This window comes from Bradyrhizobium sp. 23AC, from assembly GCF_054863025.1.
The window spans coordinates 455116-566263 of record NZ_JAVAYN010000003.1 but is presented as its reverse complement, the minus strand read 5'-3'; the positions used below and the strand labels follow the sequence as shown (position 1 = coordinate 566263).

Sequence of the window (111148 nt, the reverse complement as noted above, 5' to 3'; positions counted from 1 at the left end):
TCTCGGGCTTTGGTCAGAGCTTTCCACGCATGCTGTCCGGCGGCATGCGCCAGCGCGTCGCCTTGATGCGCACGCTGATCCTGGAGCCTGAGATCCTGCTGATGGACGAACCGTTCGGCGCGCTCGACACCCACACCAAGCTGGAGATGCACAAGACGCTGCTGGAGATCTGGGAGCGCGAGCGGCAGACCGTGCTGTTCGTGACGCACGATCTCGGCGAGGCACTGACGCTGGCGAGCCGCATCATCCTGCTCTCGGCGCGGCCCGGGCGTCTCAAGGAAGACTTCGACGTCGCCATCCCGCGGCCGCGCGACCCCGTGGCCGTGCGCGAGAGCGCCGAATTCGGCCGCCTCTATTCTCACATCTGGCACTCCCTCGGCGAAGAATTCCGCCGCACCCGGGCCGATTGACCATGTCCAACAACCGCGCCGTGATCTTATTCTGGCAATTGGCCATTCTCGCAGCCGTGCTCGTCATCTGGCAGTGGGGCTTTGAATGGAGCAAGGCGTTGCTGCCGAGGGCTTACGTGCCCAAAATCCTCGATCCCTATTTTGTCGCGAAGCCGTCGCTGATCTGGCAGAGCTTTCTACGGCTCGGCTGCTTCGCTGACGCTGGCGGCTTTGCCGCCTGCATCAGGGGCAACGACAACAATCTTTGGCTCGCCACGCTCGTCACGCTGAAGAATACCTGGTGGGGCTTTCTGTTCGGCTCTGCGAGCGGCATCGCGGCTGGCCTGGTCCTCGGCCGTTCGGATTTCCTTGCCCGCGTGTTCGGACCCTACATCGTGGCGCTCAACTCGATACCGCGCATTGCGCTGGTGCCGCTGGTCATCCTGATCTTCGGCCTCGGCGATCTCTCCAAGATCGCGACCGCATGGCTCGTCGTGTTCTTCGTGGTGTTCTTCAACACGTTCGAGGGAACGCGGGCGGTCGACCGCGACCAGATCGCTGCCGCCCGTCTGCTCGGCGCCAGCGAGTTCACCGTGCTGCGTACCGTCGTGATCCCGTCCGCGCTCGCCTGGGTGTTCGCTTCGCTTTTGCCGGCGGTGTCCTTCGCGCTGATTGGTGTCATCGTCGGCGAGTTCATCGGCGCCGAGCGCGGCCTCGGCAAGCTCATCATCGAGGCGGAGGCGCGGGCCAATGCCAGCGAGATGATGGTGGCCATCTTCGTCATGATGTTCGTCGGCATCCTGCTGGCGATCGCGGTGCGCTCGCTGCAGTCCTATTTGTTGCGATGGCAGCCGCAATTCGAGCCGTCAGCATAGCGGCCCGACCTCAACGGCTGAACCGCGCCACCAACTCCACGTGCGGCGTGTGCCGGAACTGATCGACCGGCACTACGGCGTCGATCTTGTAGCCGCCGTCGATCAGCAGCCGCGCGTCGCGGGCAAAGGTCGCGACGTTGCAGGACACCGCGACCACGACCGGCACCTTGCTCGCGGCGAGCTTGAGCGCTTGCGCCTGCGCACCCTGGCGCGGCGGGTCGAACACCACGGCATCGAAATCGCGCAACTCCGGCGGCACCAGGGGACGGCGGAACAGATCGCGCGGCTCGGCCTTGATCGGCTTCAGGCCCGGCGTGCGCGCGGCTTTTGCCAGCGCTGCGACAGCGCCGGCGTCGTTGTCATAGGCGGTGACGCGCGCTTTTTCGGCGAGCCGCAAGGCGAACGGCCCGACGCCGCAGAAGAGGTCGAGAACCTCCTTGGCCTTGCCGATGCGTTCCGCGACCAGCGCTGCCAGCGTCTCTTCGCCCGCGACGGTCGCCTGCAGGAACGAGCCCGGCGGCAGCGTCACCTCTGCGCGGCCCATCTTTATTGTCGGCGCCAGGCGTTGCAGCACCAATTCGCCATGCCGCGTCAACCGCGCCAGGCGGTGCTGCTCGGCGACGCGCGAGAGCGCGGTGACGAGCGCCGTCGGCAGCGGGCCGGAGCCGCGCACGTCGACATCGAGGCCGTTGGCGGTGGCGGTGACCTGGATGTCCAGCGGCTTGGTCACCGGCATTCTGGACGTCAAAGGCTCGGCGAGCGCCCAGGCGGCATCGAGCGCGCCATGGAGCGCGGGATCGAGGATCGGGCAGCGGTGGATCGGGATGACGTCATGAGAGCTCGTCGCGGAGAAACCGACCTTGAGGATATCATGCGTGCCGAAGCGGCCGTGCAGCGTGACACGCCGGCGGCCGGCGCCATGGGCGTCGACCAGCGGCGCCACTTCGCAATCGATGCCGGCCTGCGCCAGCGTCTCCACCACGATGCCGCGCTTCCAGGCGTGATATGGCTCGGCCGCCCAATGCTGGATGGCGCAGCCGCCACAGACGCCGAAATGCGGACAGAACGGCTCGATGCGCTCTAGGCTTGCGACATCGACCGCGAGCAGCTTGCGCCGGTCGGGATGGTTGCCCACGACGTGATCGACCTCGACGGTCTCGCTGCCAAGCGTGTAGGGCACGTAGATCGCTTCGCCGGCGTCGAGGCAGACGCCGTCGCCGCGATGGCCGACATGATCGATCCTGATGCGCTCAACCACGACGCGCGCCCAGGAAGAATTCGATATTGCCGTCGCCGCCCGTGATCGGCGAGGGGAATATCTCGATGTCGGTGCAGCCGAGCGAAGCGGCAAAGGCGGCGATGTCGTCGCAGATATCCTGGTGCACGGCGGCGTCGCGGACGATGCCCTTCTTGTTGTGCTTCCTGTCGGCCTCGAATTGCGGCTTGATCAGCGCCAGCAGGCTCATCGGCGCTGCCGCCAGCGACAGCGCCACCGGCAGCACGGTCTTCAGCGAGATGAAGCTGACGTCGATGACGACGACATCGGGCCGTGCCGGCAGCCGTTTGCCGTCATAGCTGCGGATGTCGGTCTCTTCCATCGACACGATCTTGGGATGGTCGCGCAGCGAAGGATGCAGCTGGCTGGTGCCGACATCGATTGCGAACACGAGGCTCGCGCCGTTCGCCAGCAGCACCTCGGTGAAGCCGCCGGTGGAGGCGCCGACGTCGAGGCAGACATGGTCCTCGATCTCGATGGAATACCGCTCCAGAGCGCCGGCGAGCTTGACGCCGCCGCGGGAGACGTAGGGGTGCGCGGGCTCGGCCTGGATCACGGCGTCCTCGGCAATCGTCTCCGACGGTTTGGCGACCGGCTTGTCGTCGGCGGTGACGAGGCCCGCCTCGATCGCCGCGCGCGCCCGCGCCCGGCTCTCGAACAGGCCGCGCTCGACCAGCAATACATCTGCGCGCTTGCGGGCAGGGGACATCACGCTCTCTTGGGACTCTTCTTGGAACGATTGATCTGCTTATGTAGCGATCAATCGCGCGGCCGCCATCCGGACGCAAGTCTCGAACGCGGCCAGATCGTGCCAGACGTCGATCGGCATCGCGGCCGGCGTCACCAGCGGGCAGCCGTGCAGCTCCAGGGCATGGATCATCATGAGATTGTCGACGAGGCCGAAATCCTCGACCGTCAGCCCCTGCGCATCGACCAGCCGCCCGTCCTCGGAGGTGACCTCCATGAAGCGGCCGACACGGTCGGCATAGGCGGCGCCGTCGTTGGAATAGGCCAGACAGAATTTGCGGCGACCGGCCATGTAGCCGAGCTCGTAGACGGTGCCGGGATCGGCGCCGGCGCCACGGAATGGGGTGAGGTTGGCAATGATGGCGTCGGCCGCGTCCATCATCGCCTCGTTGCCGCAAAAGATCTGCCGCGCGGTATCGGGCGCGGTGAGGTCGATGGCGTTGTCGAGCGGATAGAGGCCGGTGAGCCCGTAGCGATCGCAGATCGCGACCTTCTGCCGGCCGATCTCGATTGCATCCGGCAGGAACACGTCGGGGCCTGCCAGATAGATTTTCATGGAGTCACAGCCGGACAAAGATTGGCTCGAGGTGCGAACCGCAGCGCGTGCTCTACTCCCTCTCCCGCTTGCGGGGGAGGGTTGGGGTGGGGGTGTCTCCGCGAGCGAGAACCCCCAAGAGGAGAGAACCCTCACCCAGATCGCTTGCGCGATCCGACCTCTCCCGCAAGCGAGAGAGGTAAGGGGCAGCGTCCGTTTGGCAATCAGGCCAGCTTGACCGTCTCGGCCTTCACGTCCTTGCCGAGCGCCTCGAACACCTTGGCGACAATGCCCTTGGCGTCGAGACCGGCGCGGCCGTACATCGCGGCCGGCGTGTCGTGGTCCTGGAACACGTCGGGCAGCACCATCGAGCGGAACTTGACCATTCCGGTGTCGAGCACACCCTGATCGGTCAGGTACTGCGCGACATGCGAGCCGAAGCCGCCGACCGAGCCTTCCTCGATCGTGATCAGGATCTCGTGGTCGCGCGCGAGCTTGAGCACCAGCTCGGTGTCCAGCGGCTTCATGAAGCGCGCGTCCGCGATCGTGGTCGACAGGCCGTGGGCTGCGAGCTCATCGGCCGCCTTCTCGCATTCGGCGAGGCGCGTGCCGAAGGAAAGCAGGGCGATCTTGCTGCCCTGGCGAATCACGCGGCCCTTGCCGACCTCGAGCGGAATGCCGACCTCGGGCATCTCGATGCCGCGGCCTTCGCCGCGCGGATAGCGCAGCGAGCTCGGACGGTCGTCGATCGCGACCTGGGTCGCCACCATGTGCACGAGCTCGGCTTCGTCCGCCGCCGCCATGATCACCATGTTCGGCAGGCAGCCGAGATAGGCGTTGTCGAACGAGCCGGCATGCGTCGCGCCGTCGGCGCCGACGAGGCCGGCGCGGTCGATGGCGAAGCGGACCGGCAGGTTCTGGATCGCGACGTCATGCACGATCTGGTCGTAGCCGCGCTGCAGGAAGGTCGAGTAGATCGCGCAGAACGGCTTGTAGCCTTCGCTGGCGAGACCGGCGGCGAAGGTCACCGCGTGCTGCTCGGCGATGCCGACGTCGAAGGTGCGGTCGGGGAAGGCCTTGTTGAAGATGTCGACACCGGTGCCCGACGGCATCGCCGCGGTGATGGCGACGATCTTGTCGTCCTTCTGCGCTTCCTTGACGAGGCTCTGGCCGAACACGTTCTGGTAGGCCGGCGCATTCGGCTTGGCCTTGGCCTGGGTGCCGGTCGCGACGTCGAACTTGACGACGGCGTGGTACTTGTCGGCGGACGCTTCCGCCGGGCCGTAGCCCTTGCCCTTCTGCGTCACGACGTGGACCAGGATCGGGCCGGTCTCCATGTCGCGCACGTTCTTCAGGACGGGCAGCAGATGGTCGAGATTGTGGCCGTCGATCGGGCCGACATAGTAGAAGCCGAGCTCCTCGAACAGCGTGCCGCCGTCCATCATGAAGCCGCGGGAATATTCCTCGACGCGGTTGGCGCGGTTGGCAATGATCTTGGGCAGGCGCTTGTTGATCTGCTTGGCCGCATCGCGCAGCGTGCGATAGGTCTTGCCGGAGTAGAGCCGCGACAGATAGGCGCTCATGGCACCGACCGGCGGCGCGATCGACATGTCGTTGTCGTTGAGGATGACGATCAGGCGCGAGTTCATCGCACCCGCATTGTTCATGGCCTCATAGGCCATGCCGGCCGACATCGCGCCGTCACCGATCACGGCGATAACGTTGTTCTTGCCGCCGGAGAGGTCGCGCGCCACCGCCATGCCGAGGCCGGCGGAGATTGAAGTCGAGGAATGCGCCGCGCCGAACGGATCGTAATCGCTCTCGCTGCGCTTGGTGAAGCCGGACAGGCCGCCGCCGGTGCGCAGCGTGCGGATGCGGTCGCGCCGGCCGGTGAGGATCTTGTGCGGATAGGCCTGATGGCCGACGTCCCAGATCAGCCGGTCGCGCGGCGTGTCGAAGACGTAATGAATCGCGGTGGTGAGCTCGACCACGCCGAGGCCCGCGCCGAAGTGACCGCCGGTCACCGAGACGGCATCGATGGTCTCCTGCCGCAGCTCGTCGGCGACTTGGCGAACCTGCTCGATCTTGAGCTTGCGCAGGTCGTCCGGCGTCCGGATGGTGTCGAGAAGCGGCGTTTTACTGTATGCGTTCACGGCGATTTCCAATTTGTCAGCGCCGGAAGGTCATTCCGGTGCGCGATGGGTTTGCACAATATCGGCGCAGCGCGAGTCCTCAAACCGTCGGAGCCACCTGCATGGGGCAAGGCCCCGTCTTCAAGCTTAGGTAAGCTTAAGTGCGCTCCGGTTCAGTCTCTGTGATCCCTGTCACTTAGATCGGCTTCGTCCGTCCCAGCCAATTTCATTAGCAGTTTGAAGCGCTTGTCGTCGGAATTCTCTGCCCACGCAAGGCTTGCAAAAAGCCACACTCCGCGCAGCTTTACACCAAAGCTTGGGCCAAAGCCAACCCGCAGGACCGATTAGGGGTATGCAGATGCAACCGGCGGGCCAGAGTGGTTAACCGTGGCCCGGGACAATGGGTTCCAGCCTTGCCGGGTCGCTGGCAGGCTTTTTCGCCTGAATGAGATCTTTTTTTGGTCCCGAGGGACGGATTTCCGGAAAGGGGCGGCATCGATCCGCTTGCACGGAACCGCGCTGCTTGGCGGGATAGCGCCGTGCGATCGTGAAATCGATGCGGGCGGCCACGCTCCCGTGATGACGTTTCGGGGCCTGCCCTCGGAAGACTGAGCGGGAACTCTCGGCTTTCCTACTGCACGTCCAGCGGCGCTGTGCCGGTGGCCTGGCCGCTGGCATCGGTGGTGATCTTGTCGACGCGCGCCTCGGCCTGGCGCAGCAATTCCTCGCAGCGGCGCTTCAGCGCCTCGCCGCGCTCGTAGATCGTCACGGATTCCTCGAGCGGCACCTTGCCGTCCTCGAGCCGCTTCACGATCGTTTCGAGTTCCTCGATCGCGCGCTCGAAGGTAAGCCTGGAGACGTCGACTTGGGTATTTTCGGCCATATCCGTTTCCGATTGCCCTTCGCTTTCCTTGCAGTGAAGGCGGGTTTTGCGGGCTTAATGTGGCGGGCGTCGTCAGGCGCCCATCAGGGCGCCGACATGCGCCGTAACAGATTCTTTCAGTCCTTGCAGGTCATAGCCGCCCTCGAGCACCGAAACAACGCGCCCCCCCGCGGACTTGTCGGCGAGATCCATCAGCTTGCGCGTCACCCAGGCATAATCCTCCGCGCGCAAATTCAGCGAAGCCAGCGGATCGCGATAATGCGCATCGAAGCCGGCGGAGATGATGAGCAGCTCGGGGCTGAATTTTTCGAGCTGCGGCAGGATCAAATTCTCGAACGCGGAGCGGAATTCCGGCCCGCCGTCCTCGGAGGCGAGCGGTGCGTTGACGATGGTGTCGTGGTCGCCGCGCTCGCCCGTGGCGCCGGTGCCCGGAAACAGCGGCATCTGGTGCGTCGAGCAGTACATCACGGTCGGGTCCGACCAGAAGATGTCCTGCGTGCCGTTGCCGTGATGCACGTCGAAATCGACGATGGCCGCGCGCTTGATGCCGTATTTGCGCTGGGCGTGGCGCGCGGCGATGGCGACATTGTCGAAGAAGCAGAAGCCCATCGGCTTGCCGATCTCGGCGTGATGGCCGGGCGGGCGCACCGCGACGAAGGCGTTGCGATGCTCGCCCGCCATCACCGCTTCGGTCGCCGCCACCGCGCCGCCGACGCCGCGCATCACCGCTTCCCACGTGCCCGGCGACATCGAGGTGTCGCCGTCGATATAGACCTGCCCGCTGCTCGGTGCGATGTGGCGCAGCTCGGTGACGTAGTGCTCGTTGTGGCAGAGCGTGACGAGATCGAGATCGCCCTCCGGCGCCTGGTCGCGCACCAGGAACTGGAAGCGCTCATGCGACAGCGCTTCCTCCACCGCACGCAGGCGATCCGGCCTTTCAGGGTGTCCTGGCGGCGTGACATGGTCGAGGCAGGCCTTGTGGGAAAGGAGAAGCGTGCTCATCAGGTCGGCCTCATGGATCCGGGCTTTCGACGTCGCTTGGCGCATCCGGCGCCAAAACGCAATGCAAATCCCAATCTATGCGTTTGAACGGGAATGGCAAAGGGTCGTCCGGTTCTGGCCCGTTTGATCCGGATCAATTCACGCGCAGGATGCGGCTCAGCGGCAGCGGGCCGATCGGGCCGTGTGCCCGGAAGAACGCGAACAGCGCGTCCGCGTCGTAGCCGCCATATTGCGGCGCCGTGCCTTGTTTTGCGACGGTAAAACCATCGCCGCCGACGGCGAGGTAATCGTTGAGGGTGACGCGGTAGCCGCTGGCCTGCTCGATCGGCCTGCCGTTGAGCATCATCTTGTCGGCGATCACGCGCTCGCCGAATGACTTCGACGCATCCCAGGCATAGCTGAACCCGTTCGACACCTGGAGAATCCGCGGCCGCTTCGGGTCCAGCCATTGCTGCTCGAGCACGTCCTTGAGCTGGTTGCCCGTCAGCGTCATCGTCACGAGGCGGTTGCGGAATGGCTGGCTGGCGAAAACATCGCCGAAGGAGATCGCGCCGTTCTCCTTCGGGACGATGTCGGTCCGGATGCCGCCCGGATTGGTGAGCGCGATGACAGCGCTGCCATCCTTGGCGTCCCTGGTCGCAGCAAGCTGCGCGTCCGCGATGATGTCGCCGAGCGCGCTTTCGCCGGCCTCGTTCGGCACGCGCGATAGCGTCTGCGTCACCGATCCGGCCGGCCGGTTGGCGATCGGCGCCGAGAGCCTGTCATAGGCCTCGATCAGCGCGGTCTGCTCTGCGTCCTTCGCCAGCGAGGCATTGGCGACGATGACGTTCTCGGCTTTGGCGCTGACGATGTCGCGGGTTACAGGATCGAGCTTGAGATCGATCGCGGTGACCAGCGTGCCGTATTTGTCGCCGCTGGTGACGAGCCGCCCGTCGATGTCGCAGACATAGGCGCGGTGGGTATGGCCGCTGACGACGACGTCGACGGCGCGGTCGAATTTCTTGACGATGTCGACGATCGGCCCGGTAATGGCGGGGCATTCATTGTAGTCGCCGGCGGGCTCGCCGCCCTGGTGGATCAGCACCACGATCGCCTCGACGCCGCGCGCCTTCAACTGCGGCACCAGCGCGTTCACCGTCGCGGCTTCGTCGCGGAATTCGAGCCCGGCGATGCCCGACGGTGAGACGATGCCCGCGGTCTCCTTCAGGGTCAGCCCGATGAAGGCGATCGGAATGCCGTCGAATTCCCGGATATCGTAGGGCGGCAGCACACTGTTGCCCGTCGCGGTCTCGATGGTGGACGCGGCGAGATAGCGGAATTTGGCGCCCGTGAACGGATGCGGCCCCTGGCAGCCGTCGACCGGATGGCAGCCGCCATTCTGCATCCTGAGCAGCTCGGTCTTGCCCTCGTCGAACTCGTGATTGCCGACCGAGCTGATCGCAAGACCCATCAGCGAAAGCGCCTCGACCGAAGGCTCGTCGTGGAACATCGCCGACAGGAACGGGCTCGCACCGATCAGGTCGCCGGCGGCGACGAAGATCGTGTTCTTGTGCCCCTCGCGCAGCTGCTTCACCAGCGTCGCCATGTATTCGGCGCCGCCGGCCGCAACCATCACCTTCCTGGCTCCGTCCTCGGGATCGGCGATGCGGATGCCGCCCGGCGGCGGCCGCAGATTGCCGTGAAAATCGTTGATAGCGAGCACGCGCAGCTCGACCGGCGCGGCGGTTTGGGCCGAGGCGGGGAGGGCGGTGATGAGGGCGAGGGCGGCAAGGATGGATCGGTTTCGCATGGAACAAGATTAGTCGGTCCGCGCGAAGATTTCACGAAGCATTGTCGTAACCGTGCGGGATGAGAGGGTCTGTCCCCGACTACGGCCTCGTAGGGTGGGCGAAGCGAAGCGTGCACGTATTAAGGCGTGGGCACGGCGCAAGTGCGCCTTTGCCCACCCTACGATACCGGGCTCGCGGAGAGAGAGCCCGCTACTTCTTCTTCCGGTTCGCAAACGCGTTGAACGCCGCCACCGCTTCCTCCGACTTGAGTCGCTCGCCGAACAGATGGCCTTCCTGGTCGATGCGGCGGGTGAGCTCTTCGGCCGGTGCGCGCAGCAATTTGCGGGAGGTTGCGACCGCCTCGGCCGGCAGCCGGCAGATGTCGCGCGCCACCTTGCGCGCCTCGACCTCGGTATGTCCCGGCGACACCACGGTGTTGACGAAGCCTGCCGCATGCGCCTCCGCGGCGGAGAAAGTTCGCCCCATCACCAGCATCGCGAAGGCGCGCTGATATCCCATCGTGTTCGGCATCAAGAGGCTCGCGGCACCGACCGGCACCAGCCCGAGATGGATGTAGGGCGCGGAGAAGGTCGCAGCGTTCGAGGCCAGCACGTAGTCGCAGTGAAACAGCATCACGGTGCCCATGCCGATCGAGGCGCCGTCGACGGCGGCGATGATCGGCTTGACGTTGAGGGCGAGCGAATAGAGAAACTTGGCGCCTTCCGACAGCGTCTCGGGGCGCGCGGTGTCGGCGTGCATGAAATCGTCGATATCATCGCCTGCGGTGAACACGCCGGAGCCGCCGGTGATGATCATGCAGCGGATATCGGGGTTGTTCTGCGCGGTGTCGATCGCGCGGCTCATCTCCCGATACATGTCCTGGGTGATGGCGTTCTTCTTGCCCGGGCGGCGCAGGGTGATGACACGCGTTCCGCGCTCTTCGGTGACGACGATATTGCCATTCGGCATGAGAGCCCCCTGCGCTCGCCGCGATGCTCGCCGCTTCGCGAGTCTCGCCGAGCATCAGCCTACATGATCCCGCAGGCGTGCCAATGCGCTGAGTCAACCTTTTCGGCGCCAACGCGCCGCAACAATTGGCTACAATGTTTCATTTGAAAAACCGGTGGTTGTGGTGCACGATCCCGCGCGGTTCCATGTGACCCGATTGCCCGATTGATGATTGCCGCAACCCGCGTCGACGAATCCTCGCTGCACTACCGCGGCTGGCGCGTCGTGCTGGCCTGCTTCCTGATGGCCTTTTTCATGTTCGGCTTTGGCCTGTATGGGCAGGGCGTCTATCTCGCCGAGCTGCAGCGCGCCCATGGCTGGCCGGGCACGCTGGTCTCCGCGGCCAGCACGTTCTCGTTTCTCCTGACCTCCGTCCTCGTCATCTTCACCGACGATCTGCTCGCGCGCATCGGCTTGCGGTCGCTGATCCTGTGCGGCCTGGCGGCGCTCGGCGCCTCGACGGTGCTGCTGGCGCTGATGCAGACGCCCTGGCAGCTCTATCTCGCCTATGCGCTGATGTCGGTCGGCTGGACCGGCATGGGCACCGTGGTGATCGCGACCGTGCTGAACTCCTGGTTCGAGCGCCGGCGCGGGCTCGCGCTCAGCCTCGCGTTCAACGGCGCGACCTGCGGCGGCATCATCCTCGTTCCACTGCTGCTGTCGTTGACCGGCAGCATCGGATTTCGCTCCGCCATGCTGGCGGCCACCCTCGCGATGATGGTGCTGGTGCTGCCGGTGGTCGTGATCTTCATGGGCTGGCCCGCCGGGATGTCGCTGGCATCGGACGGGCGCTCCTCCGGCGGCAGCGCGGCCGCACCAAGCCAATCCCGCAAGGCGCTGCTCGCCAACGCGGCGTTCTGGACCATGGTGCTGCCGATCGCGATCGCGCTGCTGGCGCAGATGGGATTCATCATCCACCAGGTGACGTTTCTCGAGCCGCTGATCGGTCGTTCCGCGGCGGGGCTCGCGGTGACCATCATGGCGGCGATGGCGCTGGTCGGCCGCCTGTCGCTCGGCCTGTTCGTCGACCGGCTCGATCCGAGGCTCGCCTGTGCGGCGTCGATGACGAGCCAGGCGGCGGCGCTGTTCGTTCTCGTGCAGAGCACGAGCCCGACCGTGCTGCTGGTGTGCTGCGCCGTCTACGGCTTCTCGATCGGCAACATGATCACGTTTCCGCCCCTGATCATCCAGCGTGAGATCGGCGCCGCCGCCTTCGCCGCCGCAATGGGATTGGGCACCTCGATCAGCGGCGTCGTCAGCGCCTTCGGTCCCGGCATCGTCGGCCTCGTGCGGAGTTTGACGGGCAACTACACGATGGCGTTTGCGATGTGCGTCGTGCTGGATCTCGTGGCGGCGGGCATCGTGTTGTGGCGGCCGGGGAGAAGCACGAAGGCCGTGGCCTCGTAGCCCGGATGGAGGGCAGCGTAATCCGCGATTCGTGCCACGAGCGACGTCGGCCCCGGATTGCGCTGCGCTCCACCCGGGCTACAAGGCCTCCTTACCCCAGCAACACCGCATCCGCCGCCGCGACGGACTCCGCGCTCTCGGTCACGGTGCGCTCGAGCGCGCCGGCCTGCACACTGATGTTCTCGGCGAAGAAGCGTGCGAGCGAGACGTAGCGTGCGGCGTCCGTGTTGCCCTCGGCCTTGGCGGCAAGCGCCTCGGAGGCGAGCAGGCAGCCGCCGAGCGTTGAGCCGAACTGCTGCAGATACGGTGTCGCGCCGGCAAGCGCCTCGTTCGGCGCGGACGTCACGCGCTCCAGCAACCACTTGCTGGTGCGCGTCAAGGCCTCCAGCGCTTCACGCAGCTTGACACCCGTGGTGCCAAAAGCCGGATCGTTCGACGCTTCGACTTTCTTGACCGTCGCTGCGAGCTCGTCGAGCAGCGCCCAGACGGCAGCGCCGCCATTGGCCGCGAGCTTGCGCGTGACGAGGTCGATCGCCTGGATGCCGTTGGTGCCTTCGTAGATCGCGGTGATGCGGGCATCGCGATAATGCTGGGCCGCACCGGTCTCCTCGATGAAGCCCATGCCGCCATGCACCTGCACGCCGAGATAGGCGACCTCATTGCCGATGTCGGTGGAATAGCCCTTGGCCATTGGCGTCAGCAGCGCCGCGCGCGCGGCGGCATCCGCACGCACCTTGGGATCCCTGGCGCGCGTCGAGACGTCGATCGCGACCGCGGTCGCATAGCAGATGGTGCGCGCGGCGGCGGTCTGCGCCCGCATCCGCATCAGCATGCGCTTGACGTCGGGATGCACGAAGATCGCGTCCGAGCCGTCGCTCTTGCTGCCGACGGCGCGGCCCTGCTTGCGCTCCTGCGCATACGACAAAGCCTGCTGATAGGCGCGATCGGCGACGCCGACGCCCTCCAGGCCGACGCCGAGGCGGGCCTGGTTCATCATCGTGAACATGCAGCGCATGCCCTGGTTCTCTTCGCCGATCAGGAAGCCGATGGCGCCGCCATGATCGCCCATCGTCATGGTGCAGGTGGGGGAGGCATGCATGCCGAGCTTGTGCTCGACGCCGCTCGCATAGATGTCGTTGCGCTGCCCCAGCGAGCCGTCTGCATTGACCATGAACTTGGGCACGAGGAACAGCGAGATGCCCTTGGTGCCGGCGGGCGCATCGGGCAGACGCGCCAGCACGAAATGCACGATGTTGTCGGTCATGTCGTGCTCGCCATAGGTGATGAAGATCTTCGTCCCCTTGATGCGATAGGTGCCGTCGGCCTGCTTTTCGGCGCGGGTGCGCAGCGCGCCGACGTCGGAGCCGGCCTGCGGCTCGGTGAGCTGCATCGTGCCGGTCCATTCGCCGGAGACGAGCTTCTCGAGATAGATCTTCTTCAGCTCACTGCTGCCATGCGCGTCCAGCGCCTCCATCGCCGACGCCGTCAGCAGCGGGCAGAGGCCGAAGGCGAGGTTCGAGGCGCTCCAGATCTCGGTGCAGGCCGCATTGATCGCGATCGGCAGGCCCTGGCCGCCGAAATCTTCGGGGCCGGACACCGCGTTCCAGCCGCCCTCGGTCCAGCGCTTGTAGGCGTCCGGCCAGCCCGGCGCGGTCGTCACCTTGCCGTCGCTGAGCTTGATGCCGTGCTCGTCGCCAACCTTGTTGAGCGGGGCCAGGACGTCGGTTGCGAACTTGCCGGCTTCCTCCAGCACGGCCGCGGCGATGTCGGCGTCGAAATCGCCGTAATGACCGGCCTCCACGGCAGCCTTGAGGCCGGCACCGTGATTGAGCGACAGCAGCATGTCAGAAATCGGCGCGCGGTAGGTCATGGCTCACTCCCGTGGACAGGTCTTGGCGCCCTATTCCCATGAAATGGGGGAGGTCTCAATGGGGCGGGAGGGGCCGGACGGTGGCGGTCAGAACGGGGCCGTCGCGGGCCCATAAAGAGAGTGTAGCGGGGCCGATCCCGGGGCTGTGGTATTTTGCCCCTCCAGGCGGTTGAAATGCTGCGCCGCTCCCTATAGACCGGCTGCGACCAAGGGAATCTGCGGTAGCCAGTTCTTCCGCCGGCCCCAGGTCGCCTGTTGGGGCGTAGCCAAGCGGTAAGGCAGCGGATTTTGATTCCGCCATTCGGAGGTTCGATCCCTCCCGCCCCAGCCAGATAGCCTGCCCCGCCTGAAATCACTCACAAAACCGGCCTGGCTGGGGAGCTGCTGCACAGCTCTGCGACACACTGCTGCTGCACAGGGTGGTGTTCGCGATGGCTGTCCACATCTTTCGCCGGAGCGCCGTGTATTACTGGCGGCGCCGACCGCCGCGTGTGCTTGCCAATTTCCTGGATCGCCCGCACCTTTTTCTGAGCCTCCGAACGACCAGCCACGTGGTGGCACGTCGGCTGGCTGTTCAGCTTGACCTGATCCTGGAAGATGCTGCGATGTTGGCCGATACCGAAGACCTGCACTTGAGACAATGCTCCGTGGCGTCGTCGACAAGCATCTGACGAAGCTCGAGCGCGTCGCGCATGCCGCCAAGACTTCGCCCGGGTTTGATTTCGAGCAGGCACGGTTGGGCGATAAGCGCGCCTTTTGGGCCTATGCCTTACTGGATGCACAGGGCTTTACTGCCGTCGTGCGAGCGGAGGATCGTATTCGGATGAGCGCCGACGGGCTCTCGGACGCAGATATCGACGCCGTGCAAAATCATCTCGCTATGCTCCGGATCAACGATATGGTCCCGACGAATGGGCACGTCCTCCGGCGAATGGTCGATGCGGTAGGCGCGACCCCGACGGCCATGAACATCAATGTCGCGCAGGGAACGTACTTCCGGGGAATGACGCTCGCGCTGGCTGAGATCGACCGACGCTACGGCGGCAGCCGTGTCGAGGACGAGGGCTTCGTGGATCGCATGCTCCTTCCGAAGAGCGATCCACCGCAGCAGGTCTTGGCGTCCGAGCCCGGCAGCCAAGCCCGCCACAGCGATCCACCGAAGGCTGACAGCCGTCCCGCCGCGCAGTCCGTCGCGATGGCGGCTTTCTCGAAGTTCGCGGACGATGTCATCCTGCATAACGCCCGAGACGGTCATTGGGACGACAAGACCCAGCGGCAGGCGAGAAGCATTTCGAACCTGTTCATCAAGTTCATGCTGCAGGACCAACACGTTCAGGGCTTAGACGCCCTGCGCCAACAGCATGTCGGCAAGTTCGTCGATTTTCTTCGGTCGGGTATCTACAAGAATTACGGAAAGTCCGCCAAGGATGAAGGCCGGAGCATCGCCGAGCTGCGCGCTGTTGCTATGGCACATCATTCAAGCGAGCGCGGGATCGCCGGCGATACGCTCAATCGTCATCTTACGTTCCTTGCTCAAATCTTCCGGCACGCAGTTGCGCGCGGGGTTTGCACCCTCGCAGAGATCGACCTCGTGGCACTTCGCTCGAAGGGCAAGAAGAAGCGCGCGCGGGACGAGAGGGCCAAGTTGCCCTTCGAGCGGGCTGCTGCCATTTTTCGGACGCCTCCGTTCAACAATTTGTGCAGCTTGGGATCGGTCGGACGAACCGGGACCGGATAGCCTTAACCAGATCTTTCATGGCGCTCTCTATTTCGTGCCGATCCTCATCTACTACACCGGCTGCCGTCGGGAGGAATTGTGCGGGCTGATGGTGGACGACGTCGTCCTCGACAATGGCAATATTCCCTATCTCCATATTGCCAAGAACCAACGGAGGCGGATCAAGAACCCTCAGTCGCAGCGGAACAATTACATATGCACTAACTTGATGTGTGGCCGCCGCCTTTCTGGACCTTCCATCCATCGTCAAATAACCTCGCACGAAAATGGCGGCGCGCGGGGAGCGCGGACCGGTCTCCGAAACCAGCGTCGCTGGCAACGTATGGATCGACGGGGAACGCAATGCTTGGGCAAGAGAAACTTACGCCAGAACATCTTTTCAGCGTGTGCGCGTCCGATGGTGAGTTCCGATTAGCCGCGCGTCATTGGACGGGCGGCTTGCGCCTTGAGGGCTCCAGTGGAGTGATGGGGCTCGTGCTTGTCGCGGGTGCGTTGCGCTCCGGCACGCCGGAGGCCAGTGCGCCCGGCGTCATCACCCTTGAAGCGCCAGACGACGTCTGGGCCGAGCTGCTCGCGGCGCAACCGAAGCGGTTCTACAATGACATCGCCCCGCTGATCGGGATGGGCCTTATCATCCGCCACGGCGATCCGGTGAGCTTTGCCCAGTACTATCCCGCGGTGATGCGTGCCATCGAGCTCTTGCGCCCGCAGCCGCTCGACGGTGTCGCCCGTGAGCCCAGGCGCAAGGCGGGGCAATTTGGTGCTCCGGTGGGGCGCTACGTTCATCTCGATCTGCTAGGCCAGGACTACCGCATTTACTTCGAGGAGGCGGGGACGGGGATTCCACTGCTGTTGCAGCACACGGCCGGGTGCCATGGCTCGCAATGGCGCCACCTCTTCGAACGTCGGGAGATCACCGATCATTTTCGGTTGATCGCCTACGATCTTCCGTTCCATGGCAAGTCGCTGCCCCCTGTGGGCCCCAAGTGGTGGTCGGAGGAGTATCTTCTGACCAAGGAGTTCCTGCGGGCTTTGCCAGTGAGCCTAGTCAAGGCACTCGATTGCGAGCGTCCGGTCTTCATGGGCTGCTCTGTGGGCGGACTGCTTGCGCTTGATCTCGCCCGCCATCATTCCGATGTCTTCGCGGCGGTGATCTCGCTCGAAGGCGGGCTGAAGATCGATACACCATGGAGCGAGCTCGAAGAGCTTTGGCATCCCCAGGTGAGCAACGAGTACAAGGCGCGGCTGATGAACGGGCTGATGAGCCCTACATCGCCCGAGGCGTTCCGGAAGGAGACAAGCGCGGTCTATGCCTCTGGATGGCCGCCAAGCTTTCGCGGCGACCTCTACTATTACGTCGTCGACTATGACCTCCGCGAGGAGGCTCACAAAATCGATACCGGCTGCACGCCCGTGCACATTCTTACTGGCGAATACGATTGCAGCGCCACCCTGGAGCACGGTGAGGCGGCACATCGTGCGATACCGGGCTCCACCTGGAGCGCCATGCCGGGCATCGGTCACTTTCCGATGTCGGAGAATCCGGACGTATTCCTGGAATACCTGCTACCTGTGCTCGATTCCGTGCGCGCCGCTTGGAGCGCCAATCGACCTCGGTCGTTCGAGCGCAAATGACTCGTAAGCCGCAGCAATCTCATATGTAATAAAGGCGCTTCGCCGGCGAGAACTCATTGTCGCTTTCTCGATTTCGTCGCACGTTACTGCAGGATTGCGGCTCGGCGCATTGCAGTCCTGTCGTTCTCTCGATGACCGGCCAATCGAGCTGAACGCTTAGCGGGTGCGCCCGCGCGGCGCACAAAGTACCGGAGGAGCGCGACGAGTTGGCAAACGAAGATCGATCCTATTTCACCCAAGAGCGACTGATGATGCAGGAGCTGGCGCGCACCTTCGCGCGTGAGGAGGTGACCCCGCTCGCGAACAAGCTCGACCCGGAGAAGGGCGACATTCCACGCGAGCTGATCGATAAGATGGGGGATCTCGGCTTCTTCGGGATATTGATCCCGGAAGAGTATGGCGGGTTGGGACTTGGCGCCTTCGAATACTGCATGGTCGCCGAAGAATTGGCGCGGGGCTGGATGAGCGTCGCTAGCATCATCGCGCGCGGCAACGGCTTCTATCGCACGATCGGGGGAGACAGCGAGGCGCGCCGCAGGAAGATCGAAGCCATGGCGCGCGGGCACTATTTGGGTGCCGCGGCGCTTTCGGAGCCCCAGACAGGGTCGGATTTGTCGAATGTGGCGTGCCTCGCGCGCCGCGACGGAGATGAATGGGTGATCACTGGGAACAAGTATTGGTGCACCTTCGCTGACGGAGCCGACTTCATCAGCGTGCTGTGCCGTATCCACAATCCATCGTCGACGGAGTCCCGTTCGGGCACAGTGTCGGTCGTCGTTGAAAAGCCGCGCGGTGAGCTGCCGAAAGGAGTGACGGGATCTCCCATCCCCAAAATCGGCTACTTCGGCTGGAAGACGTGGGAGCTGCATTTCGACGAGGTTCGTGCGCCTGCCCAGCCGACGGAAGCCGCAGATGCCGGCCGCGCCTTCCAGGCCGCAGCTCACGGCCTCGAACTCGCCCGAGCGCACACGGCAGCGCGATCGATCGGGCTGGCGCAAGCGGCGCTCGATCATGCGATAGGGTATGCCAAGGAGCGCGAGCAGTTCGGCCGGCCAATTTCCGACTTCCAGGCGATCCGCTTCAAGCTCGCGACCATGGCGACGGAAATCGAGGCCGCCCGACAGCTCATGTACTTCACCTGCACCGAGATCGACGCCGGCCGTCCCGCGCGAAAGGAAACTTCGATGGTGAAGTACTTCGCCGCGGAGATGGCGGAGCGGGTCACCAGCGAAGCGCTCCAAGTCCTCGGAGGAGCCGGCTACACCACTCTTCACCCCGTTGAGCGTTACTGGCGCGACGCCCGACTGACGAAAATCTTCGAAGGAACGTCTGAGATCCAGCAGCGGATCATCTCCGACGTGATGCTGGGCAAACCGACGCGTCCTTAAGCAGCCGACGCGCCCGAGCCGACACGCGCAGTCGTGTCAGGCACGGGCGCTCGGCTCTCGACGCGGGGCAACGTGGGTGCCGTACGTCTCATGATGAAGGATTGGCAAAATGCCTCCGACTGACCGACGCTCGAGTGCAGAACCAAATGCGGATTCAGCGCCGATGCCTCGCTATCAAGTCGTCGCAACTCAACGCGACAGCCATATGGTAGTGGACTTCGCCACGCCCGATCCTGACTATGGAGTGTGCGGTGGTCACCGACTGGTCTGCGAGACACGCATTCAAGTGCTGGCCGAGAACATCGCCGCAGCCGCGAACAGTATTGCCGTCGATCAGGTCGGATCGAAACTGCTCTTTGTAGATTAGCTCGGCCTGCGAGGCGAGGTTCTTACATGGAAAAACTATCGAGCCATTGAAGAGCCCCTGACGGCAGACGTTGAGGGCGGTGCGCCACCCTCAGAACATGTGCTCGCCGCCATTCAAATGGATGGCTTGACCATTCACGAAGCTGCCTGTGGTGCACAGATAGAGACAGGCATAGGCGAGGTCGTCGACATGTCCCCAGCGGCGGACTGGGATCGCCTTTGCGACGTCCTCATAGGTCGCCTTCGGGTACTGGCTCCAGTCGCGCTCCGTGTCGATGGCGCCCGGCACCACTGTATTGGCGGTAATGCCGAAAGGCCCAAGCTCGCGAGCCAGGGCTTTGGAAAAGCCGTGCATCCCGGCTTTGGCGGCGATGTTATAGGCGCGATTCACCAAGTGTCCGGTGAAGCCGTCGTACCGGGAGACGTGGATCACCCGGCCCCAGCCGCGCGCTCTCATCGATGGCACCACTTCGTGGGCGAGGTAAAAGCACGATGACAGGTTAGTGCGGATCGCCCAGTCCCAATCTTCAACCGTGATGGTTTCGAAGGGCTTGTGCAATCGCCGGCCGACGTTCGAGATTGCGATATCCACCGGTCCAAGCGTGGCCGCTGCCTCCCCGATGAGACGCGCGACCTCCTTCGGATCCGAAACATCCGCCATGATCCCAATCGCGGTTCCCCCAGCATCTCGAATTTCGGCGACCGTGCGGTCGACGTTCTCCTTGGAGCTGTGGCCGTTCACCACCACTGCTGCACCTGCCTCGGCCAGGCGCCGCGCGATCGCGGCGCCGATATTTTGCCCGGATCCGGTGACGACGGCGACCCGACCTTTGAGGCTTATCTCATGAATGCTTGGCATCGGCGTTCCTGCTTTCCTCGATTTGACCGCATCTGAAAAGGGGCACGGGGAGAGGCGACTATATACAGGTATTCGTCATCGGCATCGGCGAGCGAGCAATCATTCCGTCTGTAATATCGATCGTGTTGGCACGACACGCGATTGCCTTCTGCCCTGCCGCTCTGGCTTCCTGTCGCCTTGTTTTCGAAAGGGGACCGCCAATGGATAACACCCGACCTCGGCGCAGCGCGCTCTACATGCCGGCGAGCAACAGCCGAGCCATAGAGAAGGCGAGGAGTCTCTCCTGTGATGTGGTGATCCTCGACCTCGAGGACGCGGTAGCCCCGGACATGAAGGTCGCCGCGCGCGACCAAGCTGTCGCCGCGGTGAAGGCGGGCGGCTTTGGTCGCCGCGAACTGGTCGTGCGGATCAACGGCCTCGACACGCCATGGGGTCGCGACGATCTGGCCGCCGTCGCTGCCATTGGCGCAGACGCGGTGCTGGCGCCCAAAGTGTCGGCAGCCGGCGATGTCATCGCGTACGACGGACCGTTGTCCGGCAGAACGCGGCTGTGGATCATGGTCGAGACGTGTCAGGCGCTATTCCACCTGGGAGAGATTGCCGAGACAGCGGCTCGGACGCGTCTGGCAGCCTTCGTGTCGGGTACCAATGATCTCGCCAAAGAGATGCGCTGCCGCCCTGACGTAGTGCGCCTGCCACTGCTCGCACCCCTCAGTCTCACCGTGGCAGCGGCCCGCGCCCACGGTCTTGCTGTTCTTGACGGGGTTTTCAACGCGATCGAGGACGAGGCGGGCTGCCGTAGCCAGTGCAGGCAAGCAGTTGAGCTCGGCTTCGACGGCAAGACCCTGATTCACCCATCGCAGGTGGCGATCGCGAACTCCGTCTTCGCGCCCAGCAAAGAGGAGGTGGCTTGGGCCCACATTGTCGTCGCCGCCTTCGCCGCTCCCGATGCGGGGGAGAAAGGTGTGTTGCGTGTGGACGGACGGATGGTCGAGCGCCTGCACCTGGACCAGGCACGACAAGTCATCGCGGTCGCTGATGCGATAGCCGAGGCCGGGGCAGGCGCTGCGTAGACAGTCATTCCGTATGTAATGCTTTGCGCCCAAAGCCTGTCTCGAGATTGCCGGCGCATCCCCGAAGGCGCAGAAGAAAGCATCTGGGAAGTTTGGCCGAGAGGAGAGTTCGATGGCAAATGATCCGAGAGAGCGCGCCGTGCTCTGGCCAAAGGGAAGACTTTTCGAAGATTTCTACGTCGGGCAGAGCTTCGATCATCACTGGGGACGCACAATCTTCGAGGCGGATACCGTGTTGTTCTCGACTCTGACTCTCTCCTTCAATCCACTCTACTTCAACCGCGCCTACGCCAAGGCACACGGGCATCCCGACATCGTTGTGAACCCACAGCTGGTGTTTAACGTGGTGCTCGGTCTTAGCGTCGAAGACTGTAGCGAGATCGGCGGGCCATTCCTCGGCGTTTTCGATCTGAGCTACGACCGCCCCGTCTATCCCGGGACCACGATCATCGCCCGCAGCGCGACCACGGAAACCCGCCGCTCAGAGAGCAATCCCGCCAACGGAATCGTGACATGGCGCACCGAAGGCTTCGATGAAGACGGCAATCGGGTCGTCGGGTTTCGACGATCCAATCTCGTGCGCCTGCGCAATCCGAAAGTGGAGGCCGCCTAATGGGTGAACTCGCCAAATTGACTGGCAGCAAGAACTACTTCGAGGATTTCGAGGTGGGGGCGGTGATCCGGCACGCCCGCGGCAAGACCATCACGCCGCTCGAGAACGTGCTGATCACTAATCTGGTGATGAACACCGCCGCCGGGCACTTCAATCAGCACCTGATGGAGGGTACACCATTCGGCGGTGTGATCTCTTACGGCGGCGTGAACTTCTCTCTGGTGTTGGGTTTGGCGTCCCAAGACTGCTGCGAGAATGCTCTCGCCGAGATTGGACTCGACAATATTCGCCTGTCCAAGACAGTCACGCACGGCGACACCCTGTACGCCTACAGCGAGGTTCTCGATACGAAGGAGTCCGAGCGGGCAGATGCGGGCATCGTCGTCTTCCGTCACTACGGCTACAATCAGCGCGACGAGCAAGTCGTTCAAGTCGATCGGAAAGTCCTTCTCAAGCGCAAGAGCCACTGGGGGGAACGGTGAGCGAGATGGACACCTTCGGAGCGCTCTCGGATCTTCGGATCATCGATCTGACGCAGATGCTGGCAGGCCCTTTCGGTTCCATGCTCCTGGCGGATCATGGTGCGGAGGTCATCAAGATCGAGCCGCTCGAAGGGGACATGACCCGTCGCGGCGGATCGTTCCGCTCCGACGACCATCAGCGATTGCTCAACGGATACTTTCAGAGCGTCAATCGCAACAAGCAAAGCGTCTGCCTCGACCTGAAGAGCACTGAAGGAAAGGCTGCGTTCCTGGCACTGGTCCGCAGTGCGGATGCAGTGGTGGAAAACTTCCGTGCCGGCGTCATGGAGCGGCTCGGGCTCGGCTATGAGGTACTGAAGCGGGAGAATCCGCGCCTCGTCTACGGCGCGCTACGTGGCTTCGGTGACGAGAGGACTGGCGCCTCTCCCTATCTGACCTGGCCTGCCTTCGACGTTGTCGCCCAGGCAATGGGCGGCATCATGGCGATCACCGGCCCCGATGCAAAAACCCCAACCAAAGTGGGACCTGGCGTCGGTGACATCGTGCCCGGCATCATGCTCGCGTTCGGCGTTTTGGCCGCTGTACACAATGCGCGCCGCACGGGCGTAGGCCAGTTCGTCGATGTATCGATGGTGGATGCCGTGTTGTCGGTGTGCGAGCGGCCGGTTTGGCAGCACTCTGTCGATGGTTCGATCCCGGGGCCCGAGGGCAACCACCATCCATTTATTTCTCCGTTCGGCATGTTCCCGGCAGCTGACGGCTTCGTCACCATTGCGGCACACCAGCAGCAGTTCTTCACAGTACTATGCGGAGCGATCGGGGCCGAAGCCTTGCTGCAGGACCCGCGTTTCTGCGACGACCAGGCCCGCGGCGCCAATCGCAACGACCTCAATCGTGAACTCGGCGAATTCACGCAGCGCTTCACCAAGGCCGAACTGGTGGCTCGCCTTGGCGGCCGGATTCCCTTCGGGCCCGTCATGAACATCGCAGAGATCGACGCCGATCCGCATTTCGCGAAGCGGGAGATGATCGTTGAAGTCGAACAGCCTGGCTCCGGCTCCATTCGAATCGCCGGCGTGCCCATCAAGATGACGGAGACGCCAGGTGCCGTTCGTCGCCGTGCACCGTTTCTCGGCGAACAAACCCGCACCCAGCTGGGTCGAGCCGGCCTGTCCGAGGATGCCGTTCAGGCCCTCATCACCGCGCGCACGGCCGTTGCTCACAAGTCCTGAAGAGGTCCCCCAATGTCGAACCGTCCACGCCGTGCCCGCCGCTCGCAATTGTCCGTACCGGGCAGCAGCGAAAAAATGCTCCAAAAAGCGACCCAGTCCGCCGCCGATCATGTCTTTTGCGACCTGGAAGACGCCGTCGCACCCAGCGCAAAGGTCGAAGCTCGCCAGAAGATTGCTTGGGCGCTCAACAATGTCGACTGGGGTCGCAAGGTTCGCTGCGTCCGTATCAACGACGTCACGACCGAGTGGTGCCATGACGATATCATCACGATCGTCGAGCAGGCGGGCGCCAATCTCGACACGATCATGCTGACAAAGCCCTACACGGCCGCGGACGTGCTGTTCCTAGATCGCATGCTGAGCCAACTCGAGAAGAAGCTGAAGCTCGAGCGCCGGATCGGCATCGAGGTACTCATCGAGGAAGTCCAGGCGCTGCAGAACGTCGAAGAGATCGCGCGGTGCACGGACCGAATGGAGTGTCTCATCTTCGGAATGGGAGATTATTCTGCCTCGCAGGGCATCGATACCCGCGACATCGGCGGCACGGGAGGCACCTATCCCGGCGACATCTTCCACTACGCGCGCTTCCGCGTCGCCATGGCGGCGCGTGCGGTCGGCATAGACGCCGTCGACGGCCCCTTTGGCAACTTCAAGGACGACGCGGGCTACCGCACCGAAGCAGGGCGCGCGCGCTCACTCGGCATGGTTGGCAAGTGGGCCATCCACCCGTCCCAGATCGCGCCGGCTCTTGAGGTGTTCTCCCCCAGCGCAAATGAGATCGCCCGGGCGCGCCGCCTGGAGGCAGCCTACCGTGAGGGCGAAGCCCAAGGTCTCGGCGCCGTTCAGGTCGACGGGGTGATGATCGACGTCGTCATTCTGCGTATGGTGAGGAATACGCTCGAGAAGGCGGAACTCTTCGGGCTTTAGGCCGACCTGATCGTTCAGGCGACCGACGCCATTCGAGCGCGGTCCGCTAGACTATGCGCCGCGCGCCGATATGGTGATCGCGGCGCCGGGGACACGGCTGGTGATGGCCGCGCGAATCCGCTCACGAATTGGCTTAGGGCGGCCAGCACAGCGTCTTTGTCGGTGCGGATCCTGGCCGTGGGCCCACCGACCCCGACTGCAAGTGGGGTGCCGCCCATCGGAGAGACGATAGTCATCGCCACGGCGCTCAGCGTCGGAATTGAATCGCCATTCGTCTCCGCATAACCCGCGGCACGCGCCGTGTGCATCATCGCGATGAAGTCGGCTTCACCGACGCGGAAACGATCCTCAGTTGCCTCGGCGTTGCAGCGGCGTACCCACGATCGAATCTCCGCGTCGGACAATAGGCTGAGAAGCGCGCGACCCGCCGCTGAACAAGTGAGCGAACGATACATGCCAGACGAGATATCGAGCCTGTCGGGCTCATCGGAGGTCTGCGCCAGCACGTATTGAGCTGCGGCGCCATTCTGAATGGCGATGAAGGCGGTGAACCCAAGCCTGCGCTGGAGTTCGTTCAGCCGCGCGCCGATCGCGCCAGCATCGCCGAAGCGGCGATCGATCCAGCTTCCGAGCAGGGCGACGCGGATGCTCGGTGCGAAGGTTCGATGGTGTGCATCGTATTCCAGGTAGCCGAGCTTCAAGAGATTCCGAAGCAGCATGCTGACGCTGGGCTGCGGAATGCCCAGGCCCTTGGCAATGCGGCCCACCGTGAAGGGTTGCTGCTCGCGTGAAAATAGCTCGAAGAGCGCCAGCGTCCGTTCGGCGGACTTGATCTTCCGTGGCGTTGATGCCGCCATGACCTACCTCCCATCGCTTCTTGTATTTTGTCTGCAGACTATCACCCGGCGTCGGCCGAAGTCATTACATATGTAATGGATCGATCGTCTTCATTTCACCGCCAAACACGGTGGCCGCGCGCTCGAGGCCGAATAGCGCCGGTGGAGCACGGCCTAGATGTTGGTCGGTGAGCCATGATCACAACTGTAATCACTGTCCCAGCCCCCTTCCGAACAATGGCCGAAGGAGGAGACAATATCGGTAGAAAAAAAGCGGGTGGAGACGGATGGAATATCAGTGGGATCATTTCGTCGACGGCAAGGTCCTGCCGCCTGCATCGGGGCAGTATCTTCAGTCGTTCGACCCACGGACGGGTGTGAAGGCGGCCGCGGTAGCGGCGGGGGGAGGCGCCGATGTCGACGCTGCCGTGCGCGCGGCTGCAGGAGCAGCCGCAAGCTGGCGCGCCCGCCGGCCGATCGAACGTGGCCGAATCCTGTTGGCGCTTGCCCAGAAGATCCGAGAGCAGTCCGCGCATCTCTCCGAGATCGAACGCTCAGATACTGGCAAGCCGGCGTGGCAAGCGCCCGCCGAGATCGAGATTGCAGCGCAGTACTTCGAGTTCTACGGCGGACTTGTGAACATCTTCCAAGGCGAGAAGATCGACCTTGGAGCAGGCTATCATTGCTACACGTCTCGCGAACCCTTTGGGGTCGTGGGGGTGATCACCCCCTGGAATGCGCCCCTCAATCAGGCGGCGCGGGCCGTTGCACCGGCGCTTGCCGCAGGAAATGCTGTCGTGCTCAAGCCGTCGGAGTTCACCTCCGGCACGAGCGCGGAACTCGGGCGCCTGGCCGTGGAGTGCGGATTGCCACCGGGCGTGCTGAATGTTGTGCTGGGCGCTGGGCCGGAATGCGGGGCGGCGATCGTCTCGCATCCGCAGGTGCGCAAGCTCGCCTTTACCGGCAGCGTGCGGGCTGGCCGCGAGATCGGACGCATTGCGGCCGATCGAGTCATTCCTCTTACCCTCGAGCTCGGCGGCAAATCGCCCAATATCATCTTCGACGACGCCGACCTCAGCTTGGCCATTCCCGGCGCTGTGCGTGCTTTCGTGGTGAATGCAGGACAGGTCTGTCTGGCGGGCACCCGGCTGCTTGTGCAGCGTTCAGTCCATGAGCAGGTGGTTAAGGGGCTTGCAGCGGCTGTCAGGGCGTTGAAGGTCGGTCCGCAAACTGACGCTATGGTCGGGCCCTTGACTACCAGGGCACAGTACGAGCGCGTGAAGAGTTGGTTTGACGTGGCCAAGAGCGAAGGCGCCCGTGCCATCGTCGGAGGCGAACTGATCGAGGATCCGGCGTGGGGCAAGGGATGGTTTGTGCCGCCCACCATCTACGCCGACGTACGCAACGACATGCGCGTGGCTCGGGAGGAGATATTCGGGCCGATTCTATCCGTGATCCCCTTTGATGATGAAGCCGAAGCCATCCACATTGCCAACGACACCGAGTACGGACTCGCGGCGGGGATATGGACCCAGAACCTCTCGCGTGCCCATCGCGTCGCCGCAGCCATCGAAGCCGGACAGATCTACGTGAACGAGTATCAGGCGGGCGGCGTCGAAACGCCGCTCGGCGGCTTCAAGCTGAGCGGATATGGCCGAGAGAAGGGCATCGAGGCTCTTCACCACTATACGCAGCTCAAGTGCGTGACGATCAAGCTTTAGTGGAGTAGCAGGATGGATTTGGAGGGGACTCGAGCGGTCGTCACGGGCGGCGCATCCGGCATAGGACGCGCCCTGGCTGAGGAACTCCTGACGCGCGGTGCCACGGTGATGATCGCCGATATCGACGGCGCTCGCGCGCGTGCGGTCGCTGCGGAGCTCGGTCGAGCGGTCCTGTCCGGCCAGTGCGACGTCGCCGACCATCAGTCGGCCGAGCTCCTGGCAGAGGTCGCCGAGCGTGATCTTGGACCTATCGACATGGTTTTCGCCAATGCCGGAGTGAGCCTCTCCGGACCGCTCCTTCAGGCCAAGCCCGAGGAGTTCGATTGGATCTTCGGCGTCAATGTCCGCGGTGTGTGGAGTACTGTAGCAGCCTTCGCGCGCCGGATGACCGCTGCGGGACGAGCTGGGCGTTTTTGTATCACCGCGTCGGAACATGCACTCGGTCTGCAGCACACTGGCGCCGGCTTCTATACTGCCAGCAAGCATGCAGTCCTGGGTTTGGCGGAGGTGCTCCGCGCCGAGTTGCCGCTGACGTTGAAGATGAGCGTCCTCTGCCCGGGCCTGGTCGCAACCGAGATCCACCTTTCACGCCGCCACAGCGGGCTGCCCCAGCCTGATCCGGCTCAATTGGCCGTCGGTGAGGCCGTCGTCCGTCGCGGCATGCCGGCGTGCGCCGTGGCCGTCGCAGCCGTAAACGGCGTCATCCGCGGCGATTTCCTTATTGTCACTCATCCGGTTTCCTTTCCCGCTGCGGAAGCGCGGGGCCAGGAGGTGGCGGCCGCCTTCGCGGCCCAAGCGCCTTGGGTCGAGGGAGCAGAGCGATACGACGTCAAAAGAGTTTTGGCTGCGGTGCTCGCCGAGGCGCGCCAGGGAGGGTCGAGATGATCACGCTCTATCAGTTTGCCACTTCGCCTTTCACAGAGAAGGTTCGCCGCGCTCTGAATTACAAAAGGCTCCCCTTCAATGTCCACGAGGTGGACCGCGCGGCTGTGGCCGGCGGCAAGTACATCCATGTCAGCGTCAGCGGAAAGTTTCCCGCGATTGAGCATGATGGACAGGCTGTGCTGGATTCCACAGACATCCTCGAATATCTCGACCGCACTTTTCCCGAGCGTCCGGTCCTGCCTACTGATCCCCGCGAACGGGCACTGGCTCATGTGATCGAGGATTGGGCGGACGAGAGCCTCTATTTCTACGAAATGACCATGCGGCTAGCCTGGCCACACAATCTGGAGGCGGCGCTCGACGAATTTGCGCAGAGCATGCCGGGGATTCCGCGCGACCAGCTCAAGAGCCGAATCCTTGAAGGGGTAGGTGCCCTCACTCGCGCTCAAGGCGTGGGCCGCAAGCCGCGTGAGCAGGTGGTGGCCGACGCCGCGCGGCACTTCAAGGCGCTCGACGGCCTTCTAGAGGGACGCGACTGGCTGGTGGGCGATCGCGTCTCGTCAGCGGATCTTGCGGTCATCGCTCAGGCGAATGCGCTGCTCTATGCCGAGGAGTGCCGCACAGCTCTCGACAGCACGCACAACGTTCGGCCCTGGCTTGCCCGGGTTGACGTCATTGCGCCGAAAACCAGCCCATAGGGAGGAGTCTGATGTCCATCGCCCCCGACACCAATCTTGCCGATATTGATCTGATCCCAGGCCGGCGCGGCCCACCCTACGATCTTTTTACGGCCTGGCGGCGCGCGGATCCCGTTCATTGGAATCCGGCCCCCGATCGGGCTGCCTACCGCGTTGTCCTGCCGGGCGCGGACCTGCATGAAGGCTTTTGGGTCCTGACCAGATATCAAGATGTCTTCGAGGTCTCACGCGACCAGTCCTTGTTCTCGTCCCACACCGGAGGTCCGATCATCTGGGATTTCGTAGACCCGGTGCGCTTGGCTCAGCAGCAGGCGGGGCTGATGGGTATGCCGCCGGAACTTCATGCCAAGGTCAAACGCCTCGTTCTGCCGCCCTTTGCCAACCAAGCGTTGGCCGAATTCGAGCCCGATGTGGCCCGCGCGGCGCGGGAGATAGTGGATGCTGTCGCTTCGCAGGGGACATGCGAGTTCGTCTTTGATGTGGCCTCACGGCTGCCCGTGTACACCTTCTGCACATTGATGGGCATCCCGGAAGAGGACCGCGAGCAGATATTCCGATTGGGCAACGCCGCCGCGGACGTCGAGGCCGAGAAGCCCGTCGGCGAGGATCCTGTCCCGCAACTGTTTGCCTTTTCGGCGAAGTTGGCTGAGGAGAAGCGGCGCAATCCCGACCGCTCGATGATGAGCGCTTACGTCAATGGAGAGGTCGATGGCGAAAAGCTCACAGATGAGCAGATCGCCATGTTCTTCGTGACTATGTCAATCGCCGGGCACGAGACGACCCGCGGGACGGCTGCGCACTTTGTGCGACTGATGAATGAGCATCCAGAACAATATGCCCTTCTGCGTAGTGATCCGGACCAGTATCTGCCGAATGCCATCGAGGAGGTGCTGCGCTTTGCGCCACCGGTGATCCAGTTCCGCCGCACGGCGACCGCCGACGCTGCAGTCGGTGGGCAACCGATCGCGGCCGGCCAAAAGCTCTACCTCTCTTACCCGGCGGCGAACCGGGACCCTGAGGTATTCGTCGATCCGGACCGGTTCGACATCACGCGCAAGAACGCCGCCAAGCACTTGTCCTTCGGCACCGGCCCGCATGTTTGCATCGGCGCCCGGCTCGCCCGGACGCAGCTGAAGCTGCTTCTGAAGGAAGTAGTGGCGAGAATTCCTGATATCCGGCCCATGGGCGAGCCTCGATTTCTGCGCTCGATCTGGTTCAACGCCATCGTCAACATGCCGGTGGCCTTCACACCCGAGGGGCGCGCGTGACGACGCAGCACCACGGAATTCGACGTCGTCGCTGGTGTCGGCGCGGGGCCTTTCGATGGTTTCTTCGACAGCACGCCTGCGTAACAGGTGCGGGTACGACGCATGCGAAACATCCTTCGAACTCGCTTCCGATGCGCAGCATCAAACGGATCACGCTAGACATCACCAGCAGCTGACGAGCGTCGGAGATATCGACACATGGCACAAAGGGTTACCGTCCAGATCACAGATGGTATCGCGAGCGTAAAGCTGACGCGAGCCGACAAGATGAACGCACTCGATACGGAGATGACAAAAGCGCTTGTCAATGCCGGTGAGGGCCTCAAGTCTGAGCGCGGTTTGCGGGCCGTTGTGCTGTCCGGCGAAGGACGTGCCTTCTGTGCCGGCCTCGATATGGACCAGATGGGGAGCATGGCGTCGGGCGAGCGTACGATCGCCCGATCTCTCGTGGAGTCGGCCCGTACTCCAGCGGGCGCCAATCCGCCGCAGCAAGTTGCCATGGTGTGGCGCGAGGTGCCTGTCCCCGTAATCGCGGCGGTCCACGGCGTCGCCTTCGGCGGAGGCCTGCAACTCGCGCTCGGAGCCGACGTTCGCATCGTCGCGCCTGACGCGCGTCTGTCCGTGCTGGAGATCAAGTGGGGCCTGGTTCCTGATATGGCGGGCATGGCACTGATGCGCCATCTCGTGAGAGATGACCTCGCGCGCATCCTGACCTTTACGGGACGAGTCCTATCGGGAGGGGAAGCAGTCGAGACGGGATTGGCTACTCAGGTCAGTGACGATCCTCAATCCGCGGCCATGGCTTTGGCGCGCGAAATCGCAGCCAAGAGTCCCGACGCGATCCGTGCGGCGAAACGGCTGCTCAACATGGCGCTTTACGCCGAAGATGTCGCTGTCCTGCGCGCGGAAAGCGAGGAGCAGGCGAGCTTGATCGGCTCGCCAAACCAGATCGAAGCGGTGACGAGTAATCTACAAAAGCGCTTGGCGACGTTCGTAGACTGATTTCTCGGCAACAAATTTGCTAGATGCATCCCGGCGCGCACGGCGCCTCGGTGCATTCGTGGAGTTTCGAATGCACGAATGTTTCGAAGATGTGTCTGGAGAACAGATTTCCGCGAACCAAAACGCGGCGCTAAGGTGCCTACGCTGACCGGTGTGCAAGCTTCGGAGAGCACTTCATTGTTCAAGTTCATCAGAGACATGCTTCGTGGGTCCGCGGATCGCAAGTCGTCTTCCGGATTTGATATCTACGAGGCACGCGTACAGAAAACGGGCCGCTCGCGCTGGGAATGGTTCCTATATGACGGCGCGGGGCATCTGGTCATGCAGGGAATTGAAAGACGCCGGTCGGCGGCCATTTACGCGAAGAATCGAGCGCTCTTTCTGCTCCTTTCCAACCGGCGCATTTCCAGATAGCACGACCAGAGAGGCGATCGGCTTGAGGCGTGTGGTTGTGGAACAGGCGGATTGCGATCGCCGTCACGCTGCAGCGGTCAAGGCCTGTTGCCAGATATCCAGCATTCGAGACGATCGTTGAGCCTCAGACCCCATCCGCGAGTATTGCATTTGTGATGTTTGCCATCCAGATCTGAATCAAGATGGCGATCCCAAGCGCCTTGATCTACAGCTTCTACCAGGGTGTGTGATGCCGGTTCGGATTATATCTCCCTTCCGACGGAAATCATCTCCTCCCGACACTTGGACCGGCTTTCGTGTTAGAATGCCGGTCTTCTTTTTTTGGAGAGTGTTCGGAATAAGCCTATTGGAAAAAAAGCTCTCATGCGGAGGCCTTTACCTCGACGGTTACCACGAGCGAATACTCAAGAGCAGTCGGCTCGATACCGCTGGCCTCCTTCCTGAGAGATTTCAAGCCGCCATGGAAGTGATCATCCGATCGAGATCTGCGAGGCTGCGGCCCGCATGTTCACGCGCTACGGCGTGAAGCGGACGGGCATGAATGACATTGCACTGGAAGCCGGAGTTGCGCGGCAGACGCTGTACAACATTTTCTCCAACAAGGATGCGGTGCTGTTCGCGACGATCCGCCTCTTCATGCATCGAGCGCTCAAGGAGACCGAGCGTGAACTGGAAGGATGCAATGACTTGCGCAAGCAGCTCGGCATCGTCTTCGAGCATGTGGCGCGGCGCCCCTATGCAATGCTTCACGCCTCACCCCATGCTGCGGAAATCATAGACGGCATGAGCGCCGAAAGTCGAAAGGTGATCGCCGAGTGCTACGAGGAGTACCGTTCCATCATCGAGAAGCTGCTGGCACCGAAAAAAGGGAATATCCGCGCGTCTGGAATGACCGTCCACCAGCTTACCGACGCTATCTTGAACTTCGCGATTGCCGCCAAGCATGAGGCGCGCGATCAAGCTCACCTCGATGAATTGCTCCGAAGCCTGACTGCCATGACCCTCCGCTGCGCAACTTGAAGCGGCAGATCAGCTTGGCGGCGTGCCCGATTGTTTCTGCCCTGCGCAAGCCTACGGCTGCTCGGAAAGGAAATCCGCGACCTGACCCTTCAGCCAGTGGACAAAGCTTCGCGCCTTTCGGCCGAGCAGGCGGTTCTTGGGCCAGGCCAGATAGTGAGCCATCGGACGCTCGAGGGGGGCGTCGAACAATGGGATCAGGGCGCCATCTTGGATTTCGTTCCGCAGTAGTAATAATTGTCCCATCGCCACTCCGACGCCCTCGACGGCAGCCTGATAGGTCAGGACCGAACTCTGAAAACTGATGCCGGGATCGGCAAGGAGATCCGGCCGCTTGATTGCCATAAGCCAATCGGGCCAATCTGTGCGGCGATAATGGGAATGAAGCAATTGTACCTTGCGGAGATCGCCAGGCTCCACCAACCGCGTACGCTTCAGGAGTTTTGGACTGCACACCGGCTGGATCACATCCTTGAATAGCAACCTCGTTTCGACCCCCGGCCAGCCTCCGGCACCGAACTGAACCGCAAGATCGATCTTGTCCTTCTCGAAATCGACCGGAGCGACAGCATTGCTGATGTCCAGCTTGATCTGCGGGTAGCTTACGTAAAATGACGAGAGTCTTGGAATTAGCCACTTGGCGGCAAATGTCGTGTAGACCCGGATCCTCAAGGGCTGAGCCTTCCGCGTCGCCGTCAAGCCCGCCGTAGCTTGAGCGATGATCTGGAAGGCTGGCGCGACCTGCCGTTGATACTCTTCGCCCTCAGAGGTCAGGCGCAATAACTGCTTGTCTCGCTCGAACAGGCGAACGCCGAGAAATGTCTCCAAGGTGGAGATCTGCCGGCTCACTGCCGGTTGCGTGACGCGCAACTCTTCCGCGGCCCGAGTAAAACTGAGATGGCGGGCCGCTACGTCGAATACGTGCAACGGATTGAGCGGGGGGATCATTTGTCCGCTATCATTACTTAATGTAATGCAGTCATAACTGATTGATAGTTGTAGGTCAAAGGCTGGGCTGAGAAACAGGCTCCATCCCCGGGCAGGTCACCCTACACATGAATTTTGAGCTTAACGAAGAACAGCAGGCGTTCGCAGAGTCAGTCCGTCGGTTCGCCGAGTCCAATTTGAAGGCCGGAGTCTTGGATCGCGCCCACGATCCACATTTCCCGCGTGAGGTCGCGCGTTTGCTCGGAAAGCAGGGCCTGATGGGCATTTCCTTCGATCCGGAGGATGGCGGCCAGGGCGGCACGCTATTCGATTGCGTGATCGCGATCGAGCAGGTGGCATCGGTCTGTCCACGCAGCGCCGACGTGGTGCAGGCCGGCAATTTCGGCCCGATCCGGACTTTTGTGGAGTATGCTTCTGCGGAACAGAAGAGCCGCTGGCTGCCAGATTTGCTCAAAGGTAACATCTGCATCAGTCTCGGCATGAGCGAGCCTGATGCCGGCTCAGCCGTCACTGAACTAAAGACCACTGCGACGCTGGATGGGGACGATTACGTCATCAATGGCAGCAAAGTATTCGGCACCCATAGCCCTGACGCGGCCATCTATCTCGTTTACGTCCGCTTCGGTAGCGGCGTAAACGGCATCGGCTCGATCATCGTCGAGCGGGATACGCCGGGCTTCACCGTCGGCAAGCCGTCTTCCTTCATGAGCGGTGAGCAGTGGAGTCAACTCTATTTTGAAAACTGCCGTATTCCCAAGCGCAACGTGCTGCTTGGGGTCGGCGGTTTCAAGAAGCAGATCGCCGGTTTCAATGTGGAGCGGCTTGGCAACTCTGCGCGATCGCTCGCGCTTGGCCGTTACGCCTTCAATCTCGCGCGAGAGCATGCGTCGGTTCGCAAGCAATTCGGCCGTCAGCTCTGCGAGTTCCAGGGGCTGCAATGGAAGTTTGCCGAAATGGCGTTGAAGCTCGAATCTGCTCAGATGCTGCTCTATCGCGCGGCAAACGTCACCGAAGGATTGCCATCAGCGTATCAAACCGCCATTGCCAAGCTCGCCTGCAATGAAGCAGGCTTTCAGGTCGCCAACGAGGCCGTGCAGATCATGGGCGGCCTCGGCTACAGTCAGGAATCGCTTGCGGAATATTGCATGCGCCGCACCCGCGGCTGGATGATCGCCGGTGGATCGACGGAAATATTGAAGAATAGAATCGCGGAAGCGGTGTTTGACCGCCGTTTCGATCAGCGCGGGCAGGTGGAACGTGCGAGTTGACACCAACACCGGACCTGCACTTGCGCAGGCGCTCCTGGCGCCTCGCAGCATTGCTCTGATCGGAGCGTCGGACGATGTCTCGAAGACGTCAGCCCGTCCTTTGCAGTATCTGCGGCGAGCCGGTTATGAAGGCGCCGTTTACCCGATTAATCCGCGCCGCGATACCGTTCTGGGCGAACGGGCTTGGTCGTCCCTCGCCGATGTGCCCTCGGTACCGGATCATGCGTTCATCTTGACGCCGACAGAGGACGCCGTCGAGGTCGCAGCGGAATGTGCGCGTGTCGGCGTTCGCGTAGCAACCATTCTGGCGTCGGGCTTCTCCGAAGGCGGCGAGCAGGGCCAGAAGCTTGTCGTGCGGCTGCAAAGGCTCTGTGCCGATACTGGCCTGCGCATCCTCGGGCCCTCGAGCCTCGGCGCGATCAATCTGCACCACAAGACCATCATCACTGCTAATGCGGCGTTCGCAGAGCCGGATCTGCCGCGCGGCGGTATGTTCGTGGCGTCCCACAGCGGTAGTCTGCTCGGCGGTCTGATATCACGCGGGAAGGCGCGCAACATCGGCTTCGCGGGTCTCGTCTCGGTCGGGAACGAGATCGACCTGAGCCTCGGCGAAATCTGTTCGGCGACACTCGATGATCCCGCCATCAGTGGATACGTGCTATTTCTCGAGAGCATCCGTCATGCCCAGGATCTAAGGCGTTTTGCACTTGATGCCGCCGCGCGCGGCAAGCCGATCGTCACCTATAAGCTTGGGCGTTCGGCCGCGGCCGCCGAACTTGCTCTCTCTCACACCGGCGCACTTGCGGGAGAGGATGACGTCGCCGACGCCTTCCTCGCCGATTGCGGCATTGCGCGGGTATTCAACTTCGAGACTTTATTGGAAGCACTGCCGCTTTTACAGCGTTTGCCGGCGCGTCCGACGGTCTCACGCAGCGCGCGCGTCGGCGTAGTGACCACGACGGGTGGTGGTGCGGCCATGGTGGTCGACGAGCTGTCGATGAAAGGGATCGACGTCGTCAAGCCCAGTGACGCAACCTTTAGCCGCTTAGGCATGGCCGGCGTCAAGGCCAACCATGAGCGCATCACGGACCTTACTCTAGCCGGTACGCGCTACGACGTGATGAAGGCCGCGCTCGAAACCATGCTATCGGCCCCGGAATTTGATGCAGTCATCGCGGTGATCGGCTCGTCGGCCCGCTTTCAGCCGGAGCTCGCCGTCAAGCCGGTCATCGACAGTGCGTCTTCGAGCAAGCCGCTTGTTGCGTTCCTGGTCCCTGAGGCCCCTCAAGCCCTGAACATGCTGGCGGACGCTGGAGTGCCCAACTTCCGCACACCTGAATCCTGCGCCGATGCGGTGAGCGCGGCGTTGCTACGCCGTCAGCCGACCGCGCTTGCAAACCCGCCGTCGATCGCTCACACTTCGACGAAGCAGCTCGATGAAATGGCGGCTTATGCGCTCCTGGGGAGGTTTGGAGTGCCCCATGCTCCGGCAGCTGCCGTCGATGTCGACACGGCGCTACCCATCGCGCTCCCCTTCGAATATCCAGTCGCCGTTAAGCTGTTGTCCGCGGACATCGCGCACAAGACGGAAGTGGGGGGGGTCGTCCTGAATGTTGGAAGCGAAGCCGAACTCAGGGCGGCGATGCACAAGATCGCCAAGAGCGTGAAGACGCGGCATCCTGAGGTCGCAGTACGGCAGGTGCTTGTGCAACCGATGACATCGGGACTTGGCGAGATGTTGCTCGGGTACCGTGTTGATCCCGAGGCCGGTCCCATAGTCCTACTGGCGGCAGGCGGCATCTACACTGAGATCTATCGTGACCGCAGTATCAGGCTGGCACCGGTCGATCTCGATACCGCACGCGACATGATATCGGAACTATCGATCAGCCGGATTTTTCAAGGGTTCCGCAACAAACCTCCCGGCGATATAGATGCGTTGGCGCAGGCCGTCGTTGCGATGTCGCAGCTTGCCGCCGACGAGAGCGTGGTCGTGGTGGATGCCGAAATCAATCCGCTGATCGTCAAACAGGCGGGCGAGGGCGTGATGGCTGTAGACGCGTTGGTCGCGCTTGCCCACGGGAGGACACATGATTGAAGACCTGAAAAACAAGGTCAATGCTGACGAGAACCTCGTCAGGCGAGGGCGTTTCCTGTCGACCACCTTTCTGCTTGAGGTCGGTCCGACCGCGTGGCTGATTGCGATCGGGGAGGGCAAGGTCGTTTCAATCGTTCGTGGCCCATTCGTGATGCCTTCCTGGACCTTCGCGTTACGCGCCCCGGAGGAGGAGTGGGCCAAGTTCTGGAGCGCGAGGCCGCAGCCAGGATCTCACGATTTGATGGCGTTGATCAAGCGCCGTACCCTGAAGGCAGAAGGCAACTTGCAAGTCTTCATGGCCAATCTGCGTTACTTCAAGGAAGCGCTGGTCAAGCTGCGCGCGTCGGGAGAGGCAGCATGACAGCAGGTTTCGAGGCCACCATCGGCCGCTATTTGCATCTCGAGCTATTTGGCCGCGAGCATCGCCTTTATATCGAAGAGGCGGGCCAGGGCACGCCGTTGCTGTGCCTTCACACCGCCGGCGCCGACGGCCGTCAGTATCGCGCGCTGATGAATGATGAGCAGGTGACGGCCAAGCATCGCGTGATAGCCTTCGATATGCCTTGGCATGGCAAGTCCTCGCCGCCGGTAGGCTGGCAGAACGAAGAGTATCAGCTCACTTCGGCACAATATGCCGAAATGATCCTCTCCGTTGCCGATGCCCTCGAACTCGACAAGCCCATCGTGATGGGATGCTCGATCGGAGGACGCATCGTGCTGCATCTCGCGCTGGACCATCCCGAGCGCTTCCGGGCGATCATCGGCTTGCAGGCGGGTGCCCATGTAGACCCCTATTACGACCTGAATTTTCTGCATCGTCCCGACGTGCACGGGGGCGAGGTCTGCGCTGCCATCGTATCCGGCCTTGTCGGTCCAGATGCGCCGGAGGGCGATCGTTGGGAGACGCTGTGGCACTACATGCAGGGCGGACCAGGCGTGTTCAAGGGTGACCTCTTCTTCTACAAACTCGATGGCGATATTCGCGATCGCGTCGCGCAGATCGATACGTCGAAGTGCCCGTTGTTTCTGCTGTCCGGCGAATACGACTATTCCTGTACGCCCGAGGAAACGCTCGCCGTTGCGAAAAGCGTCAAAGGCAGCAGCGTGACTATCATGAAGGGCCTTGGGCACTTTCCGATGAGCGAGGACCCCGACGCGTTCATCAAATATCTGCTGCCGGTCCTCGGCGCCGTGAAGTAGTTCAATTCAACGCAAATTCAACAGGGAGAACACTGTGAAGGCGAAGACGTTGCTCGTAACCTTGGCGGCCCTATCGCTTGTCTCGTCGGCATCGGCCGAGATTGCCAAGGGCACGGTTAAGATCGGTGTGCTGACTGATATGTCGGGGCCCTATGCCGATAACGTCGGCGCAGGCTCGGTGCTGGCCGCCAGAATGGCGATAGAGGATTACGGCGGCAAGGTCGCCGGTATGCCGGTGGAGATCATTTCGGCGGATCACCAAAACAAAGCCGATGTGGGCCTCGGAATTGCGCGCCGCTGGTACGACACCGAGGGCGTCGATGCGATCACCGAAGTGGTATCGTCAGGCGTAGCGCTCGCCGTCCAGCAACTGTCTCGCGAGAAAGACAAAGTGCTGCTCGCCACCGGTCCTGGGACGCCCGAGTTGACTGGCAAGGCCTGTTCGCCGAACGGAGTGCACTGGGCGTACGACAACTACGCGTTGGCGAACGTCGCGACAGCGCCGCTGGTGCAGAAGGGGCTGAAGAGCTGGTTTTTCCTCACGGCCGACTACAGCTTCGGTCAGGCGCTCGAGGCAGAAGCCTCCAAGGTCGTGCTCGCCAATGGCGGCACTGTTCTGGGCTCTGCCAAACACCCGATCAATTCGTCCGACTTCTCGTCCTATCTCCTGCAGGCACAGGCTTCAAAGGCCCAGGTCGTCGGGCTCGCTAACGCGGGTGCTGACATGATGAATGCTCTGAAGCAAGCCAACGAGTTCGGCCTCACGACGGCTGGCCAGAGCATTGCTGCTTTGCTGGTGAACCTGCCTGACATTCACGCGCTGGGCCTTCCCAGTGCCAAGGGACTGATCTTCGCCGACAGCTTCTATTGGGACATGAACGACAAGACCCGCGAATGGAGTAAGCGATTCATGGCTCGCTTCAATGGGAAGGCTCCCGGCAGTCTCCAGGCCGCGGTCTATGGAGCAGTCACTCACTATCTGAAAGCCATCGACGCGGCCAAGAGCGAATCGGGGGCCGCGCTGGTGGCAGAGATGAAGAAGCTCCCAATCAACGACTTCTACACTGTCAATGCTTCGATCCGTGAGGACGGCCGCGTAATCCGCGACATGTACCTCCTGCAGGTCAAGCAACCCAACGAGTCCAAATATCCGTGGGACTATTACAAGATCCTGGACACCGTTTCCGGAGAAAAGGCATTCCGTCCGATCAAGGACGGCCATTGTCCCCTGGTCAGCGCGTCGAAGTAATGTGCGGCGCGCGTCGGCGATCTGCGGGCGCTGCCGGGCCCGCGTCGTCCTGAACTGGCAGATACGAGATGGTTGACTATCCAGCGCTTAAACTTTTCATCGACGGTCATTGGCGTGACGGCGAAGGTCGCGCCGCAGAAACAGTGTTGAATCCTGCGACGGGCTTGGGGCTCGGGGATCTGCCGCACGCAAGCGCGGCCGATCTCGAAGAGGTGTTGGCGAGCTCGGCGCGTGGGCATGACACGTGGAGCAGGATGCCTGCAATCGATCGCAGTCGTATCCTGCAGCGCGCCGCCGTGCTGATCCAGGAGCGATCTGACCAGATCGCCGGTCTGATCACGTTGGAATTGGGAAAGCCGATCGCGGAATCTCGCGTCGAGGTCGAGACGGCTGCGGGCATGTTCGTGTGGAACGCGGAGGAGGGACGCCGCGCCTACGGACGGGTGATCCCCTCGCGCAATCGCGCCATCCAGCAGATCGCGATCCGCGAGCCTCTAGGGCCGATTGCGGCTTTCGCCCCCTGGAATGCGCCCGCAATTACGCCCGCGCGGAAGATCTCCAGCGCGCTCGCCGCGGGCTGCTCAGTCATCATCAAGCCGGCCGAAGAGACACCTGCAACGGCCCTTGCGATCGCTGCCGCACTGAAGGACGCCGGCCTTCCGGCGGGCGTTCTCAACGTTGTTTTCGGTGCTCCCCGGCTGATTTCGCAGGCGTTATTGGAGTCGCCGGTCACGCGGGGTGTGACGTTCACGGGCTCCACTCAGGTCGGACAGCAAGTCGGGGCGTTGGCTGTGCAGACCATGAAGAGGATGACTTTAGAGCTCGGAGGGCATGCGCCCGTCCTGATTTTCGGCGACGTCGATCCCGAACTCGCTGCCGTCGCCGCCGCAACAGCGAAATTCCGCAACTCCGGCCAAGTGTGCACGTCGCCGACTCGGTTCTTCGTGCATGAAACGATCCACGACCGCTTCGCAGCGAAGTTGTCCGAACTCGCCGAAGCTATCGTGGTTGGCGATGGCCTGAACCCGCGAACCAAGATGGGGCCGCTGGCGCATGTGCGTCGCATCGAGAGCATGGAACGTTTCGTCGAAGATGCGCACGCTCGCGGCATCGCCGTGTCCGCCGGCGGTCGCCGCTGCGGAGATCGAGGCTTCTTCTATCGTCCCACGGTCCTCTCGAATGTCGATGATGATTGCATGGCGTCGAACGTTGAGCCGTTCGGTCCGCTCGCGGCCACTGCGCCATTCCAGACCATTGAGGACGCAATACGCCTCGCCAATCGACTTCCGTTCGGGCTCGCGTCCTACGTAATGACGCATGATATGCGGAATGCAGCAACTGCCTGCGAAGCGATCCAGAGCGGCAACGTCATCGTGAATCACTGGCAGGCATCGCTGCCCGAAACTCCATTTGGAGGCTACAAGGACAGCGGCATCGGGGTCGAAGGTGGCATAGAAGGCCTGCAGGAGTTTCAGACTATCAAATATGTGAGCCAGTTCGCCGCCTAAAGCGCGATGTCGCGCTTTAGGTTTCGTTTGCGCATGAACTCTCCGGAAAACCGCTTCGCGTTTCCGGATCCTGCTTTAAAGTTGGTAGGGGCCGATGGATGCTTGCGGAAGCGGAGAATGCGGGTGACGCACTCCGCGAGCCTGGAGGCTCACTAACGCGGTCGCCACCTTCCATCAATCCCCTTTTGTACTACCGACCGCACCGTCGATCAGCCCATCCATAAATTTCCACCTCTGGCCATCGAACTTCATCAGCTGCATCTGTTCGATCGGGAAGAAGTCATCGGGACCAGTGGTGACGGTGATGCCATCAAGGAGCATCTCGATCTTGAGCTGCTTGAGGCTGCTCGCCTGCTTCATGACGTTCTCGCGGGTAAGATTATCACCGCATCGCCGCAGAACCTCGACCATCAACTCCGCAGAAGCATATCCGTAGACCGCCGTGTTGTTGGATTTGTCGACTTGTGGCAGATACTTGTCCAAGAAGGCATGATATCGCAGGACGTCCGGGTGAGTCTTCATGTCGGGATCTGTCGGATCTTTCAGATAACCTGCCGAGATGATCCCAATCGAGTTCTCAAATCCGGCCGGTTGGAGAACAGTCCCAATCGAGCTTGAGGTGCTGCTCAGGTAAAACACGGGCTTCCAGCGTAGCTCGGCGATCTTGCGGATCGCTTGTGCTGCGGCCTTTTGTATGCCCCAGTAGACGAAAATATCGGCCCCCGCGTCTCTCAACCTTGCGATTTGCGAGTCGATCGTCGGGTCTGTCACCTCAAACGACGCATCAGCAATTATCATGCTGGCTTTGTCGCCCAGTCCGTCTCGCAGCCCTTTGACTTGGTCTCGTCCAGTGTCGTCGTTCTGCCACAGCACGGCGATCTTGGCGTTTGGATGGTTCTGAAGAATGTCTTTCGCATAAATGCGACCTTCGCTCTGGTAGTTCGGCTGAAATCCCATCGTCCAGGGGAAGTGCTTTGGATCGCCCCATCGTGTGGTGCCAGTAGCAACGAAGAGCTGTGGAATCTTCTTGGAATTAAGATATTTCTGTATCGCCAGATTTGACGGGCCTCCCAACGGCGAAAAGATCGACAAAACTTCATCGTTCTCAATGAGCTTGCGTGCCTGTTCGACCGCTTTCGGCGGGCTGTAGGCGTCATCATACGAATTGAAAACGAGCTTGCGTCCGTTGATACCGCCTTCGTCGTTGACCTTCTGGAAATAGGCGGCCTGCGTCCGGCCAATCAGCGAGTAGGACGAAGCAGGTCCGCTGTACGGCATGATGTTGCCCACTTTGATCTCGGTGTCAGTTGCACCGGGGTCATATTTCTTTTGGGCGAACGCTTCAGGCGCACAACAAGCGATGGCCCAGGTCAACGCTATGCAGGCGGTTGTGAGCGATTTGGACTGCATATTTCCTCCGTTGTCGTTTCTGTCTTTTGGTGACGATGCTGTCGAAACTGCGCAACGTGGATGTCGTCGGCAAGGAGGTTGGCTCTGGAGGCGGCAAACGATCACACATGTGATATCTGGTCTCACGCATCATCAGCCCCGATCGGTAAGCTATGCTTGCGCATCCGGGCCGCCTGGCATCCATGAGCTTTCGGCATCTCATTTCCCAGAAAGCCAGACCAAGCGCCGGGCTTTGCGACGATAGAGCGCCGATCAGGTGTTCTTGACTATTTCTCATTGGTGCGAAGCAATGCCGAAAGCATTCGACTACATCGTCATCGGCGCTGGCTCCGCCGGCTGCGTCATCGCGAACAGGCTGTCGGCTGATCCAAAACGCTCTGTTCTGCTCGTGGAGGCCGGTCCCGCCGACCGCAGCATGTGGATCCACGTACCTGCCGGCATGCAGAAAGTTTTGGCAAGTCCGAACCTCCTTTGGCCGTACTTCACAGAACCGGAGCCAGAGCTCAACGGAAGGATGGTCTATTGGCCCAGAGGTCGAGTGCTGGGCGGCTGCAGCGCTGTGAATGGTATGGCAGTCGTTCGAGGCCAGCCTGCAGACTACGACCTGTGGGAAAGCCTGGGCGCTCGTGGTTGGTCATGGGACGAGGTGCTTCCATACTATTGCAAGCTTGAAAGTTACTGGGGCGGAGAAAGTTCGCTGCATGGCGGAAGCGGCATGATGCGCGTCACGGGAACGCGTCAAAGGCAGCCAGCCGGCAGCTCGATCTATCGCGCTACGCGAGCGTTTATCGAAGGCGGTATCGAGGCGGGGCTGCCATTGAATGGCGATTTCAATGGCCAGGTGCAGGAGGGGGTGGGTTGGATCGACCATAACATCGATGAGCGGGGCCGCCGTCACACCGCGGCGACCGCCTATCTCGCACCGATCAGACGTCGGAGCAATCTGGCGGTCTGGACGGATACGCTTGTGGAAAAGATCCTCGTTACGGAAGGGCGCGCAACAGGCGTACAGCTTCGCCGCGACGGTGAAACAAGTCAGGTCCAGGCCCGTGCCGAAATTGTGGTCTGTGCCGGAGCGATCAATTCGCCTCACCTGCTCATGTTGTCCGGTATCGGCCCCGCGCAGCATCTGCGAGAACACGGACTAGAGGTCGTCCGGGACGCGCCAGGGGTCGGTGCCAATCTGCAAGACCACATGTATGTTCATTGGGTTCACGAGGTGCGCAGAGGCTACAGCTTCAACGGCGAAACCGGTGGGTGGAGGCTCCTTCCTCACATTCTGCGTTATTTTCTGTCTGGACGAGGTCTTTTGACGACCGGAGCCAGCTCGGCGTACATATTCTGCCGCGCCCTATCCGATGCCCAGACTCCCGACGTTCAGATCGGCTTCCGTGCCTTTTCATCACAGTCCATGGTGACCGGACAGCCGAGCGGGCTGCATGACTTCCCCGGCTGGTCAGCATCTGTCGCCTACTTGCGCCCGAAGTCGCGCGGTACAGTCATGCTGAAATCGCCAAATCCTGCCGATGCTCCGGTCATCCGGGCGAACTATCTTTCGCATCGTGATGACTTGACCGCACTGATGGTGGCGCTGCGCTTGGTCGCCCGGATCTATGAGACGCCCAAGATCAGGGAAATCCTCGTGCATCGCTTGGCGCCGTCCGAGCAGCTCAATATCGCCGATGATGCCGAACTGGAAGGCTTCGTGCGTTCGCACGGAGGAACGATGTATCACCCCGTCGGCACATGCGCGATGGGTTCTGGCGATAACGCGGTAATCAATTCCCGGTTGCAAGTGAATGGCGTCGGGGGCCTGCGGGTAGCGGATGCCTCGATCATGCCAACGATAACTTCCGGCAACACGAATGCGCCATCCATGATGATCGGCGAAAAGGGGGCGGCGTTGATCCTGGATGATGCGTCTTGACGCGGCGGCTTCGCTTGAATGCCGTGAGACGTCGGATGCCGGAGCCCCGGAAATATGCCGGGAGCGCTCCGACATTAACGACAAGTAGGATTGTTGGGCGTGTCGTCTGCCGCTCTCGTCTCCGACGATCGCGTTAGGGCGCGGCGATCTCGGCATGCATTGACGACAGGTCATTCAGGAGGTCGATCCCTTCGATCGCTTCCGCAAGCCGTTCGGCTCGTGCAAGCCCGAGTACCGGTGCCGCGAGGCTTCTGAACTTCTCGCGCAAACGGCACCCTTGCAGGTCCATATCCGATTTCGGTATGCCGACGTCGATCTCTTGATGGATATCCGAGTCCGCGGTCCTGACGACTACGTGCGCTCCCGAGCCGTCCTTGTAATCTCCCAAGACGCTGACACGCTTTCGCAGTTCGACCACCACGGGATCGACGGCGTTTGCATCCGAATAGGTGTCAATTGCCGCGGTGTCGTATCCGAGGGCGGACAATGCCGCGGTGTGGCGCAAGCTGAACTTGGTTTGGAGGCCGGTCGAGGGAGCTTCAATATTGCAGACACCAAGACTGGCTGAACCGACATGGATCTCGATCGAATGCATTGACGAGGCCGGGACGCCTCGTTCGCGGATGCTACGTACGGCCTCGATCGCGGAGTGCGTGAGATAGCAGGAGGCGTTGTACTTGAAGAGCGTATCGAGAATGTTGATGCCACGGCCAGGAGCTTCGAACGTCGGCGGAATAGAACTCTCGCTCAGCGTCTGTATGAAACCCTGTTCGGCTGCGATGACATCCTCATGCGCGGTGACGCCCGCGGCCGCGAGCCTTGCCGCCAGTACGCCATTCGAGGCGGCCTTGCCGGCGTGAAACGGCTTGGCCATATACCCGAACATCGACTTGAGTCCCGCGGCCTGCGTGCCGGCTAGCCCCAGCGCCATTGTCATCTGCCGCTCGTCCAGGTTCATGAGGCAGCCAGCAGCTGCGGCGGCGCCGAAAGAGCCGATCGTCGCGGTCGTATGGAAGCCTTTGCGGTAATGGGAGGGTAGCGCCCAGGCGCCGACAAGTGCCGCAGCCTCGATCCCGGCGACAAGGGCTCGAAGCGCCTCGAGGCCGGTGCTCTGCCGCTCCTCGGCGACGGCGAGCACAGCCGGAAAAATGGCGACAGTCTGAATGCCCTCATGGGCAGTCGCCCGCGCATGGCGTTTGAGATGTTGAAGTGGTTCATCACCGGACGGGGGGCGGCAACGACCACACTCGCGCAAGTCACCACCTTCTGCCGCTCGGCCGCAGAGCTGGAACGCGTCGATATGCAGATCGTCATGCGCCCCCTCTCGTTTACACTCCATCCAGGCGGTGTGGTCACGATTGACGACGATCCCGGTATCACCGCCTCTGCATTGCAGTGCAGGCCCTATAGCCGCGGACGGGTACGGATCGAATCCGCTGATCCACGCAAAAGGGGTCGAATCGAGAGCAACCATCTCGCCGACCCGCGCGACGTGGGCGTGATACTCGCAGGGCTCGATCGCATTCGAGACATTATGAGCCAGTCGAAGATCTCGTCGCGGGTGACCGGCGAGAAGGAGCCGGGCCCTTCGCGACGATCCCGCGAGGACATGGAGCAATATCTACGCACGACTGCGGGGACGTGCTACCACTTGGCTGGCACCTGCCGGATGGGTGCGGACGACGATGCGGTGGTCGATCCGGCGCTGCGTGTTCGCGGTGTCGAGCAACTGCGCGTGATCGATGCCTCGATCATGCCCATGATCAGCTCGGGCAACACGAACGCGCCGACGATCATGATCGCCGAAAAAGGCGCCGACATGCTGCTGGCAGGATGAGGGAGCCGGCCGCGTCGTCTCAGACTTCGGAACCTTGTCCTTGGCCGCGGGTCGGCATTGCTTGTTTGCGACCCCCGGCGTCGCGGCTGATTATGTGGCTGTACCGCCATCCCGGTTGAGATCCGAACTAGATGACAAGCTTTCCCGGGGCTTTCAAGCACGTTTGCTGGAGCGTTCCGATCATCAAGAACAGCTGGACCGGAGGGCTCAGTCGGCGAAGAGAGACCCGGGCCCGCCTGCGGCCGACATTCTGCCGTTGTGAACTGGCATTTTGTAGTCTAGTTGTGTCTCGAGCAACGAGTTGACTTTTCCGGCCATTTCGAAGCACTCGCTTCAGCCGAAGAGGGACCAGAGCGATTTGCAGCGTCGGAGCGATTATTTGGCTCGCACGAACCCCGTCAGCAGCCCAAGCGCGCGAAAGACTCGGCCGGCCAGCAAGTCCAAGGGAATGCCCGGCCTCCGGGAGCGAAATTGCTCGGTCGCGCGTACTGTCATCATCCTGTCCGATGCGTGGACCTTCCTCGTAATCAGAGAGGCGTTTTTCGGAGCCCGTCGTTTCGAAGAATTCCGCTCGATGCTGCATATCCCGAGAGCGACCCTGACGGACCGGCTGCAACGCCTCGTGTCTGAGGGAATCTTCAAGCGGATCGAGTATTCCGAGACATCGAGCTGGGTCGAATACCGCCTGACTCGATCGGGCATAGATCTCTACCCGACTTTCATGGCTCTCATGCAGTTCGGGGACAAGTGGCTCTCCGAGAACCATGGCGTTCCCCTGCAACTCGTGCATGCCGATTGCGCCAAGGTGAGCAAGCCGTTCGTTGCGTGCTCCCATTGTCTGAACAAGGTGACGGCGCGGCACGTCACCTATCACGATGGCCCCAGCGCAGGGCTTGTCTGTGTCGAGCCGACCAAGCGCTCGCGCCGGTCATCCGATGATGAACAGTTCAATCGAGGCAGACCGAGCTCAGTCTCACGCGCTCTGCAGGTCATCGGGGACCGCTGGAGCTTCCTGGTGATCCGGGAAGCGTTCTTTGGGGCGCGGCGATTCGATAAGCTCCAGTCCGAGCTCGGGATCGCGCCCAATATCTTGTCCGATCGGCTTACGCGGCTCGTGGAGCGCGGAATCTTCATGAAGAGGATGTACCAAAGCGGACCGGATCGCTTCGAGTACCTCCTGACGCCGATGGGGTTCGATCTATATGGTCCCCTGATCACAATGATGGCCTGGGGTGACAAGTGGAGATCCAAGGGGAAGGTGCCGCTGATCCTGACCCACACCGATTGCGGTCACGATTTCACGCCGACCGTGATATGCGACGAGTGCAAGATCCCCATACAGGCACACGCGATGCAATATCGCATGCGTTACAATCCGGACCGCTTTGGCGGCAAAAAAAGCAGCCGGGCATTGCCCGGCTGAAGTCTGGGAGGACTAGCTATTTCTGGATAAGCGGACACTTGCTTTCGGAAAGCGGTCTGAAGGCTTCGTCACCGGGGATGACCGCCCGCAGTTTGTAATAGTCCCACTCGTATTTGGATTCTTCGGGCTTCTTGACCTCGTAGACATACATGTCGTGGACGAAGCGGCCATCTTCCCTGATGTGTCCGTTCTTGGCGAAGAAGTCGTTGACCGGAAGTTCGCGCATCTTGGCCATCACCGTCTTTGCGTCGTCGGTGCCGGCGGCCTTGATGGCGTTGAGGTAATGCATGGTCGACGAATAGTCGCCGGCATCGCCCATGTGCGGCATGCGCTTCATCTTGGCAAAAAACCGCTTGGCAAAGGCGCGTGTCTCGTCGTCGCGATCCCAGTAGAAGGCGTTGGTCAAGACCAGCCTCTGCGCGGACCGCAGTCCCATCGAATGGATGTCGGTGATCCAGACCAGAAGGCCGGCCAGCGTCTGCGTAACGCCGAACTCTCGCGCCGACTTCAGCGCGTTGATGAAAACCGTGCCCGACCCCGCGATCGCCACGACGTTGGCCTTCGATGCCTGGGCCTGGAGCAAAAACGCCGCGTGGTCGTTGGTATCGATGGGATATCGCACCGTACCTGCGATGTTGCCGCCGTTGGCCTTGACTACGGCGCTGGTGTCGGCCTCGAGCGCATGTCCGAAGGCGTAGTCGGCGGTCAGGAAGTACCACGACTTCAGACCTTCCTTGATGAGCGCCTTGCCCGTGCCCTGCGCAAGCGCGTAGGTGTCATAGGCGTAGTGAATGCTGTTCGGCGTGCAGGAGTCTCCCGTCAGCCGTGAGGTGCCGGAGCCATTGACGATGGCGATGCGCCCCTTCTCCTTCGCCACATTGGTGACGGCGAGCGCGATGGAGGAGTTGATCAGGTTGGCGATCAAATCGACCTTGTCGACGTCGTACCACTCGCGGGCCTTTGCGATCGCGACCTCGTTGCGATTCTGGTGATCGGCCACCGTGACCTCGATGGGCTTGCCGAGGACGCTGCCGCCGAAATCCTCGACCGCCATTTTCACCGCGGTGACCGAGCCCTCGCCGGACTCGTGCGAGAACTGGCCGGACATGTCGGTCAAAACGCCGATCTTCACGACGCCGTCCGAAATCCCCGCCGTCTGTGCAAGGGACGGGCCGACCGCCCCCAATGTGAGTACGGCGCCCAGCCCGAACCGATAGATCAATCCCATTGCTCCCTCCTTTTGGCTTCGGAATCGTCCGAAACAGCTCTTTCGATTTTTAACTTGCATAACTAGACTAATTTGATATGGTTTTGTCAAGTGACCTCGATGCTGCGTGATGGCACGCAGCGCCAGGATCCAGAAATCAGATGAGGAAGCGCGGGATGAGCCGGGCCGAGCGCAGTCATGCTGCGCCGAACGATTGCGTTCTCGAAGCACAGAACCTGCGAAAGGAGTTTCGCGGTTTCGTTGCGGTTGCGGGGGTCAATCTGAAGATCAGGCGCGGCAGCATTCACGCATTGATCGGGCCGAACGGCGCGGGCAAAACCACCGTGTTCAATCTGCTCACGCGATTCCTACCGCTCTCCTCCGGCAGGATCAGCTTCGAATCCGAGGACGTGACTGCCTTGCGGCCCGATCAGCTTGCCGCGCGCGGCCTCGTGCGATCATTCCAGATTTCGGCCGTGTTCGCGAATCTCTCGGTTGCCGACAACGTCAGGCTTGCGCTGCAACGTCCAGTGCTGTCCCCGCTGCGTTTCTGGTCCGGCGACAAGGCCGAGACCTTCGGGGAAGATAGAATAGGCGGGCTGCTGGCGCAGGTGGGACTCGAGAGCTTTGCGCGCGAGCGCGCCGGCGATCTGTCCTATGGTCGCAAGCGGGCGCTGGAGATCGCCACCACGCTCGCGGCCGATCCGAAAGTCATGCTGCTGGACGAACCCACCCAGGGGCTTGGCCATGAGGACGTCGATCGCGTGACCGAACTGATCCGGCGGGCGGCGCAGGGCCGCACTGTGGTGATGGTCGAGCACAACATGAAGATGGTCGCTCAGGTGGCCGACACCATCACCGTGCTACGGCGCGGCGAGATCATTGCCGAAGGCGCCTATCAGGAGATTGCGGGCAATCCGGAGGTGGTCGAGGCCTATCTCGGCTCGAAGCACCGTCGCGGCCGCTCGCGTGGGGAGGCGCACGCATCGTGACGAACGAGATCCACACCGGCGCCGCCGCGCTGAACGTGCACAATCTGCACGCCTGGTATGGGGAATCCCACATTCTTCACGGCATGAACCTGTCGCTGAGGCAGAGCGAGATCGTCGCTCTGCTCGGGCGCAATGGCAGCGGGCGGACCACGACGCTACGCGCCATCGTCGGCCTGGTAGACCGCCGCACCGGATCCATCATGGTGCATCAGCGCGAAGCGATCGGGATGAAATCGCATCTCGTGGCGCGGCTCGGCATCGGCTACTGCCCCGAAGAACGCGGCATCTTCTCGAGCCTCTCCTGCGAGGAGAATCTCATGCTGCCGCCGAAGCAGCGCGAGGGTGGCATGTCGCTCGAGCAAATCTACGAGCTGCTGCCGAACCTGGCCGAGCGGCGTCGCGCGCAGGGAACGAGATTGTCCGGCGGCGAGCAGCAGATGCTGGCGATCGCCAGGATTCTGCGCAGCGGCGCGCGCATTCTGCTGCTCGATGAGATCTCCGAAGGCCTTGCGCCGGTTATCGTAGACAGGTTGTTCGACCTCGTCATCCGCCTCAAAGAGCTAGGCTACACCGTGCTGCTGGTCGAACAGAACAAGTATTTCGCCCAGCCGCTGGCCGACCGCTTCCTCGTCGTCGAGCGCGGAGAGGTCGTCATGCAGCTCACGCGAGACGAGCTCGACGGCAACGCCGACGCCGTGGATCAGGTCCTTGGTATCTAGAGATGGTGTCTATGTTCGATATCCCCTTGCAGGTACTGCTTGGTCAGGTCACGATCGGCCTTGTCAACGGCTGCTTCTATGCGATGCTTAGCCTCGGCCTCGCAATCATCTTCGGCCTGCTCAACGTCATCAATTTCGCGCACGGCGCGCTCTATATGATGGGCGCGTTCGGCGGCCTTCTGCTCCTGCAGGCGTTCGGAATCGATTATTGGTGGTCGTTGGCCATCGCGCCGATCGGCGTCGGATTGTTCGGCGCCGCGATCGAGCGGCTGTTCCTGCGCAGACTCGCCGGTTTTGATCACCTCTACAGCCTTCTGTTCACGTTCGGGCTCGCGATCTTTCTCGAGGGCATATTCCGTGACATCTACGGCGCCGCCGGCCGGCCTTATCCTGTTCCGTCCGCGCTGCGCGGCTTCGTCGATCTCGGCTTCATGCGGCTTCCGGTCTACAGACTGTGGATCGTTGCAGCATCGCTTGCGATGTGCGGTGCCATCTGGCTGCTGATCGAGAAGACGAAGCTCGGATCCTACTTGCGCGCGGGCACCGAGAACCCGCGCCTGGTCCAGGCGCTCGGCATCAATGTTCCGGTCATGATCACAGTGACCTACGCACTCGGTGCGGCTCTCGCCGCCTTCGCCGGCGTGCTTGCCGCGCCGCTCTATCAGGTGCAACCGGCGATGGGCTCCAATCTCCTCATCGTCACCTTCGCCGTCGTCGTGATCGGCGGGCTTGGATCGCTGTCAGGCGCGATCCTTTCGGGCCTCGCGCTCGGCGTATTGGAAGGACTTTCAAAAGTGATCTATCCGGAAGTGTCGTCGACCGTCGTTTTCATCGCGATGGCGGCAATCTTGCTGCTGCGGCCCGCCGGCCTCATGGGCCGGGAGGCCTGATATGCGCACATCTACCGCAGTTCTCCTTGCTGTTCTCATTGTCGGCGCGGCTGCGCCGTTCGGCGGCTTCTATCCGCTCTTCCTCATGAAATGTCTCGCCTTTGCCCTATTCGCCTGTTCGTTCAACTTCTTCACCGGCAACGTCGGGCTGCTCTCGATTGGTCATGCGGCCTTTTTCGGCCTCGGCGCCTATGTCGCTGGCCACGCGCTCAAGGTCTGGGGCGTCACGCCCGAGCTGGCCGTTGGACTTGCTCTTCTTGTCGGAGCAGCGCTCGGCTTCGTCATGGGGGGCATGGCGATCCGCCGCCAAGGCATCTACTTCGCCATGGTCACGCTAGCGCTGGCGCAGATGGTTTACTTCTTCTGCCTACAGGCGCCGTTCACTGGAGCCGAGGATGGGTTGCAGCGGATTCCCCGCGGCCGGCTCCTCGGTCTGTTGCCACTCGACAACGACCTCGTGATGTACGCTTTCGTGCTCGTCTCGGTCGCCGGTGCCATCTGGGGCTTGCAGCGGTTGATGGAGGCGCCGTTCGGGCAGGTGCTACTCGCGATCCGCGACAACGAGCCGCGTGCGGTGTCGCTCGGTTATGATTGCCGCGCCTATAAGCTGATGGCGTTCGTGATTTCGGCGTCGGCTGCTGCGCTCGCCGGCGCATTGAAGGCACAGACTCTTGGCCTCGCCTCTTTGCCAGATGCGCACTGGACCCAGTCCGGCAATGTCATCCTCATGTGCCTGCTCGGAGGTCTCGGCACCGCCGTCGGTCCCATCGTGGGGGCCAGCTTCATTGTGGCGTTGGAGGGCTACCTGGCCGATGTCGGCGTCATCAAAGTCATGGGCCTGACGATCGACTTGTCGACCAAGATTCCGATCTTGATCGGCGCCATCTTCATGCTGTGCGTACTGATGTTCCGCAAGGGAATCGTGGGCGAGATCGCCGGCCGTTCCAAAATGTCGCTTCGCAACGCGCGGGCGCCCTCAGTCGCCAAGAAGGTTGACACGCTTCTGCAAAAGTAGTTCACTTATGCAAGTGACTTCGCGGTTGGCCAAGGGAACAATTCGGCGTGCAAGGTTTCACGTTTCAATCAACAAAATCGTCGCTTGTGGAGACAGGCAGCTCCGCGCGCATCGGCGAACTGGCGGCCGGCCTGGGCTGTCGCTCGGTGCTGCTGGTCTCTGATCCCGGCGTCGCGGCTGCCGGGCTGCTGAAGCCTGGCCTCGAAGGCCTCCAACGCGCGGGTGTCGGCGTAACGATGTTTACCGACGTCGAGGCGGATCCGCCGGAACATGTCGTCATGGCGGGCGTGCAGAAAGCGCTGGCCGCCAAGGTCGACGGCGTAGTGTCCATCGGCGGCGGAAGCTCGATGGATACCGCCAAGCTGGTGGCTCTGCTTGCCGTCGGCAGGGAGCGCCTCTCGGACGTCTATGGTGTGGGACTTGCGAAGGGTCCTCGCTTGCCGCTGATCCTTGCACCGACCACGGCCGGGACGGGTTCGGAGGTCACGCCCATCTCGATCGTCACGACCGGCGAGAACGAAAAGAAGGGTGTGGTGTCGCCGGTGCTGCTGCCGGACTGGGCCGTGCTGGATGCCGAACTTACCCTCGGTTTGCCGCCAGCGGTCACGGCTGCGACCGGCATCGACGCTATGGTGCACGCGATCGAGGCCTATACGTCGAAGCGATCGAAGAATCCGGTCTCTGACTGTCTTGCACGCGAGGCCCTGCGGCTGCTGGGCGGCAACATTCACGAGGCTTGCACCAACGGCGGAAATCTCGACGCGAGAGAAGCCATGCTGCTCGGGTCGATGCTGGCCGGAATGGCGTTCGCAAATGCTCCGGTTGCGGCCGTCCACGCTCTGGCCTATCCGGTCGGCGCCCGCTTTCACGTCCCGCACGGCTTGTCCAATTCGTTGGTTCTGCCCGGCGTGTTGCGTTTCAACGCGGTTGCGGCGGAGTTACTCTATGCGGAGATCGCCGACGTCCTGCTTCCGGAGCAAAAGGGTGGCGCGCGGCAGCGCAGCGCGGCCTTGATCGACTATCTGTCGAAACTGCCGATGCAACTCGGGCTGCCGACGCGCCTGCGCGACGTCGGGATATCCGACAACGATGTGCCTCAACTGGCGGCGGAGGCGATGAAGCAGCAGCGCCTTTTGGTCAATAACCCGCGCGAAGTGTCGCTCGACGATGCGCGTGCGATCTACAGCGGGGCATTATGACTGAACGTGCCAAACCCCACCGTCGCGCCGAGTACGCGCACTTCCAGTTGATGACGACGCGCTGGATGGACAATGACGCCTATAGCCACCTCAACAACACGGTGTACTACGCGCTATTCGATTCCGCCGTTGGGCAGTATCTGATCGAGAAGGGATTTCTCGACGTGCGGCGCAGCCACGTCATCGGCCTGGTTGCCGAGACGAAATGCCGGTACTTCAGGGAGATTTCGTTTCCGTCAGTCGTCCATGTGGGGTTGCGGGTCGGGCGGCAAGGCAATACCAGCATCACCTACGAGATCGCCCTGTTCACGGACGACGAGGATGAGGCATGTGCGCAAGGCTACTTCGTCCATGTCTATGTCGACCGCGCCTCGAAGCGCCCGGTACCGCTGCCGGACCGATTGAAGGCGGTCGTCGCACCACTTCACGTACGTGGTCACACGGTCGCCGTTGAGCGGGAGATAGTCTGATGGACATGTTCGGAAAGATCGAGCTGAAGGCGCCGCGCGAGCAGGTGTGGCAGGCGCTCAACGACCCGCTCGTTCTCAAAGAGTGCATTCCCGGCTGCGAGGAGCTGGAGCGCACGGTAGACGACGAGTTCATCGCCACCGCGGTGATCAAGGTCGGGCCGATCAAGGCCAAGTTCAAGGGCAAGGTTCGCCTGTTCGATATCCATCCGCGGGTCGGCTACACCATAGCCGGCGAAGGGCAGGGCGGCATCGCTGGCTTCGCCGCCGGGACGGCGAAAGTTCAGCTTGAAGATGTGCCCGGCGGCACCCTGCTTTCGTACTATACTGAAGCAAAAGTTGGAGGAAAGCTCGCTCAGCTCGGAGCGCGGTTGGTTGATTCAACCGCCAAGAAGCTTGCCGCACAGTTCTTCGATGAATTCCGCATGCAAGTCGAGAGGCAGAGCGTCGCTGACGCATGAACGTTCGGATGAAATCTCAAGGTAACGCCGTGTCCGACATCAGTTGCACTCTGGATGGCCCCGTAGCGATGGTTACGATCAATCGTCCCCATGTGCGCAATGCTATGACGCTTGCGATGTGGAGGGGAATGGCCGCGATCTTCAGGGAGTTGGGGGCCAACCGCGAGGTCCGGGCTATCACTCTGACCGGCGCCGGCGAAAGCTTCAGCGTCGGCGCCGATGTGTCGGAATTCGATGCAGTCCGGGCGGATGCGGCGGCGAGCACGGCTTATGAACTGGCGGTCGATTCCTGTTCCGATGCAATAGCCGGTGTTCCGCAGCCGGTGATTGCGGTCATTTCCGGGTATTGTCTCGGCGGCGGTTGCCATCTGTCGATGGCCTGCGATTTCCGCTTTGCGGCACCGACTGCCTCACTTGGCATTCCGGCAGCGAACCTGTCGATCGTCTACGGTGTCCGCAGCACCAGACGGCTGCTGTCCCTGGTTGGGATGACCAACGCCAAGCGCATCCTTTACACGGCCGAAAGGATCGGCGCACGGGAGGCGCTGAAGATCGGCCTGGTGGATCGCATCTCCGATGATCCACTTCACGACGCCGCGAGCCTCGCTGCGCAGATTGCGGATAAAGCGCCGCTTTCGATCTCTGGCGCAAAATACATCCTCAACGACGCAGCCATGGTGGACGGCGGCCTTCTGGCCCAGGCGATGATCGATGGCGCCTCCAACAGTCACGATTACCGGGAAGCCCGCAAGGCATTCGCCGACAAGCGCAAGCCGGATTTCAAGGGGTGCTGAGATGAAGCCGCCGCCCTTCGAATATCTCGCCGTCGACAGCGTGCAAGCCGCGACCGCGGCGCTTGCCGAGGCAAACGGCGACGGCAAGCTGCTCGCGGGCGGGCAGAGCTTGCTGCCGATGCTCAACTTCCGCCTGCTGCGCCCGTCCGTATTGATCGACATCAACCGGATCTCCGATTTGTCCTACATCAGGGACGAAGGCGGGCATATCCGGATCGGCGCGCTCACGCGACATCGGATCGTCGAAGTCTCCGACCTGGTCGCGACCCACTTGCCGGTCTTGAGCGAGGCCATGGGGTACGTCGCCCATCTCGCAATCCGAAACCGGGGTACGATCGGTGGCAGCCTCTCGCATGCGGACCCGGCTGCCGAACTGCCGATGATGTCGATGTTGCTCGATGCCGAACTCGAACTGGTTTCGGCGGAAGGCAGTAGGACGGTCAAGGCCGCCGACTTCTTTGTCGGCGCCCTGACGACCGACTTGGCCGAGGGTGAGATGCTCGTTTCGGTCAGCTTCCCCAAATGTCGCGCGGGCGTGGGCTATGCCTTCGAGGAGGTCGCGCGCCGGTCCGGTGATTTCGCACTTGCTTGTGTCGCGATTTGCTTGGAGCGCGATGGCGATCGTATCTCCAGCGCGAGGGTCGGCATGATGGGCGTCGGCGAGACGCCGATGCGCGCGAGCGAGGCGGAAGCGCTGTTGGTATCGCGGCCGTTCGACGACGCTCTCGTGAGCGATGCTGTTAGCGCGATCCGTATCGCGGTCGAGCCCAACACGGACCTGCATGCCTCGGCTGACTATCGTCGACACCTGGTCGGCGTGCTGGCGGAGCGCGCCATTCGCAGGGCTTGGTCGCGCGCGACGGAGGCGAGCCATGGCTAACCCGGTCGAGATCTCCATCAACGTCAATGGTCGCGTGTATCGGCGCGAGGTCGAGCCGCGCTTGCTGCTGACCGACTTCCTTCGCATCGAGCTCGGACTGACAGGTACGCATGTCGGCTGCGAGCACGGCGTTTGCGGCGCCTGCACCGTGCTGGTGAACGGCGATAGTGTACGGTCGTGCCTGCTGCTCGCCGCGCAGCTCGATGGTGCGGAGATCACGACCGTAGAGGGCCTCGCTACTTCGGCCGGGCTCCATCCTGTGCAGAAGGCATTCCACGACCATCACGCGTTGCAATGCGGCTTCTGCACGCCGGGGATGTTGATGACCGCGGTCGATCTCCTGAAAAAGTCGCCGTTGGCGAGCGACGAGGAGATCCGCGAAGGGCTGTCCGGCAATCTGTGTCGGTGTACGGGGTACGAAAACATCGTCCGCGCGGTCCGGGCGGCGGTCGAGGTTCTCGCAAGCGCGAACAAGGAGAGCGCGTCATGAAGATGCATTTCCTCTCAGGCGGGCGCCTGCGGATGCGCAAAAGCATCCATTTTCCCGAGGCTGATCGTGCCGAGACGATCGAGCTGCCGGTGTCATGCGTGTTGCTCCGCCACCCGAAGGGCAATGTGCTGTTCGACACCGGTTGCCATCCCGAAGTGGGAACTGACCCTGAGGGCCGATGGGGCGGCATGGCGCGCGTCATGACGCCAATCATGCCGGCAGGTGACAACGTGTTGGAAGGATTAAAGGCCGTCGGATTGACGGCGGATGACATCGATGCCGTCATCTGTTCGCACTTCCACACCGATCATTGCGGTTGCAATCAGTTCTTCCGCAAAGCGCGCTTGCTCGTCCGTAAGGAGGAGCTCGATGTCGCGAGGGGACCTTCCGCCGCGGAAGCGGGCTATTTGCGTGCCGACTGGGATCATCCCCTGAACTATCAGGTGGTAAGCGAGGAGATCGACCTGTTCGACGATGGCACGATTCGGCTCGTCCACCTGCCAGGCCATACGCCGGGGCTGATGGGGGCGCTGGTAACGCTTCGCAACAGTGGTCGCTTCCTGCTCGGCTCCGATGCGGTTAGCATCCGCGGTAATCTGGATGCCGACATCATCCCGAAGAACACCTGGAATAAAGAGATCTGCCGCGCGACCTTCCAGAAGATCAGGGAGATCGAGGCGCAGGGCGCGACGATAATTTGCGGCCACGATGCCGCGCAGTGGGAGACCCTGCGCAAGGGAGCGGATTGCTATGACTGATAGCAAACCCGTCCCGGCCGTCGAGGCGAGCGGCTCGGTCGAAGGTCTCGCCACGCGGCCGAAGATCGTCGGCGCGCGCGTCAAGCGAACCGAAGATGCACGCTTGCTGACCGGCAAGGGGGCCTTTGTCGATGACCGGCGCGTACCTGGCCTGCTGCACGTCGCCTTTCGCCGCAGCGATCATTCGCATGCGCGGATCAGGCGCATCGATTGCGACGAAGCGCGGGACATGCCCGGCATCGCCGCTGTATTCACTGCAGACGATATTGCCGGCGTGAATGCGATTTTCGCGACGTCGCGGATGAAAGGCTATCACGCCACCGCGATCACGGCGCTGGCGCGTAATAAAGTGCGCTACGTCGGCGAACCCGTTGTCGCGGTGGTGGCGGAAAGCCGCTACCTCGCCGAAGACGCCCTCGAACTGATCAATATCGAGTTCGATTCGATGCCGGTCGTGATTGATCCCGAGGAGGCGGCCAAACCTACCGCGCCGTTGCTGCACGAGGAAGCCGGCACGAATGTTCTCTGCGCCCGCGAGTTCAAGACCGGTGACGTCGATCAGGCGATCGCGGACGCGGCCGTGCGCGTGTCGGGGCGGTTCCGGTTCAGGCGCAAGTCGCCGCTCGCCATGGAAAACCGGACCTATCTGGCGGAGTATGACGCGGGCCGGGACGAACTGACCCTGCACTCATCGACACAAGTGCCGGGCATCATTCGCGATGCGCTCTCCGAGGCGCTGAACATGCCCGGAAGCCGATTGCGCGTGCTCTCGTCCGATGTCGGCGGCGGGTTCGGCGGCAAGGCCTCGCTCTATGCCGAGGAAATCCTCGTTGCCTTCGCGGCACGGGAGCTCGGCCGCCCCGTGAAATGGACGAGCGACCGCATGGAGGATCTCGCTTCGACCAGCCAGGGGTTCGACCAGATCGTCGATGCCGAACTGGCGTTGGACGCGGAGGGGCGTGCCCTCGCGCTCAAGGCCGAGGTCATCGGCGACGTCGGAGCCTATTCGATCTATCCGTGGACCGCGGTGATCGAGCCGGTGCAGGTCGTGAGCTTTCTGCCAGGCCCTTACAAGATCCCGAACTATCGTGGTCGCGTACGCGGCGTCGCGACGTCGAAGCCGCCGATGGGCCCGTATCGCGGCGTGGGCCGGCCGACATCGACATTCGTCACGGAGCGGTTGCTGGACATGGCAGCGCGCGAGCTGGAGATGGATCCGGTGGCGCTGCGCCTGAAGAACCTGATCCAGCCGAACGAGTTTCCCTATCGCATCGGGTCTGGCATCGTCTGGGATCAGTGCGCCTTCACCGAATGCCTCCATGCCGCATGCGGGCAGGCGGATTACCAGGCGTTGCGCGTGCGGCAGGCGGCGGCTCGGGCAGCGGGCCGTTGGTTCGGAATTGGGGTTGCCTGCTATGCGGAGCTGACCGGGATCGGTTCGCGCATCTCGGTTGCGCCGGGCATGCCGATCAACACCGGCACGGAAACCGCAAAGATCGCGATCGACTCGACCGGCGCTGTCACGGCCTCATTCGGAGTCGCCGCTGTGGGCCAGGGCCTGGAGACCACCTTGGCTCAGGTCGTCGCCGAACATCTCGGCGGCCGGGTCGAGGACATCCGCATCATTCAGGGCGACAGCGCCGCCGTGCCGAACGCCACCGGCAGCTATGCGAGCCGCAGCGCCGTGCTGGCCGGCGGCGCCGCGACGCTCGCAGCACGTGACGTGAAGGACAAGCTGGTGCGGGCGGCCTCGCATCTGCTCGAGGCCAGTCCCGACGATCTCGCTGTAGAGGATGGCAAGGTCACCGTTGTAGGCACCGATCGCACCTTGACCTTCCGCCAGTTGGCGCGCGCGGTCTATCTGGAGATGGGGCGCATCCCGGCGGACAAACGCGAAGAGCTGACCTCGACCAAGACCTACGACCCCGTATTCGGGACCAGCGCGACGGCAGCCCATCTCGCCGTCGTCGAAATCGACCCGAACACCTACGAGGTGAAGATCGATCGGTTCGTGGTTGCCGAGGATTGCGGCCGGTTGATCAACCCGATGATCGTCGATGGCCAGGTTCATGGCGGAGTCGCGCAAGGCGTCGGCGCTGCGCTCTACGAAGAGGTCGTCTACAACGAGGAGGGGCAGAACCTGACCGCCAGCCTCGTCGATTACATCATCCCGACCGCTGTCGAGGTGCCCTCGATCGAGGTGGTCCACATCGAGAAGGACTCGCCGACCACGCTTGGCGGCTTCCGCGGCATGGGCGAGGGCGGCACCATCGGCGCGCCCGCGGCGATTGCCAATGCTATCGCCGACGCGCTTTCGTCCCTGGACATCGACATCTTCGAGCTGCCGGTCTCCCCCGAACGGCTCTTCCGCCTCATCGAAAACGCAACAAATCGCAAGGAACTAGCCGATGGACATGAAGCTTAAGGGCAAGGTCGCGCTCGTCACGGGCGCGGCAAGAGATGTGGGCCGCGAGATTGCGCTGAGCCTCGCGGCGGAAGGCGCCGCGGTCGCGGTGAACTACAACGGCTCCAAGGATGCCGCAGCCGCCGTCGTCGCCGACATCGAAAAGATGGGCGGCAAGGCCATCGCATACCAGGCCGATGTCTCCGATTTTGCTGCGGTTACCACGATGATCGACGGCATCGTCAAGGATTTCGGCGGCCTGAACATCGTGGTGAACAATGCCGGTGTCGCTTTGCGCAACCGCTTCACAGATACGAAGCGCGAGGAATGGGAAAAGCAGATCAACATCTGCCTCTATGGCGCCATCCACGTATCAAAGGCTGCAGCTCCGCATCTCGAGAAGGCCGGCGACGGCCGGATCATTGCGCTGGTCGGCGACTCGTCGCGGGTCGGCGAATCCGGGCTAGCGATCGTGGCGGCCGCTCGCGCGGGCGTCATCGGCCTGATGAAATCGCTGGCCCGCGAGTTCGGTCGGTTCGGCACGACGGCCAACACGATCTCGCTCGGCCTCATCGAGACCGCGCATGACCGGGCCTGGGTCGAGGCCAATCGCGACAAACTGACCAAGTTCTATCCACTGCGTCGATTGGGCCAGCCGCAAGACATCGCGCCGACAGTCACATTGCTGGCATCGCCGCATGGAAGCTGGATCACTGGACAGGTGATCAGCATCAGCGGCGGCTTCAGCATGGTTTGATGACGACAGCAAACGAAGCGGAGGAAACATGCTGCAGAGTAGCCTGATCGCGCCGATCCCGGCGCTGATCGAGCGGCATGCCAAGGAGCGGGGAACCAAGACCGCATTCGAGGATGCCGCAGGGAAGGTGAGCTACGGTGAGCTCGCCACAAGGACGGCGAATCTGGCCGGACACTTCGCGGCGCTCGGCATCCAGGCAGGCGACACGGTCGCTATCTTCCTGCCCAATTGCGTGCGCTGGGTCGAGACGTGCCTGGCGATCGCCAGAGCCGGGGCAATCGGGGTCCCGATCAGCTATGATGCCACCGAGAGCGAGGTGGTCTATCGCCTGCAGGATGCCGCTTGCACGATGGTCATCACTACCGATGAGCGTTCGGAGCTCATGGAGGCGATCCAGCAGCAATGTCCGGTGTTGAGCAGCGTCGTTCTGGTGGAACGCGGGCCGAGCCGAGAACAGGGCCCGCGCTACGAACAACTGGCGTCGACGAAGGCGGCGTTGGCGCCGCGCGATTCGCTGGGAATGCAGGAGCCGGCCTTCATCATCTACACTTCCGGAACGACCGGCCGCGCGAAGGGCGTCCTGCTGTCGACCCACAGCATGCTCTGGATCGCCGCATCGTGTTGGGCGCCCATCTCGATGCTCTCGGAAAAGGATGCGGTGCTTTCGCCGCTCCCGCTGTTTCACTCCTACGCGCTAAATTTCTCTGTCCTCAGCATCCTTGCCGCCGGCGCAAGCGAGTACATCCTCGAGAAGTTCTCAACTAGCGAAGTGCTGCGGCTGCTGGGAAGCGGCAGGTTCACCTTGTTTCCCGGTGTGCCGACGATGTTCCACTACTTGCTGGAAGCGGCAAAGGGCCGGGACGAGGTGAACCTGGCTGGCGTTCGGCTGGCGATCTCCGCCGGCGCCATCATGCCGGCGACCTTAAACCGCGAGTTCGAGTCCCGGTTTGGTGTCAAGTTGCTGGACGGTTATGGGATCACCGAGACCTCGACCATGGTAACCATGAACTGGCCGGCTGGCGGCCGCGTGTTGGGCTCCTGCGGGCTTCCAATCCCTGGCCTTGCTGTCCGTATCGTTGACTTGGCCGGAAACGATGTACCGTTTGGGGCCGAAGGTGAATTGATCGTGCGCGGGCCGAATGTCATGATCGGCTATCACAACAAACCGGAGGAGACGGCGGCTGCCTTGCGCAACGGCTGGTATCACACCGGCGATCTCGCCAGGAGTGATGAAAACGGGTTCCTGACTATTACGGGGCGCCTCAAGGAGCTGATCATCCGCGGCGGGCAGAATATCGCGCCCGCCGAGATCGAGGAGGTCGTCAGCGGATGCGAGCAGGTAGTGGATTGCGCTGTCGTGGGCGTACCGCACCAGCATCTCGGCGAAGTGCCCGCGCTGTTTGTGGTGAGCCGGGTGGCCTCACCTGATGGCGAGGTGATCATCGCGCATTGCCGCAAGCATCTGTCCTCCTACAAGGTGCCTGAACGCGTGGTCTTCGTCGCCGAGATTCCGCGCACCGGATCCGGCAAGATCATTCGCTTCAAGCTACGCGATGCTTTCCTATCCAAGTCCTCGGGATAAATTTGTAATGACAATACAAGAGAAGATCGCAGCCGGGCTCAAGCTCAATGATCTGTCGCTGCTGCGCGATAGGTGTCTGATCGACGGAGTGTGGTCGGCGGCGGACAGCGGCGGTACGCTGACCGTTACCAATCCCGCAACCGGTGCGGCGTTGACAACGGTGCCCAACATGGGCGCCTCGGAGACACGTCGGGCAATTGCCGCGGCCGACGCCGCCTGGCCCGGCTGGCGCGCGCGGACCGCCAAAGAGCGCGCCGCAATCCTGCGCAAATGGTTCGAACTGGTGATGTCCAATCAGGAAGACCTCGCCGTTATCATGACCGCCGAGCAAGGCAAGCCGCTGACGGAAAGTCGCGGCGAGATCGCCTATGCGGCGTCATTCATCGAATGGTTCGCCGAGGAGGGAAAGCGTGTCTATGGCGATACCATTCCGGGTTTCACCGCCGATAGGCGCATCATCGTCCTCAAGCAGCCAATCGGCGTCTGCGCCGCGATCACGCCGTGGAATTTTCCCGCAGCCATGATCACCCGCAAGGCTGGCCCGGCGCTCGCCGCCGGTTGCACTATGGTGGTCAAGCCTGCAAGCCAGACGCCGCTCTCCGCGCTTGCGTTGGCGGTGCTGGCGGAACGTGCGGGCATCCCGAGCGGCGTTTTCTCGGTCGTGACTGGGTCGGCAAGCGCGATCGGCGGTGAGATGACGTCCAATCCGGCCGTGCGCAAGGTGACGTTTACGGGCTCGACCGAGATTGGCAAGAAGCTCATGGCGCAGGCGGCATCGACCGTGAAGCGTACATCGATGGAGCTGGGTGGCAACGCGCCTTTCATCGTGTTTGACGATGCGGACATCGAGGCGGCGGTGCAGGGCGCCATTGCATCGAAATATCGCAATGCTGGACAGACCTGCGTCTGCGCCAATCGCTTGTTCGCACAAGACAGGGTCTACGACGCCTTTGTTTCCCGGCTTTCCGAGGCCGTGAAATCGATGAAGGTGGGCGATGGTTTCGAGCCAGGCGTGGCAATCGGGCCGCTCATCAATCTCGATGCGGTGCAGAAGGTCGAGCAGCATATCACCGATGCTGTAACCAAAGGAGCGCGCATTGTCGCCGGCGGACAACGCCATGCCCTCGGACACTCCTTTTACCAGCCGACGGTGCTGGCGGACAGTACGCCGGACATGCTCATCTTCAAGGAAGAGACCTTCGGCCCCGTCGCGCCGGTGTTTCGTTTCTCTTCGGAAGAGGAGGTGATCAGGCTGGCCAATGCGACGGAGTTCGGTTTGGCCGCCTATTTTTATGGTCGGGACATCGGCCGTATCTTCCGCGTAGCGGAGGCGCTCGAGTACGGCATCGTCGGAATCAACGAAGGCATCATCTCGAGTGAGGTCGCTCCGTTCGGCGGTATGAAGGAGAGCGGCAACGGCCGTGAGGGCTCCAAATACGGGATCGAGGACTACCTGGAGATCAAGTATCTCTGTCTCGGAGGTATCTGAGCGCAGCCTTGGACATCTTGAATTCATTCACATGAGCAAAACGCGACAGATGCGGGCTTGCGAGCTTCAGACGATCGAATCTGGCGAATGCGATCTCTGTGTTCCGCAAGACAGTGGGGAGAATGAGAAATGAAAGCTGTGGTCGTCGAAGAATATACAACGATCGACGGCGTTCGACTGAAGGAGGTCGCCAAGCCGGAGATATCCAGCGGTAAAGTGCGAGTCCGGGTACAGGCTGTGGGCATTGGTTTTGTCGATGGCCTGAAAGTACAGGGGCTCTATCAAACCAAGGATCCGCTGCCCTTTACGCCCGGGAGCGAATTCTCCGAGGCGCTAGCTGGTAGGATTGTTCTGCCCGGCGCGCGCTCAGTGACAGATTGCGACACGCTTTGGTCAAACCCAGACTGGCTACGAAGCAAGTTGCGCCCTCGAGCAAGTCCGCAACGCCAGCAACGCGGATGAAATGCCCTTGCCAAAATGAAGAATAAACGTAATAATTATAAAATATAAACAAATCGGGAGGAGGCCGGTGAAGTCTGGCTTGGTATCGGTAGTCGCGCTCGCTGCCCTCCTTGAATCGACAGCAGTTGTCCGCGCAGAGGGTGAGAGCTGCTCGCCGGTCAGCACTGCTTCGCTTGGTGTCTCCAACGTCGAAGTCGTCGGTTCGAAGCTCCAGGAAGCCAGCAACGGTGTAGCAAAGCATTGCATCGTGACCGGCTTCGCCAACCAGCGCACTGGTGGGGATGGAAAGTCCTACGCTATTCACTTCGAGATCAGGCTGCCGGCCGAGTGGAACGGCCGCTTCCTGCACCAGGTGAACGGCGGCAATGACGGCATCGTGGTCCCCGCCCTTGGCCCCAAACCCGACGGTCTTGCATCGGGCGGCACAGTGCAGCTGGCGCGAGGTTTCGCTGTGCTGTCGTCGGACAGCGGCCATTCGGGCTCCGATCCCGCGAACAAGCCGCTGGGGCTTGCAGCAGGTGCCGCCTTCGGGCTCGATCCGCAGGCGCGGCGCGACTATGGCTACGCCGCCGACATGACTCTGTCGCCCGTCGCCAAAACGATCATCACGCTGCATTACGGCCGCAAGCCTGATCGGTCCTACATGGCCGGCTGCTCCAACGGCGGGCGTCATGCGATGGTTGCCGCCTCCCGCATGCCCGAAAATTACGATGGCTTCCTCGTCGGCAATCCCGGCTTCGATCTGCCACGCGCCGCGGTCCAACACGCCTGGGATGTGCAGGCTTTCCTGAAGGCTGACCCTGATCTCCGCAAGTCGATTACCAAAGAGGATGCGCAACTCGTATCCTCGCGCATCACGGAGGCCTGCGACGCGCTGGATGGTGTCAAGGATGGCCTCACGTCCAATCTCGCAGCCTGCCAGAAGGCCTTCGACCTCAAGAGCCTCATTTGCGCGCCGGGCCAAACCAATGCGTGCCTGCCTGAAGCCAAGGTCGATGCGCTGAAGACCAGCCTTGCCGGGCCGAAAAATTCGAAAGGCGAGGCGCTCTATTCGGACTGGCCGCTCGATGGCGGCGTCGGCACCGGCAATTGGCGCGCCTGGAAGGTCGAGAGCACGGTCGCACCCTGGAACAACTATCCGATCATCGCCACGATGGGGGCAGCGTCGCTGAACTATATTTTTTCGACCCCGCCTGTTGCGGTGGAAGGCAGCAACGACAAGCTCATTGACGCGCTAAAGGCCTACGACTTCGACAGGGACGCGCCAAAGATATTCGCCAAGGACGGCACGTTCACCGAATCGGCCATGGAGTTCATGACGCCCCCCGATGTTGACGACCCCAAGCTCACAGGCCTGCAAGCGACCGGACGCAAGATGCTCATCTATCACGGTCATGCCGATCCGGTGTTCTCGGTCAACGACACCATCCGGTGGTATGGCCGGCTGAACAAGAACGCGCAGGGCCATGCCGATGGCTTCGTGCGCCTCTTCACCATACCCGGCGGGACACATTGCGGCGGCGGAGTTGCACTCGACAAGTTTGATGCTCTGACGGCGCTGACCGATTGGGTGGAGCAGGGCAAGGCGCCTGAGCGGATAGTTGCTTCCATCGATCCGGCCAACAAGGAAATTCCGGGGACGTGGAGCCCCCATCGTACCCGGCCGCTTTGCGTCTATCCGTCGTATGCGGCCTATTCCGGCTCGGGCGATACCGAGGAAGCGAGCAATTTCGTCTGCAAGGCGCCGTAGCGCGGCTGAGCGTCTCCCCAATCCTCGCTGCGGGACAGTCGGATCGCGCCGCAGTATGGGATCCGGCCCAAATTCCTGATGCAATCGAGCGTTCCGCTTCGAGCAGATTGGCTTGACTCTTCGGTCATGCTGGCCGCGCCTTTTCGAGACACGATGAGGGCTGACCAAGTCGTTGTGGCTTCTGCCGCAGGATACGACAGCGACGGACAGGAGGGCGTCTTCAGTCCGCCGTCCCAAGCACAAAGCGGTGCTCCGGAAGGCCCTGCGCGAGGCCGTGGATCGCGAGGAGGTGACCGGCTTCGGGCTCGCTGCTCAATTGCCCGGTGTCGAGAAACTTTCGCGCGCTCGTGACGAACATGGTCTTGTGGTCGCTGCCGCCGAAACAGACGCAGGTCGGATTGGTCACGGGCAGGGAAATAACGATGTCGATCTGGCCGTCCGGTCGATAACGCGCTATGCGCCCGCCGGAGAAGAACGCCGTCCAGAGCCCGCCATCGACGTCGACGCAGGCGCCGTCAGGGCGCTCTCCGGACGCTGCGTAGTCTGCGAACAGTCGCCTGTTGCTGATCGTGCCGTCATCGAGATCGAAATCGAAGCACCAGGTGCGATAGCGCCGCGTGTCCGTGAAATAGAGCGTGCGGCTGTCCGGCGAAAACGTAATGCCATTGGTGACGATGACATCGGCGAACATGCGCCGGACTGCGCCGTCGCCGTCGACGCGATAGAGCGCGCCGTTCGGTCGATGCAGCTCGTTATCCATCGTTCCGATCCACAGGCGCCCCCGCGCATCGACCCGTCCGTCGTTGAGCCGATTGTCGACCCCCGTTTCGACCTCGCAGATGCGGCTCACGATGCCGCTCACCGCATCGCGACGAAACAGGCTGAGATCCTGCGCGAGGATGTGCGAGCCGTCGGAGGCCAAGGCCTGGCTGCCGAGAAACCGGCAGTCGTAGCGGATCGTCTCGTGCGCGCCCGTCGCGAGATCGAAAGATTGATGAAGTTGCCGGTCGATATCGACCCACCAGAGCTTGTTCGTGCGGCCGCACCAGAGCGGCGTCTCACCGAGAATATCCGTCGTGGCGACTGCGGTCTCCACCTTGTGGGGCGGGATCGTCATCATCCCGAAATCCGGCTCCAACCGCGCGAGCCGTCTCCGAAGGCCTGATATCCGTCCGAGGTCACCGCGATCGTATCCTCGAGCTTGATGAAGCCCCGTCGCGCGTGAGGCAGCGTGGTCTCAATCGAGATGACCATGCCGGCCTCGAGAGGTACGCTGGCGTCGTCGGCGGGATAGGGAATGGGGCCGCTCGCCGTGAGGCGCGGCGCTTCGTGGCTGACGATGCCCATGCCGTGGGCAACGAAGTGCATCTGCTTGCCATGAGGGGACCGTGCGAGCGCTTCGGTTGCGGCGGCGTAGATATCGCTGCCCGTGAGACCCGCGCGGATCGGAGCGCGGGCCGCCTGCTGGATCAGATCGACTTCCGCGAGCAGATCGACAAGTTCGCCGTCCGGCGCGCCGTGCACGGCCATCCGGCAGAGATCGCCGATGTAACCTCTATAGTTCCCGCCTGAATCGAGCGAGACGATATCGCCGGGTTCGAGACGTTGTTCAGACGGAGCCCGGTTAAGGCTCGTTCCCATCGTCACGAGCGCGTATTCGAAGATCATGTCGCGGGAAAGTTCGGCCTGACGCAGATGATCGATGATCTTGCGCTTGCTTTGTCCGGGGCGGGTGCGGCTGACCGCGTCCATCATGGAAGCGACGACACGCTCGGACGCCTCGCGGAGGATCTCCAACTCGGCCGCGGTCTTGATGGACCGCAGTTTCTCAAGCGGGCGCATCGCCTCGACGAGCTGGCAGTTGGGGAGTTCGCTGCGCAGCAGGTCCGCCGCATCGGCCGGCAGGAACGACATCTCGGCGCCGACATTTAGCGCAGATGTTGCGGCAGCTTTTACGTGCTCGAGAGCGAGTGTCATCGCTTCGACCGAGGTTGACGACCCGAACACGACCGGCGGCATCCAATATCCGGCGCTGGTTCTGTTCTGGATGCTGTCCCGTTCGTTCCGGTTGGCGATATAGGCCGACTTGTCCAGAGCGCCCTTCACGTAGACGAAGATGGGCAGATACCGGCTGATGCCGATGGCTTCCATAAAATCGAACTGGAAGTGATAGTACCCGCCGAGAAGGTACTGAATGTTGTGTTTCGAGGTGACGATCAGGACGTCGATGCCGAAATCATCGAGTAAGTCGTCAAGCCTGGCCATGGAAAATGGAATTTTTTCGGAGTGCATCTATCGTTCTTTTCGCAGACGACTTGATCCTTGACGCGAAGCCTTGACGTTCAACCTTAGTGGGAGAGGGTGGTCAGGTGTCTTTCCAGGACGATAGGGCATGCGCGACGCAGCCGTTGATATGTTCGCTGAGGACAGTCCGCGCGCTCTTGATGTCCCGCTTTAGGGCGCATTCCAACAGCGCCTTGTGCTGGTTGATCGTCTCCGTGCCCCGATAGCGCAGCGCATAGCGAAAGTATTTGTCGAACACGATCGAATGGGTGTGCATCAACTCGCGCGATCCGCAGGCCGAGATTAGCGCCTGGTGGAACTCGCCGTCATAGCGCTTGCGCAGCTCGGGATCGTCGCCCTCCCTGAGGACGGTGCGTTCTGTGGCCGCCAGCTTGTGATGCGCGGACACCACGCGGCCCTCCCACTCGACATCGCCGGCACGGAACGACTCGGCCATCGCGTGATGCTCGAGCAGGATGCGCAGATCGGCGAGCTCGCGCAAATTCTGGATCGAGATCGGCGCCACCTCGAAGCCACGCTGGCCTTCGGCGACGACGAAACCCTCTGATGCCAGGCGATTGAGGATCTCGCGCAGCGTCGAGATGCTGACGCCATAGTCCTCCTTCATCGCATCGAGCTTGAGACGCCCCGATGGCGTGAGCACGCCGAAGATGATGTCCGACCGGATGCGCTGATAGCCGCTGTCGCCCGCCGACAAAGGCCGTTCCTCAACTACCGTCATGCCTTCTGATCCCGCTTGTCCGGATCGCCGGCCACCCCGCGGGCGCCGAACCATCAATGTTGCCAGCAATATAGCAGAACTCCACCATCAGACGTCTATAGAAATATCATATGAAATGAATAATGACATTTGACACGGAAATATATGTATGATGTGTAAATAAACGGAGGGTACGAAGAATGATGGCTTAAGCCGCCGTTCGTGCCCTAGGGAATAGGGAGGAAACGATGAGCTTGTTGGTACGGGCGCTGTCTGCGACGGCGATCTGCGTGGCGCTGACGGTTGGCGCATCCGCCGCCGATGACATTCAGGAGCGCACGATCAGGTGGGGCCACCTGAACAACACCGATCACCCCGTCAGCTTTGGCGTGCAGAAGTTTGCCGAGATCCTGCTGGCGAAGAGCGGGGGCAAGATGAAGGTTCGCGAGTTCGCGGCTTCACAGCTCGGCAACGAATTGCAGCAGCAATCGGCGCTGCGCGGCGGCACGCAGGAGATGCTGTCGGCCTCGACCACGTCGCTCGCGACCGTCGTTCCGGAGTTCGGCCTGATCGATTTCCCGTTCCTCTTCAACACGACCGAGCAGGCCGACGCGCTGGCAACCGGCAAGTTCGGCAAGGCGATGATCGATACGCTGCCATCGAAGGGGCTGATCGGCCTCGGTTATTGGGGCCTGGGCTTCCGCAACGTCACCAACAGCACCCGCCCGATCACCAAGATCGAGGATTTCAGCGGCCTCAAGCTTCGCGTGATTCCGAATCCGGTCTATCTCGAAAGCTTCAGCGCCTTCAAAGCCAACCCGGTCCCGATGGCCTTCGGGGAGCTGTATTCGGCGCTGGAGACCCGCACCGTGGACGGCCAGGAGAATCCCTACACGGTCATTCTCTCCAACAAGTTCTACGAAGTGCAGAAATACGTCTCCGCCACCAACCACACCTTCACCCTGAACATCATCCTGGTGAGCAAGGCTTTCTGGGACAAGCTGTCGCCGACCGAGCAGCGGCTGATGCACGAGGCCTATGAGGAAAGCCGCGGCTACCAGAAGGAGCAGACGCGCCTTCAGACCGAAAAGGCGCTGGCGGAATTGCAGGCCAAGGGCATGCAGTACAACGCGATCGCCCCCGAGGAGACCGAGCGCATGCGCAAGGCGGTGCAACCGGTCGCGGACAAGATTTCGGCCAATCTTCGCTCCGAGACGGTGAAGCTGTTCAACGACGAAGTCGAGCGCATCCGCAAGGACGTGAAGTAGCTGGCTTCTCTATCGCGGAAAGCGGCGGAGCCGGCCAACGGCCGGCTCACGCCCCATTTGCCCGGACCTGACGCATGGCGCGATTTCTCGACCTCTATTGCTCGTTCCTCAAAGCCGTCATTGCCGCGTGTCTCGCGGTCATGGTGGTCCTGGTCTTCGGCAATGTGGTGCTGCGTTACGGCTTCAATTCCGGCATCACGATTTCCGAGGAGCTGTCGCGCTGGCTGCTGGTCTGGCTGACCTTCCTCGGCGCCATCGTCGCGCTGCGCGAGCACGCCCATCTCGGCGTCGACACCCTGGTCCGGATGCTGCCGGCTCTCGGCAAGCGCATCTGCTTCGTCATCAATTATGGCCTGATGCTGTTTGCCGACTGGCTTTTGCTCTCCGGCAGCTGGCGCCAGACCCTGATCAACATCGACGACCGCGCGCCGGCCACCGGCCTGTCGATGGCCATCTTCTACGCCGTCGGCGTGATCTTCGGCGTGTCGGCCGGCGTGATCCTTCTCTACGACCTGCTCCGCGTTCTCGCCGGACAGGCCAGCGAAGCCGACATGGTCGCCGTCAAAGAATCGGAAGAGCACTGATGCCATCTCTTCGAACCTTGCCGGCCGGCGCTCAGTTGCTGCACACCACCGGGATCATGGCATGACGATCGCCGTCTTCACATTCTCGCTGCTCGGCGCCATGGCGCTGGGCATGCCGATCGCCTTCGCGCTCCTCATTTGCGGCGTCGCCCTGATGAGCACGATCGACATGTTCGACGCCCAGATCGTGGCGCAGAACGTGATCAACGGCGCGGACAGCTTTCCGCTGATGGCCATTCCCTTCTTCATGCTCGCCGGCGAGATCATGAACAAGGGCGGGCTGGCCAAGCGCATCGTCAATGTCGCCCTCGTTGCGGTCGGGCATTTCCGCGGCGGGCTCGGTTACGTCACGATCCTGGCATCCTGCATTCTCGCCTCGCTGTCAGGCTCGGCCGCCGCCGACGCCGCGGCGCTCGCAGCCTTGCTGGTGCCGATGATGGTGGCCGCGGGACACAAGAAGTCCTACGCGGCGGGTCTTGTCGCGGCCGGCGGCATCATCGCGCCCGTGATTCCGCCCAGCATCGGTTTCGTCATCTTCGGCGTTGCCGCCGGCGTCTCGATCTCGAAACTGTTTCTGGCCGGCATCGTGCCCGGACTGTTGCTCGGGGCGGGACTGTGCCTCGCCTGGGCCTGGGTCGTACGGCAGGAAAATTTGACACCGCCGCCGCGGGCCTCGATGTCCGAGATCGTGAAGGCCGTCGTCGACGGCTTCTGGGCGCTGATGCTGCCTGTCATCATCGTGGTCGGCCTTCGTTTCGGCATCTTCACGCCCACGGAAGCCGCGGTGGTCGTTGCCGTCTATTCGCTGTTCGTGGCGACCTGCGTCTACCGCGAGCTGAAGCTGTCGCAGCTTTACGAGGTATTCGTTTCCTCCGCCGTGACGACGAGCATCGTGATGTTTCTGGTGGCCGCGGCGCTGGTGTCCTCCTGGCTCATCACGGTGTCCGAAATTTCCACCCAGGTCGTCACCCTGCTGAAGCCGTTCATGGGGAACAACACGATCCTGATGCTGGCGATCATGGTCGTGGTGGTGATCGTGGGCACAGCGCTCGACATGACGCCGACGATCCTGATCCTGACGCCGGTCCTGATGCCGATCATCAAGGCGGCGCATATCGACCCCGTCTATTTCGGCGTTCTCTTCATCATCAACAACTCCATCGGACTGATCACCCCCCCGGTCGGAATCGTGCTCAACGTCGTCTGCGGCGTCTCCAGGATCAGCATGGAGGATATCATCAAGGGTGTCTGGCCCTTCATGATCGCGCAGCTGATTGTCCTGTTCGCGATGGTGCTGTTCCCGGGACTGGTGACGATTCCGGCGAAATGGTTCGGCGGTTAGTCGCGCAGCATTGGCAAAAGGACACGAGGGATAAAATGGCTGCCAAAATCATGATCCTGAATGGACCCAATCTGAATTTTCTCGGCATCAGAGAACCGCACATCTACGGCCGGACGACGCTGAAGGAGATCGAGGCGAGTTGTCATGCGCTGGCCGATCATCTCGGGGCTTCGATCTCGTTCCATCAGTCCAACATGGAGGGCGAGCTCGTCGGCCTGATCCAGTCCGCTCACGGCAAGGCGGACGCGATCATCATGAACCCGGCGGGCTATTCCTTCACGTCGATCGCGCTGATCGATGCGTTGAAGATCTTCGAGGGGGTGAAGATCGAGCTGCATATCTCGAACATTCATGCGCGCGACGAGCTTCACCGTCACTCGATCACGTCGAGCGCCTGCACGGCGGTCATCTGCGGCTTGGGTCCGTACGGCTATATCGCCGCGATCCTGGCGGCCGTGCAGCGGCTCGGACAATTGCCCGAAACGATCCCGCCGGCGCTGCACGGGCTTGCGGCCGCGGGCCAAGCGTAAGCAGGGAGAGCGCGATGCGCGGAGCGGGATTCCTCGCCATCTGGAGCGACGTCGAGGCGCACGATCTGACCGACTACAGGCATTGGCTCACGCGCGAGCACACTACCGAGCGGGTGACGACGAGGGGTTTCCTGGCGTCGCGTGTCTTCCGCGCGACACGCGACGACATCAATCGCTTCTTCATCCTGTACGAGCTTGAGGCGCCCGAGGTCCTCGATGGCGAGGCCTATCTGGCGCGCCTCAACGCACCAACTCCCTGGTCGCAGCGCATCATGCCCAAGCTCGGGAACTTCGTGCGGGGTGGGGGCGTCATGGTCGCGCGGGCAGGGCGGGGCGAGGGGGCCACGATCATGGCGCTGCGGATCGAAAAACTGCCGGCAGGTACGCAAAAATTGGCCGAGGCGCTCGTTGCGTGCGACGGGATCGCCGCCGTGCAGATCGGCGCAACCGACGAGGCGCGGACGTTGGTGCCGACGACTGAGAAGGGCATGCGGAAGGACGAGGGCTTTTTCGCCGGGCTTCTGCTGGTCGAGGCACTCGACGAGGCCTCGTTGCAGGCCGCCTTGCAGCAGGCGCGCACGATTGCGCCCGACGTCATGGACCGGGCGAGCGAGCCGGAAGTCTATCAGGGTATGTTCGCGCTCGACGCCCGCATCGCGGATTTCGGCTGATGGCCACGTTCTCGCTCGCCGCATTAACCGTGCTCGAGCTGGCGCCGCCCGAGATGATCGAGCTGGCGGCGCGTTGCGGCTACGACAAAGTCGGGCTGAGGCTGCTGCCGGCAACGCCTGGCGGGGTCGCCTACCGTCTGATGGACGATGCGCCGCTGTTGCGGGAGACACTCCGGCGGTTGCAGTCGACGGGCGTGACCGTCGCCGATATCGAGGTCGTTGCATTCAGACCGGAGACGGATGTTGGCTCCTTCACACCCTTCTTCGAGGCGGGGGCGCGCCTCGGCGCCAAACACATTCTCGTCGCCGCCTACGATCCGGATCTGGCACGATTTTCCGACCGCTACCGGCAGTTTTGCGAGGCGGCGGCACAGTACGGTCTGACGTCCGATCTCGAATTCATGCCCTGGACCAGCGTTCCGGACCTCGAGACCGCAATCCGGATCGTCTGTGGTATCGATCATCCCGCTGCCGGCATTCTGGTCGATGCGCTGCATTTCGATCGATCGCAGAGTTCGCTTGCGGATCTCCGCACCATCCCCGCGCGGCGGCTGCACTACTGGCAACTCTGCGACGGTCCGGCCGAACGCCCGTCGACGACGGAGCAGCTCATCCATGCCGCGCGCGAGGAGCGGATGTTTCCGGGCGAGGGCGGCCTAGATATCGTCGGACTGGCGAGGGCGATGCCGGACGACCTCACCATCAGCATCGAGGTTCCGACCGTCCAGTTGGCGAAGACTGTTGATGCCGAAACGCGTGCGCGCCGGGCGCTCGCGGCGGGCAAGACCGTGGTCGAGAGGGCGCGCGCGAACTCCTGAAGGAAGGGTGCTCCGGATGCCGCAAGGCGATCGCTCCTGGGACGTCGAGACCGATCTGCTGGTCGTGGGCGCAGGTGCGGCCGGAATGACGGCAGCGTTGGTCGGTGCCCTCGAAGGCCTCAACGTTGTCCTTTGCGAAAAGTCGAAGATGGTTGGCGGGACGACCGCGACCTCTGCCGGTACCGTCTGGATCCCGGGCAGCCGGCAGGGACAGCTTGCCGGAACGCCCGATACGGTCGATGCCGCGCGCACCTATCTGACCGCGATGCTCGGCGAGCACGCAACTGACGAACGCCTGGATATGTTCCTCAAGGCCGGGCCGGTCGTGCTCGACTATCTCGAGCAGAAGACAAACGTGCGGTTCGCTGCGCCGCCGATCCATCCCGACTACAAGCAGCTTCCGGGGGCGGCGATCGGCGGTCGCGCGCTCGGGGCCGTTCCGTTCGACGGCCGCAAGCTCGGCGACGACTTTGCCCGCATCCGGCCGCCGCGCCGGGAATTCATGGTTCTCGGCGGCATGATGGTCGGGAAGGCGGATATTCCTGCGCTGCTGGCGCCCTTCCGCAACTGGACGAATTTTCGGCACGTCATCGGTCTTCTGACCCGACATGCCCTGGATCGCATCAGCCACAAGCGCGGAACACGCCTGATCATGGGCAACGCGCTTGTCGCAAGACTGTTTGAGGGCGTCCGCCGCGCCGGCGTCGACCTGAGATTTGAGACCTGCGGCGCCTGCGTGAGATCTTCCCCGGTCGCGTCGATGGACCCGACCTGGGAGGTTCGGAAGTCCGTCCGGAGGGCGAAGCCAGTCCGACGGTCGAAGCCGACCGGTTGCCGGTCACGTCGCCGGGGGTGCAGCCCGTCATCGTGGAGGCCGACACCATCGGGGGGGTGGCCGAGGACCGTGCCATGGTCACGACGGACGCGGAGATGCATGTCCCGACCATGCAGCCGGTTGTCCCCACCGCCACGAGGTTGCCGGCGTCGCCGTACCGCTTGCCGTTGTCGCGTCCGCGGCCGCCGACCTAGGCCCCAGCCAGAAGCTTAAGCTGCTGTCTTGCGCAAGGCGGACGTTTAGCTTCGATCGTATGGCAGCGAAGAGCCGAAAACTGCCTCAATTAGCGCTTCACTGCGACCGTATTTTGCGTGGGCCTCGTTTCTTTGGCCGACTGGAAGGATGCAGACCCCGCACCTCCTGTTGTTGAAAAAGTTCCGCGCAGATGCCACGCAGCCATTGGCTTGCCGGGTCGTGATGGAAGCGGGCATGCCAATATTGCTTCACTGTAAAGCCGGCGATCGCCAGCGGGCAGTCGAGCACGCGCAGTCCGTAATAGTGAGCCAGCGTTTCGCCAATGTGCCTTGGCAGGGTGGCGATCAGGTCGGTCGTCCCCACGATTGCGGGCAGTCCCAAAAAGCCGGGTAGCTCAAGCGCCACGTCAAGGACTATCCGCTGCTCCTGTAGCGCGGTCGCGAGCAACTGATGTCCAGTGCCGGAGCGAATGAGGACGTGGGCCTCGCGCCTGAAATCCTTTGCGGTGATGCGGTCGCGGATCCGGGCATGTTTGGCGTTCGCCAAGCAGACCCAATCCTGCGGGAAAAGTGCCTGTTGGAAATGTCCGGCGTCGAGACCCGAGATGTAGCCGAGGGCCAGATCGGCTTCACCGGATTGTAGCATCCGTGGGGTGTCCGCGCCGATCTGTGTCGCCTCGATACGAACGCCCGGGGCGACGCGGCGGATGTGAGCGAGGATGGACGGAAGCAGCGTGACGTGGCTTCCATCCGTCATGCAGATCGCAAAACGGCGCTTTGCGGTTGAGGGATCGAAGTCGGTGCGAAGCTCAGCCAGACGACGCAGCGTTTCCAGGGCCTGCCTCGCCGTGCCGATGAGAGCCTCGGCGCGCGGCGTTGGCAGCATTCCCTCCGCCGACCGGATGAAGAGCGGATCGTCCAGTTCCTTACGCAGTCGCGCCAGCCAGATCGAGATGGTCGGCTGACTTTGACCGAGCTTTTCTGCTGCCTTGGTGACGCTGCCCGTGGTGAATAACGCGTCGAAGAGCCTCAGCAGGCGCGGGTCCAGCAGGTTGGTCTCGACATTATCCGGGTGCTTCATTGCGATTCGCAATAATGGATATAAAGATCATATCATATCTTAATAGCGATCGGCCTGCTACCACGCCTCCAGCGCCAAGAAGGGCGCGCGGGGAAGCGTCGGATGAGGATCTGCTTTATTGGAGCGGGAGCCTTGGGCTCGACCATCGGCGGCACGCTGGCGCGCGGCGGGGTCGAGGTCTGGCTCATCGATCCGTTCCAGGCTCATGTCGACGCCATCAATGCCGCGGGCCTTCGGATGCTCGAAGGCGACGCCGAAACCATCGCGAAGGTCGCTGCCTGCACCTCGGCGGCCCAAGTCGGCGTAGAGGCCGACCTCGTCATCGTCCTCGTCAAATCCTACCACACGCGGGATGCCATCCGGGCGGCAGCGCCGATCATCGGGCCGCAGACGGTTGTGATGTCGCTTCAGAACGGTCTTGGTCACGAGGACATCCTTTCGGAGGAAGTTGGTCGTGACCGGGTCATGGCGGGCAAGACCTACGTTGGTGGCGTGCTGCTTGGCCCCGGTCATGTTCGCTCCGGGATCATCGGCAAGGAAACCATCATCGGTGAACTTGACGGACGCTTGACGGAACGCGCGCAGCGAATCTCCGAGGCTTTCAATCGTGCCGGCATTCTCACGCTGCTCAGCGACAACATCCTGGGCACGATGTGGGACAAGCTTTTTATCAACGTCGCCGGCGGCGGCGTCACCGCCATTACCGGCCTGACCTATGGCGGCCTCTATTCGCTCCCCATCCTGAAGGATTGTGCGCTGGCAGCGATTTCAGAGGGCATCGCGGTAGCGCAGGCGGCCGGCGTGAAGATCTCGATTACCGACCCGCTCCGCGCCTGGACAATGGCATCTGCCGGTCTGCCGCCCGAGTTCAAAACGTCGATGTTGCAGAGCTTGCAATCCGGCAATCCGACCGAGGTTGACTACATTCACGGCTCCGTCGTGCGTTGGGGCGCCAAGCTCAACGTGCCGACCCCGGTCAATTCTACCCTCGTCGCGTTGGTCAAAGGGCTCGAATACGCCCGCAGCGACTATCCTGGAAAGAGCTGAGACGATGTCGCTGCCTCGCGCTTATATCGAGCACGTCGCGATCCGTGTGCCGGACATTGATCGTCACGTCGACTTCTTTCGTGAGGTGCTTGGTCTCGCCATTCGCGACGAGCAACCCGCCGATGGTGCGCGCCCGCGCCAGGTATGGGTGCTCGGAAGCGTGCAACTCATCGAAGATCCGAATTTTGTCGGACCGGAAGGGCGTCTCGCCCATCTCGGCATCATGGTCGACGACTACGAAGGCGTGCTCGCCCGCGCCGCCGCCTGGGGCGCCAGGGCGTTGCCCGCGGGGCCGAACTGGCTCGAACTGCCGAGCGGGCTCAACGTCGAAATCTTGCAAGCCGGCGCAGGCGCTGTGGAAGCCGCCCTGGCGATCAATCCACGGGCTTGAGGAAAACGCGACATGATCGATGAGCGCTACTGGGACGATGCCAAGGTCGGTGACGAATGCGTCACCCCCTCAGTGACGGTCACCGAGGCGATGGTGAATGCCTATGCCGAGTTGACGGGTGATTTTACCCCGGTCCATGTCGACGAGGAATACGCCAAGACCACGCCATTCGGCACGCGCGTCGCGCACGGGCTGTTTGGTCTGTCGCTGGCCGACGGTTTGAAGACCCGTGCCGACTACCGCTTCCTTCCAGGAATGTCGCTGGGCTGGACGTGGGATTTCAAGCTGCCGATCAAGCTCGGCGACACCGTGCACGTGAAGTTCCGTGTCGGCTCGATGCGCGCCACGAAGCGTGATGGGTGGGGCATCGTGGTGCTGCCCTCGGAGCTGATCAATCAGCGCGGCGAAGTGGTGCAGCTAGGTGAGCATCGGTTGATGATTCCGATGCGCCCGAAGAACAACGCCGCTGGAGAGCAGGCATGACCGCGCAAGATCTGCCGCTCCAAGATCTGCCGCTCCAAGATCTGCCGCTCAAAGGCATTCGCGTCATCGACTACAGCCATTTCCTGGCAGGCCCGTTCATGGGCCGTTGCCTCGCCGCGATGGGCGCGGAAGTCATCAAGGTGGAGCGCCCTAGGGAAGGCGATGCGGGACGCGCCCACGGATTCTTCAAGGACGGGCAATCCGGCTACTTCCTGCAGCAGAACATGGGAAAGCAGGGGCTCTGCATCGACCTGCGCGACAAGCGCGGTCTCGACATGATGATGAAGCTCGTCGACACGGCCGATGTCTTCATCGAGAACTACCGCCCCGGTGCACTCGAGCGCCTCGGGCTCGGTTACAATGCGCTATCGGCACGGAATCCCAGACTGATCTACTGCTCGGTCTCCGCCTACGGACACACCGGCCCCTATGCCGACCGTCCGGGCTTCGGTCTGATCGCAGAGGCGATGTCGGGTGCACTGGCGCAACTGGGCACTCCCGGTGAAGCTCCGCCGTTGCTGCGGATGCCGCTCGCAGACATGTATACCGGCATCCACGGCGTAGCAGCCGTCAATGGGGCGCTGGTCGGCCGCGTATCGTCTGGCCGCGGCCAACACATCGATCTAGCGCTGTACGACTGCATGGTCTCGATGCACGATTATGCGGTTCAGCGTTACTTCCTCTCCAACGGCGCCGACATGCCGAAGCAGACCGGCAGCGGACAACCGGACTCGACCGTCTACGGCGTCTTTCCGGCCAAGGACGGCAATCTTGTCATCGCCGCCCAGGTCGATGATGCCTGGCGGCGATTGGCGACGCTGATCGGCGGGAGCGCGTTGGCATCCGACGAACGCTTCGCCAAGCCTGCTGCGCGCAACGCCCATTACGCCGAGGCCATGGAGATTGTGCGCAACTGGACTCTGTCACAGCCGTCTCGAAATGCCTGTCTGGCGGCACTCGAGGAAGCAGGTGTGCCGTCCGCTCCCGTGCAGACCATCGAAGAGGTCGTGAAGGATCCGCAGATCCACGCGCGTGGCATGCTGGTCGAGCAGGAGCACCCCGTGCTGGGCAAGGTGACATTGCCGAACCTGCCCTTCCGCTTCTCCGATTGCGACACCACGGTGCGCACTCCGGCGCCGCTGCTCGGCCAGGACAATCGGCGCATTGCCGCGTCACTGGGGTTGTCGGCCGAAACCGTCGACGCGATGGTGCGCGACGGCGTGCTGCACAACGAAGTCGCAGTGCAGGAGTGAGCGATGAGCGATCGTTATGCGGTGATTGGCAATCCGATCGGCTTCAGCAAGTCACCCCTTATCCATGGCACTTTCGCCAGAATGACGGGACAGGACCTTATCTATGAGGCAATCGAGGGACCCCTCGATGGTTTCAACGAGCGAGTTGATCAATTCCGGACCGAGGGCGCCAAGGGGCTGAACATCACCGCCCCGTTCAAGCTCGATGCCTTCGAGTACGCAAACGAGCTTTCGGAGAGTGCCGAGCGAGCTGGCGCCGCAAACTGCCTGAAGTTCGTCGGCGATCGGATCATTGCCGAGAATTTCGACGGGATCGGCCTCGTCCGTGACATCACCGTCAATCTCGGCGTCAAAATGGCCGGCCGCCGCGTCCTGATGCTCGGCGCTGGAGGAGCGGCGCGCGGCGCGATGCTGCCGTTCCTGCGCCAGGAGCCCTCGGAGCTGGTTCTCGTCAACCGAACGCTGTCGAAAGCTGTGGCTTTGGCCGAAGAGTTTGCCGGCTGTGGTCCCCTGATCGTCAGCGGCTATGCTGAACTGGCCGATCTCGCGGAGGGCTACGACGTCGTTGTCAACGCGACGTCGGCCAGTTTGCGCGGTGAAATGCCGCCGCTTCCAGGCAATGTCTTCCGCGGTGCGGAGCTGGCTTACGAACTCGCCTACGGCAAGGGGCTCACTCCCTTTCTGCAAGCGGCCCGCGCCGAAGGCGTAGCCAAGCTCGCCGACGGCGTCGGCATGCTGGTGGAGCAGGCGGCAGAAGCTTTTGCCTGGTGGCGCGGCGTTCGACCGAGCACGGCTCAGGTCATCGCCGAGCTGACCCTTCCATTGCGCTGACGGGCTATGCCGAGCATTCAACCCAAACCCAGCTTCCTCGTCGGCCTGATCGGCAGCGGCATTGCTGCGTCCCGCACGCCGCCCATGCACGAAGCGGCCGCTGACGCCGCTGGCATTCGCTATCTCTACAAGAAGATCGACCTGTCCGACTTGAAGCTCGGTGCGGAGGCATTGCCGGAATTGCTCATGGCCGCGAGGCGGATGGGCTTTGACGGGCTGAATGTGACCCATCCCTGCAAGCAGGCGATTATTCCACTTCTGGACGAGCTCTCGCCTGACGCGGAGGCGCTTGGCGCCGTGAACACCGTGGTCGTCAGGAATGGCCGGATGACCGGCCACAACACCGACTGGTTCGGCTTCGCCGAGAACTTTCGCCGCAACATGCAAGGCGCATCACTCGGTCGGGTCGTCCAGTTCGGCGCGGGCGGCGCAGGCGCGGCAGTCGCCTTTGCGCTGATGAAACTCGGCGTGCAGGAGTTGATCATTGTCGACTTGGATCTGGCCAAGGCGCAGAGCGTGGTGGACGGATTGTCCTCCCGATTTGCAGCAGGGCGCTTAAAGGCCGGCCAGGATGTTGCAACGGCCGTGGCGGCCGCAGACGGAATCGTCAACGCAACGCCGATCGGCATGGAGAAGTATCCGGGCACGCCGCTGCCGACGGCCTTGCTGCGTCCCGATCTATGGGTCGCCGAGATCGTCTATTTCCCGCTGGAAACCGCACTGCTGCGCGAGGCGCGCGCCCTCCGTTGCCGCACCGTCGACGGTGGCGGCATGGCGATCTTCCAGGGCACCGAAGCATTCCGCCTGTTCACGGGTATTTCACCCGATCCAGACGTCTTCTTCTCAACCTTCGCATCCCTGGGAGGGTGACACCCGGCCGATGGGCGAGCGGCACGCACAACGCCCGAGAGGAAACGCAAGATGGGCTATACGCTCGATTTCTCGGTGGTTTGGCATGCCATGCCCGCGCTGCTGTGGGGGTGCGTGGGCACGTTGGGGCTGGCGCTTGCCGGCATGACACTGGCGATGATCATCGGCGTCGCCGGCGTCGCGGCACGCGATTCGAAGGCGGCCTGGTTACGTGCCATCGTGATCGGCTTCGTCGAGATCGTGCGCAATACGCCTTTCCTGGTGCAGATCTTTTTTCTGTTCTTTGCACTGCCGCTCGTCGGATTGAAGCTCAATCCGACCGCCACCGCCATTATCGCACTCGGCGTGAATGGAGGCGCGTACGCCATCGAGATCATCCGGGGCGGTGTGCAGTCTGTTCACCAAGGACAGGTTGAGGCCGGCTACGCGCTCGGATTGCACAAAGGACAGGTGTTCCGCTTCATTGTACTCAAGCCCGCGCTTCGCGCGATCTACCCCTCGCTCACGGGGCAGTTCATCATGCTGACGCTGACCTCGTCGATCTGTTCGGCCGTCTCCGCCTATGAACTGACGTCGGTTGCGCAGCGCATCGAAAGCGACACATTCCGCAGCTTCGAGGTCTATTTCTTCGTCACCTTCCTCTACCTCGCGATCTCCTGGCTGCTGATGTCGGGCTTCGCGATCATCTCCCTCCGCTTCTTCTCATATCCGACGCGCTGAGGAGGACGAAATATGACACCGTATTTCGGTCTTCCCGAGTTCGGCTTCCTGCTGCATGGTCTGCAATGGACGGTGCTGCTGACGCTGGTTGCATTCGTCGGCGGCTGTACAGCCGGCCTGATCGTCGCGCTGTTGCGCACCTCTGGTCACAAGACCGTGGAATGGATGGTCCGGATCTATATCGGGATCTTCCAGGGCACGCCGCTGCTGCTGCAACTGTTCGTGGTGTATTACGGCTTGGCGCTCGTCGGATTGAAACTGTCAGCGTTCGTGGCGGTCGCAATCGGGTTCACCGTCAACGCCTCCGCCTTTCTCGGCGAGATCTGGCGCGGTGCAATACAGGCCGTGCCTCGCGGCCAGTCCGAGGCGGCAATGGCGCTCGGCCTGCATTATTCCTCCCGCATGCGCGACATCGTGCTGCCGCAGGCGATCCGCATCTCGCTGCCGGCGACCATCGGCTATCTCGTGCAACTCATCAAGGGCACCTCGCTCGCCGCCATTGTCGGCTTCATCGAACTCGCCCGCGCCGGTCAAATCGTATCGAACCAGACCTACCAGCCGTTGCTCGTCTTCGGCGTGGTTGGCGCGATGTATTTCATCCTCTGCTGGCCACTCTCATGGTGGGGCAGCCGGATGGAGGCCAGGCTCGCCCTGGCCAATCAAAGGTAGGAACGGCGCACCTACCCAATCAAATACAGCCATCACCAGGAGGAGGAGAACACCAAATGCTATTTTCGATCACTCGCCGCCAGCTCGGCATCGCGATACTCGCAGTGGCGGCTGTCGCCACGGCGGGCAAATTGCAGGCCGCTACGTTGGAAGACGTGAAGAAGAAGGGCGTCGTCGTCATCGGCATTCAGGGCGATAATGCGCCTTGGGGCTTTGTCGACAGCTCGGGAAAGCAGGACGGCATCGATGCCGACATGGGCCGTGCGTTCGCTGAATTCCTTGGCGTGAAGGCCGAGTTCGCACCTCTGGCCGTGGCCAATCGTATCCCGGCACTGACCACGGGCCGTGTGGACATCCTGTTCGCGACCATGGCTATGCTGCCGGAGCGTGCGAAGGCGGTGCAGTATTCCAAGCCGTATGTCGCGAATGAGATTACGCTTGTCGCGGCCCAGGCAACGCCGATCAATAGCAATGCCGATATGGGCAAATATGTCATCGGTGTCCCGCGCTCCTCGACGCAAGATACGCAGGTCACCAACAACGCCCCGTCCGGGACCGAAATCCGCAGATTCGACGATGACGCGGCCACGATACAGGCACTGCTCTCTGGCCAGGTCCAGGCCGTGGGTGCGAACTTGTTTTACCCGCAGCGTTTGAATGCCGCGAAACCGGAGCTCGGGTTCGAACCGAAGCTTCATTTCTCCGCTCTATACAACGGCGCATGTACGCGCCTGGGAGACAAGGAGTGGAACGAGACGGTCAACAAGTTCATCGACCAGATCAAGTCGAACGGCAAGCTGGCCGCCTTCTATGCCAAATGGATGAAGGTGCCGGTCCCGGTTTTCCCCGACGCGGTCCCCGGCGTCCCTTTCACCGTTCAGTAGTCCCTGCGAGCGGCCAACGCGCGATCCGCGTTGGTCGCCGCCCGACAGCGGAGGCCAGCATGCAGGACCAGATCCTGATCGAAATGAAGCGTGTGCAGAAGTGGTACGGCGGGTACCAAGCTCTCCGCGATGTCGATCTCACCGTGCGCAAGGGCGAGAAGATCGTGCTCTGCGGTCCGTCCGGTTCGGGCAAGTCGACGCTGATCCGCTGTATCAACCGCCTGGAGGCGATCCAGCAGGGCAGTATCGTGGTGAACGGTCATCGGCTGGACGACAGCATCAAGGCGATCGATGTCGTACGTCAGGACGTCGGCATGGTTTTTCAGAGCTTCAACCTTTTTCCGCATATGACGGTGTTGCAGAACTGCATGCTCGCCCCCATTCGCGCGCGCCGCATCGGCAAGACCGAGGCAGAGGCGACCGCGCGAAAATACCTGGAGCGGGTACGCATCGGTGACCAGGCCGAGAAATATCCGGCTCAGCTTTCGGGCGGCCAGCAGCAACGTGTCGCGATCGCGCGTGCGCTCTGTATGCAGCCCAAGGTGATGCTGTTTGACGAGCCGACCTCGGCTCTCGATCCTGAAATGGTCAAGGAAGTGCTCGATACGATGATTGGCCTTGCCAATGACGGCATGACCATGATTTGCGTCACCCACGAGATGGGCTTTGCCCGCCAGGTTGCCGATCGTGTCATCTTCATGGCCGAGGGGCACATCATCGAGGAAGGCGCGCCCGACGCTTTCTTTCGCAATCCACAGCACGCCCGCACCAGGCAGTTCCTCGGCGAGATCCTTGCCCATCACTGAACGGAGTTCTTCCATGAGTCGTCTTGTCTACGTCCTCAACGGGCCAAATCTCAATTTGCTTGGCAAACGCCAGCCTCACATCTACGGTCACGAGACGCTTGCGGACGTGGAGCGGGATTGCCGGGCGCTGGCCGGGGAGCTTGCACTGGAGATGTGCTTTTACCAATCGAACAGGGAATACGAGCTGATCGACCGGATCCACGAGGCGCGCGAGACGGCTGCCGGTATCGTGATGAATCCGGCGGCCTTCACCCATACGTCGGTCGCCATCCTGGATGCTTTGAACACGTTCGAGGGTACAGTGATCGAGGTGCACATTTCCAACGTGCACAAACGCGAGGAATTCCGCCACCACTCGTTTGTCTCCAAACGAGCTGATGGGGTCATTGCAGGCTTCGGCACTCAGGGCTATCTGCTCGGCTTGCGTCGTGTGGCCAAGCTGCTCGATGAGAAGAAGGGGTAGTATCGCATGAGTGCACCCGTCCACCTGTCAGTGATGGGAGCGGGTCTCATCGGCAAGCGACACATCGAACACATTCTCGCGCGGCCGGAGGCGGTGCTGTCGTCGATCGTCGATCCGACGCCGGCGGCCCGAGAGTTGGCGGTTTCGCTGAAGGTGGACTGGTTTCCATCCTTGCAGGACATGCTGTCCGAGAACCGGCCAGAGGGAGTGGTTGTCGCCACCCCCAATCAGATGCACGTGGCCAACGGCATGGATTGTATCGCTGCGGGCCTCCCAGCTCTCATCGAGAAGCCGTTAGCGGATGACGTCGTCGCTTCACAGGTCCTGGTCGAAGCCTCCGAGCGGGCGAGGGTGCCGCTGCTCACCGGCCATCATCGCCGCTACAATCCGATGATCCAACGCGCCAAGGCGGAGATCGAGAGCGGTCGCCTTGGCCAGATCGTGTCGGTCCATGGCATGTTCTGGCTGATCAAGCCGGACGAATATTTCGATGTGGGCTGGCGCCGCGAAAAAGGGGCGGGGCCTGTTTTCCTGAATCTCATTCACGATCTTGACCTGCTGCGGTACCTGTGTGGGGATATCGCGGCTGTACAAGCTGCCCAATCCAATCGACTACGTGGAAATGCGGTTGAAGAGACAGCGGTGATGATCCTGCACTTTGCCTCCGGCGCGTTGGGAACGGTCAACGTCTCCGATACCATCCAGTCGCCCTGGAGCTGGGAATTCACCGCTGGTGAGAACCCGGCGTACAGTCATACGCAGGAGACGTGCTACCAGATCGGCGGCACGAGGGCATCGCTGGCTATTCCGCAACTCGATCTATGGCATCATCCGAGCAAGGCCAGCTGGTGGGCGCCGATCGAGCGCGAGCGGCTGAGCTACGAGAAGGAAGATCCGCTCGGCCTGCAGATCGCCAATTTCTGTGCGGTTATCCGCGGCACGGCCAAGCCTGTGGTGAGTGGGCGCGAGGGGCTGAAGACCCTCAGAGTGATTGACGCGGTCAAACGTGCAGCGGAAACCGGAGATCTCGTGTCGGTTTGATACTGGAAAGTGAAGCCGGCCTTGTTCAGATCCTTTGGCTGGTCCTCGATCACGGCGTTGCGGCGGCCCAGGGCCGCCGCAGCCGCATCGGGACGCCGCCGCTGGGCGGCGGGTCGTCGTCGTCATCGAGCTTGCGCAGCGCGGTGAGGATGTCCGCGAGCCGGATCGGCTGATCCATGCCGGGAATCTCGCGCAGCGCCGGATGGGATTCGACGGCATACATGTCCGAGGCCCACGACGACAATATGATCCGCTTCTCCGCTGTCGAGAGCTTGCGGTCGTCGAGGACGGCGCTAGGCGAAGAATAATGCGCAGCGGGATGGAACAGCGCGCCGAGCCCGCCGGAGGTCGCATTTGCATTGGTCATCTCTCGTCTCCCTCTACACTCCTTTCGAAGGGATGTTCGATCGGCGGATGGCGATCCGGTCGCCATCCGCCATGGTGGTCGCTGTCGAACGCGTTCGGCCTAAGCCGCCTTCTTCTGCTCGATCTGCGGTGACGCAGCACCAGCGATCTGGATCCGGCGCGGCTTCATGGCTTCCGGAATCTCGCGCAGGAGATCGATGACCAGGAGACCGTCCTGGAAAGCGGCCTGCTTGACCTGGACGTAGTCCGCGAGATTGAACACGCGGCGGAACGGACGCGCGGCGATACCCTGATAGAGATATTCGCGCGTGGCGCTGTCCGGCTTCCGGCCCTCGATGGTGAGCGCGTTCTGTTCGGCGGTCACGCTGATGTCGTTGACGCCAAAGCCGGCCACGGCCAGCGTGATCCGGTATTGGTCTTCGCCGGAGCGCTCGATGTTGTAGGGGGGATAATTGTCCTCGCCCGCCTGGCGCAGCGTGCTGTCGACGAGGTCGGCCAGATGGTCGAAGCCGATGGTGGAGCGCCACAGCGGCGCGAAGTCAAAGGTGGTCCTCATACCAAGTCCTCCAAAGAGCAAGATGGATACGAAGGAGCGCCAGTCAGGAATCGGAAACGGATCCGAAGACCCCGGCCCGGCGCCCGCGCCGGACCCGATCGGGCATCCGGCACACCGCTCTCGCGGCGAAAAACGACTTAGAGCGCCGCAAGGACCTTGCAAGAGGGACGCGTAAAAATTTTTCGGTGGCCCCCGGCGGCGTCCAGGAAGCGGCGAGAGAGGGTCTTGACAGGGAAACAGGCCCGAATATTTTTTGCGCCGGAGGATGCTTCTTCCGACACCGCAAATTCGAAAAGGACCGTGAAAGACCGTCAGGAGTGACGACGATGCTCGATCAGGATTTCGCCCGCATCCGCGCGCACCGCAACAATCTCTCTCGTTATCGACGTTTGCTCAAGACTGAGCTGTCGGACATTGAGCGCCAGTTTATCGAACGACGCCTCGCCGAGGAGCAGACCGCGCTCGAGGCTCTCGCCGCCGATGCCTTCCCGGCCGCATTCACCGTTCCGAACACGCCATCGCCGATTGCCACGACCGGAGCGGAACGATGAGTGACGTCCGCAACCTCCTCATCAGCGGCAGCGAGAAAGTGATCGGGCACTATCGCGTGTTGCTGGCCGGTGCCAGAAGCGAGAGCGAACGCGAGCTCTATCGCGCCCGGATCGAGCGCGAGCAGCGCCTGCTTGACGCCCTGCGGGGCGGCCTGCCGGATCGATCGGCGGCGTGAACAGGCGCGCATGTGTCATTCCGGAAATTTTTTCATTCCGGAAATTTGCTGGCGAGCGTGCGGCCTTCCTGCACCAGCATGGCCACGAACGCCGTGATCTTCGGCGGCCGGAACCGGGCCGCGGGGTACACGGCATGGATCCCGCCGGCCGGCAAGCTCCAGGACGGCAGGACATGGACCAGCCGGCGGGACTTCAAATGCTCCGCGACCAAATAGTCGGGCAGCACGCAGAGTCCGCCGCCGGCGAGGGCTGCGCCCAGCACCGCAGGCGTCGTGTTGATCGAGATCGACTGCCGCATGCGGATCGTGCGGCTGTCGATATCGCGTCTGGTGAAGCGCCAGACCAGCGGCTCGTCGAGCGCGCCGTTGGCGATGAACGGCAGAGCCGCAAGCTCGTCGGGCGTCTTGCTCCGGAACGCCGCGGCCACGTCCGGCGCGGCCACCAGCAATTGCCGAAACGATCCGATCCGCCTGGCCTGCTGACTTGAATCGTTCAGCCAGCCGACCCGGATCGACAGGTCGATCTGGTTGGCGAGGAGGTCCGTTCGCGTGTCCGACAGGATCAGCTCGACGCTGCAAGCGGGATATTTTCGCGCAAACTTCGCCGCCAGCGGCGCGATCATCGTTGCGCCATAGTCGTTCGGCGCGGCGATCCGCAGCATGCCCATCGGCTCGGCGTTGGTTTGGGCGAGCTCGTCCACGGCATCTTCCGCCGTGCGCAGGATCGTGACGCAGCGGGCATGCAGCAACCGGCCGGCTTCGGTCGGCTCGACCCTCCTGGTGGTCCGCAGCAGCAAGGCCGTTTTCAATTCCGCTTCGAGCCGAGCGACCTGCTGGCTGACGACGGTCTTGGTGATGCCGAGGCGCTCGGCAGCGCGTGTGAACGAGCCGGCATCGACCACGGCTGCGAAATAAGCGAGGCGGTTGAGGTTGATTGCTTCCATGCGGTCGCCATTGTTAGCTAATAACAAACAATATGTACCATTATCTGATATTTATCAAATAATGGTCGGCCGTTAGGTTCTCCGCATCGAACATTGGCGGCCCGAAAATCATGCAAATCACCTATCTCTTCGACCCTCTCTGCGGCTGGTGCTATGGCGCCTCGCCGGTGCTGGAGCAGCTTGCCGCGCACGGCGATGTGACGCTGGTGCTGGCACCGACCGGCCTGTTTGCGGGCCCTGCGGCGCGGACCATGGACCAGCATTTTGCCGCCTATGCCTGGCAGAACGACCAGCGCATCGCGCGGTTGACCGGCCAGCCGTTCAGTGAGGCCTATCGCACTGGCATTCTCGGCAATACCGGCAGTCTGTTCGACTCGGCGGCGGCGACCCTTGGCGTCGTCGCCGTGGGTCTCACTGACCCCATCCGTGAGCTCGAGGCGCTCAAGCTCTTGCAGCGCGCCCGCTATGTCGATGGCCGCGACAATTCCAGCCTTCAAATCGTCGCCGACGTGCTCGAGGGCGCGCAACTGACCGATGCGGCACGGCGCGTGCGGGCGCCTGACGAGGCATTGATCGCGGTTTACCAGACGCGGATCGCGGCCGCGCGCGCCGACATGACGCGATTTGGGGCCGGTGGCGTGCCGGCCTTGGTGGTCGGCGAGGGCGCCGGGCGGAGGCTGCTGGACGGCAGCATGCTGTTCGGGCGGTTCGATCTGCTGGCCGCACAACTCCGTGCCGCCTGATCACCCAAACCGATTTTCCCTGCAGAGTTCAATGGAGACAGCCATGTTGTCGAGGAGACAGATCATGAAGACCAGCCTTGCCGCGGGTGCCGCCGCATTATTCGCGGCCGCCGACGTCGGCCATGCCGCAGAGGCCAAGCTGAGCTGGAAACATTTTCCCGCAGGCCCCAACGGATTTTTCCGTGCGCCCGTCCTGCTTTCCGGTCCGACCGAGGCGGTGCTGATCGACGGCGGCTTCTCCTATCCGGACGGACGCGCGCTCGTCGAGGCGATCAAGGCGAGCGGCAAGAAGCTCACCACCATCTATATCAGCCAATCCGATCCGGACTATTATTTCAGCCTGAAGCCCGTGCGAGAGGCTTTCCCGAATGCCAAGGTGCTGGCGGCGTCCGCGACGCTCGCGGCCATCAAGGCGAATGTGGAGAAGAAGCTCGCCGTCTGGGGACCGCAGCTCAAGGAGAACGGTCCGCAGACGCTCGCCGATGTCGTTCTGCCGGAAGCGTTCGATGGGGCTTCTCTTGCGGTTGACGGCGAGGCGATCGAAATCGTCAACGCCGAAGGTCTCGCCAACCGCCGCTATCTCTTCGTTCCGTCCCTGAATGCCGTGTTCGGCGGCGTGATGGTCTTCTCCGGCGTGCATGTCTGGACCGCCGATACCCCGACCAAGGAGCAGCGCGCAGCCTGGATCGCCAACCTCGACAAGATCGCGGCCCGCAAGCCATCCCTCGTCGTGCCCGGCCACATGGCAGCGGGTGTCGCCGTCGATCTTTCCGCTGTCGAGCATACCAGGACATATCTGCTCGCATTCGACGAAGAGCTGGCGAAGGCCGCTGACAGCGCTGCGCTGAAGGCCGCCATGGAAGCGCGCTTCCCGAATCTCGGCATGGGCGTCGCGCTCGATATCGGCTCCAAGGTCGCCAAGGGCGAGATGAAGTGGGGCTGAGGGGGAGAAGCTACGCCAACGCGGCCGACAATTTGCGCATCACCCGGTCGAGCACCGCCACTTCTTCGGCGGTTAGCGCCCCAAGCAGCTTCGTCTCCCGCGCCAGCGCGTAGGGCACGATCTTGCGATAAAGCGCGCGACCGGCTGGGGTCAGCGAGACGATCAGCTCGCGCCGATCGTCGGGATGGTGCTTGCGGCCGGCGATGCCGCGCGACTCCAGGCCCTGCACGGCGCGGCTGACCTGCATCTTGTCGAGCGTCGTCAGCGGGCCGATCTCCTTGGTCGCAATCTCCGGGCGCACGCCAAGAATGGCGAGCACGCGCCATTCCTGCCGTGTCAGCGCAAAACGTTCGGAATAGACCTCGGCAACCGCCAGCGACACCTGCTCGGCGAGGCGTGCCAGCCGGTACGGAAAATATCGCTGCAGGTCCAGCTCGACGCCATCCTGCGCCGTTGCGGCTTCGGCCGCTTCGCCGCGCGCCACGCTCGAACGTCCCATCACGCGATTCCCGTCGCCGATCCACTCGAAAAATTCTTCGGAGTGGATTGATCCAGATCAAATTCAGGAAATAGTAACATCTGATACTAATTTCGCAACCGCAAATCCAGGGAGCGAAACGCCATGAAAATCGAGAAGATCCATCACGTCGCCTATCGCTGCGTCGATGCCAAGGCGACTGTCGAGTTCTACAAGACCGTCATGAACATGGATCTTCTCGGCGCCATTGCCGAGGATCGGGTGCCTTCGACCAAGGCGCCCGATCCCTACATGCACATCTTCCTCGATGCCGGGAACGGCAACATCCTCGCCTTCTTCGAGCTGCCGAACTCGCCGCCGATGGGCCGCGATCCCAACACGCCGGAGTGGACCCAGCACATCGCCTTCCAGGTCAAGGACCTCGCCGAGCTCGAAGAGGCCAAGGCGCGCGCCGAGGCCGCCGGCCTCGACGTCGTCGGCATTACAGACCACACCATCTTCAAGTCGATCTATTTCCGTGATCCGAGCGGCCATCGCCTGGAGATCGCGGCCTGGACCGCGACGCCTGAGCAGATCGACCGCATGAAATCGGTCGCGCACGAGATGGTCGACGAATGGTCGCGCACCAAGCGCCCGCCGCGCCACACCGCCTGGATGCACGAGAAGGAATTCGCGGACGCGCATTGATCCCGGCACGCGCATCAGGAAGCGAACATGACGAGCTACATCTATCCGAAGTTCGGCTATCGGCGTTCCCAGGAGCAGGCCGAGGGGATCGTGAAGCGGCATCCGATCGTGGTGATCGGCGCAGGTCCCATCGGCCTGACCGCGGCGCTCGATTGCGCGGCACGCGGCCAGCCGGTCGTGGTGCTCGACGACAACGACACCGTCTCGATCGGCTCGCGCGCGGTCTGCTACGCCAAGCGACCGCTCGAAATCTGGGACCGCCTCGACTGCGCGGCGCCCATGGTTGAGCGCGGCGTGAGCTGGAACGTCGGGAGGGTCTTCTTCCAGGACCAGCTGTCCTACCAGTTCGATCTGTTGCCCGAGGCCGACCACCAATGGCCGGCCATGATCAATCTGCAGCAATATCATCTGGAAGAGATGCTGGTTGCCAAATGCCGGGCCAATCCGCTGATCGAGCTGCGCTGGAGGCACCGGCTCCTCAGCCTCAAGCAGGCCGCCGACCACGCCACGCTGGCGGTGGAAACGCCCGACGGCATCTTCCCCATGGAGGCGCAATGGGTGATCGCCTGCGACGGGGCCAACTCCGACGTGCGCAAGATGGTGGGGGCCGAGTTCACGGGACAGTACTTCCAGGACCGCTTCCTGATCGCCGACGTCGCCATGAAGGCGGATTTCCCGACCGAGCGCTGGTTCTGGTTCGATCCGCCGTTCCACCGCGGCCAGTCCGTGCTGCTGCACCGGCAGGCGGACAAGATCTGGCGCATCGACTTCCAGCTCGGCTGGGAAGCTGATCCCGATGAGGAAAAAAGGCCCGAGCGGGTGATCCCGCGCATTCGTGCCATGCTCGGCGAGGACACCGACTTCGTGCTCGAATGGGTCTCGATCTATCAGTTCGCCTGCCGGCGCATCGACAATTTCCGCCAGGGCCGGGTGTTGTTCGCCGGCGATGCCGCGCACCAGGTCTCGCCGTTCGGCGCGCGCGGTGCCAATACCGGCGTCCAGGACATTGACAATCTCGCCTGGAAGCTCGCGATGGTGCTGCGCGGCGAGGCGTCGGAAGCACTGCTCGACAGCTATCACGAGGAGCGTGCCTATGCCGCCGACGACAACATCCTGAACTCGACGCGCGCCACCGACTTCATCACGCCGAAGACGAAAGCGAGCCGCTATTTCCGTGACGCGGTGCTGGAGCTCGCCCGCCATCACGCCTTTGCGCGACCTCTGGTCAACAGCGGCCGTCTCTCGACGCCGACGCCCTATGTGATGTCGGCGCTCAATACCCCCGATGACGACGCGATGATGAGCGGCGTGCGGCCCGGCACCAATGCGGCCGATGCGCCGATCACGGTGGATGGCAAGCCCGCCTGGTTCCTCCATTGTCTCGGCGATGGCTTCACGGTCGTGGCCTTCGGCAAGGAGACCGACAAGACCGAGATCGCGGTGGGTCCGCTCAAAGCGAAGCTCATTGTCGTCGGCCGCGACATCGAAGATCCCTCCGGCCTGCTTGCCGCGCGCTATGGCGCTTCGCCCGGGACCATCTACCTGTTCCGCCCCGATCAATATGTCGCGGCACGCTGGACCGGATTCGACGAGGCGAGGATCACGGATGCGATGTTGCGCGCCTCCGGGCACGACACCGCCGGACGGAAGGAGCTGGCAGCATGACGCTCAATTTGTCACCCAACATCGCCGATCCCGACGATTTCTACGCCGAGCTAATCGACAGCCAGCGCGACCTTGACGAGGAGCAGGCGCTGCGGATGAACGCACGACTGATCCTGCTGCTCGCCAATCACATCGGCGATCGCAGGGTGCTCACGGAGGCGATCGGCTGCGCCCGCACTGGCGGCGGTTAGTCGAGGCATTTCCCGCCTCAGGGCCGAGCTGGAACACCAGCCGCTTTTTGATTTGGCTCAACGTAAACTCGGTGAAGTTCGACACCTTGTAGGCCCACCCCAAGGACGGAGGAAGCGCCATGCCAGGTCGAACCATTGCAGCAGCGTTGCTGTTCGCCACTTTGGGCCAGCCGGCTTTGGCTCAATCGCCAGCGGACCATCAGAGCCACCATCCCGGACAGGAGCAGGCGCAGGCCTCGCCGCAGTCGAGTTCTCCTGCCAGCCCATCCGCCGAGCGGCAGAGCCCGATGCGCGGTGGAGATATGATGGGAATGATGGGGCGCGGAATGATGGGACAGGGAATGAAGGGGCATGGTGCGACAGGCGGTGACGCCATGGGGCCGCCGGTCGCCTTTCGCATCATCTTCGCGCTGATGGATGCCGATGGCGACGGAACCGTCTCGTTGCCCGAGTTTCAGGTCGCGCACGAACGAATCTTCAAGGCAATGGATCGCGACAAGGACGGGAAGCTCACTCCGGACGAGATGATGGCGTTCATGCACGGGAACAAGAGCGCCGTCCCGCAGCAATAGCGAGTGGAAACCGAAGGGCGGGCGCGCCGAGCCATGTTGTTTGATCGAGCCCTGCGATGGGCTCTGGTTGCGATCGCGATCGCAGGATTGGCTGCCGGTATTCTCGCGCGAGCCGCGGGCCGGCCTGATGTAGCCGACTTCGCATGGGCGCTCGGTACGGCGCCCGTGATTGCGGGATTGGCGGTCTCGATCGTCAAGGATCTCCTCAGCGGCCGCGTCGGAGTGGACGCGATCGCGCTGCTGTCGATGAGTGCGGCGCTCGCGCTCGGACAGCCGCTCGCAGGGGCCGTGGTCGCGCTGATGTATTCCGGTGGCAACGTGCTGGAGGAGATCGCGGTCGCACGGGCGGAGCATGATCTGCGATCCCTGGTTGATCGAGCACCGCGCCAGGTCCATCGCAAATCCGGCGAGCGGATCGAGGATGCTCCGGTTGAGGACGTCGCGGTCGGCGAGGAGCTTCTGGTCAAGGCTGGCGAAATCGTGCCGGTCGACGGTGTCGTTGCGTCGGCCTCTGCCACCATCGACGAGTCCGCTGTGACTGGCGAGCCGATTCCGGCGGAGAAGACACGCGGAAGTGCCGTTCTCTCCGGTTCTCTGAATGCGGGTGAGACCTTCCAATTGACCGTGACGGCGGTGGCCAGCGAGAGTACTTACGCGGGCATCGTGCGCATGGTGACTGCGGCGCAAACTGCGAGAGCTCCCTTTGTGCGGTTGGCCGACCGCTATGCGCTGATCTTCCTGCCGGTCACACTCGTCATCGCCTTTGTGGCATGGCACATCTCCGGCGACTTGACCCGCAGCCTTGCCGTGCTGGTGGCGGCGACGCCTTGCCCCCTGATTCTGGCCGCACCCGTCGCCTTCATCGCCGGGGTGGCGCAAGCAGCCCGCCGCGGCATCCTGGCCAAGGGCGGAAGGGCGCTGGAGGCGCTGGCCCGTGCGCACACCGTGCTATTCGACAAGACCGGTACCCTGACGGTGGGCGGGGCGCGGCTGCTGTCCATAGAAGTCGCGCCGGGCGAGGATCCGGATGAGGTCCTCAGGCTCGGAGCGTCGCTCGAGCAAGCGTCCCATCATGTGCTTGCGAAGGCCGTCGTCGCGGCGGCGCTCGCCCAGGGGCTCGAGCTGAGGCCGCCGGAACATGTCAAAGAGATCATGGGATCCGGCCTCAGCGGCCAGATCGACGGACGCCACGTTGTGGCGGGCTCGCGGGAAATGCTTCTCTCGCATGCCGATCTGTCGCCATGGGAGTTGCGAGCGATACGACGTGCCTCGTGGCGCTCGGCGCTGATCGTCTTTGTCGCGGTGGACGGCCGTCTGATCGGCGCGCTGCTGCTGGCCGACGAATTGCGGGCCGACACGCCACGCGCGATCCGGCTGCTGCGCGACGCCGGCATCGCGCGGATGGTGATGGTCACGGGTGATCGCGCCGCAGCGGCGCAGGCCATCGGAGCTGCTCTCGATCTCGATGCCGTGCTGGCCGACCGCGTTCCCGCAGATAAGGTCGAGGCGGTGCGTAGCGAACAGCGGCTGCATCCGACCATCATGGTCGGCGACGGTATCAATGACGCCCCGGCGCTGGCCGTGGCTGACACCGGGATCGCGCTCGGCGCGCGTGGTGCAAGCGCCTCCTCTGAGGCGGCAGATGTGGTGATCCTCACGGACCGGCTGGATCGGGTCGGCGAAGCGATCATCATCGCGCAGCGGGCGCGGCGCATTGCCCTGCAAAGCATCTTCGTCGGTATGGGATTGTCATTGGTAGCCATGGTCGCTGCCACCGTTGGCTGGCTCGATCCCGTGCCCGCTGCCATCGTCCAGGAGGTGATCGATGTTGCCGTCATTCTGAACGCGCTGCGAGCGCTCAATCCGCCCCTCGTCAGGAGTGGTCCGCGCCTCACCGCAGAGCAGGGGCTGACGTTGCATCACGATCATCAGGCCCTGCTCAGGGATCTCGACCGCTTGCGCCAGATCGTCGATGCGCTCGACGACGCGGTGCCCGAATCCGTCGCTGCCTTGATTGGCGAGGCCCATCGACTGGTCCAGAGCAGCGTCGTGATGCACGAACGCGAGGATGAAGACAGCGTCTATCCGAAGCTCACGCAGGTTCTGCGCGACCGCCACGGACTCTCCGCCATGAGCCGTGCGCATCGCGAGATACTGCATCTCGCGCGGCTGCTCGCCCGGATCGCGGAGGATCTGCCGTCAGAGAAGATCGACCGCTACCTCATTCGCGACGCCCAGCGCGTGATCGAGGCGATCGAGACGCTGGTGCGCATGCACACGGCCCAGGAGGAGGACATCTACGAGGCCGTGGCGGCATAGGAGGCCGCGGAAATCGACCTCAATGCTGCAGCGGTTGCCAGCCGGCGTGGTCAAAATACTTGCCGTATTGAGCGAGCGCCCGAACGATCTTCATGGCTCCCTGATCGCGGCTGGTCCCGGTCTTCATCTTCGCCGCGCCATCGATGATCTGCTCGAGGACGAGGTGAAGCTGCTGATCGGCCTGCTCGGGCAGCTTGCAGTTTCCGACCACGTCATCGACCTGCGCCTGGATTCGCGTCGCCAAAGCCTCGTATTGCGCAGGCGTAAACACGTTGCTGTGAATGGGTGCCAGCGACTGCCTCATCGCGAGACTGATGTCGTCCATGCCGCGGCGCAAGACATCATCAGTCGGCCACTTCTTGCCGTGGTCGAGCTCCGGCCGGGCGGTCGCGGTTGGTCCTTCATGGGTGTGGGGTCCGGCGGCGAGAGCAGGCTGCCCCAGGACGAGACAGTGCGCGAGGACTGCCAGTAGGAGTGACTTGGTTGAGATGATCACGGGACTTCCTCCGAAGACTTTCTTTGCCTTCAAGTGGGAGATTGCGACGTCCAGGAGTTTGCGCTGGAGCAAAGTCGTGGACGGAATGAGCTGCGGCCCCGCGACGCAGGATGCGTCGCGGGGCCGCTTCAGGCGTCGCGAGGCGACCAGTTGAATGAAGATCCTCTACGCTCTGCTTCGACCAGCCCCTGCACCTCATCACGAGCAGGATTGAGTCAGCTCAATGCAACGCGGCGCGATCAGTTCAAGCTGGCGCCGTAAAGTTGTGAGGCAAGGACGTCATGCAGAAGCTCAAACGGGTATTTTGGGGCAGTCTGGCGGTTCTCGTCCTCCTGTGGCTGGTTGCGGAGCCCCAGCCATTTGGGCCGGGCCCCTTCTTCCCACTTCGCGAGAGGATGGTGCAGCTGAGCGGCGTTCTGGCAATCGGTTGCATGAGCATGGCGATGATCCTCGCGCTGCGACCGCGTTGGCCGGAGGCGTGGCTGGGCGGTCTCGACAAGATGTACCGCTTGCACAAATGGCTCGGTATCGCTGCCCTCGTGACCGCCATGATCCATTGGCTCTGGGCCGATGCCCCGAAATGGGCGGTCGGTTGGGGTTTGCTGACCCGACCGCAGCGTGGGGAAAGACCTGCCATCGAAAATCCCATCGAGGCCTTCCTTGCGGGCCTGCATGGAGCGGCGGAGGGGCTGGGCGAGTGGGCCTTCTACGGCGCCGTTGTGCTGATTGCGTTGGCGCTCGTTCAAATGTTCCCCTATCGGCTCTTCCACAAGACCCATCGGCTCCTCGCCATCGCGTATCTGGTATTGGTGTTTCACGCCGTCACGCTGATGAAGTTCAGCTACTGGATGTCGCCACTCGGCTGGATCGTGGGGGCGCTGCTTGCCTTCGGGACGTCGGCGGCGGCTGTTGCGCTGCTGCGGCGCATTGGCGCCCGGCGGCAGGTCCAGGGTAGGATCACCTCGCTCAAATATTATCCGGGCGTCAGGGCAATCGAGACCGAAATCGAAGTGCCCCATGGCTGGCCGGGGCATAGGCCGGGCCAGTTCGCCTTCGCCACGTCCGATGTCTCCGAGGGCGCACATCCCTACACGATCGCCTCGTGTTGGAATGCTGCAGACCCCAAGATCATCTTCATCACCAAGGAACTTGGCGACCACACCAGCCGGCTGCGGGAGAAGCTCCGTGTCGGGCAGGAGGTGAAGGTGGAAGGTCCCTATGGCTGCTTCACTTTCGACGACGATTGTTCGCACCAGATTTGGATCGGCGGTGGTATCGGCATCACGCCCTTCGTTGCCCGCATGAAACAGATGGCCATGCCGGAGGACGTTCCGAGTTGCTCCGTCGCGCAGGCGGTCGACCTCTTTCACACCACCACCGATGTGGATGAGGAAGCCCTCGGCAAGCTCGCAGCGGATGCGCGCTCGGCAAATGTCCGTCTCCACGTTCTCATCGACGCCCGTCACGGACGACTGACCGGCGAACGCATTCGCGAATCCGTAGCGCAATGGCGCGAGGCGAGCATCTGGTTTTGCGGTCCGGCGGGTTTCGGGGAAGCGCTCAGACGAGACCTCAGCGCGCACGGTTTCCCTGTCGAGAAGCGGTTTCATCAGGAACTGTTCGCGATGCGATGATGAAAGTCGCACGTGCATCCCGCTTCCCAACTTGCCCTGGCAGCCAGTCCCTGTAATCTGCGGAAAACAACAGGCAAGAGGCGCAAGGAAGGGATCGATGGGGGGAGTTCTGGAGGGCGTGCGCGTGCTCGATTTCGGGCGCTATATCGCAGGGCCCTATTGCGCGACATTGCTGGCCGAATTCGGCGCCGAGGTCATTCGCGTGGAAAAGCGCGAGGGCAGCGAGGATCGGTTCGTCGCGCCGGTCGGCGAAGGCGGCGAGGGCGCGTTGTTCCTCCAGGTCAACCGCAACAAGAAGTGCATCACGCTCGATCCGATGAAGCCGGAAGGGCAGGAGGTGATGCTCCGCGTGGTTGCGACCGCGGACGTCGTCGTTGCCAACCTGCCGCCGCAGACCCTGCGCGCGATGAAGCTCGACTACGAGTCCTTGAAGGCGATCAAGCCCGACATCATCCTGACGACCGCAACCGCGTTCGGCGGGCCGGGCCCCTGGTCCGACCGCGTCGGCTTCGACGGCGTCGGGCAGGTGATGTCGGGATCGGTCTACATGACGGGCACCGGCGAGCCGCCGTACCGCGCCGCGGTGAACTGGGTCGATTTCGGCACCGCGCTGCATTGCGCGTTCGGCACGCTCGCCGCGCTGATCGAGCGCGGCAAATCCGGGCGCGGGCAGATCGTCGAGGGCGCGCTGCTCGCAACCGCGCTGTCCTTCACCAACGCGACGCTGATCGAGCAGGCTGTGATCAACGTCAATCGCGTGCCGACGGGCAATCTCGGCCAGACCGCAGCGCCCGCCGACATCTACCGCACCCGGGACGGCTGGGTGCTGTGCCAGGTCACCGGGCATCCGCTGTTCAAGCGCTGGGCGAGGCTGATGGGCGAGGAGGAGGTGTGGCTGAACGATCCTCGCTTTGCCGACGACATCAGCCGCGGCAATAACGGCGCCATCATCAGCGGGCGGATGGCGCGCTGGTGCGCCGAGCGCACCACGCAGGAAGCCGTCGATGCGCTGGGCCAGGCCATGATCCCGACCGGGCCGGTCCTCTCACCGCAACAGGCGCTGGATCATCCGCACATCCGCGCCGCCGGCTTCATGCAGGACATCGATTATCCCGGCCTGCCGAAGCCCGCCCCGGTGACGCGTGCTGCTATCAGGCTGTCGGAAACGCCGGGCGAGATCACGAGCCGCCCGCCGACGCTGGGTGAGCACACCGATCTGGTTCTCGCCGAGCTCGGCTATGATGCGGCCGCGATCGCGGCGCTTCGGCAACGCGGCGTCATCTAGAGCAGTTGCTTCAACGCCTTGGCGTCCGCGGGCGCCGCGCTCTTCTGGTCGTTGTCGAAATAGACAAAGACGTCGCAGCCCTGCCGCTTCCACGACTTGATGCGCTTCGCCCATTGCGCCAGCGCCGCCCCGGTATAGTGCCCGTGATAGCGCCCGCCCGGCCCGTGCCCGCGCACATAGACGAAATCCGCCGTGCGCTTCCAGGGCGCGGGCGCATCGTGATGGTCGGACAGGCACAGCGAGATGTTCTCGTCCGCCAGCATTTTGAGGATGCGCGGCTGATACCAGCTCGGATGCCGGAATTCGAAGCTGTAACGCCGTTTCCGTGACAACAGCTTGAAGAAGGAGGCGAGGCGGTCCGCATCCGCCTGGAATTGCGGCGGCAGCTGGAACAGGATCGGGCCGGCCTTGCCGCCAAGCCGTGAGATGCGGTCCTCCAGCAGTTCGAGGCTGTTGACGGAGCGCTCCGACAGGCGCTTCCAGTGCGTGATGAATTTCGACGCCTTCCAGGCGAAGACGAAATCGCGGCCGGTCTGCTCGCGCCAGCCTTTCACCGCTTCAGGCGTCGGCGTGCGGTAGAACACGCCGTTCAGCTCCGTCGTGTCGAACTGTCCGGCGTAGTAGCTAAGCTGCTGCTTCAGCGTCACGCCTTCAGGGAAGAACGGGCCGCGCCAGGAGTCGTAATGCCAGCCCGAAGTTCCGATCAGAACGCGCGCCATTGTTTCCGTGCCCTCCGTTGCCTTTGCCGGAGAGGAACGTCCAGGCAGGCGATACGTTGCTGGTGAACCCGCCAACGCGAGGACCGGAACCGATGTACGCGCTGTTCGAAGGCAACAAGCAGATCGGCGATCCCTTTCCGACCGAGAAGGAGGTGTGGGAAGCCGCCTTGATCGAGGGCCTCGTGACCGACGTTCCGGTCGCAGACGAGGAGGGCGGCCGGCTGCTCCCTGCCGGATATCACGTGGCGCCCGTCGAGGAGACGTTCGCACCGCGGTCGGATTGGAAGCTGCCGCGCGAGATCTCATGAGCTAGTTCGACGCCAGCGCCGCCTTGGCGACTTCCGCCATCCAGCTCGACGCCACCGGCAGGATCGCGTCGTTGAAATCGTAGCGCGGGCCGTGCAGCTCGGCGCCGTCGCGCAATTCACCGTTGCCGATCCAGACGAAGGCGCCCGGCCGCTGCTGGAGATAGTGGGCAAAATCCTCGCCGGCCATGCTGGGCGCGAGGTCGCGCCGCACCTCGGCCTGCACCTTCTCGGCGGCGATGCGCGCCAGGGCGGTCTCATCAGGCGTGTTGACCACGACGCCGACGCCCATCACGATCTCGGGCGTCACCTTGACGCCAAAGCTCGTGGCGATGCCGGCGCAGGTCCGTTCGATGCCGTCGAGGATGACGTGCTTGACCACCTCGCGGTGGTACCGCAGCGTGCCGCGGATGGTCACGCGTCCGGCGATCTGGTTCGGCGCGGTGCCGCCTTCGATGGTGCAGAGTGACAGCACGGCGGTGTCGAGCGGATCGACGCCGCGCGAGGCGATCGATTGCAGCGCCACGATCAGATGGCCCGCCGCCATCACCGGATCGCGCGTCAGATGCGGCATGCCGGCGTGGCCGGCATGGCCCTCGATGGTGATGGTGATACGTCCGCCGGAGGCCATGACGACGCCGTCATGCACGGCGATGGTGCCGGCGGCAAGGCCCGGCCAATTGTGAAAGCCGAATACGCGTTCCATCGGAAAGCGGTCGAACAGCCCGGCCGTGACCATCGCGCGCGAGCCGCCAAAGCCTTCTTCGGCCGGCTGGAAGATGAAATCGACCGTGCCGCTCCAACTGGTATCAGCGGCGAGCAGCGCAGCGGCGCCGAGCAGCGAAGCGGTGTGTCCGTCATGGCCGCAGGCATGCATCACGCCTGATGTCCTGGAGGCGTAGGCAAGCCCGGTATCTTCGGTGATCGGCAGTGCATCCATGTCGGCGCGCAGGCCGACGCGGCTGCGCGCGTGCCCGCGCCTCAAGGTCGCGACGATGCCGTGGCCGCCGATGCCCGCCTCGAAGGGAATCCCGAGCTCGGTGAGCTTGTCCTGCACGAAGGCTGCGGTCTCCTTCTCCTGGAGCGACAGCTCCGGGTGCGCGTGAAGGTGCCGGCGCCACGCGGTCAGTTTCTGGTGCAGCTCGGGTGTCAAGGCAGGGGATCTTTCGCAAAGTGTTGGTTGCCGCCACCATAGCGGATTAACCGTGGCCTGCATCAAGTGCGTTGGAATGCCTTGCGTGCAGCCCGCGCGCGGCATTTATGCGGGCAGCTTCGCCAGCCCCGACCAGTCGAAGCTGATGCCGTGCCCGGGCCGGTCCGGAGCCAGCGCCTTGCCCTCCTGCAGCACCAGCGGGTGCTCGATATATTTGTCGAGCCCGAAGCCGTGCGCCTCCAGATAGGATCGGTTCGGGCAGGCCGCGAGCAAGTGCACGGTAATGTCGTGCGCGCCGTGGCTGGTGACGGGCAGGTTGAACGCTTCCGCCAGCCGCGCGATCTTCATGAAGGCGGAAACGCCGCCGCAATTGGTGACGTCGGGTTCGGGATAGGACACCGCGCCACTGGCGATGTAGCTCTTGAACTCCCACAGCGAGCGCAAATTCTCGCCGGCCGCGATCGGAACGCCACCGGCCTGCATGATGCGCGCGTGGCCGGCGACGTCGTCGGGGATGATCGGCTCCTCGAGCCAGGTGAGGTCGTAGGGAACGAAGGCGCGCGCGGCGCGGATCGCCTCTTCGACCGTCCATTTCATGTTGGCGTCCACCATCAGCGGAAAACTGTCGCCGAGGTGCTGTCGCATCGCGGAGACCTTCGCGACGTCGGATTTGAGATCGGGCCGGCCGACCTTCATCTTGATGGCGCGAAAGCCCTTGGCGAGATTGCCGTCGGTCTGCGCGAGCAGCGCCTCCACGGAGAGATCGAGGTCGATGCCGCCGGCATAGCACGGGACGCGCGCATCGAATCCGCCGAGCAATTGGTACAGCGGCAGCTTGGCGCGCCGCGCCTTCAAATCCCACAGCGCGATGTCGAGCGCGGAGAGCGCCAGCACCACCGGCCCGCCACGGCCGCCATAATGCAGCGCCCACCAGACGTGATGCCAGATCGCCTCGGTATCATCGGCCTCGCGTCCTTCGATCAGCGCCGGGATCTCGCGCTTGAGGATGTCGGCGACAGCGCCGCCATTGCGCCCGACCGTGTAGGTGTAGCCGACGCCCTCGGCGCCGTCGGCATCACGGATGCGGCAGGTGATCAGCTCGAACGCCGCGATCTCGCCATGCGTGGAGTCGGAGAGCGTGACGGGGAGGGGGATCCGGTAGAGCCCGGTCTCGATATTTGCGATGTGCGGCATGTGGCCTCCCTGTTTGTTTTTGTTTCGTAGGGTGGGTTAGCTGGTGGCTGCGCGAAGCGCAGTCCGCTGGCGTAACCCACCTCTTCTGCTTCCACGGAGACGAACAGTGGTGGGTTACGCCTTCGGCTAACCCACCCTACAAGCCCGCCTCACCGCATCGTCGCGAGCTGCACGGCCAGCGCGCAGGCGCGGTCGTATTCGTCGAGATTGATCCATTCGTCGATCGTGTGCGCCTCGTTCTGGCCGGCGCCGAAGGTCACGGTCGGAATGCCGTGGCGGACCATCCAGTTGGCATCGAGGCCGCCATTGGCGGTGCGGACGTTCGGAGTGCCGCCGACCGCGGAGACGGCCTCGACCGCGCGCTTGATGATGGGCTGGCTGTCCTTCATGCGGAACGGATAATAGTCGGTTTCGGCCTTGAACTTGACCTTGCCGGATTTGCCCTGCGCATTCGTCACTTTCTTGGCCGCCTTTTCGAACGCGGCCTTGTAGGCTTTGGTGATCTCCTTGAAGAACTTTCCGTCATGGCTGCGGCTTTCGCCGCGGACATGCACGTAGTCGGTGACGACATTGGTGGCATCGCCCGCGGGGCGGCCCTCGCCGCCGGTGACGGGACCGACATTGCTGGTGCCTTGCCGCTTGCCCTTCACCACCTTGCCGAACCAGCCGCCGGCCTTCACCTCGGCGAGCGCGAGCGCCATGATCATGGTCGAGGAGATGCCGCGCTCCGGCGCGACGCCGGCATGCGAGGCGCGCCCCATGATCTCGACGGTCCAGCGATCGGCGCCGACCGCGCCGATCACGACGTTGGAGGCCGAGCCGCCGTCATAGTTGAAGGCCATCACGGGCGAGCCGAGCTCGTCCAGCTTGACGTGGCGCGCGCCGTAGAGCCCGCTCTCCTCGCGCACGCAGAACAACAGCGTGATCGGCGGATGGTCGAGCTTGTGCTTCTCGAGCTCGGCCGCCAGCGTCACCAGCACGCCACAGCCGCAGCGATTGTCGCCGCCGAGCGCGGTCTTGGCGGAGTTGACGATCTTGCGGCCCGATTTCTTCGGCTTGGCCCCGGCACACAGCGGCACGGTGTCCATGTGGGTCATGAACATGATGCGCGGCTGGTTGTGCAGCGCGCCGCGGCCGGGCAGGTCGACGATCAGGTTGCCGGTCTCGGTCGGCACGGGAATGCGGGTGTTGGCATCGTCGAGCCGGATCGCCTTCGCCGCCACGCCGCTGTCCTTCAGCGCGGCCATGAGCTCTCGCCCGATCGCCGCCTCCTGTCCGGTCACGCCCTCGACGGCGAGGAAGCGCATGAGGCGGTCGGTGGCGGCTTTGGTGTCGACAGGCATGAGTTCATTCCCTTGATGCGCGATGCTTGTCAGCATCCCTTGCAGCACGCCGTTGTGCAAGGCGGCCTCGACGCATGAAGGACGGAGCTGCGTTGCCATGCGCGCATGGTCCCGCAGGCGGCGTCGCGTCGCGCGAACACAATGTGTCCGGATGTTGCTGTCCGGTGACAGCGTCGGCTGCGATTCGCTTCTAACTTAAGGTGTTTCTTGGCGCCGCGGCACGCCGATACTTGCCGAAATGCTGGGGACGACGATGCGGATCGCGGCCATTGCGGGTAGTGCCTTATTGTTCGGTGTCGTGGCGGCAAATGCCGCGGATATGGCGGTCAAGGCGAGACCCGCGCCGGTCGCCGCGCAGATCTTCAGCTGGACCGGCTTCTATGTCGGCGCCAATGTCGGCGGCGCCTGGACTCCCGGCAGCGGTGACAGCAATTTTGGACCGCTGTTTCCCGCTTTCGGCGTCCCGCCCCCGGTCGCACCCGTGCTGACGATTGTTCCCGAACAGAGGGGCACCATTCCCGGTGACGGCCGCCACAGCGGTGTCATCGGCGGCGGCCAGATCGGATACAATTGGCAGGTCCAGCAGTTCGTGCTCGGTGTGGAGGCCGACGCGGTCGGCACCGGCTTGAGCGGCAGCAGCGGCAGCGCTTCGCGTACCTTCGGCGCCCCGACATTTGCGCCGCCGGTGACGCAGACGGTGACGGTCGATTTCGGTCATATCGACTGGATGGCCACCTTCCGCGGCCGCGCCGGCGTCACGGTGGACCGGGCGCTGTTCTACGTCACCGGCGGCGCCGCCGTTGCGGAGATCGGCGGTTCCAGGACCACCGTTGTCAACGGCCCGGGTATCGGCATTCCGGCGGGAACGTTCACGGCAGCGAACGGCTCGACAACGCGCTGGGGCTGGACCGTCGGCGGAGGCATCGAGTGGGCATTCACCCCGAACTGGAGCCTGGCCGGCGAATATCGCTACACCGACTTCGGTCGCCGCAGCGTCGCCTTCACCGTTCCCGATGGGTTCGGCGGCGTTTTTGCGACGGGGACGTCAAGCTCGCGGCTGACCGTCGAGCAAGCGACCCTCAGGGTCAATTACCGCTTCGGCGGGCCGGTCGTCGCCAGGTACTGAGCTCGGCCACGGGGGCGCTCTGAGAGCGTGGAAGGATGGGGTTGAGCGAACCGCTCAGCCCGTCCCGCGTAGCGGCAGCGTATAGGCCAGGAAGACCAGCACGCCGATTGCCAGCATCGCTGCCATGAACAGCAGCACCGCCGGCAATCCCGCGAGCGCCGCCACCGCGCCGGTCACCGACTGCACCAGCGCCGCGCCGAGGAAGAAGGCGAGGTTCACGGCCGCCAGCGCCTTGCCCGTAGTCTGCGCGTCGACCAGCTGCCGCGACATCCCGAACAGCAGCGGCTGGGCGGAGGTCGCAAGGCCGATCAGCACAAACAGAACGAGGTCGTATTGCGGCGGCATCACGGGCACGCCGAACAAAACGGACACGGGGTAATGCGGCGCCCCGAGCGCCATCAGCGCCAGCAACAGCGCCCCGGCCATATGCGAGCCTGCCACCAGAGCGCGGCGGCGGCCGAGCCTGCGATCGATCATGCCGATGCACAGGGGCCCTGCGATCATCGCCAGGGTGAACGCGCCGAGCTGATTGCCGGCCTCGACCCGCGACAAGCCCTTGACGTCCATCAGCCACGGTCCGCCCCACAGGCCGCGCAGCACCAGCGAGGTTGCCAGCGACACCAGCGCGAGCGCAATCAGGCCGCGTAAGGGACGTGAGAGGCCGAGCCTGAGCACCTCGATCATCTGCGACAACGGCGAGGAATCGTCCTTGTGCTCGGCCGGCTGCTGCGGCACCAGCGCGAACACGGCGAGCGCGACTGCAACGCCGCCAGCCGCGGACATCCAGAACCCGGCGCGCCAGCCGTAAGCGTCAACCACGAAGGCGAGCGGGCTCGACGACAGCAGCATGCCGACATTGCCGATCGAGAGGATCGCGCCCGACCACAGCCCGAAGCGGCCCGCCGACAATTGCTTGGCCGCCAGCGTCATCGGGCACATCAGCATGCCGGACGTGGCAACGCCCAGCATGAACTGCCCGACCGCAAAGCTCGCAGCCCCCGTGGCAAAGCCCGACGCCACCGCGCCGAATACGGTCCCCGCGAGCAGGCTCAGCGACACCGGCCGCACGCCAAACCGGTCCATCGCCGCCCCGACCGGGATCTGCGCTGCGGCAAAGGCGAAAGGATAGATCGAGGTGAGGCTGGCGAGGGCTTGCGGCTCGATGTGGAAATCCGCGGCCATGAGGTCGAGGCTGACGGCGGGAATAGTGCGCAACAAGGTCGAGAGCATATGGCCGCAGGCGAGCGCGAGCAGTGCAAAGATCAGCGTGCGGGTGGCGGTGCCCGCGTCGTCGGTGGTGGCCATGGGCGTCCCGTCCCGGAAGGTTTGGATGGGCGTACATGATGACGAGGCGGGCGCCAATGGCGGCAGCGCGACCCCCTCATTCCGGATTGTGGCGTCTCGGGATCAGCGCGCGGAAAGACGAGATACAGGCAGCCGGCGGTTCGTCGTTGGCTACCTCAGGGCCCGCGCGAGCACGACGTTGCTGATCGTCGCCGTTCGCGGGCCCCTTTGGCCGACGGTTCGCATCGTCAGTGATGGGCAAGATGGAGCCGAACTGATTCGCCAGTTGCCGACCCAAGTTGCAATGCCGGCCCTCCTACGCTCGCGCACTCGGCATCGCGCGCAGCCGGCGCAACCTGCTCAGCTCCTTCGTTGCGTCCTTCATCAGGCCGTCAGCGGCCTCGCGTTCCTGGCCGACGACGACGCCCGATGCGAAAGCCTGGGCGCGGCGGTGCGCAGGTGGCGCCGTCAGCGCCGCCTCCGTTGCCAGCTCGCGGTGCGCCATGAAGTCGTTCAGCGATCCGAGCGCGGATTGAATCTGCTTCAGGCGGTCGGACAGGGCTGCAAGCTCCTTGCGGTCGCGATCAGCGTAGAGGCTTTCGAAGAAATCGACGGCGTAGCGGATCTTCTTGATCTTTATCCGCAGCTTGTGGCGCCGCATCGGATCCAGATCGTGCAGGCGCTTGCCCTCCTTTCGCGCCTTCCTGATGCGCCGGTCGAGCAACTCCGCGGCGTAAGTGGCGATCGAACGGTCATCATCGCCGTGAGGCCGTCCGCCTCCGATCCACTCGATCACGTCGATCAGCAGGCGGCGGTAAGGCGCCGACATGACCGCATCGCGTGCCCGCTCGAATGCCGCCACCCGTTGCCGGGAGAACCTCTTGCGGATCGCGCGGGCGCCGCGTCGCGGCACGTCCCGTTCGGTGATCGGCCGGATGCTCTCGTTCAGGAATACGTCGATTTCACGCGCCGGCGCCAGCTCGCTCGTGAGCCATTTCAGCTCGGCCTTGATCCGCGCGGTGCTCGCCCGCGGAAGGATATCAGCGAACAGCGAGATGGCCGCACGCAGACGCCGCAGGCCGACCCGCATCTGATGAACCCCTTCGGCGTCCATCTCACGTACCGGATCGGCATTCGCGGTGACCTGACGTAACGTCGAATGCGCGATGACGCGGAACGCCTCGCGCGGTGAGAGTCCGTCCTCCAGTGCGATCGGCTCGGCGTGTTGTGCGCCGCCGCCACTGCCCGCAACGAGCAGGTAGCCGCGCTCGGATTTCGAACGCAGATCGAGCTCCGCCCCGGTTTTGCGTTCGAGATCGCGGGCAAGGCGGAACAGGTCCGCGACATGCCCGGCCTTCAGTTCCAGCTCCAACTCGGCGACGGGCCGCGACCGGTGGCCGGCGCTGATGCGGCCACGGTCGACCGCTAGTTCGATCTGGCTCTTCCGGACGCGTCGCGCCTGCGCCAGGCGATGAATGTCGGTCTGGAAGACCGGCTTCAGCTTGTGAGGAAGCTTTCGCGTCGCAAGATCCCGGAGCGGCGTGTGTCCTGTCTTGTTCAGGTCGGGACGTGCACCGGAAACCTCGTGCTCCCATTCGTCCCGCTTCACGCCACCGGTGCCGCCGGCTTTCACGGTCTGCACGTAGCGCCCCTCGATCTTGCGGACGCGCAGCGTCAGGCCATGGCGCCTGAGCTTGTGCTTGGTCGTATCGAAGTAGGTCGACACGAGCGACTGCTCGGACTGGTCGCCGCGCCGCCCACTCAAACCGCCCGTCCGCAACACGGACGACAATTTTCGCGGCGCAACGCGGAATTTAAGTTCCGTTTCGGAGGCCATGGCGAATTCTTCCGTTTGCTGAATTCAAAGTGGTGCCGGCTCGGGAAGTTCCGGGGCCGCCAGCTTTTCAACCCGCACGCTGCTGCGGGAGCCGCAAAAGCATGAAAACTTGAAGGCAACGCCATGAACTGAAGCGGCGCCCTGGGCCGAACCAACGAAATCGCGATCCTCGTCACCGTTCGCGCGTACGGACCGGGCCGGCCGCCAGAGATTGTTCCCGGGAAAACGTGGTATCCTGCGGAGCAGGGAGAACCACGATCTGCGGTTGGCGGCGGCCATGTCTTCGTCGGAGAGTACGAGTAAAACGACCAGTGAAGCGGCTCGCCGCGAGCGGAGAAGGAGCAATTCCTTACTGTTGGTCCTCGCCGTTGGATTTCTCATTTTTGCCGCCGCAGCCGGCGCGCTCTATTATGCGTTGCGGCCGGACATTCTCCGGATCGCCGTTGGACCGTCCGGCAGCGATGACTACAAAGTCATTCAGGCGATGGCCGACACCTTCGCGAGCGAAAGCCGAACTGTCAGGCTGCTTCCCGTCAAAACTGACGGGGCGGTGGAGTCTCTCGCCCTGCTTGGGGCGGGCAAGGCCGACCTTGCCGTCGGCCGCGGCGATCTGGACATGCCCGCCGAGGCACAGACCGTCGCCGTCGTGCGCAAGAACTTCGTCGTGCTGTGGGCTCCGTCTGGACCTGCCGGCAAGAGCTCGAAAAGAAAGCCCTCGCCGAGAATCAAGGAGGTCGCCGATCTCGCAGGGCGCCGCGTCGGCGTGATCGGCCGGACCCCGGTAAACGCCGCATTGCTACGCGTCATCCTGAGCGCCTCCGGAGTGGAGGCGGACAAGGTCGTCGTGACACATTTCGGCACGGACCAGACCGAGGAGCTGGCACGCGATCTTACCATCGATGCATTCATGGCGGTCGGGCCGCTCGACAGCAAAATCACGTCCGATGCCGTGGCTGCAACGGCGCGCTTGCGCGGCGAGCCGAAGTTTCTCGCCATCGAGACATCGGAAGCGATCGCCCTGAAGCATCCGCGGTATGAATCGGAGGAAATTCCGCCCAGCGTCTTCAATGCGGATCCGGCCTGGCCGGGTGACAAGGTTGAAACGGTCAGCGTCAGCCACCTCATCGTCGCGAGAAAGTCCCTGCCTGAAACGACAGTCGCCGCCTTTTTCCGCCAGCTCTTTGCCGTTCGCCAGGCGATTGCAAGACAGGTCCCGGGTGCTGCGCATATTATCAAGCCTGATGTCGACAAGGACACGGAGCTGCCGGTGCATCGGGGAGCGGCGGCTGTCATCGACGGCAACGAACGTACCTTCCTCGACCGATACGGCGATTTCTTCTGGTTCGGGTTGCTGCTTCTCTCCGGGATCGGCTCGGCCGCCGCCTGGTTGCGTCGCTATTTGAATCGCGACGAAAGAGAGGAAACCAACGACCACCGCAAGAGAATCCTGGCCATGGTGTCCAGTGCGCGAACTGCGGGATCGAACCAGGAGCTTGTGGCTCTGCAGCGCGAGGCCGACGCCATCATAGCTGAAACGCTCGAATGCTACGACGACGGCGCTATCGAGGAAGAGGAGCTCGCAGCATTCGGTCTGGTGCTCGGCCTGTTGAGCAACGCCATCGCGGAGAGACGAGCCGCGCTGCAGCCCGCCAACTTCGAAACCGTTCGAGGCGCGGCGAGCGCGCCGCGAGGTTGAGACGACCGGCGCTGCGACGCATCGGCCCGCAAATGCCAACGGATCGAGGGGCGGAGCCGCCTAGATCAACTTCTGCTTGTGTGCACGGGCTTCCGACGCGGTCGAAGTTCTCCGCCCCGACACACATCCTGCTGTCGATCGTGACGCTCTCGTCGCCGTTTCGCTTATTCCATCATTCGGTGCCCGCGCTGTTCGGGAAGAATCGGAACAAAACGGACATCATCGCTCTTACTCTAGATAGGAGACCTGCTCATGCTGTGCTCAAGGCCGCCACGGGTCATTCGCACGACGCTTGATCTTGCGAACGCAAGGCAGGTCAAGTCCGTTCGAAAGCGCCTCAAGATCTCCGATGCCGATCTGGTCAGGATCGTCGAAAGGATCGGCAACTCTCTGACGGCCATCGAGAAGGAAGTTCAGCTCGAAAAGCTCGAGCTCGTGGAGCAGAGCAGCGCCAAGGATGGACTCAAGGGTGGACTCACGTCCCCCGGATAGATTCAGTTACCCGATCGAAAAGGAGAACTCCGATGAACGGCCTGATTTACCTCATAGGATTAGTCGTCGTGATCGCGGCCATTCTGTCGTTCTTTGGCTTGCGTTGACCGTTCTTCTTGTGCGTTCGCGATGCGCCACCTCTTCCGGGTGAATCCGTTCGCAACTTGGCGTGCATCAAATGGATGATTTGCACCAGGTGAATACCATCATCGCCACGACCATTTGCGCGTTCTTCAAGGGACATCCCGACACGCAGATCGGGACCGAAGAGGCCAAGCTGCTGGCGAAGCAGATTGCCCAGGCGCTGGATGAGGCAGGGCTGCAGATTTCCGCAGTCGATCCGACAAACGCGCCGCGCTAGCTTTTCGGCTGGCACTCGGTGATATGGCCAGACGCCGATTGCAGTATTTCGCGGGGATGAAGCCTCGCGCAATTGTCGACGGCGAGGACGGGCGCCAATGGGCGGCAACGGGACCTGCTTCGTCGCGCTTCAGGTCCGTTCGAACGTATCGACGTTCGTTGTCACGGCGCGCCACCAGTTCACCGGTTTGAGCTTCGCCGGCTCGCCCTCTCTGGACGCGCTCAGCGCCTGGTCTGCGATCACGAACCAGGCAGTCTCCATCTTTCCGTGACGCAGCAATCCGGTATAGGAGACGGCGCGGTCGCCCGTCGCAGACGAGCCCACTGCGACAAAGGCGATGCAATTGCCTTTATGAAACCCGGTGATGGGCACTGCTTGGCCGTAGAAGCCGCTGTCGTCGAGCGCGGTCTCGAAATTCCCCTCAATGCGGCCGTTCGCATCATCATTGATGCGTAAGATGGAGCCGAATTGATTTCGCCAATCGCCGACCCAGGTCATGTCGGTTCTCCTACGCTCGTCGATTTGGCTCGGCGCGCAGCCGGGCAGCCTGTGCAGTTCCTTCGCGACACAGTCCGATTGCGGTTGATCTTGCTGCGGCCTTCGTACGGCTCGGGATGCCGGCCTTCAAGGCGCGACGGCCTGCTTCAGCCGTTGATCGCGCCTGCATGCTGTCCGCCCGCTCGCGAAATTCCGTGCAGCGCCTTCGCCACACCGTCGCCGGGCCTGCACCCGGCAATATCGCCGAGTGCGATGATGCCGACCAGCCGCTTGTCTCGATTGAGCACTGGCAGCCGCCGCACCTGAATGTCGGCCATGTTACGGGTGACCTCTTCGATGTCCTGGTCCTCGTAGCAGTATCTGACGTCTGTGGTCATGACCTTCCGCACTGGCGCGTCCGGCCCCAGGCCCATCGCGACCCCTCGCGTTGCGATATCGCGGTCCGAGATCATGCCGACAAGGTGATCATATTCAGTCACGGGCAGCAGGCCGACATTGAGCGCTGCCATCGCCTCGGC

General features: G+C 62.9%; 113 protein-coding genes and 1 tRNA gene (2 of these 114 running past the window's edge). 82 read left to right on the top strand and 32 right to left on the bottom strand.

From position 1 onward, the window contains the following. Window positions 1–410, top strand: partial view of an ABC transporter ATP-binding protein gene (locus RAD10_RS11025; protein ID WP_461617474.1) — the final stretch only. 439 nt of this gene lie to the left of the window's left edge; 410 of the gene's 849 nt are visible here — the last part of the coding sequence; its start codon lies off the left edge, out of view; its stop codon occupies window positions 408–410. A 2-nt stretch (window positions 411–412) separates the two neighbouring features. After that, window positions 413–1264: an ABC transporter permease gene (locus RAD10_RS11020; protein WP_179735357.1), complete on the top strand. Its 852-nt coding sequence runs from the start codon at window positions 413–415 to the stop codon at window positions 1262–1264. A gap of 10 nt (window positions 1265–1274) precedes the next feature. Here RAD10_RS11020 and RAD10_RS11015 read toward each other — a convergent pair whose 3' ends face one another. From RAD10_RS11015 to RAD10_RS10980, 8 genes are all read right to left on the bottom strand, one after another. Next, entirely contained in the window at window positions 1275–2522 is a 1248-nt protein-coding gene (locus tag RAD10_RS11015; RefSeq protein ID WP_461617473.1) for a class I SAM-dependent RNA methyltransferase, read from the bottom strand. Next, the gene (locus RAD10_RS11010; RefSeq protein ID WP_461617472.1) at window positions 2515–3249 is read right to left on the bottom strand and encodes a TlyA family RNA methyltransferase; all 735 of its coding nucleotides are present in this window, start codon (window positions 3247–3249) and stop codon (window positions 2515–2517) included. The genes RAD10_RS11015 and RAD10_RS11010 overlap by 8 nt, the downstream gene beginning before the upstream one ends. A gap of 39 nt (window positions 3250–3288) precedes the next feature. Next, a complete protein-coding gene (locus RAD10_RS11005; RefSeq protein ID WP_461617471.1) occupies window positions 3289–3843 on the bottom strand; it encodes a nucleoside 2-deoxyribosyltransferase in 555 nt (184 codons plus the stop codon). A 203-nt stretch (window positions 3844–4046) separates the two neighbouring features. Further along, the gene (gene dxs / locus RAD10_RS11000) at window positions 4047–5975 is read right to left on the bottom strand and encodes a 1-deoxy-D-xylulose-5-phosphate synthase (protein WP_028144212.1); all 1929 of its coding nucleotides are present in this window, start codon (window positions 5973–5975) and stop codon (window positions 4047–4049) included. Between the two features lie 610 nt (window positions 5976–6585). Continuing rightward, window positions 6586–6837 (bottom strand): exodeoxyribonuclease VII small subunit, encoded by a 252-nt coding sequence (locus tag RAD10_RS10995; protein WP_008132970.1) that lies wholly within the window; start codon window positions 6835–6837, stop codon window positions 6586–6588. A gap of 72 nt (window positions 6838–6909) precedes the next feature. Next, entirely contained in the window at window positions 6910–7839 is a 930-nt protein-coding gene (locus tag RAD10_RS10990; RefSeq protein ID WP_026202776.1) for a histone deacetylase family protein, read from the bottom strand. A 133-nt stretch (window positions 7840–7972) separates the two neighbouring features. Further along, entirely contained in the window at window positions 7973–9628 is a 1656-nt protein-coding gene (locus RAD10_RS10985; protein ID WP_461617470.1) for a bifunctional metallophosphatase/5'-nucleotidase, read from the bottom strand. Window positions 9629–9818: 190 nt separating this feature from the next. Next, window positions 9819–10577: an enoyl-CoA hydratase-related protein gene (locus RAD10_RS10980; RefSeq protein ID WP_461617469.1), complete on the bottom strand. Its 759-nt coding sequence runs from the start codon at window positions 10575–10577 to the stop codon at window positions 9819–9821. Between the two features lie 207 nt (window positions 10578–10784). Between RAD10_RS10980 and RAD10_RS10975 the strand changes: the two genes are divergently transcribed. Beyond that, the gene (locus RAD10_RS10975) at window positions 10785–12023 is read left to right on the top strand and encodes an MFS transporter (protein ID WP_461617468.1); all 1239 of its coding nucleotides are present in this window, start codon (window positions 10785–10787) and stop codon (window positions 12021–12023) included. Window positions 12024–12114: 91 nt separating this feature from the next. Here RAD10_RS10975 and RAD10_RS10970 read toward each other — a convergent pair whose 3' ends face one another. After that, the gene (locus tag RAD10_RS10970) at window positions 12115–13893 is read right to left on the bottom strand and encodes an acyl-CoA dehydrogenase (RefSeq protein WP_461617467.1); all 1779 of its coding nucleotides are present in this window, start codon (window positions 13891–13893) and stop codon (window positions 12115–12117) included. Between the two features lie 256 nt (window positions 13894–14149). Between RAD10_RS10970 and RAD10_RS10965 the strand changes: the two genes are divergently transcribed. From RAD10_RS10965 to RAD10_RS10940, 6 genes are all read left to right on the top strand, one after another. Then, window positions 14150–14224 (top strand) — tRNA-Gln (locus RAD10_RS10965). Between the two features lie 100 nt (window positions 14225–14324). Next, window positions 14325–14564, top strand: coding sequence for a DUF6538 domain-containing protein (locus RAD10_RS10960; protein ID WP_461617466.1), 240 nt, complete (start codon window positions 14325–14327; stop codon window positions 14562–14564). Continuing rightward, on the top strand, window positions 14534–15631 hold the full coding sequence (locus RAD10_RS10955) for a hypothetical protein (RefSeq protein WP_461617465.1): 1098 nt from the start codon (window positions 14534–14536) through the stop codon (window positions 15629–15631). The genes RAD10_RS10960 and RAD10_RS10955 overlap by 31 nt, the downstream gene beginning before the upstream one ends. A gap of 342 nt (window positions 15632–15973) precedes the next feature. Then, complete coding sequence (locus RAD10_RS10950; RefSeq protein ID WP_461617464.1) at window positions 15974–17266, top strand: alpha/beta fold hydrolase; 1293 nt, start codon at window positions 15974–15976, stop codon at window positions 17264–17266. 206 nt (window positions 17267–17472) lie between these two features. Then, complete coding sequence (locus RAD10_RS10945) at window positions 17473–18654, top strand: acyl-CoA dehydrogenase family protein (RefSeq protein ID WP_246784402.1); 1182 nt, start codon at window positions 17473–17475, stop codon at window positions 18652–18654. 163 nt (window positions 18655–18817) lie between these two features. Continuing rightward, window positions 18818–19021, top strand: a complete 204-nt coding sequence (locus tag RAD10_RS10940) for a hypothetical protein (RefSeq protein ID WP_461617463.1) — start codon at window positions 18818–18820, stop codon at window positions 19019–19021. 90 nt (window positions 19022–19111) lie between these two features. On the opposite strand, the gene RAD10_RS10935 is transcribed toward RAD10_RS10940, so the two are convergent. Beyond that, window positions 19112–19879: an SDR family NAD(P)-dependent oxidoreductase gene (locus tag RAD10_RS10935; RefSeq protein WP_461617462.1), complete on the bottom strand. Its 768-nt coding sequence runs from the start codon at window positions 19877–19879 to the stop codon at window positions 19112–19114. 200 nt (window positions 19880–20079) lie between these two features. Here RAD10_RS10935 and RAD10_RS10930 point away from each other — a divergent pair, with 200 nt between their 5' ends. The 5 genes from RAD10_RS10930 to RAD10_RS10910 all read left to right on the top strand — a co-directional run bounded on the left by RAD10_RS10930 (window position 20080) and on the right by RAD10_RS10910 (window position 24206). After that, window positions 20080–20952 (top strand): HpcH/HpaI aldolase/citrate lyase family protein, encoded by an 873-nt coding sequence (locus tag RAD10_RS10930; RefSeq protein ID WP_461617461.1) that lies wholly within the window; start codon window positions 20080–20082, stop codon window positions 20950–20952. A gap of 112 nt (window positions 20953–21064) precedes the next feature. Then, window positions 21065–21565 carry a MaoC family dehydratase gene (locus RAD10_RS10925; RefSeq protein ID WP_461617460.1) on the top strand — a complete coding sequence of 167 codons (501 nt, stop codon included), beginning with the start codon at window positions 21065–21067 and terminating at the stop codon, window positions 21563–21565. After that, window positions 21565–22047 carry a MaoC family dehydratase gene (locus tag RAD10_RS10920; protein ID WP_179735382.1) on the top strand — a complete coding sequence of 161 codons (483 nt, stop codon included), beginning with the start codon at window positions 21565–21567 and terminating at the stop codon, window positions 22045–22047. The genes RAD10_RS10925 and RAD10_RS10920 overlap by 1 nt, the downstream gene beginning before the upstream one ends. A gap of 5 nt (window positions 22048–22052) precedes the next feature. Next, window positions 22053–23279 (top strand): CaiB/BaiF CoA transferase family protein, encoded by a 1227-nt coding sequence (locus RAD10_RS10915; RefSeq protein ID WP_461617511.1) that lies wholly within the window; start codon window positions 22053–22055, stop codon window positions 23277–23279. A 12-nt stretch (window positions 23280–23291) separates the two neighbouring features. Further along, window positions 23292–24206, top strand: a complete 915-nt coding sequence (locus RAD10_RS10910; protein ID WP_461617459.1) for an HpcH/HpaI aldolase/citrate lyase family protein — start codon at window positions 23292–23294, stop codon at window positions 24204–24206. 14 nt (window positions 24207–24220) lie between these two features. Here RAD10_RS10910 and RAD10_RS10905 read toward each other — a convergent pair whose 3' ends face one another. Then, complete coding sequence (locus RAD10_RS10905) at window positions 24221–25063, bottom strand: IclR family transcriptional regulator (RefSeq protein ID WP_461617458.1); 843 nt, start codon at window positions 25061–25063, stop codon at window positions 24221–24223. A 266-nt stretch (window positions 25064–25329) separates the two neighbouring features. Between RAD10_RS10905 and RAD10_RS10900 the strand changes: the two genes are divergently transcribed. The 7 genes from RAD10_RS10900 to RAD10_RS10870 all read left to right on the top strand — a co-directional run bounded on the left by RAD10_RS10900 (window position 25330) and on the right by RAD10_RS10870 (window position 32050). Then, window positions 25330–26763 (top strand): aldehyde dehydrogenase family protein, encoded by a 1434-nt coding sequence (locus RAD10_RS10900; RefSeq protein ID WP_461617457.1) that lies wholly within the window; start codon window positions 25330–25332, stop codon window positions 26761–26763. A gap of 12 nt (window positions 26764–26775) precedes the next feature. Next, the gene (locus RAD10_RS10895) at window positions 26776–27648 is read left to right on the top strand and encodes an SDR family oxidoreductase (protein WP_461617456.1); all 873 of its coding nucleotides are present in this window, start codon (window positions 26776–26778) and stop codon (window positions 27646–27648) included. After that, window positions 27645–28346 (top strand): glutathione S-transferase family protein, encoded by a 702-nt coding sequence (locus RAD10_RS10890; RefSeq protein ID WP_179735392.1) that lies wholly within the window; start codon window positions 27645–27647, stop codon window positions 28344–28346. Before RAD10_RS10895 ends, RAD10_RS10890 begins: the two co-directional genes overlap by 4 nt. An 11-nt stretch (window positions 28347–28357) precedes the next feature. Beyond that, the gene (locus RAD10_RS10885) at window positions 28358–29614 is read left to right on the top strand and encodes a cytochrome P450 (RefSeq protein ID WP_461617455.1); all 1257 of its coding nucleotides are present in this window, start codon (window positions 28358–28360) and stop codon (window positions 29612–29614) included. Window positions 29615–29812: 198 nt separating this feature from the next. Beyond that, window positions 29813–30616: a crotonase/enoyl-CoA hydratase family protein gene (locus tag RAD10_RS10880; protein WP_179735396.1), complete on the top strand. Its 804-nt coding sequence runs from the start codon at window positions 29813–29815 to the stop codon at window positions 30614–30616. Window positions 30617–30793: 177 nt separating this feature from the next. Further along, window positions 30794–31030: a hypothetical protein gene (locus RAD10_RS10875; protein WP_179735398.1), complete on the top strand. Its 237-nt coding sequence runs from the start codon at window positions 30794–30796 to the stop codon at window positions 31028–31030. A gap of 447 nt (window positions 31031–31477) precedes the next feature. Continuing rightward, window positions 31478–32050, top strand: coding sequence for a TetR/AcrR family transcriptional regulator (locus RAD10_RS10870; protein ID WP_461617510.1), 573 nt, complete (start codon window positions 31478–31480; stop codon window positions 32048–32050). Window positions 32051–32101: 51 nt separating this feature from the next. Here RAD10_RS10870 and gcvA read toward each other — a convergent pair whose 3' ends face one another. Continuing rightward, window positions 32102–32995 carry a transcriptional regulator GcvA gene (gene gcvA / locus RAD10_RS10865; protein ID WP_461617454.1) on the bottom strand — a complete coding sequence of 298 codons (894 nt, stop codon included), beginning with the start codon at window positions 32993–32995 and terminating at the stop codon, window positions 32102–32104. Window positions 32996–33102: 107 nt separating this feature from the next. On the opposite strand from gcvA, the gene RAD10_RS10860 reads away from it, so the two are divergent. The 6 genes from RAD10_RS10860 to RAD10_RS10835 all read left to right on the top strand — a co-directional run bounded on the left by RAD10_RS10860 (window position 33103) and on the right by RAD10_RS10835 (window position 40318). Continuing rightward, entirely contained in the window at window positions 33103–34263 is a 1161-nt protein-coding gene (locus tag RAD10_RS10860; RefSeq protein WP_461617453.1) for an acyl-CoA dehydrogenase family protein, read from the top strand. Beyond that, the gene (locus RAD10_RS10855) at window positions 34217–36361 is read left to right on the top strand and encodes an acetate--CoA ligase family protein (protein ID WP_461617452.1); all 2145 of its coding nucleotides are present in this window, start codon (window positions 34217–34219) and stop codon (window positions 36359–36361) included. The genes RAD10_RS10860 and RAD10_RS10855 overlap by 47 nt, the downstream gene beginning before the upstream one ends. Then, a complete protein-coding gene (locus RAD10_RS10850) occupies window positions 36354–36722 on the top strand; it encodes a hypothetical protein (RefSeq protein ID WP_461617451.1) in 369 nt (122 codons plus the stop codon). Before RAD10_RS10855 ends, RAD10_RS10850 begins: the two co-directional genes overlap by 8 nt. Beyond that, complete coding sequence (locus RAD10_RS10845; protein WP_461617450.1) at window positions 36719–37561, top strand: alpha/beta fold hydrolase; 843 nt, start codon at window positions 36719–36721, stop codon at window positions 37559–37561. Before RAD10_RS10850 ends, RAD10_RS10845 begins: the two co-directional genes overlap by 4 nt. 34 nt (window positions 37562–37595) lie before the next feature. Beyond that, the gene (locus tag RAD10_RS10840; protein WP_461617449.1) at window positions 37596–38810 is read left to right on the top strand and encodes an ABC transporter substrate-binding protein; all 1215 of its coding nucleotides are present in this window, start codon (window positions 37596–37598) and stop codon (window positions 38808–38810) included. A 68-nt stretch (window positions 38811–38878) separates the two neighbouring features. Continuing rightward, entirely contained in the window at window positions 38879–40318 is a 1440-nt protein-coding gene (locus RAD10_RS10835; protein WP_461617448.1) for an NAD-dependent succinate-semialdehyde dehydrogenase, read from the top strand. Between the two features lie 174 nt (window positions 40319–40492). Here RAD10_RS10835 and RAD10_RS10830 read toward each other — a convergent pair whose 3' ends face one another. Next, the gene (locus RAD10_RS10830; protein WP_461617447.1) at window positions 40493–41728 is read right to left on the bottom strand and encodes an ABC transporter substrate-binding protein; all 1236 of its coding nucleotides are present in this window, start codon (window positions 41726–41728) and stop codon (window positions 40493–40495) included. Window positions 41729–42017: 289 nt separating this feature from the next. Here RAD10_RS10830 and RAD10_RS10825 point away from each other — a divergent pair, with 289 nt between their 5' ends. Next, a complete protein-coding gene (locus RAD10_RS10825) occupies window positions 42018–43655 on the top strand; it encodes a GMC family oxidoreductase (RefSeq protein WP_461617446.1) in 1638 nt (545 codons plus the stop codon). A gap of 133 nt (window positions 43656–43788) precedes the next feature. Here the strand turns inward: RAD10_RS10825 and RAD10_RS10820 are convergent, their stop codons facing one another. Beyond that, window positions 43789–44910 (bottom strand): MmgE/PrpD family protein, encoded by a 1122-nt coding sequence (locus tag RAD10_RS10820; protein WP_461617445.1) that lies wholly within the window; start codon window positions 44908–44910, stop codon window positions 43789–43791. On the opposite strand from RAD10_RS10820, the gene RAD10_RS10815 reads away from it, so the two are divergent. Together RAD10_RS10815 and RAD10_RS10810 are read left to right on the top strand one after the other, a co-directional pair. Beyond that, window positions 44857–45492, top strand: coding sequence for a GMC family oxidoreductase (locus tag RAD10_RS10815; RefSeq protein WP_461617444.1), 636 nt, complete (start codon window positions 44857–44859; stop codon window positions 45490–45492). The two genes, RAD10_RS10820 and RAD10_RS10815, sit on opposite strands and share 54 nt — an antisense overlap. A gap of 379 nt (window positions 45493–45871) precedes the next feature. Then, window positions 45872–46915 carry a winged helix-turn-helix transcriptional regulator gene (locus tag RAD10_RS10810; RefSeq protein ID WP_461617443.1) on the top strand — a complete coding sequence of 348 codons (1044 nt, stop codon included), beginning with the start codon at window positions 45872–45874 and terminating at the stop codon, window positions 46913–46915. A gap of 16 nt (window positions 46916–46931) precedes the next feature. Here the strand turns inward: RAD10_RS10810 and RAD10_RS10805 are convergent, their stop codons facing one another. Next, a complete protein-coding gene (locus tag RAD10_RS10805) occupies window positions 46932–48143 on the bottom strand; it encodes an ABC transporter substrate-binding protein (RefSeq protein WP_461617442.1) in 1212 nt (403 codons plus the stop codon). 155 nt (window positions 48144–48298) lie between these two features. Here RAD10_RS10805 and RAD10_RS10800 point away from each other — a divergent pair, with 155 nt between their 5' ends. The 17 genes from RAD10_RS10800 (at window position 48299) to RAD10_RS10720 (ending at window position 65231) form a co-directional block, all read left to right on the top strand. Next, the gene (locus RAD10_RS10800; RefSeq protein ID WP_210286567.1) at window positions 48299–49114 is read left to right on the top strand and encodes an ABC transporter ATP-binding protein; all 816 of its coding nucleotides are present in this window, start codon (window positions 48299–48301) and stop codon (window positions 49112–49114) included. Beyond that, a complete protein-coding gene (locus tag RAD10_RS10795) occupies window positions 49108–49833 on the top strand; it encodes an ABC transporter ATP-binding protein (protein WP_409411122.1) in 726 nt (241 codons plus the stop codon). Before RAD10_RS10800 ends, RAD10_RS10795 begins: the two co-directional genes overlap by 7 nt. 2 nt (window positions 49834–49835) lie before the next feature. After that, complete coding sequence (locus RAD10_RS10790; protein WP_461617441.1) at window positions 49836–50723, top strand: branched-chain amino acid ABC transporter permease; 888 nt, start codon at window positions 49836–49838, stop codon at window positions 50721–50723. Window position 50724: 1 nt separating this feature from the next. After that, window positions 50725–51738, top strand: coding sequence for a branched-chain amino acid ABC transporter permease (locus tag RAD10_RS10785; protein ID WP_461617440.1), 1014 nt, complete (start codon window positions 50725–50727; stop codon window positions 51736–51738). Between the two features lie 47 nt (window positions 51739–51785). Further along, window positions 51786–52937, top strand: coding sequence for an iron-containing alcohol dehydrogenase (locus tag RAD10_RS10780; protein WP_461617439.1), 1152 nt, complete (start codon window positions 51786–51788; stop codon window positions 52935–52937). Beyond that, window positions 52934–53407: an acyl-CoA thioesterase gene (locus tag RAD10_RS10775; protein WP_461617438.1), complete on the top strand. Its 474-nt coding sequence runs from the start codon at window positions 52934–52936 to the stop codon at window positions 53405–53407. Before RAD10_RS10780 ends, RAD10_RS10775 begins: the two co-directional genes overlap by 4 nt. Further along, a complete protein-coding gene (locus RAD10_RS10770) occupies window positions 53407–53865 on the top strand; it encodes an SRPBCC family protein (protein WP_461617437.1) in 459 nt (152 codons plus the stop codon). The genes RAD10_RS10775 and RAD10_RS10770 overlap by 1 nt, the downstream gene beginning before the upstream one ends. Further along, the gene (locus RAD10_RS10765) at window positions 53862–54659 is read left to right on the top strand and encodes an enoyl-CoA hydratase-related protein (protein WP_461617436.1); all 798 of its coding nucleotides are present in this window, start codon (window positions 53862–53864) and stop codon (window positions 54657–54659) included. The genes RAD10_RS10770 and RAD10_RS10765 overlap by 4 nt, the downstream gene beginning before the upstream one ends. A 1-nt stretch (window position 54660) precedes the next feature. Continuing rightward, complete coding sequence (locus tag RAD10_RS10760) at window positions 54661–55539, top strand: FAD binding domain-containing protein (RefSeq protein WP_461617435.1); 879 nt, start codon at window positions 54661–54663, stop codon at window positions 55537–55539. Further along, the gene (locus tag RAD10_RS10755; protein WP_461617434.1) at window positions 55532–56029 is read left to right on the top strand and encodes a (2Fe-2S)-binding protein; all 498 of its coding nucleotides are present in this window, start codon (window positions 55532–55534) and stop codon (window positions 56027–56029) included. The genes RAD10_RS10760 and RAD10_RS10755 overlap by 8 nt, the downstream gene beginning before the upstream one ends. After that, window positions 56026–56787 carry an N-acyl homoserine lactonase family protein gene (locus RAD10_RS10750; protein ID WP_461617433.1) on the top strand — a complete coding sequence of 254 codons (762 nt, stop codon included), beginning with the start codon at window positions 56026–56028 and terminating at the stop codon, window positions 56785–56787. The genes RAD10_RS10755 and RAD10_RS10750 overlap by 4 nt, the downstream gene beginning before the upstream one ends. Continuing rightward, on the top strand, window positions 56780–59212 hold the full coding sequence (locus RAD10_RS10745; protein WP_461617432.1) for a xanthine dehydrogenase family protein molybdopterin-binding subunit: 2433 nt from the start codon (window positions 56780–56782) through the stop codon (window positions 59210–59212). Before RAD10_RS10750 ends, RAD10_RS10745 begins: the two co-directional genes overlap by 8 nt. Beyond that, the gene (locus RAD10_RS10740) at window positions 59196–59948 is read left to right on the top strand and encodes an SDR family oxidoreductase (RefSeq protein ID WP_179735447.1); all 753 of its coding nucleotides are present in this window, start codon (window positions 59196–59198) and stop codon (window positions 59946–59948) included. Before RAD10_RS10745 ends, RAD10_RS10740 begins: the two co-directional genes overlap by 17 nt. Before the next feature lie 28 nt (window positions 59949–59976). Beyond that, the gene (locus tag RAD10_RS10735; protein ID WP_461617431.1) at window positions 59977–61530 is read left to right on the top strand and encodes a class I adenylate-forming enzyme family protein; all 1554 of its coding nucleotides are present in this window, start codon (window positions 59977–59979) and stop codon (window positions 61528–61530) included. A 7-nt stretch (window positions 61531–61537) separates the two neighbouring features. Then, a complete protein-coding gene (gabD, locus tag RAD10_RS10730) occupies window positions 61538–63019 on the top strand; it encodes an NADP-dependent succinate-semialdehyde dehydrogenase (protein WP_461617509.1) in 1482 nt (493 codons plus the stop codon). 129 nt (window positions 63020–63148) lie between these two features. Beyond that, window positions 63149–63481, top strand: a complete 333-nt coding sequence (locus RAD10_RS10725; RefSeq protein ID WP_461617430.1) for a hypothetical protein — start codon at window positions 63149–63151, stop codon at window positions 63479–63481. 67 nt (window positions 63482–63548) lie between these two features. Continuing rightward, entirely contained in the window at window positions 63549–65231 is a 1683-nt protein-coding gene (locus tag RAD10_RS10720; RefSeq protein ID WP_461617429.1) for a tannase/feruloyl esterase family alpha/beta hydrolase, read from the top strand. 220 nt (window positions 65232–65451) lie between these two features. Here RAD10_RS10720 and RAD10_RS10715 read toward each other — a convergent pair whose 3' ends face one another. The 3 genes from RAD10_RS10715 to RAD10_RS10705 form a co-directional block, all read right to left on the bottom strand. Beyond that, complete coding sequence (locus RAD10_RS10715) at window positions 65452–66351, bottom strand: SMP-30/gluconolactonase/LRE family protein (RefSeq protein ID WP_461617428.1); 900 nt, start codon at window positions 66349–66351, stop codon at window positions 65452–65454. Next, window positions 66348–67523 (bottom strand): M24 family metallopeptidase, encoded by a 1176-nt coding sequence (locus tag RAD10_RS10710; protein WP_461617427.1) that lies wholly within the window; start codon window positions 67521–67523, stop codon window positions 66348–66350. The genes RAD10_RS10715 and RAD10_RS10710 overlap by 4 nt, the downstream gene beginning before the upstream one ends. A gap of 73 nt (window positions 67524–67596) precedes the next feature. Continuing rightward, window positions 67597–68256 (bottom strand): GntR family transcriptional regulator, encoded by a 660-nt coding sequence (locus RAD10_RS10705; RefSeq protein ID WP_461617426.1) that lies wholly within the window; start codon window positions 68254–68256, stop codon window positions 67597–67599. Window positions 68257–68483: 227 nt separating this feature from the next. On the opposite strand from RAD10_RS10705, the gene RAD10_RS10700 reads away from it, so the two are divergent. The 7 genes from RAD10_RS10700 (at window position 68484) to RAD10_RS10670 (ending at window position 74496) form a co-directional block, all read left to right on the top strand. Beyond that, the gene (locus RAD10_RS10700; RefSeq protein WP_461617425.1) at window positions 68484–69503 is read left to right on the top strand and encodes a TRAP transporter substrate-binding protein; all 1020 of its coding nucleotides are present in this window, start codon (window positions 68484–68486) and stop codon (window positions 69501–69503) included. Window positions 69504–69577: 74 nt separating this feature from the next. After that, window positions 69578–70087 (top strand): TRAP transporter small permease, encoded by a 510-nt coding sequence (locus tag RAD10_RS10695; protein ID WP_461617424.1) that lies wholly within the window; start codon window positions 69578–69580, stop codon window positions 70085–70087. Window positions 70088–70148: 61 nt separating this feature from the next. Further along, window positions 70149–71429 (top strand): TRAP transporter large permease subunit, encoded by a 1281-nt coding sequence (locus tag RAD10_RS10690; RefSeq protein ID WP_461617423.1) that lies wholly within the window; start codon window positions 70149–70151, stop codon window positions 71427–71429. A 35-nt stretch (window positions 71430–71464) separates the two neighbouring features. Then, window positions 71465–71959, top strand: coding sequence for a type II 3-dehydroquinate dehydratase (locus RAD10_RS10685; protein WP_461617422.1), 495 nt, complete (start codon window positions 71465–71467; stop codon window positions 71957–71959). 14 nt (window positions 71960–71973) lie between these two features. Continuing rightward, window positions 71974–72630 carry a hypothetical protein gene (locus RAD10_RS10680; RefSeq protein WP_461617421.1) on the top strand — a complete coding sequence of 219 codons (657 nt, stop codon included), beginning with the start codon at window positions 71974–71976 and terminating at the stop codon, window positions 72628–72630. Between the two features lie 53 nt (window positions 72631–72683). Next, window positions 72684–73448, top strand: a complete 765-nt coding sequence (locus RAD10_RS10675) for a sugar phosphate isomerase/epimerase family protein (RefSeq protein WP_461617420.1) — start codon at window positions 72684–72686, stop codon at window positions 73446–73448. Window positions 73449–73464: 16 nt separating this feature from the next. Beyond that, on the top strand, window positions 73465–74496 hold the full coding sequence (locus RAD10_RS10670; protein ID WP_461617419.1) for an FAD-dependent oxidoreductase: 1032 nt from the start codon (window positions 73465–73467) through the stop codon (window positions 74494–74496). Window positions 74497–74574: 78 nt separating this feature from the next. On the opposite strand, the gene RAD10_RS10665 is transcribed toward RAD10_RS10670, so the two are convergent. After that, on the bottom strand, window positions 74575–75558 hold the full coding sequence (locus RAD10_RS10665) for a LysR family transcriptional regulator (RefSeq protein WP_461617418.1): 984 nt from the start codon (window positions 75556–75558) through the stop codon (window positions 74575–74577). A 102-nt stretch (window positions 75559–75660) separates the two neighbouring features. Here RAD10_RS10665 and RAD10_RS10660 point away from each other — a divergent pair, with 102 nt between their 5' ends. The 12 genes from RAD10_RS10660 to RAD10_RS10605 are packed head-to-tail and all read left to right on the top strand — an operon-like array spanning window position 75661 to window position 85016. Then, window positions 75661–76605 carry a ketopantoate reductase family protein gene (locus RAD10_RS10660; protein WP_461617417.1) on the top strand — a complete coding sequence of 315 codons (945 nt, stop codon included), beginning with the start codon at window positions 75661–75663 and terminating at the stop codon, window positions 76603–76605. A 4-nt stretch (window positions 76606–76609) separates the two neighbouring features. Further along, a complete protein-coding gene (locus RAD10_RS10655; protein ID WP_461617416.1) occupies window positions 76610–76996 on the top strand; it encodes a VOC family protein in 387 nt (128 codons plus the stop codon). Window positions 76997–77008: 12 nt separating this feature from the next. Beyond that, window positions 77009–77479: a MaoC family dehydratase gene (locus tag RAD10_RS10650; RefSeq protein WP_092259899.1), complete on the top strand. Its 471-nt coding sequence runs from the start codon at window positions 77009–77011 to the stop codon at window positions 77477–77479. 26 nt (window positions 77480–77505) lie between these two features. Continuing rightward, on the top strand, window positions 77506–78732 hold the full coding sequence (locus tag RAD10_RS10645) for a CaiB/BaiF CoA transferase family protein (RefSeq protein WP_461617508.1): 1227 nt from the start codon (window positions 77506–77508) through the stop codon (window positions 78730–78732). Window positions 78733–78735: 3 nt separating this feature from the next. Next, window positions 78736–79563, top strand: a complete 828-nt coding sequence (gene aroE / locus RAD10_RS10640) for a shikimate dehydrogenase (RefSeq protein WP_461617415.1) — start codon at window positions 78736–78738, stop codon at window positions 79561–79563. A gap of 6 nt (window positions 79564–79569) precedes the next feature. Beyond that, complete coding sequence (locus RAD10_RS10635; RefSeq protein WP_461617414.1) at window positions 79570–80433, top strand: shikimate dehydrogenase; 864 nt, start codon at window positions 79570–79572, stop codon at window positions 80431–80433. Window positions 80434–80484: 51 nt separating this feature from the next. After that, window positions 80485–81153, top strand: coding sequence for an amino acid ABC transporter permease (locus RAD10_RS10630; protein ID WP_461617413.1), 669 nt, complete (start codon window positions 80485–80487; stop codon window positions 81151–81153). Between the two features lie 12 nt (window positions 81154–81165). Further along, complete coding sequence (locus RAD10_RS10625) at window positions 81166–81822, top strand: amino acid ABC transporter permease (protein ID WP_461617412.1); 657 nt, start codon at window positions 81166–81168, stop codon at window positions 81820–81822. A 56-nt stretch (window positions 81823–81878) separates the two neighbouring features. Continuing rightward, a complete protein-coding gene (locus RAD10_RS10620; RefSeq protein WP_461617411.1) occupies window positions 81879–82706 on the top strand; it encodes a transporter substrate-binding domain-containing protein in 828 nt (275 codons plus the stop codon). Between the two features lie 59 nt (window positions 82707–82765). Continuing rightward, complete coding sequence (locus tag RAD10_RS10615) at window positions 82766–83512, top strand: amino acid ABC transporter ATP-binding protein (RefSeq protein ID WP_461617410.1); 747 nt, start codon at window positions 82766–82768, stop codon at window positions 83510–83512. Window positions 83513–83525: 13 nt separating this feature from the next. Next, a complete protein-coding gene (aroQ, locus tag RAD10_RS10610) occupies window positions 83526–83975 on the top strand; it encodes a type II 3-dehydroquinate dehydratase (RefSeq protein ID WP_461617409.1) in 450 nt (149 codons plus the stop codon). 6 nt (window positions 83976–83981) lie between these two features. Continuing rightward, a complete protein-coding gene (locus RAD10_RS10605; RefSeq protein WP_461617408.1) occupies window positions 83982–85016 on the top strand; it encodes a Gfo/Idh/MocA family protein in 1035 nt (344 codons plus the stop codon). 49 nt (window positions 85017–85065) lie between these two features. Here the strand turns inward: RAD10_RS10605 and RAD10_RS10600 are convergent, their stop codons facing one another. Both RAD10_RS10600 and RAD10_RS10595 read right to left on the bottom strand, forming a co-directional pair. Further along, the gene (locus RAD10_RS10600; protein WP_461617407.1) at window positions 85066–85383 is read right to left on the bottom strand and encodes a hypothetical protein; all 318 of its coding nucleotides are present in this window, start codon (window positions 85381–85383) and stop codon (window positions 85066–85068) included. 99 nt (window positions 85384–85482) lie between these two features. Next, window positions 85483–85938, bottom strand: a complete 456-nt coding sequence (locus RAD10_RS10595; protein WP_018322651.1) for an Hsp20 family protein — start codon at window positions 85936–85938, stop codon at window positions 85483–85485. A 326-nt stretch (window positions 85939–86264) separates the two neighbouring features. On the opposite strand from RAD10_RS10595, the gene RAD10_RS10590 reads away from it, so the two are divergent. After that, complete coding sequence (locus RAD10_RS10590) at window positions 86265–86489, top strand: hypothetical protein (RefSeq protein ID WP_461617406.1); 225 nt, start codon at window positions 86265–86267, stop codon at window positions 86487–86489. Further along, window positions 86486–86665, top strand: a complete 180-nt coding sequence (locus RAD10_RS10585; protein WP_028143162.1) for a hypothetical protein — start codon at window positions 86486–86488, stop codon at window positions 86663–86665. The genes RAD10_RS10590 and RAD10_RS10585 overlap by 4 nt, the downstream gene beginning before the upstream one ends. A gap of 32 nt (window positions 86666–86697) precedes the next feature. Here RAD10_RS10585 and RAD10_RS10580 read toward each other — a convergent pair whose 3' ends face one another. Next, window positions 86698–87609 (bottom strand): LysR substrate-binding domain-containing protein, encoded by a 912-nt coding sequence (locus RAD10_RS10580; protein WP_461617405.1) that lies wholly within the window; start codon window positions 87607–87609, stop codon window positions 86698–86700. A 110-nt stretch (window positions 87610–87719) separates the two neighbouring features. Between RAD10_RS10580 and RAD10_RS10575 the strand changes: the two genes are divergently transcribed. Both RAD10_RS10575 and RAD10_RS10570 read left to right on the top strand, forming a co-directional pair. Continuing rightward, window positions 87720–88352, top strand: a complete 633-nt coding sequence (locus RAD10_RS10575; RefSeq protein ID WP_461617404.1) for a DsbA family protein — start codon at window positions 87720–87722, stop codon at window positions 88350–88352. Between the two features lie 43 nt (window positions 88353–88395). After that, the gene (locus RAD10_RS10570) at window positions 88396–89295 is read left to right on the top strand and encodes an MBL fold metallo-hydrolase (RefSeq protein ID WP_461617403.1); all 900 of its coding nucleotides are present in this window, start codon (window positions 88396–88398) and stop codon (window positions 89293–89295) included. 10 nt (window positions 89296–89305) lie between these two features. On the opposite strand, the gene RAD10_RS10565 is transcribed toward RAD10_RS10570, so the two are convergent. Further along, window positions 89306–89794 (bottom strand): MarR family winged helix-turn-helix transcriptional regulator, encoded by a 489-nt coding sequence (locus RAD10_RS10565; RefSeq protein WP_461617402.1) that lies wholly within the window; start codon window positions 89792–89794, stop codon window positions 89306–89308. A 123-nt stretch (window positions 89795–89917) separates the two neighbouring features. Here RAD10_RS10565 and RAD10_RS10560 point away from each other — a divergent pair, with 123 nt between their 5' ends. The 5 genes from RAD10_RS10560 to RAD10_RS10540 all read left to right on the top strand — a co-directional run bounded on the left by RAD10_RS10560 (window position 89918) and on the right by RAD10_RS10540 (window position 95207). Then, window positions 89918–90460 (top strand): VOC family protein, encoded by a 543-nt coding sequence (locus RAD10_RS10560; RefSeq protein ID WP_461617401.1) that lies wholly within the window; start codon window positions 89918–89920, stop codon window positions 90458–90460. Window positions 90461–90487: 27 nt separating this feature from the next. Next, window positions 90488–92125 (top strand): FAD-dependent oxidoreductase, encoded by a 1638-nt coding sequence (locus RAD10_RS10555; protein WP_461617400.1) that lies wholly within the window; start codon window positions 90488–90490, stop codon window positions 92123–92125. Further along, window positions 92122–92316 (top strand): DUF2783 domain-containing protein, encoded by a 195-nt coding sequence (locus tag RAD10_RS10550; RefSeq protein WP_461617399.1) that lies wholly within the window; start codon window positions 92122–92124, stop codon window positions 92314–92316. Before RAD10_RS10555 ends, RAD10_RS10550 begins: the two co-directional genes overlap by 4 nt. Window positions 92317–92435: 119 nt before the next feature. Continuing rightward, a complete protein-coding gene (locus RAD10_RS10545) occupies window positions 92436–92888 on the top strand; it encodes an EF-hand domain-containing protein (RefSeq protein WP_461617398.1) in 453 nt (150 codons plus the stop codon). Between the two features lie 33 nt (window positions 92889–92921). After that, the gene (locus tag RAD10_RS10540; RefSeq protein WP_461617397.1) at window positions 92922–95207 is read left to right on the top strand and encodes a heavy metal translocating P-type ATPase; all 2286 of its coding nucleotides are present in this window, start codon (window positions 92922–92924) and stop codon (window positions 95205–95207) included. Window positions 95208–95226: 19 nt separating this feature from the next. On the opposite strand, the gene RAD10_RS10535 is transcribed toward RAD10_RS10540, so the two are convergent. Beyond that, the gene (locus RAD10_RS10535; protein WP_461617396.1) at window positions 95227–95703 is read right to left on the bottom strand and encodes a hypothetical protein; all 477 of its coding nucleotides are present in this window, start codon (window positions 95701–95703) and stop codon (window positions 95227–95229) included. Between the two features lie 281 nt (window positions 95704–95984). Between RAD10_RS10535 and RAD10_RS10530 the strand changes: the two genes are divergently transcribed. Together RAD10_RS10530 and RAD10_RS10525 are read left to right on the top strand one after the other, a co-directional pair. After that, entirely contained in the window at window positions 95985–97337 is a 1353-nt protein-coding gene (locus RAD10_RS10530; protein WP_461617395.1) for a ferredoxin reductase family protein, read from the top strand. Window positions 97338–97434: 97 nt separating this feature from the next. Continuing rightward, window positions 97435–98622: a CaiB/BaiF CoA transferase family protein gene (locus tag RAD10_RS10525; protein WP_461617394.1), complete on the top strand. Its 1188-nt coding sequence runs from the start codon at window positions 97435–97437 to the stop codon at window positions 98620–98622. On the opposite strand, the gene RAD10_RS10520 is transcribed toward RAD10_RS10525, so the two are convergent. Next, window positions 98619–99341 carry a DUF72 domain-containing protein gene (locus RAD10_RS10520; RefSeq protein ID WP_461617393.1) on the bottom strand — a complete coding sequence of 241 codons (723 nt, stop codon included), beginning with the start codon at window positions 99339–99341 and terminating at the stop codon, window positions 98619–98621. The two genes, RAD10_RS10525 and RAD10_RS10520, sit on opposite strands and share 4 nt — an antisense overlap. Before the next feature lie 92 nt (window positions 99342–99433). On the opposite strand from RAD10_RS10520, the gene RAD10_RS10515 reads away from it, so the two are divergent. After that, window positions 99434–99649 (top strand): hypothetical protein, encoded by a 216-nt coding sequence (locus tag RAD10_RS10515; RefSeq protein WP_018322666.1) that lies wholly within the window; start codon window positions 99434–99436, stop codon window positions 99647–99649. 1 nt (window position 99650) lies between these two features. Here the strand turns inward: RAD10_RS10515 and RAD10_RS10510 are convergent, their stop codons facing one another. From RAD10_RS10510 to RAD10_RS10500, 3 genes are all read right to left on the bottom strand, one after another. Then, window positions 99651–100799 (bottom strand): amidohydrolase, encoded by a 1149-nt coding sequence (locus RAD10_RS10510; RefSeq protein ID WP_461617392.1) that lies wholly within the window; start codon window positions 100797–100799, stop codon window positions 99651–99653. Window positions 100800–100904: 105 nt separating this feature from the next. Then, window positions 100905–101993: a mandelate racemase/muconate lactonizing enzyme family protein gene (locus RAD10_RS10505; RefSeq protein ID WP_461617391.1), complete on the bottom strand. Its 1089-nt coding sequence runs from the start codon at window positions 101991–101993 to the stop codon at window positions 100905–100907. A gap of 149 nt (window positions 101994–102142) precedes the next feature. Then, window positions 102143–103336, bottom strand: coding sequence for a M20/M25/M40 family metallo-hydrolase (locus tag RAD10_RS10500; protein ID WP_461617390.1), 1194 nt, complete (start codon window positions 103334–103336; stop codon window positions 102143–102145). A gap of 253 nt (window positions 103337–103589) precedes the next feature. On the opposite strand from RAD10_RS10500, the gene RAD10_RS10495 reads away from it, so the two are divergent. Beyond that, on the top strand, window positions 103590–104462 hold the full coding sequence (locus RAD10_RS10495) for an outer membrane protein (RefSeq protein ID WP_461617389.1): 873 nt from the start codon (window positions 103590–103592) through the stop codon (window positions 104460–104462). A 54-nt stretch (window positions 104463–104516) separates the two neighbouring features. Here RAD10_RS10495 and RAD10_RS10490 read toward each other — a convergent pair whose 3' ends face one another. After that, complete coding sequence (locus RAD10_RS10490; protein WP_461617388.1) at window positions 104517–105767, bottom strand: MFS transporter; 1251 nt, start codon at window positions 105765–105767, stop codon at window positions 104517–104519. Window positions 105768–106062: 295 nt separating this feature from the next. Next, on the bottom strand, window positions 106063–107583 hold the full coding sequence (locus RAD10_RS10485) for a CYTH and CHAD domain-containing protein (RefSeq protein ID WP_461617387.1): 1521 nt from the start codon (window positions 107581–107583) through the stop codon (window positions 106063–106065). Window positions 107584–107860: 277 nt separating this feature from the next. Here RAD10_RS10485 and RAD10_RS10480 point away from each other — a divergent pair, with 277 nt between their 5' ends. The 3 genes from RAD10_RS10480 to RAD10_RS10470 all read left to right on the top strand — a co-directional run bounded on the left by RAD10_RS10480 (window position 107861) and on the right by RAD10_RS10470 (window position 110132). Then, window positions 107861–109279 (top strand): TAXI family TRAP transporter solute-binding subunit, encoded by a 1419-nt coding sequence (locus RAD10_RS10480; RefSeq protein ID WP_461617386.1) that lies wholly within the window; start codon window positions 107861–107863, stop codon window positions 109277–109279. 252 nt (window positions 109280–109531) lie between these two features. Then, window positions 109532–109771: a hypothetical protein gene (locus RAD10_RS10475; protein WP_461617385.1), complete on the top strand. Its 240-nt coding sequence runs from the start codon at window positions 109532–109534 to the stop codon at window positions 109769–109771. Window positions 109772–109949: 178 nt separating this feature from the next. After that, entirely contained in the window at window positions 109950–110132 is a 183-nt protein-coding gene (locus RAD10_RS10470) for a hypothetical protein (protein WP_091964622.1), read from the top strand. A 129-nt stretch (window positions 110133–110261) separates the two neighbouring features. Here RAD10_RS10470 and RAD10_RS10465 read toward each other — a convergent pair whose 3' ends face one another. Both RAD10_RS10465 and RAD10_RS10460 read right to left on the bottom strand, forming a co-directional pair. Then, window positions 110262–110630 (bottom strand): avidin/streptavidin family protein, encoded by a 369-nt coding sequence (locus tag RAD10_RS10465; protein ID WP_461617384.1) that lies wholly within the window; start codon window positions 110628–110630, stop codon window positions 110262–110264. A 146-nt stretch (window positions 110631–110776) separates the two neighbouring features. Beyond that, window positions 110777–111148, bottom strand: the 3' portion of a protein-coding gene (locus RAD10_RS10460) for a CBS domain-containing protein (protein WP_461617383.1). Its footprint extends 69 nt past the window's final position; only the last 372 of its 441 coding nucleotides appear in the window; the start codon falls outside the window, past its right edge; its stop codon occupies window positions 110777–110779.

What these genes read in the sequence shown, in the direction of transcription:
- RAD10_RS11020 (WP_179735357.1), top strand. Translation starts at nt 413, where the DNA reads ATGTCCAACAACCGCGCCGTGATCTTATTCTGGCAATTGGCCATTCTC.
- RAD10_RS11010 (WP_461617472.1), bottom strand. Translation starts at nt 3,249, where the DNA reads ATGTCCCCTGCCCGCAAGCGCGCAGATGTATTGCTGGTCGAGCGCGGC.
- RAD10_RS11005 (WP_461617471.1), bottom strand. Translation starts at nt 3,843, where the DNA reads ATGAAAATCTATCTGGCAGGCCCCGACGTGTTCCTGCCGGATGCAATC.
- RAD10_RS10995 (WP_008132970.1), bottom strand. Translation starts at nt 6,837, where the DNA reads ATGGCCGAAAATACCCAAGTCGACGTCTCCAGGCTTACCTTCGAGCGC.
- RAD10_RS10990 (WP_026202776.1), bottom strand. Translation starts at nt 7,839, where the DNA reads ATGAGCACGCTTCTCCTTTCCCACAAGGCCTGCCTCGACCATGTCACG.
- RAD10_RS10985 (WP_461617470.1), bottom strand. Translation starts at nt 9,628, where the DNA reads ATGCGAAACCGATCCATCCTTGCCGCCCTCGCCCTCATCACCGCCCTC.
- RAD10_RS10980 (WP_461617469.1), bottom strand. Translation starts at nt 10,577, where the DNA reads ATGCCGAATGGCAATATCGTCGTCACCGAAGAGCGCGGAACGCGTGTC.
- RAD10_RS10975 (WP_461617468.1), top strand. Translation starts at nt 10,785, where the DNA reads ATGATTGCCGCAACCCGCGTCGACGAATCCTCGCTGCACTACCGCGGC.
- RAD10_RS10970 (WP_461617467.1), bottom strand. Translation starts at nt 13,893, where the DNA reads ATGACCTACCGCGCGCCGATTTCTGACATGCTGCTGTCGCTCAATCAC.
- RAD10_RS10960 (WP_461617466.1), top strand. Translation starts at nt 14,325, where the DNA reads ATGGCTGTCCACATCTTTCGCCGGAGCGCCGTGTATTACTGGCGGCGC.
- RAD10_RS10955 (WP_461617465.1), top strand. Translation starts at nt 14,534, where the DNA reads ATGCTCCGTGGCGTCGTCGACAAGCATCTGACGAAGCTCGAGCGCGTC.
- RAD10_RS10950 (WP_461617464.1), top strand. Translation starts at nt 15,974, where the DNA reads ATGCTTGGGCAAGAGAAACTTACGCCAGAACATCTTTTCAGCGTGTGC.
- RAD10_RS10940 (WP_461617463.1), top strand. Translation starts at nt 18,818, where the DNA reads ATGCCTCGCTATCAAGTCGTCGCAACTCAACGCGACAGCCATATGGTA.
- RAD10_RS10935 (WP_461617462.1), bottom strand. Translation starts at nt 19,879, where the DNA reads ATGCCAAGCATTCATGAGATAAGCCTCAAAGGTCGGGTCGCCGTCGTC.
- RAD10_RS10930 (WP_461617461.1), top strand. Translation starts at nt 20,080, where the DNA reads ATGGATAACACCCGACCTCGGCGCAGCGCGCTCTACATGCCGGCGAGC.
- RAD10_RS10925 (WP_461617460.1), top strand. Translation starts at nt 21,065, where the DNA reads ATGGCAAATGATCCGAGAGAGCGCGCCGTGCTCTGGCCAAAGGGAAGA.
- RAD10_RS10920 (WP_179735382.1), top strand. Translation starts at nt 21,565, where the DNA reads ATGGGTGAACTCGCCAAATTGACTGGCAGCAAGAACTACTTCGAGGAT.
- RAD10_RS10915 (WP_461617511.1), top strand. Translation starts at nt 22,053, where the DNA reads ATGGACACCTTCGGAGCGCTCTCGGATCTTCGGATCATCGATCTGACG.
- RAD10_RS10910 (WP_461617459.1), top strand. Translation starts at nt 23,292, where the DNA reads ATGTCGAACCGTCCACGCCGTGCCCGCCGCTCGCAATTGTCCGTACCG.
- RAD10_RS10905 (WP_461617458.1), bottom strand. Translation starts at nt 25,063, where the DNA reads ATGGCGGCATCAACGCCACGGAAGATCAAGTCCGCCGAACGGACGCTG.
- RAD10_RS10900 (WP_461617457.1), top strand. Translation starts at nt 25,330, where the DNA reads ATGGAATATCAGTGGGATCATTTCGTCGACGGCAAGGTCCTGCCGCCT.
- RAD10_RS10895 (WP_461617456.1), top strand. Translation starts at nt 26,776, where the DNA reads ATGGATTTGGAGGGGACTCGAGCGGTCGTCACGGGCGGCGCATCCGGC.
- RAD10_RS10890 (WP_179735392.1), top strand. Translation starts at nt 27,645, where the DNA reads ATGATCACGCTCTATCAGTTTGCCACTTCGCCTTTCACAGAGAAGGTT.
- RAD10_RS10885 (WP_461617455.1), top strand. Translation starts at nt 28,358, where the DNA reads ATGTCCATCGCCCCCGACACCAATCTTGCCGATATTGATCTGATCCCA.
- RAD10_RS10880 (WP_179735396.1), top strand. Translation starts at nt 29,813, where the DNA reads ATGGCACAAAGGGTTACCGTCCAGATCACAGATGGTATCGCGAGCGTA.
- gcvA (WP_461617454.1), bottom strand. Translation starts at nt 32,995, where the DNA reads ATGATCCCCCCGCTCAATCCGTTGCACGTATTCGACGTAGCGGCCCGC.
- RAD10_RS10860 (WP_461617453.1), top strand. Translation starts at nt 33,103, where the DNA reads ATGAATTTTGAGCTTAACGAAGAACAGCAGGCGTTCGCAGAGTCAGTC.
- RAD10_RS10850 (WP_461617451.1), top strand. Translation starts at nt 36,354, where the DNA reads ATGATTGAAGACCTGAAAAACAAGGTCAATGCTGACGAGAACCTCGTC.
- RAD10_RS10845 (WP_461617450.1), top strand. Translation starts at nt 36,719, where the DNA reads ATGACAGCAGGTTTCGAGGCCACCATCGGCCGCTATTTGCATCTCGAG.
- RAD10_RS10835 (WP_461617448.1), top strand. Translation starts at nt 38,879, where the DNA reads ATGGTTGACTATCCAGCGCTTAAACTTTTCATCGACGGTCATTGGCGT.
- RAD10_RS10830 (WP_461617447.1), bottom strand. Translation starts at nt 41,728, where the DNA reads ATGCAGTCCAAATCGCTCACAACCGCCTGCATAGCGTTGACCTGGGCC.
- RAD10_RS10825 (WP_461617446.1), top strand. Translation starts at nt 42,018, where the DNA reads ATGCCGAAAGCATTCGACTACATCGTCATCGGCGCTGGCTCCGCCGGC.
- RAD10_RS10815 (WP_461617444.1), top strand. Translation starts at nt 44,857, where the DNA reads ATGTTGAAGTGGTTCATCACCGGACGGGGGGCGGCAACGACCACACTC.
- RAD10_RS10805 (WP_461617442.1), bottom strand. Translation starts at nt 48,143, where the DNA reads ATGGGATTGATCTATCGGTTCGGGCTGGGCGCCGTACTCACATTGGGG.
- RAD10_RS10800 (WP_210286567.1), top strand. Translation starts at nt 48,299, where the DNA reads ATGAGCCGGGCCGAGCGCAGTCATGCTGCGCCGAACGATTGCGTTCTC.
- RAD10_RS10790 (WP_461617441.1), top strand. Translation starts at nt 49,836, where the DNA reads ATGGTGTCTATGTTCGATATCCCCTTGCAGGTACTGCTTGGTCAGGTC.
- RAD10_RS10785 (WP_461617440.1), top strand. Translation starts at nt 50,725, where the DNA reads ATGCGCACATCTACCGCAGTTCTCCTTGCTGTTCTCATTGTCGGCGCG.
- RAD10_RS10775 (WP_461617438.1), top strand. Translation starts at nt 52,934, where the DNA reads ATGACTGAACGTGCCAAACCCCACCGTCGCGCCGAGTACGCGCACTTC.
- RAD10_RS10770 (WP_461617437.1), top strand. Translation starts at nt 53,407, where the DNA reads ATGGACATGTTCGGAAAGATCGAGCTGAAGGCGCCGCGCGAGCAGGTG.
- RAD10_RS10765 (WP_461617436.1), top strand. Translation starts at nt 53,862, where the DNA reads ATGAACGTTCGGATGAAATCTCAAGGTAACGCCGTGTCCGACATCAGT.
- RAD10_RS10760 (WP_461617435.1), top strand. Translation starts at nt 54,661, where the DNA reads ATGAAGCCGCCGCCCTTCGAATATCTCGCCGTCGACAGCGTGCAAGCC.
- RAD10_RS10755 (WP_461617434.1), top strand. Translation starts at nt 55,532, where the DNA reads ATGGCTAACCCGGTCGAGATCTCCATCAACGTCAATGGTCGCGTGTAT.
- RAD10_RS10750 (WP_461617433.1), top strand. Translation starts at nt 56,026, where the DNA reads ATGAAGATGCATTTCCTCTCAGGCGGGCGCCTGCGGATGCGCAAAAGC.
- RAD10_RS10745 (WP_461617432.1), top strand. Translation starts at nt 56,780, where the DNA reads ATGACTGATAGCAAACCCGTCCCGGCCGTCGAGGCGAGCGGCTCGGTC.
- RAD10_RS10740 (WP_179735447.1), top strand. Translation starts at nt 59,196, where the DNA reads ATGGACATGAAGCTTAAGGGCAAGGTCGCGCTCGTCACGGGCGCGGCA.
- RAD10_RS10735 (WP_461617431.1), top strand. Translation starts at nt 59,977, where the DNA reads ATGCTGCAGAGTAGCCTGATCGCGCCGATCCCGGCGCTGATCGAGCGG.
- gabD (WP_461617509.1), top strand. Translation starts at nt 61,538, where the DNA reads ATGACAATACAAGAGAAGATCGCAGCCGGGCTCAAGCTCAATGATCTG.
- RAD10_RS10725 (WP_461617430.1), top strand. Translation starts at nt 63,149, where the DNA reads ATGAAAGCTGTGGTCGTCGAAGAATATACAACGATCGACGGCGTTCGA.
- RAD10_RS10715 (WP_461617428.1), bottom strand. Translation starts at nt 66,351, where the DNA reads ATGATGACGATCCCGCCCCACAAGGTGGAGACCGCAGTCGCCACGACG.
- RAD10_RS10710 (WP_461617427.1), bottom strand. Translation starts at nt 67,523, where the DNA reads ATGCACTCCGAAAAAATTCCATTTTCCATGGCCAGGCTTGACGACTTA.
- RAD10_RS10705 (WP_461617426.1), bottom strand. Translation starts at nt 68,256, where the DNA reads ATGACGGTAGTTGAGGAACGGCCTTTGTCGGCGGGCGACAGCGGCTAT.
- RAD10_RS10700 (WP_461617425.1), top strand. Translation starts at nt 68,484, where the DNA reads ATGAGCTTGTTGGTACGGGCGCTGTCTGCGACGGCGATCTGCGTGGCG.
- RAD10_RS10695 (WP_461617424.1), top strand. Translation starts at nt 69,578, where the DNA reads ATGGCGCGATTTCTCGACCTCTATTGCTCGTTCCTCAAAGCCGTCATT.
- RAD10_RS10690 (WP_461617423.1), top strand. Translation starts at nt 70,149, where the DNA reads ATGACGATCGCCGTCTTCACATTCTCGCTGCTCGGCGCCATGGCGCTG.
- RAD10_RS10685 (WP_461617422.1), top strand. Translation starts at nt 71,465, where the DNA reads ATGGCTGCCAAAATCATGATCCTGAATGGACCCAATCTGAATTTTCTC.
- RAD10_RS10680 (WP_461617421.1), top strand. Translation starts at nt 71,974, where the DNA reads ATGCGCGGAGCGGGATTCCTCGCCATCTGGAGCGACGTCGAGGCGCAC.
- RAD10_RS10675 (WP_461617420.1), top strand. Translation starts at nt 72,684, where the DNA reads ATGATCGAGCTGGCGGCGCGTTGCGGCTACGACAAAGTCGGGCTGAGG.
- RAD10_RS10670 (WP_461617419.1), top strand. Translation starts at nt 73,465, where the DNA reads ATGCCGCAAGGCGATCGCTCCTGGGACGTCGAGACCGATCTGCTGGTC.
- RAD10_RS10665 (WP_461617418.1), bottom strand. Translation starts at nt 75,558, where the DNA reads ATGAAGCACCCGGATAATGTCGAGACCAACCTGCTGGACCCGCGCCTG.
- RAD10_RS10660 (WP_461617417.1), top strand. Translation starts at nt 75,661, where the DNA reads ATGAGGATCTGCTTTATTGGAGCGGGAGCCTTGGGCTCGACCATCGGC.
- RAD10_RS10655 (WP_461617416.1), top strand. Translation starts at nt 76,610, where the DNA reads ATGTCGCTGCCTCGCGCTTATATCGAGCACGTCGCGATCCGTGTGCCG.
- RAD10_RS10650 (WP_092259899.1), top strand. Translation starts at nt 77,009, where the DNA reads ATGATCGATGAGCGCTACTGGGACGATGCCAAGGTCGGTGACGAATGC.
- aroE (WP_461617415.1), top strand. Translation starts at nt 78,736, where the DNA reads ATGAGCGATCGTTATGCGGTGATTGGCAATCCGATCGGCTTCAGCAAG.
- RAD10_RS10635 (WP_461617414.1), top strand. Translation starts at nt 79,570, where the DNA reads ATGCCGAGCATTCAACCCAAACCCAGCTTCCTCGTCGGCCTGATCGGC.
- RAD10_RS10630 (WP_461617413.1), top strand. Translation starts at nt 80,485, where the DNA reads ATGGGCTATACGCTCGATTTCTCGGTGGTTTGGCATGCCATGCCCGCG.
- RAD10_RS10625 (WP_461617412.1), top strand. Translation starts at nt 81,166, where the DNA reads ATGACACCGTATTTCGGTCTTCCCGAGTTCGGCTTCCTGCTGCATGGT.
- RAD10_RS10620 (WP_461617411.1), top strand. Translation starts at nt 81,879, where the DNA reads ATGCTATTTTCGATCACTCGCCGCCAGCTCGGCATCGCGATACTCGCA.
- RAD10_RS10615 (WP_461617410.1), top strand. Translation starts at nt 82,766, where the DNA reads ATGCAGGACCAGATCCTGATCGAAATGAAGCGTGTGCAGAAGTGGTAC.
- aroQ (WP_461617409.1), top strand. Translation starts at nt 83,526, where the DNA reads ATGAGTCGTCTTGTCTACGTCCTCAACGGGCCAAATCTCAATTTGCTT.
- RAD10_RS10605 (WP_461617408.1), top strand. Translation starts at nt 83,982, where the DNA reads ATGAGTGCACCCGTCCACCTGTCAGTGATGGGAGCGGGTCTCATCGGC.
- RAD10_RS10600 (WP_461617407.1), bottom strand. Translation starts at nt 85,383, where the DNA reads ATGACCAATGCAAATGCGACCTCCGGCGGGCTCGGCGCGCTGTTCCAT.
- RAD10_RS10595 (WP_018322651.1), bottom strand. Translation starts at nt 85,938, where the DNA reads ATGAGGACCACCTTTGACTTCGCGCCGCTGTGGCGCTCCACCATCGGC.
- RAD10_RS10590 (WP_461617406.1), top strand. Translation starts at nt 86,265, where the DNA reads ATGCTCGATCAGGATTTCGCCCGCATCCGCGCGCACCGCAACAATCTC.
- RAD10_RS10585 (WP_028143162.1), top strand. Translation starts at nt 86,486, where the DNA reads ATGAGTGACGTCCGCAACCTCCTCATCAGCGGCAGCGAGAAAGTGATC.
- RAD10_RS10580 (WP_461617405.1), bottom strand. Translation starts at nt 87,609, where the DNA reads ATGGAAGCAATCAACCTCAACCGCCTCGCTTATTTCGCAGCCGTGGTC.
- RAD10_RS10575 (WP_461617404.1), top strand. Translation starts at nt 87,720, where the DNA reads ATGCAAATCACCTATCTCTTCGACCCTCTCTGCGGCTGGTGCTATGGC.
- RAD10_RS10570 (WP_461617403.1), top strand. Translation starts at nt 88,396, where the DNA reads ATGTTGTCGAGGAGACAGATCATGAAGACCAGCCTTGCCGCGGGTGCC.
- RAD10_RS10565 (WP_461617402.1), bottom strand. Translation starts at nt 89,794, where the DNA reads ATGGGACGTTCGAGCGTGGCGCGCGGCGAAGCGGCCGAAGCCGCAACG.
- RAD10_RS10560 (WP_461617401.1), top strand. Translation starts at nt 89,918, where the DNA reads ATGAAAATCGAGAAGATCCATCACGTCGCCTATCGCTGCGTCGATGCC.
- RAD10_RS10555 (WP_461617400.1), top strand. Translation starts at nt 90,488, where the DNA reads ATGACGAGCTACATCTATCCGAAGTTCGGCTATCGGCGTTCCCAGGAG.
- RAD10_RS10550 (WP_461617399.1), top strand. Translation starts at nt 92,122, where the DNA reads ATGACGCTCAATTTGTCACCCAACATCGCCGATCCCGACGATTTCTAC.
- RAD10_RS10545 (WP_461617398.1), top strand. Translation starts at nt 92,436, where the DNA reads ATGCCAGGTCGAACCATTGCAGCAGCGTTGCTGTTCGCCACTTTGGGC.
- RAD10_RS10540 (WP_461617397.1), top strand. Translation starts at nt 92,922, where the DNA reads ATGTTGTTTGATCGAGCCCTGCGATGGGCTCTGGTTGCGATCGCGATC.
- RAD10_RS10530 (WP_461617395.1), top strand. Translation starts at nt 95,985, where the DNA reads ATGCAGAAGCTCAAACGGGTATTTTGGGGCAGTCTGGCGGTTCTCGTC.
- RAD10_RS10525 (WP_461617394.1), top strand. Translation starts at nt 97,435, where the DNA reads ATGGGGGGAGTTCTGGAGGGCGTGCGCGTGCTCGATTTCGGGCGCTAT.
- RAD10_RS10520 (WP_461617393.1), bottom strand. Translation starts at nt 99,341, where the DNA reads ATGGCGCGCGTTCTGATCGGAACTTCGGGCTGGCATTACGACTCCTGG.
- RAD10_RS10515 (WP_018322666.1), top strand. Translation starts at nt 99,434, where the DNA reads ATGTACGCGCTGTTCGAAGGCAACAAGCAGATCGGCGATCCCTTTCCG.
- RAD10_RS10505 (WP_461617391.1), bottom strand. Translation starts at nt 101,993, where the DNA reads ATGCCGCACATCGCAAATATCGAGACCGGGCTCTACCGGATCCCCCTC.
- RAD10_RS10500 (WP_461617390.1), bottom strand. Translation starts at nt 103,336, where the DNA reads ATGCCTGTCGACACCAAAGCCGCCACCGACCGCCTCATGCGCTTCCTC.
- RAD10_RS10495 (WP_461617389.1), top strand. Translation starts at nt 103,590, where the DNA reads ATGCGGATCGCGGCCATTGCGGGTAGTGCCTTATTGTTCGGTGTCGTG.
- RAD10_RS10490 (WP_461617388.1), bottom strand. Translation starts at nt 105,767, where the DNA reads ATGGCCACCACCGACGACGCGGGCACCGCCACCCGCACGCTGATCTTT.
- RAD10_RS10485 (WP_461617387.1), bottom strand. Translation starts at nt 107,583, where the DNA reads ATGGCCTCCGAAACGGAACTTAAATTCCGCGTTGCGCCGCGAAAATTG.
- RAD10_RS10480 (WP_461617386.1), top strand. Translation starts at nt 107,861, where the DNA reads ATGTCTTCGTCGGAGAGTACGAGTAAAACGACCAGTGAAGCGGCTCGC.
- RAD10_RS10475 (WP_461617385.1), top strand. Translation starts at nt 109,532, where the DNA reads ATGCTGTGCTCAAGGCCGCCACGGGTCATTCGCACGACGCTTGATCTT.
- RAD10_RS10470 (WP_091964622.1), top strand. Translation starts at nt 109,950, where the DNA reads ATGGATGATTTGCACCAGGTGAATACCATCATCGCCACGACCATTTGC.
- RAD10_RS10465 (WP_461617384.1), bottom strand. Translation starts at nt 110,630, where the DNA reads ATGACCTGGGTCGGCGATTGGCGAAATCAATTCGGCTCCATCTTACGC.